Genomic DNA, 83355 nt, shown 5'->3' on the forward strand with positions numbered 1-83355 from the left:
AACGGGTCGCCCACCGGGTCATCGTCATCGCGTTCCCGATCTGGACGTTCGCCGTCATCTCGGGCGCGCTCTGGGCCGACAAGGCGTGGGGCCGCTACTGGGGCTGGGACCCGAAGGAGGTCTGGGCGTTCATCACGTGGGTGGCCTACGCCGCCTACCTGCACGCCCGCGCGACCGCCGGCTGGAAGGGCAAGGCCGCGATGATCGTCTCGCTGATCGCTTTCGCGTGCCTGATGTTCAACCTGGTCGGGGTGAACATCTTCATCGGCGGCCTGCACTCCTACGCCGACGTCAACAACTAGACGCCGGCTAGTCCTCGTCGCGCAGCTTGCGCTCCAGGCTGCGCAGGAAGTCGGGGTCGTCGTCGGGACCCCTCGGCGCCTCAGGGGGCGGCGAGGGGAGAAGGTTCTGTCCGGGGGTGATCGGTTCAAGCACCGGCCGCCCGGCGAGCAGCCACAACACTCCGCCCATCGCCGGAATCATCACGACCAGAACCCACGCGGCCTTGGGGAGGGTCCGCACGATCTCCGGGGGAGTGGTGATGACGTCGAAGAGGCAGTAGAGCCAGAAGGCCAGCAACGCCAGGCCGACAACCACGTTCGCCATTCCAACACGGTATGCCATCCGGTGGCCTGATCGTGTTGCGTCTTGCATAGCGACCGACGAAGCGGGATGACTCGGACCAGACGGGCATCGTACGCTGCACCGGTACAGCACCTTCCCGACCAAAGAGAGGTGCGATGGCGCAGCAGGGCGACAGAGGCCGCCACCGGCGAGGGAATCGGTGGTGGCAGCGGAGCCACGCAGGGGCCAGCTACGTCTCCCGTCGTGGGGCGGAGGCGACGCAGGAACGCATCGAGACGAAGGTCACCGACCGATGGGCCGATGCGCCGAGGGTCGCCGAGACCCCGGTGACCGCCCCGGTCGTCGACCGCCCGCAGTACACCTGGCGCGACTTCGAGCTGGACGACCAGCCCGCCCGCGCCGAGCCGCACCACCCCGACAGCCCCGACTACCGTGACGGCCGCCGCAACTGCGGCGCCCTGGAGACGATCCTCTACCGGCAGTGGGACGCCATGGACGGCCCCCCGCCCCCCGACGTCATCCGCGCCGTCGACAGCCTCGCCAGACTGCCCGACCGGCTCAAGGAGATGCTGGCGGTCGGCCTGGACGGCATCTACGTCGGTCCGGGTGGCGTGCCCGACCTCGACGACATGGGCTACCTGCGAGGCGCCCCGCTGCCGAGCGGCCGCGCGACCTGGGACATCTGCGCCGGCGCCTACGGCGACCGGAAGATCGTCGTCGGCGACCGCCCGAGTCCCACCCCCGATGTGATGATGCACGAAGTCGGTCATGCGCTGGACGACGTGGACTCCCGTCCGGGAGAGTGGGTCTCGGACTCACCCGAGTTCGCCGCCCTCTACGACGAGTGCATCCCCCACCTGGCCTCCGCCTTCCACAAGCAGTCCGGAGAACTCGGCCGTAAGGAGTTCTTCGCCGACGCCTTCGCCGCCATCGCGTCGAGGCAGCGTCCCGCCCTGATAGACATGCTGGGCGGCGACACCCGCACGGCACTCAACGTCATGCTCTTCTTCAACAGGCGCTACGGAATCTAGAGGTCCCCTGATGTTCGTGATCCGGCTCGCTGACGGCACGCTGCGGGTCCCGCAGTCGTTGACCAGCGACGACGGCCGCCTGATCGGCAACGCGTATGTCGAGATAGCGCCCGGCGAGCCGGACTACGACCAGTGGCTCGAAGAGTCCATCACCGAGGAAGAAGAAGCGGAACGCCGCAGAAGATGGCAAGAAGAGAACGACGCCCTGGAACAAGAATTCCTGGCCTTCAAGGCAGAGCAGGAAAAATAATCGAGGCCCAGCGGCGTGCAATTTCACATGCCACCAAGTGGTCAAATATTCAATCACCAGGCCGGCGGCGGGAAATAATTCAGGCCAGATTCATGAATTGCCGCAGCGCGCCGGCGTCTGGACTGAGGAGCGTAGGGGAGCGGAGCGACCGGAGCGACGAGGGAAGGCGCCGGGTATAAGCGCGAGGACCGCCGCGCCGAAGGCGCGGCCATAGACACCCCGGCCCCGCGCATTTTTCTCCCTCGGCGCCGCAGGCGCCTCGGGCAAAAGAAAAAGGCGCGGCTTCGGGTACACCGCGCCTCTCTGCTTCTTCCCGTGAAGCTCTACCCGTTCGGCTTGTCGGCCGTCAGGACGTCTTCTCCACGGAGAAGGGCGTGCACTTCCGACTCGCGGAAACGCCGATGCCCTCCGGGGGTACGGATGCTGCTGATTCGCCCCGCCGCGGCCCAGCGAGTCACGGTCTTCGGGTCGACCCGGAAGAGGGCGGCAACCTCTCCAGGGGTCAGCAGTCGCTCGCTGCTACTCTCCACAATCTCTCCCCCTCGCATCCCGCGTCATGCAGCGGGCGGACAGGTAACCAGTGTGCCGAGCGAAGCCTGATTTATCCGTGGTTTTCAGAGAAGATCACGGGATGTTACCGGCTCAGTGCCCGATTGTTATATGATAGAGCCTCTTTGGGGCGCTCATGGGTGTTTCTTTACGAAAGCGCCGTGATGGGCACACTAGCAGCGCTCGTGCCGGATGCGAAGAGAGTCCGCCATACGGGACAGTGACGTAACCTCTACGGCGTGCATCCGGTAATCGTCTACACCCTGTCCCGCCTGGGCCTGTTCGCCGTCGCCCTGGGCGTCCTCTATCTGCTGGGTCTGCGGACCTACGTGTTGCTCGCAGTGGCCGTGGTGCTGAGCGGGCTCGCCAGTTACGTTCTGCTGTCGAAGCAGCGGGACGCGGTCAGCGAGAAGATCAGCGAGAAGAGGGGCCAGCCCGAGGGCTAGTCAGGGCATCGGGAACATTCCGACTCGGGCATGGTACTCGTGCCCGAGCTTCGTGGTGTCGCTTCCCACCAAAAGCCCCTTCTTTACCGCGAGAAAGGCCTTCACCCCGATTCCTCTCTCGCGGCCGGGATTGAACCCGAGCGCCTTTCCGGTACGCGGATGGAGCGCCGCGATGCCCTCTCGTGGGACCGCTCCCGGCCCGGCGGAGTCCTTTCCCAGCGGGTTGTCCATCCAGCGTTGGTGGCCGCCGACGTAAACGGCCGCGCCGGTGACCGCGACGCTGTAGAGCGAATCGCCGCCCGTGTGATTCACCCAGGTCGGCTTCACGTTCACGCCTTTCGCGTACGTCTCGAAGCGGGCCGCGGTGTCGCAGAGTTTCCCCGTCTTCGGCGCGGCGCCTCCGGTGGTGACGACCACGAAATAGGAACCGTCGGGGGAGACGTCGAGGCCGCGTACATAGGACGGAAAACCGTCGCGGCAATGGGGGGCGTAGGCATTGGTGCGCCACCGGGCGACTCTGCCGGTCTTCAGATCGATCTGGCCGAGTTGGTCGCGCGGCTGCCCGCCGAGGGTGGTGAACGAGCCGTCGAGAATCAACCGGTCTTTCGTCGCGGCCATCGCGTGCACCTTCGGATCGCTTTCCGACCGGCCCCCGCCGACGGCGACGGCGAATGCGGGGTCGACCGCTCCGGTGGAGGCGTCGAGGCGGGCCAGCGCGGTGCGCTGAACTCTGCTGATGTGGGAGAAATCACCGCCGACGTAGAGGTGCGCGTCCCGGCGTACAAGAGAGGTGATCTCACCGCCGTAGGCGGTGGCCCCGAACGACGGGATCGGGGCTCCCGACGGGACGGAGAAGGCGGCGAGGCCCCGGGAGAAGGAGCCGCCGGCGTAGACCGTGCCGTTCGCGCCGGCCGCCAGTGCGTTGACCGGGCCGTCGAGGAAGGGGGCGAAGGGGGTGACCCGGCCGGTCGTCAGGTCGAAGGCGAAGAGGTTGGCGCGGCGGAAGGTGGAGGTGCCCGACTTCACCGAGGAGAACTCGCCGCCGACGACCACGGTGTTCCCGACCAGCGCCAACGCGTTGACGATCCCGTCGAGGACGTGGGGCGTGTGGTTCACCGGATCGGGCGACACGACCGAGGGGTGACGGATGCCCGCTGAGGCCGGCGTGGCCACGAGCGCGAGAGCGCTTACTGTGATCATGAATCTGGCACGCATGGCCAAGTCCTAGCAGACGCAGAGTAATCAACGCACTACGTTGCGCACATTCGACCGGGCATGGCATGACGGTGTGTGAGGTCGTCCTAGGCTGGGCACCATGACGCGCGCTTCGCTGGACAAACAGCCCCATGAGGTCGCGGCCATGTTCGACCGCACGGCCGCGCGCTACGACCTGGTCAACGACGTGTTGTCGCTCGGCCAGGACCGGCTGTGGCGGCGGGCGACCGCGTCCGCGATCGACGCCGGGCCCGGCGAGCTGGTGCTCGACCTGGCGGCCGGCACCGGCACCTCTACCGATGCGTTCACCCAGCTCGGAGCACGCGCCATCGCCTGCGACTTCTCGCTCGGCATGTTGCAGACTGGAGTGCGGCGGCGTGGTTCGTCCGGGCTGACCGGCGGTGTCGCGGGTGTGACGTTCGTCGCAGGCGACGCGTTGCGGCTGCCGTTCGCCGATGGGGTGTTCGACGCGGTCACGATCTCGTTCGGGCTGCGCAACGTCGCCGACACCGGTCAGGCGCTGGAGGAGATGCTGCGGGTGACCCGTCCCGGCGGGCGGCTCGTGGTGTGCGAGTTCTCGCGGCCGAAGCCGAAGGCGTTCGACCTCGTCTACACCCACTACCTGATGCGCCTGCTGCCGGTGGTGGCCCGTACGGTGAGTTCCAACCCCGACTCCTATGAATACCTCGCCGAGTCCATCCGCGACTGGCACGACCAGAAGAGCCTGGCGGCGGTCATCCAGGGCGCCGGGTGGAAGCGGGTGGCGTGGCGTGACCTGAGCATGGGGATCGTGGCGCTGCACCGGGGCATCCGCCCGGAAAAGTCATGAAATTTGCACCGGCACGCCAGGTATGGCGATCTTTTCGTCACGACTGTGCATGTTTACCCACCGGTAGGTGTCTACCCCCTGACGAAGGTGTCGGAAGAGGGACTAGACTGCGGCGCGACAAGTTTGTGAAGTAGTTCACAAAGGCACGAAAGGCTCAGCCTACACGGTCTGCGGCCCCAAGAAACTCAAAAGGACAGGACAGGTCCCCTCGTGAGCGAGCCAGCCCTTGCGGCCCGGCGGAGCGAGACCGATGCCGACGTGATCGTCGTCGGCGCCGGCCCCGCCGGATCGACGACCGCGTTTTATCTGGCGCAGTCCGGGCTCTCGGTCCTGTTGCTGGAGAAGACGACCTTCCCCAGGGAGAAGGTCTGCGGCGACGGCCTGACCCCGCGCGCGGTCAAGGAACTGCTGGCGATGGGCGTCAACGTCGACGCGCCCGGCTGGATCAGGAACAAGGGCCTGCGCGTCGTCGGCGGCGGCCTGTCGTTCGAGCTCGACTGGCCGGAGTTGTCGAGCTTCCCCGACTTCGGGCTGGTCCGCACCCGCAAGGACTTCGACGTCATCCTGGCCGACCACGCCGTGTCCAAGGGCGTCACCCTGCTCCAGGGCGTGAACGTGACCGCCCCGGTGATCGACGAGCGCAGTGGCCACGTCGTCGGGGTGAAGACCGCCTCCGGCGACGTCTACCGCTCCCGCCTGGTGATCGCGGCCGACGGCAACTCCACCCGTATCTCCCTGGCCATGGGCCTGCACAAGCGCGAAGACCGCCCGATAGGGGTCGCGGTCCGCACCTATTACATGAGCCCGCGCCACACCGACGACTACCTCGAGACCTGGCTGGAGCTCTGGGACGGCGAACGCCTGCTGCCCGGCTACGGCTGGGTCTTCGGCGTCGGCGACGGCACCTCCAACGTGGGCCTCGGGCTGCTCAACACCAGTGAGGCGTTCAAGAAGATCGACTACCGCGACCTGCTCCGGCGCTGGACCAAGAACATGCCGGCCGAGTGGGGCTTCGTCGAAGAGAACATGGTCGGCCCGATCCGGGGTGCCGCGCTGCCGATGGCCTTCAACCGGCAGCCCCACTACACCCGGGGCCTGGTTCTCGTCGGCGACGCCGGTGGGATGATCAACCCTTTCAACGGCGAGGGCATCGCGTACGCGATGGAGACCGGCCGCATCGCGGCCGACGCCGTGGTGACCGCGCTCGCCCAGCCGACCCCCGCCGCGCGCGAGCGGGTCCTGCGGGCCTACCCGCGGATACTCAAAGACGCGTACGGCGGCTATTTCACCCTGGGCCGGGCCTTCGTCGAGGCGATCGGCAAACCAGGCGTGATGAACTTCCTGACGCGGCACGCGCTGCCCCACCCCCGGTTGATGAGGTTCGGCCTGAAGTTGCTGGGCAACCTGACCGACCACGGTGGCGACGCGTCAGACCGGATCATCAACGCCCTGTCGAAGGTCGCGCCGTCGGCATGACACCACTGGATCGAAGAACCATGACCACATTCACCGAGAGGACGCCTTAAGCGATGGAGCTCTACGCCCCCATCCTGGTGCTCGCGGTCCTCGGGGCGGGATTCGCCGTCTTCTCCGTGAGCATCGCCCCGTTCACCGGGCCGAAACGGTGGAACCGCGCCAAGCTCGACGCCTACGAGTGCGGCATCGACCCCACTCCGCAGCCGATCGGCGGCGGCCGGTTCCCGCTGAAGTACATGATCACCGCGATGCTCTTCATCGTCTTCGACATCGAGATCATCTTCCTCTACCCGTGGGCCGTGGCCTTCGACAAGCTCGGGGTCTTCGGTCTGGTCGAGATGGTGTTGTTCATCGTCACCGTGCTCGTGGCGTACGCCTACGTGTGGCGGCGTCGCGGATTGGACTGGGACTAATGGGCCTTGAAGAGAAACTGCCCAGCGGCTTCGCGCTGACCACCGTCGAGCAGGTCGCCGGCTGGGCGCGCAAGAACTCCGTCTGGCCGGCCACCTTCGGTCTCGCCTGCTGCGCGATCGAGCTCATGTCCACCGGTGGCCCCAAGCACGACCTGGCCCGCTTCGGCATGGAGCGCGCGTCCGCGTCGCCCCGCCAGGCCGACCTGATGATCGTGGCCGGTCGCCTGTCGCAGAAGATGGCGCCGGTGCTGCGCCAGATCTACGACCAGATGGCCGAGCCCAAGTGGGTCATCTCCATGGGCGTGTGCGCCTCGTCCGGCGGCATGTTCAACAACTACGCGGTCGTCCAGGGCGTCGACCACGTCGTGCCCGTCGACATCTACCTGCCCGGCTGCCCGCCGCGGCCCGAGATGCTCATCGACGCGATCGTCAAGCTGCACGACAAGATCCAGAACATGAAGTTCGGCGCCCACAGGGAGAAGCAGGTCCAGGAGCTCGAACTCCAGGCGCTTCGCACCCTGCCGCTCATCGACCAGGGAGGGCAGAAATGAGCGACAACCTTCCTGAGGTCCCGGAGCAGCCGATCGCCCGGACCGGCATGTTCGGGGCCTCCGGCACCGGCGACACCTCCGGCTACGGCGGCCTCGTGGTCCGCCGCCCGGTGCCGGTCTCCAGCCCGCGCCCCTACGGGAGCTACTTCGACGAGATCGTCGACGGCCTCGACCACGAGGGCGTCGAGCGGGTCGTGGTCGACCGGGGCGAACTCACCCTCCACGTGGCGCGCGAGCACCTCGTCGAGATCATGAAGAAGCTGCGCGACGACCCCGCCCTGCGGTTCGAGCTCTCCCTGGGCGTCTCGGGGGTGCACTACCCCCACGAGACCGGGTCGGAGCTGCGCGCGGTCTACCACCTGTGCTCGATCACCCACAACCGCCGCGTGCGGGTGGAGTGCGCGACGCCCGACACCGACCGGCACATCCCGTCGACGGTGTCGGTCTACCCGACGCACAACTGGCACGAGCGGGAGACCTACGACTTCTTCGGCATCATCTTCGACGGGCACCCGGCGCTCACCCGCATCGAGATGCCCGACGACTGGGAGGGCCACCCCCAGCGCAAGGACTACCCGCTGGGCGGCATCCCGGTCGAATACCGCGGCGCCGAAATCCCCGCGCCGGACCAGAGGAGGTCGTACGCGTGACTCAGGAAGCGACCGAAGGCAAGGTCTACGACGTCGCGGGCCAGGACTGGGACAAGCTCACCGAGGCGGTGGCCGAGTCGTCCGAGGAGCGGCTGGTCATCAACATGGGCCCGCAGCACCCGTCGACCCACGGCGTGCTCCGGCTGGTGCTCACCCTCGACGGTGAGACGGTGACCGAGGCCCGGACCGTCATCGGCTACCTGCACACCGGCATCGAGAAGAACCTCGAATACCGCACCTGGACGCAGGGCGTCACGTTCGTGACGCGCATGGACTACCTGTCGCCGATCTTCAACGAGACGACCTACTGCCTGGGCGTGGAGCGCCTCCTCGGCATCGAGGACCGCATCCCCGACCGGGCGCAGGCGATCCGGGTGCTCACGATGGAGCTCACCCGCATCTCCTCCCACCTGATGGCGATCTGCACCTACGGCATGGAGCTCGGGGCCACCACCCCGTTCCTCTACGGCCTGCGCGAGCGCGAGATGGTGCTCGACATCATGGAGTACATCACCGGTCTCCGGATGAACATGGCCTACATCCGGCCGGGCGGCGTCAGCGTCGACCTGCCGGCGGGCGCCGTCGACAAGATCGGCGAACTGCTCAAGGTCATGCCGGAGCGGATCAAGGACATGCGCAAGATCCTGGACGCCAACCCGGTCTACACCCGGCGTACCAAGGACATCGCCTACCTCGACCTGACCGGCTGCATGGCGCTGGGCATCACCGGCCCGGTGCTGAAGGCTGCCGGCCTGCCGTGGGACCTGCGCAAGTCGCAGCCCTACTGCGGCTACGAGACCTACGACTTCGAGATCGCCACCCAGCAGACCTGTGACGTCTACGGGCGCTACCAGGTCCGGGTCTCGGAGATGGAGGAGTCGCTGAAGCTGATCGAGCAGGCGCTCGATCGGCTCACCGGGCCGCTGAAGAACCAGCCCGTCATGATCGAGGACAAGAAGATCGGCTGGCCCGCGCAGCTCGCGCTCGGCCCCGACGGCCTCGGCAACTCGCCCGCCCACATCGCGCACATCATGAGCAGCTCGATGGAGGCCCTGATCCACCACTTCAAGCTGGTGACCGAGGGCTTCCGGGTGCCGGCCGGCCAGGCGTACGTGCCGGTCGAGTCGCCCCGCGGCGAGCTGGGCGCCCACGTGGTGAGCGACGGCGGCACCCGGCCCTTCCGGGTCCACTTCCGCGACCCGTCCTTCACGAACCTGCAGGCCGTGCCGGCCATGTGCGAAGGCGGATACATCGCCGACGTCATCTCGGCGGTGGCCTCGCTCGACCCCGTCATGGGAGGTGTGGACCGATGACCTACTCCCCAGAGGTCCGCGAGCGTCTGGAACTGGACGCCAAGGAGATCATCGGCAAGTACCCCAAGGCCCGGTCGGCGCTGCTCCCGCTGCTCCACCTGGTCCAGTCGGAGGACGGCTACGTCTCCGACGCCGGTCAGGAGTTCTGCGCCGAGATGCTGGGCCTGTCGAAGGCCGAGGTCGTCGGCGTCTCGACGTTCTACACGATGTACAAGCGCAAGCCCGCCGGTGAATACCACGTCGGCGTCTGCATCAACACCCTCTGCGCGGTGATGGGCGGCGACCAGATCTGGGAGGAGCTCAGCGAGCACACCGGCGTCGGCCACGAGGAGACCACTCCCGACGGCAAGGTGTCGCTGGAGCGCATCGAGTGCAACGCGGCCTGCGACTTCGCGCCGGTGATGATGGTGAACTGGGAGTTCTTCGACAACCAGACGCCCGAGTCGGCCAAGCAGCTCGTCGACGACCTGCGGGCCGGCAAGCCCGTCGTCCCGACCCGCGGCCCGAGCCGGCTCTGCACCTTCAAGGAGACCTCGCGGGTGCTCTCGGGCCTGTCCGACGAGCTCGCCGGTGAGGGTCCCTCGGCCGCCGGTCCCTCGCTCGAGGGCCTGCGCATCGCCAAGGCCAACGGCTGGGAGGCTCCCAAGTGACCACGCTGACTCCGGTCCTCACCAAGAACTGGGACCTGCCCAACTCCTTCACGCTGGAGGGTTACGGCGACTACTCCGCCGCCCGCAGCGCGCTGGCGATGGACCCCGACGCGATCATCCAGGCGGTCAAGGACTCCGGTCTGCGCGGCCGCGGCGGCGCGGGCTTCCCGACCGGCATGAAGTGGGGCTTCATCCCGCAGGGTGACGGCAAGCCCCACTACCTCGTCGTCAACGCCGACGAGTCGGAGCCGGGGACCTGCAAGGACATCCCGCTGATGATGGCCAACCCGCACTCGCTGATCGAGGGCGTCATCATCACGGCGTTCGCCATCCGGGCCAACTACGCCTTCATCTACATCCGCGGCGAGGTCGTCCACGTCATCCGGCGGGTGCAGGCGGCGGTGCGCGAGGCCTACGAGAAGGGCTACATCGGGCGCGGCATCTTCGGCAGCGGCTACGACCTGGAGATCGTCGTGCACAGCGGCGCCGGGGCGTACATCTGCGGTGAGGAGACCGCGCTGCTCGACTCGCTGGAGGGCTTCCGGGGCCAGCCCCGGCTCAAGCCGCCGTTCCCGGCCGTCGCGGGCCTCTACGCCGCGCCGACGGTCGTGAACAACGTCGAGTCGATCGCCTCGGTCCCCTCGATCGTCGCCAACGGCGCCGAGTGGTTCGCCGGCATGGGCACCGAGAAGTCCAAGGGCTTCGGCATCTTCTCGCTCAGCGGCCACGTCACCCGTCCGGGCCAGTACGAAGCCCCGCTGGGCATCACCCTGCGGGAACTGCTCGACATGGCGGGCGGCATCCGCGAGGGCCACCGGCTGAAGTTCTGGACGCCGGGCGGCTCCTCGACGCCGATCTTCACCGACGAGCACCTCGACGTGCCGCTCGACTTCGAGTCGGTCGGCGCCAAGGGCTCCATGCTCGGCACCCGCGCGCTGCAGATCTTCGACGAGACCACCTGCGTGGTCCGGGCGACGCTGCGCTGGACCGAGTTCTACGCCCACGAGTCGTGCGGCAAGTGCACCCCCTGCCGTGAGGGCACCTTCTGGCTCAAGCAGGTGCTCAAGCGGCTGGAGAAGGGTCAGGGCACCGAAGACGACCTGACCACGATCACCGACATCGCCGACAACATCCTGGGCCGGTCGTTCTGCGCCCTGGGCGACGGCGCGACGAGCCCGATCTACTCCTCGGTGCAGCACTTCCGCGACGAATACCTCAAGCACTTCGAGATCGGCGGCTGCCCGTTCGATCCCGCACTCGCCACATATTTTGCCGGAGGCGAATCGGCAAGAAACGCGGGGACCAAGTGACCATCCAAGCAACCACCGGCGCGGAACGCGCCGTTGTCGAGATGGTCACGCTGACCATCGACGGCTTCCAGGTCAGCGTGCCGAAGGGCACGATGATCATCCGGGCGGCAGAGCTGCTGGGGATCCAGATCCCCCGCTTCTGCGACCACCCGCTGCTCGACCCGGCGGCCAACTGCCGCCAGTGTCTCGTCGACATCCCCGACGCGGGCAACGGCCGGGGCTTCCCCAAGCCGCAGCCCTCGTGCGCGATCGAGGTCGCGCAGGGCATGGTCGTGCAGAGCCAGCTCACCTCGCCGGTCGCCGAGAAGGCGCAGCGCGGCGTGATGGAGATGCTGCTGCTCAACCACCCGCTCGACTGCCCGGTCTGCGACAAGGGCGGCGAGTGCCCCCTGCAGAACCAGGCGATGTCCAACGGCCAGGGCGAGTCGCGGTTCGTCGAGCAGAAGCGCACCTTCGAGAAGCCGATCGCGCTGTCGACCGAGGTGCTGCTCGACCGTGAGCGCTGCGTGCAGTGCGCACGCTGCCTGCGCTTCTCCGACCAGATCGCGGGCGACCCGTTCATCGAGTTCTTCGAGCGCGGGGCCAAGGAGCAGGTGGGCGTCGCCGACGGCGAGCCGTTCCAGTCCTACTTCTCCGGCAACACGATCCAGATCTGCCCGGTGGGCGCGCTGACCGGTGCGGCCTACCGCTTCCGGTCGCGTCCGTTCGACCTGGTCTCGCAGCCGAGCGCGTGCGAGCACTGCGCCTCCGGCTGCGCCCTGCGCACCGACCACCGGCGCGGCAAGGTCACCCGCCGCCTGGCCGGCGACGACCCGCAGGTCAACGAGGAGTGGAACTGCGACAAGGGCCGGTGGGCGTTCTCCTACGCCACCCAGCCCGACCGCCTGCGCAGCCCGCTGGTCCGCAACGAGGAGGGCGTGCTGGTCCCGGCCTCCTGGCCGGAGGCCTTCGCGGCCGTCGCCGCCGGGCTCGCGGGCCGCAAGGCCGGTGTGCTCACCGGCGGCCGGCTGACCGTCGAGGACGCCTACGCCTACAGCAAGTTCGCGCGGGTCGCCCTCGGCACCAACGACATCGACATGCGGGCCCGCGCCCACTCCGCCGAGGAGGCCCAGTTCCTGGCCCACTCGGTGGCAGGCAAGGGCATCGAGATCTCCTACACCGACCTCGAGAACGCCCCGGCCGTGCTGCTGGCCGGGTTCGAGCCCGAGGAGGAGTCGCCCATCGTCTTCCTGCGGCTGCGCAAGGCGGCCCAGAAGAAGGGGCTCAAGGTCTACGCGCTGGCGCCGTTCGCCACGCCGGGCCTGGCCAAGATGGGCGGCACCCTGATCCGGACCGTCCCCGGCGCCGAGGCCGAGTCGATCGGCGAGCTCATCTCCGACGGCGTCAAGCTGCCCGCGGGCACGATCATCATGGCCGGTGAGCGCCTGGCCTCGGCCAAGGGCGCGCTGTCGGCCCTGGTCCGGCTGGCCGGCTCGACCGGCGCCCGGCTGGCCTGGGTGCCGCGCCGGGCCGGTGAGCGCGGCGCCGTCGAGGCGGGCGCGCTGCCCAACCTGCTGCCGATCGGCCGCCCGGTCGACGACGAGGCCGCCCGCGCCGAAGTGGCCCGGGTCTGGAACGTCGCCTCGCTGCCGGCCCAGGTCGGCCTCGACACCGGCGAGATCCTGCGGGCCGCCCTCGACGAGCGGCTCGACGCGCTGGTCATCGCGGGCGTCGACCCCTATGACCTGCCCGACCCCGAGCTCGCCCTGCGGGCCCTGGAGAACACGCCGTTCATCGTCAGCCTGGAGATCCGGGCCAGCGCCGTCACCGACCGCGCCGACGTGGTGCTGCCGGTCGCGGCGGTCGCCGAGAAGGCCGGCACGTTCGTCGACTGGGAGGGCCGCGGCCGGTCCTTCGAGGCGTCGATCCCGCAGCCCGGCGTGATGAGCGACCTGCGCGCCATCGCCGCCATCGCCGACGCGATGGACGTCCACCTGGGCCTGCCCGACGTCGCCGCGGTCCGCCGCGAGCTCGGCGCCCTGGGCTCCTACAAGGGCGGGCGCCCGGCCGCGCCGAGCGTCACCGGCGGGACCGTCGCCGAGACCGGCGCCGGCCAGGCAGTCCTGGCGAGCTGGCACCTGCTGCTCGACGACGGAAAGCTGCAGGACGGCGAGCCGTTCCTCGCGGGCACCGCCCGGGACGCGGTCGCGCTGCTGTCCCCGGCCACCGCCGCCGAGATCGGCGCGGTCGACAAGGTCACCGTCAACGGCGTCACCCTGCCGCTGCGGATCGCCGACCTGCCCGACCGGGTCGTCTGGGTGCCGGCCAACTCCGGCGGAGTCTCGGTCACCCGCGACCTGCGGGCCGAGGCGGGCGACGTCGTCACGATCGGAAGTGCCTCATGAGCCTCCTGACAACGGCCAGCGTGCTGGCCAGCCCGGCCGCCCCGGGCAGTCCCGGCCCCGGGCTGGCCGACTTCGGCCACGATCCCGTGTGGATCAGCATCATCAAGGGCCTGGTCATCTTCGTCTTCCTGCTGCTGGGCGTGCTGTTCGGCGTGTGGCTTGAGCGCAAGCTCATCTCGCGCATGCAGCACCGCTACGGCCCCAACCGGGCGGGCAAGTTCGGCCTGCTTCAGACCGTCGCCGACGGTCTGAAGATGGGGCTCAAGGAAGACCTGATGCCGCGCAAGGTCGACAAGGTCATCTTCTTCCTCGCGCCGGTGGTCATCTCGGTGCCGGCGATCCTGGCCTACTCGGTCATCCCGATGGGCCCGGTCGTCTCGATGTTCGGCCACAAGACCCCGCTCCAGCTGACTGACATGCCGGTCGCGGTCCTGTTCATCCTCGCGATGTCCTCGATCGGCGTCTACGGCATCGTGCTGGCCGGGTGGGCGTCCAAGTCGCCCTACGCGATCCTCGGCGGCCTGCGGTCGTCGGCCCAGGTGGTCTCCTACGAGATCGCGATGGGCCTGTCGTTCGTGGCGGTCTTCCTGTACGCCGGCACGCTCTCCACCTCGGAGATCGTCGCCAAGCAGGCCGACGGCGGCACCGCGACGCTCTTCGGCGTCGACGTCCCGCTGCCCAGCTGGTACGCCATCCTGCTGATCCCGTCGTTCCTCATCTACGTGATGACGATGTTCGGCGAGGTCAACCGTGTGCCGTTCGACCTCCCCGAGGGCGAGGGCGAGCTGGTCGCGGGTTACCACACCGAATACAGCTCCTCGCTGAAGTTCGCGATGTTCCAGCTGGCCGAATACGTCAACGTGTTCGTGGTCTCCGGTGTGGCGGTCACCCTGTTCCTCGGCGGCTGGCGGGCCCCCTGGCCCATCTCGCTCTGGGACGGCGCGAACGTCGGCTGGCTGCCGCTGCTCTGGTTCTTCGCCAAGATCGTGCTGATCTTCTGCTTCTTCGTCTGGGTCCGCGCCTCGCTGCCGCGGGTCCGCTACGACCAGCTCATGGCCTTCGGCTGGAAGGTCCTGATCCCGCTGAACCTGGCGTGGATCCTGCTGGTCGCCACCTTCCGCGCGCTGCGTGTCGAGCAGAGCACCCCGGTCTTCATCCTGATGGCCATCGTGGTGATCGGCGCCCTCGCGGTCTTCTTCCGCTTCGACACCGTGCAGCAGCGCCGCCGCGAGGCCCAGGCCGAGCAGGTCGAAGAGGAGTTCGAGCAGCTCCGCGAGGAGCCCACCGCCGGTGGATTCCCGGTCCCGCCGCTGGATCTGCCGCACTACCACGGGGCGAATCGCAAGGAGGTCCCCAGTGCCTAAGTTCGACTGGCTGAACCCCGTCAAGGGGTTCGGCGTCACCTTCCACCACATGTTCAAGAAGCCGGTGACGGTGAACTACCCGGAGGAGAAGCGGCCCACCGCGCCGCGTTTCCACGGGCGGCACCAGCTCAACCGGTGGCCCGACGGCCTGGAGAAGTGCGTCGGCTGCGAACTGTGCGCCTGGGCCTGTCCCGCCGACGCCATCTACGTGGAGGGCGCCGACAACACCGACGAGGAGCGCTTCTCTCCCGGGGAGCGCTACGGCCGGACGTATCAGATCAACTACGCGCGCTGCATCCTGTGCGGGTTGTGCATCGAGGCGTGCCCCACCCGGGCGCTCACGATGACCAACGAGTACGAGCTGGCCGACTCCAGCCGTGAGGCGCTCATCTACACCAAGGAGATGCTGCTCGCCCCGCTGACCGCGGGCATGGAGCAGCCGCCCCACGCGATGCGCCTCGGAGAGACCGAAGAGGACTACTACCGACTGGGACGCGACAATGGGTGAGACCATCACGTTCTGGGTGCTCGCCGTCGTCTCGGTCAGCGCGGCACTCGGGCTCGTCTTCAGCCGCAAGGCCGTCTACTGCGCCCTGATGCTCGGCGTGGTGATGCTCTCGCTGGCGGTCCTCTACGCGGTCCAGGACGCTCCGTTCCTGGCGGCGGTGCAGATCATCGTCTACACCGGCGCCGTGATGATGCTGTTCCTGTTCGTGCTGATGCTGGTCGGCGTCGACTCCTCCGACTCGCTCGTCGAGACGCTCAGGGGCCAGCGCTTCTGGGCGATCGTCGCCGGGCTCGCCTTCGCCGCTCTGGTGGCGCTGGGCATCGGCAACGTGGTGTTCGCCCCGGCCGCCGGCCTCGGCGCGGTGAACGCGGCGGGCAACGTGCCGTCGCTGGCCGAGCTGATCTTCACGCGCTACGTGTTCGCCTTCGAGGTCACCTCGGCGCTGCTGATCACCGCGGCGCTGGGCGCGATGGTGCTGGCCCACCGCGAGCGCCTGGAGCAGAAGGCCACCCAGCGGGACCTGTCCCGCGAGCGCTTCGTCAAGTACGGCGAAGAGGGCGTCGACCCCTCCCCGCTGCCCGGCCCCGGCACCTACGCCCGCGCCAACGCGATCGACATGCCCGCGCTGCTGCCCGACGGCAAGATCTCCAAGCTGTCGGTCAACCGCTACATCGCCAGGTACGAGGCCGAAGAGGGCACCATCGACCCGAAGGTGGCCGAGATCCTGGAAGGTGAGGACAAGTGACCACCCACTACCTCGTGCTCAGCGCGCTGCTGTTCGCGATCGGCGGGATCGGCGTGCTCGTCCGGCGCAACGCCATCGTCGTGTTCATGTGCGTGGAGCTCATGCTCAACGCGTGCAACCTGGCGTTCGTCACCTTCGCCCGCCAGAACGGCAATGTCGACGGTCAGGTCATCGCCTTCTTCGTGATGATCGTGGCCGCCGCCGAGGTCGTCATCGGCCTGGCCATCATCGTGACGATCTTCCGAACCCGCAGGTCCGCGTCGGTCGACGACGCCAGCCTGCTGAAGTACTAAGAGGTGGCCGTGGAACCCGCAGAGATTTTGTCGCACGCCGGCGGGGGTGCGATCAGCCTGGCCTGGCTGATGATCGTGCTGCCCCTCGCCGGTGCCGCGATTCTCCTTATCGGTGGCCGCGCCACGAACAAGTGGGGCCACCTCCTTGGCGTGCTCATGTCGGTCGGCGCCTTCGTGGTGGCGGCCCTCGTGTTCCTTCAGCTCATCGGGCTCGACCCGGCGCAGCGCCGCCAGTCGGTGAACCTCTACGAGTTCATCCCGGGCGTCGCGAACATCGGGCTCCTGATCGACCCCTTGTCGATCTCGTTCTGCCTGCTGATCACGTTCGTCGGCTCGCTGATCCACATCTACTCGATCGGCTACATGTCGCACGACCCGGACAGGCGGCGGTTCTTCGCCTACCTGAACCTGTTCGTCGCGGCGATGCTGCTGCTGGTGCTGGCCGACAACTACGTCGCCCTGTTCATCGGCTGGGAGGGCGTGGGTCTCGCCTCCTACCTCCTGATCGGGTTCTGGCAGTACAAGCCGTCGGCGGCGGTGGCCGCGAAGAAGGCGTTCGTGGTCAACCGGGTCGGTGACTTCGGCCTGCTGGTCGCGATGTTCCTGATCTTCGCCCAGTTCGGCACGCTGTCCTACGCGGAGGTCTTCCCGAACGCCGCCCAGGCCAGCCAGGGGGTGCAGACCGCGATCGGCCTGCTGCTCCTGCTCGGCGCGTGCGGCAAGTCGGCGCAGCTCCCGCTGCAGTCGTGGCTTCTGGACGCGATGGAGGGCCCGACCCCGGTCTCGGCCCTCATCCACGCCGCGACGATGGTCACCGCCGGCGTCTACCTGGTGGTCCGCTCGGGCGCCGCGTTCTTCCCCGAGGGCAGCACGGCCGGTCTGGTCGTGACGATCGTCGGTGTGGCCACGCTGCTGGCCGGTGCGATCATCGGTACGGCCAAGGACGACATCAAGAAGGGCCTGGCCGGTTCGACGATGTCGCAGATCGGCTACATGATGCTCGCCGCGGGCATCGGCCCGGCCGGTTACGCCTTCGCCATCGCCCACCTCATCACCCACGGCTTCTTCAAGGCCGACCTGTTCCTCGGCGCGGGCTCGGTCATGCACGCCATGAACGACGAGGTCGACATGCGGCGCTACGGCGGCCTGCGCAAGCTGCTACCGATCACGTTCGTCACCTTCTTCATCGGCTACCTGGCGATCATCGGCTTCCCGCTGCTGTCCGGTTACTTCACCAAGGACGGCATCATCGAGTCGGTCATGCACCACAACGCCATCCTCGGCTGGCTCGCGGTGCTGGGCGCCGGCATCACCGGCTTCTACATGACCCGCATGGTCGTGATGACCTTCTTCGGCCCGAAGCGCTGGGATGAGAAGGCCCACCCGCACGAGTCGCCGGCCGTGATGACCTGGCCGCTGATCATCCTGTCGGTCTTCTCGGTCGGCTTGGGCGCCTACCTGGTCCTCAGCAACCGCCTGATGGTCTTCCTCAGCCCGGCCGTCGGCCGGCCGGCCGACCTGCCCGGGTTCCACGCGTTCACCGTCCCCGGTCTGGTGACGCTGGCCCTGGTGGCCGTCGGCGCCGGGATCGCGATCGCCAAGTACGGCCGCTCCGAAGTGCCGGTCGTGCAGCCGCGCGGCTCGTTCCTCACCGTCTTCGCCCGTCGTGACCTCTACGGCGACGCCCTGAACGAGGCGCTGTTCATGCGCCCCGGCCAGTGGCTCACCCGCCTGGCGGTCTTCTTCGACAACCGGGGCATCGACGGCGTGGTCAACGGCCTGGCGGCCGGTGTCGGCGGATCGTCCGGCAGGCTGCGGAAGATCCAGACCGGCTACGTCCGGTCGTACGCCCTGTCGATATTCGTCGGTGCCGCCGTGCTGGCCGGTGCCTGGTTCGTGGTTGGGACCCTGTGATGACCGCCATCCCGTGGCTTTCGATCCTGATGGGCGTGTCCGTCCTGGGCGCGCTCGGCGTGTCGTTCCTCAAGAACGACAAGGTCGCCAAGCAGGCGACGCTCGGCGTCTCGCTGCTCGTGCTGGTGCTGGCCGTCGTGATGACGGTCGGCTTCAGCCCCAACGGCGACCGGTTCCAGTACGCCGAGACGTATGACTGGATCCCCTCCTTCGGCGTCCACTACGCGGTGGCCGTCGACGGCGTGGCGCTGGTGCTGATCCTGCTGTCGGCCATCCTGGTGCCGATCGTCGTGCTGGCCTCCTGGCACGACGCCGAGCAGGGCAAGCGCTCTGTCCGGACCTACTTCGCGCTGCTGCTCGTCCTCGAGGCGATGATGATCGGCGTCTTCGCGGCGACCGACGTCTTCCTGTTCTACGTGTTCTTCGAGGCCATGCTGATCCCGATGTACTTCATGATCGGGTCGTACGGCGGCGCGCAGCGGTCCTACGCGGCGGTCAAGTTCCTGCTGTACTCGCTGTTCGGCGGCCTGCTGATGCTGGTGGCCGTGATCGCGCTCTACAACGTGGCCGACAAGAACAGCTTCCTGTTCCCCGAGCTCATCGGCGCGGTCACCGACCCGACGACGCAGAAGTGGCTCTTCCTGGGCTTCTTCATCGCGTTCGCGATCAAGGCCCCGCTCTGGCCGGTGCACACCTGGTTGCCCGACGCCGCCGCGCAGGCCCCGGCCGGCGCCGCGGTGCTGCTCGTGGGCGTGCTCGACAAGGTCGGCACCTTCGGCATGCTGCGGTTCTGCCTGGAACTGTTCCCGGACGCGGCCAAGTGGGCGACCCCGGTCGTCATCGCGCTGTCGGTGATCGGCATCGTCTACGGCGCCATCGTGGCGATCGGTCAGACCGACATCAAGCGGCTCATCGCGTACACCTCGATCTCGCACTTCGGGTTCATCACGATGGGCGTGTTCGCGATGACCACCACGGCGGCCTCGGGCGCGACCCTCTACATGGTCAACCACGGGTTCTCGACCGGTGTGCTGTTCCTGGTGGCGGGCTTCCTGATCTACCGCCGCGGCTCGCAGTTCATCGCCGACTACGGCGGCGTGCAGAAGGTCGCCCCGCTGCTGGCGGGCGCGTTCCTCATCGCGGGTCTGTCGGGTCTGTCGCTGCCCGGCCTGAGCACGTTCGTCAGCGAGTTCATGGTGCTCCTGGGCACCTTCGAGCGCTACGCCGTACCGGCCATCATCGGCACGACCGGCGTCATCCTCGCCGCCATCTACATCCTGTGGATGTATCAGCGCACCATGAACGGCCCCACCGCCGAGTCGGTCGCCGAGATGAAGGACCTCAACGGGCGCGAACGCTGGGTCGTCGCGCCGCTGATCGCCCTGATCGTCGTCTTGGGCTTCTTCCCCAAGCCGCTTCTCGACGTGATCAACCCCGCGGTCAAGGAGTCGCTCGTCAACGTGAAGGTCACCGACCCGGCTCCGGTCGTCGCTGTTAAGGAGGGCCAGTGATCACGGCTCCCACCATCGAGTACTTCGCACTGGCCCCGCTGCTGATCATCTTCGGCGCGGCCATCATCGGGGTGCTCGTCGAGGCGTTCGCGCCTCGCTACCTGCGGCGGGCGGTCCACGTCCCGCTGACGCTGCTGTCGTTGGTCGGCGCGTTCGCGCTGGTCATCCTGCAGACGATCCGCGGCGTCCCGACGACTCCGGCGGCGATGGGCTCGGTCGCGGTCGACGGCCCGACCCTGTTCATCTGGGGCACCATCCTGGTGCTGTCGTTCGTCAGCATTCTGCTGATCAACGATGAAGAGCAGTTCGTGCCCTCCGCCGCCTCCGTCCCCGGCTCCGCCGAGGAGGAGAAGGCGATCACCGAGGGTGCGGCGCACACCGAGGTCTACCCGCTGGCCCTGTTCGCCATCGGCGGCATGCTGCTCTTCCCGGCCTCGAACGACCTGCTCATCATGTTCGTCGCCCTCGAGGTCATGTCGCTGCCGCTCTACCTGCTGTGCGGCCTGGCCCGTCGCCGCCGCCTGCTGTCGCAGGAGGCGTCGGTCAAGTACTTCCTGCTCGGCGCGTTCTCCTCGGCCTTCTTCCTGTACGGCACCGCGCTGCTGTACGGCTTCGCCGGCACCGTCGACCTGGTCGGCATCTCCCGCGCCCTGGCCGCCGCCGGCGGCACGGAGACCCTGCTGCTCGTCGGCACGGCCATGCTGGGCGTGGGCCTGCTCTTCAAGATCGGCGCCGCGCCCTTCCAGGCGTGGAAGCCCGACGTCTACCAGGGCGCCCCGACGCCGATCACCGCGCTGATGGCCTCCGGAACCCTGGTGGCCGCCTTCGGCGCCGTCCTGCGGGTCTTCTGGGTCGCGCTGGGCAACGACAGCTGGAACTGGCAGCCCATCATGTGGGGCGTCGCCGCCCTGACGATGGTGGTCGGCTCGATCCTGGCGATCACCCAGACCGACATCAAGCGCATGCTGGCCTACTCCTCGATCGCCCACGCGGGCTTCCTGCTCGTCGGCGTCATGGCCGTCGGCGAGAAGGGCCAGAACGCGCTGGCGCTGTCGGGCCTGCTGTTCTACCTGGTCACCTACGGCATCACCACGGTCGGCGCGTTCGCCGTCGTGACGCTCGTGCGCGACCCGGGCGGCGAGGCGTGGCACCTGTCGCGCTGGGCGGGCCTGGGCAAGCGTTCGCCGAAGCTGGCGGGCCTGTTCGCCTTCTTCCTGCTGGCCTTCGCCGGAATCCCGCTCACCAGCGGCTTCTTCGGCAAGTACGCCGTCTTCAGGTCGGCCGTGGCCGTCGGCCAGGGCTGGCTGACCGGCCTGGTCGTGCTCGCGGTCGTGGCCTCGGCCGCGGCGGCGTTCTTCTACGTCCGCGTGATCGTGCTGATGTTCTTCAGCGACCCCTCGGCCGACGGCCCGACCGTCGTCACGCCGTCGTGGGCCACGTCGACTGTGGTCGGCTTCTCGGCATTCGCTACGGTAGCCCTGGGGGTTTTCCCGCAGCCTGTCCTCGATCTGGCGGAAAAGGCTGCGAAGTCATTGTTCGTGCAATAAGGGAGCTTTGCTATGGCCGCGCCGCCCGTTGTTGACCTGCCCGTCGCCGACGCGCGGCTGGCCGAGGACCTCTCCAACGGCCTCGCGGCTGTGGAGAAGCAGCTCCGTTCGGCGGTGGAAAGTGAGGACACGTTCGTCACCGACGTGTCCAAACACCTCATAGAGGCGGGCGGCAAGCGCTTCCGCGCGATGCTCGTCCTCCTCGCCGCCCAGTTCGGCGACCACACGGCGCCCGGGGTCATCCCGGGCGCCGTCGTCATGGAGCTGACCCACGTGGCCACGCTCTACCACGACGACGTGATGGACGAGGCGTCCGAGCGGCGCGGCAAGCCGTCGGCCAACGCCCGTTGGAACAACACGCTGGCGATCCTGACGGGCGACTACGTGTTCGCGCGGGCCGCCGACATCATGGCCGACCTGGGACCCGAGCCGGTCCGCATCCAGGCCAAGACCTTCGCCCGGCTGGTCCGCGGCCAGATCCGCGAGACCGTCGGCCCGGCCGAGGGCGTCGACCCCATCGAGCACTACATCGACGTACTGGCCGACAAGACCGGCTCCCTGATCGCCACCTCCGCCCGGCTCGGCGCGATGCTGGCCGGCGCGCCGCAGGACGTCGTGCTCCGGCTGACCGCGGCCTGCGAGGCCATCGGCGTGGCCTTCCAGCTCGGCGACGACATCATCGACGTCGCCTCCGACACCTCGGGCAAGACGCCCGGCACCGACCTGCGCGAGGGCATCCGCACCCTGCCGGTCCTCTACGCCCTCAACTCCGACGAGAACCCCCGGCTGCGCTCCCTCGTCGCCGGCCCGGTGCCCGAGGCCGACATCGACGAGGCGCTGGAACTGCTGCGCGCCTCGGAGTCGCTGAAGATGGCACGGGCGGAGCTGGAGCGCTGGTCGGCACGCGCGAAGGAGCAGCTCTCCGAACTGCCCGACATCCCGGCCCGCGCCGCCCTGCTGTCGCTCTGCGACTTCGTGGTGGAGCGCTCGGGCTAACCGACCGTCGCCAGCTCCTTCTCTTGTACGGGCTGCTTGACGAGGCCGTACCGCAGGCTGTCCCAGGTGAACACCGCCAGGGCCAGCCAGACCACCCCGAACCCGAGCCAGCGCTCGGCCGGCATGGTCTCCTTGACGATCAGCACCCCGCAGAGGAACTGCAGCACGGGCGCGATGTACTGGAGCAGCCCCACGATCGTCAGCGGCACGGTGATGACCGAGGCGGCGAAGAACAGCAGCGGGACCGCCGTCACGATGCCGGAGCTGATGAGCAGCAGGGCGTGCCCCGTGCCGTGGTTGCCGAAGGTGTTGCCCTCGCCCAGGGTGAACAGGTAGATCGCGGCCGGGACCAGCATGACCAGGGTCTCGATCGTGAGGCTCTCGGCCGCTCCGACCTGGGCCTTCTTCTTGACCAGGCCGTACAGACCGAAACTGAACGCCAGCGTGAGGGCGATCCAGGGCAGCTGCCCGTAGCCCAGGGTGAGGATGACGACGGCGGTGGCTCCCAGGCCGACCGCGACCCACTGCCACCGGCGCAGCCGCTCACCGAGGATGACGACGCCGAACAGAATGCTGACCAGCGGGTTGATGAAGTAGCCGAGGGCGCTCTCCACGACGTGCCCGGAGTTGACCGCGTAGATGTAGACGCCCCAGTTGGCCGACACGAGCCCCGCCGCCGCCGTCAGCAGCAGGACCTGCCTTCTGGTCATCCGCCTGATCCACTTCCAATGCCGCCGGACCGCCAGGATGGCGACCACGGCGGCGAGCGACCAGAGCATGCGGTGCGCCAAAATCTCGACGGCTCCGCTGGGCTTGAGGAGAGGCCAGTACAGAGGGAACAGACCCCAGAGGGCGTAGGCGGCGATGCCGTACCAGACTCCTCGGCGCAAATCAGGCATGAACCCAAGTTTGGCTGCTTACCTTGTTTATTACAAATAAGTGATGTTGGTTTGATGGTTAAGTGGTCCTAACGGAACAAAGCTTGGCGCACCTTGGTTGAGGTGGTCAGGAGGTAGACATGGGTTGGATCTTCGGTACGAACAAGGCAACCATGGTGAGCGCCGGCGACGCGCTCCCGGGACGGTCCGCCACCATGCCGGTGGCCGACCGGCACCTTGTCCTGGGAGCCCCACTGACCCCGCCGTGGCCCGAGGGAACCGAGGTCGCCGACTTCGGACTCGGCTGCTTCTGGGGCGCGGAGCGCAAGTTCTGGCAGACCCCCGGGGTCGTCTCGACCGCGGTCGGCTACCAGGGCGGGTACACCCCCAACCCGACCTACGAGGAGGTCTGTTCCGGGCTGACCGGCCACACCGAGGTCGTCCGGGTCGTCTTCGACCCCTCCCGGGTGTCCTACGAGGAGCTGCTCCGCGTGTTCTGGGAGGCGCACGACCCCACGCAGGGGATGCGCCAGGGGAACGACGTCGGGACGCAGTACCGGTCGGCGATCTACACGCACTCCGAGGCGCAGGAGAAGTCGGCGGCGGCTTCGCTGGCGGCTTATCAGGAGGTGCTGACGTCGGCGGGGTACGGGGGGATCACCACTGAGGTGCGGGAGGCGCCGGAGTTCTACTACGCGGAGGATTATCACCAGCAGTACCTTCACCGCAACGTTAACGGGTACTGCGGGATTGGCGGGACGGGCGTCGCTTGTCCGGTCGGTCTTACTTCTGGTGAGGCGTAGAGGTGCGGCTTTAGCCTGAACTGCTGGCCCTTGGTCGGTCTCCCTTGGGAGCTGATCTTGGGCCAGACGTGTTTTGGCGACGAGGTCCTCTACAAGGTCAAGGCGGCCCGCCTGCGGCGTGCCGCGCGCTGGGCGGTCGTGTGCACTGCCGCCTTCACCTGCTGATACAACATGCCAGGCGGTCAACCCATTCTTGATCATTCGCAAACGATCCGGAGTGAGGGAGTCGTTCTATGTGCCCTAAATACTTGCTGCGTTCACTGATCCGCGCCACCTTCCCGGCGGTCCCGCACTGGATCTGATTGGGCTCCTCATAGATCTGGGTGATCTTCGTCCCTTAAATCGCCTACCAGGGATGATGCGGCGGTTAGGGCCACGAGCAGCGAAAACAGCTTGGAGTGCCGTTTATTGCTCTGCAGCACCTTGCACCCTCTCACGGAACGGCGACGGAATAGAAGTCGCTCCCTCGACTCCGCTTATGGGCGGCAGATGATTACGCAGCGTGATGAGGAGTGCCGCCAGATCGCGCTATCCCATCAAGCGACGAGTCGGCACGGTCAGGTGACATTCACGGTCCGTCACCGGCGCAGCTCTAAGCACCTAGGGTGTTCCACAATGTCAGGAGCAGCAGCGACGACGGACAGTCGCCGGGGACCGCCCGGATATCAACGTGAGCGCACCCCATGACGAACACAGACTGTCGATCTACTCTGAACTAGACGTCACAGTAGGCGGCAGGCCTTCTCCGACGGCATGGCCTGCGACTGCCAGTCCCCGACACGGACGGAGGCTTGATCAGGTGGCGGGTGGTCGTAGCGAGTGGGAGCGGCAGCAGGCAGCTCATCGCCGCGAAGCCGAGCGGCGGGCGCGCGAGGCGGCGAGGATCGCCAAAGAGCAGGAGCGCGATCGCCAGCGCAGACGCCTGGAACAACAGCAGGCCAAGGCAGACCGAAAGAGCGCCGAGATGGCTCAACGCATCGAAGAACTCGACCGGGTTCTCCTTGCGGCACTTCCGGTACGCCCCTTGTCCTTCGATCAAATGCAGGTCAGCAGCTCGGTGCGCCTCTTCGAGCCTCCGGGCCACCTGGCCGCCGCCGAGCCGGCTCCCGACTGGGCCGCTTACGAACCGGCACCACCATCCAGCTTCGGGAAGCTTTTCGGCGGCACCGCCCGCTATCAGCGAGAACTGGCCGATGCCCGCAGACGCTTCGACAGCGCCATGGCCGCCAACCAGAAGCACGAAGAGCAGCGGCTCCGCGACCTCGATGCGGCACGTACGGCTCATGATCGTCAGGCTGCCGCCGACTCGAAGAGGGTCATGGAAGCCAACGCCCACCTGAATCGGATGCGTGCCGACTTCGAGGCGGGCCGGCCGGAGGCTCTGGAGTGGTTCACCACGAGGGTTCTGGAACGATCGGCGTATCCCAAGGGCTTCCCCAAGCTCTTCCAGGTTGCATACCGCCCGGAGAATCGTGACCTCGTCGTCGAGTTCGAGCTTCCGCCGCAGAGCGTGATCCCAGACGTCCGCGCCTACAAGTACGTAAAGACCCGGGACACCATCGACCCGGTGCCGCGAGCACAGATTGAGGTCAGGCAGCGGTATGCCAAGCTTCTGGCCTGCGTGGCACTCCGCACGCTCCACGAAATCTTCGCCTCCATACCGGGCGATCTCGTCGAGGCGGTGGTGTTCAACGGCCGCGTCAACACCGTCGACCAGGCGACCGGCAAGAAGGTACGCCCACATCTGCTGAGTGTGGAGGCCGAACGGAGCGAGTTCGAGGAACTCGTGCTGGCCGAGGTGAACCCGGTGGCATGCCTGAAGCGGCTCAACGCCCTCGTCTCGCCGAACCCGTACGATCTTGAAGCCGTCGAACCGTTCATCACCTTCGACCTCAAAAGGTTCCGGTTCTCCGAGGACATGGACGTCGTGTCTGGACTGGACTCACGCCGTAACCTGCTCAAGCTCTCACCCACCGAGTTCGAGCACTTGGTACGGGAATTGTTCGTGGCCATGGGAGCCGAAGCCTGGACAACTATTCCATCGAAGGACGGCGGCGTGGACGCCGTGGCGACGAGCGACAACCTGTTCTTCGGAGGCGTCTGCCTCATCCAGGCGAAACGATGGGCAGGGCTCGTCGGCCTGGAAGCGGTCCACGCGCTCACGGGCGTGATGGCCGATCACAACGCGACCACGGGCGTATTGGTCACGATGTCGTGGTTCGGACGAGCCAGCGAACAGTTCGCCCAACGCAACAGGATCACGTTGATCAACGGTGCCGAGCTGAAACACCTCATCAAGAGGCACCTGAACATCGACGTCATCCCGGGCACCACACCGCCGCGCAACGCCAAGGCGTCCGACAACCGGCAAACCGGTCGGCCTGGCCCAGCTGTTTAGCCTGCTGAACCTGGCCGCACGAGGCTCGCCCCTAAGAGCGGCTCTTAGGAAAGGCATCCACGCAGGTCAGCTCCTACTTACGCTATCGCAAAGGCGGGCGCATGAGACCGTTCTCCCTACTCCATGGCCGATCGGAGTGAGTGAGATCTTCGTCAATCTATAGCTTCTCTGACCGGCGCATGAGTCCTTCTCCTCTCGCAAGAGACCTACCAATGGCCTGTTGCGGGAATGGCGACGGATTTTAAGATTTGGCGCGTGGATCAACGGCCGTCTCGAGCATCTACCACTGCTTATCCTTCGCAAGAACTTCGCCGGGGCCATCCGTTTCCGCTACTACGCGTGTCAATCGGCTAGGAGAGCGGTGGCGGTACGGCGGCCTACCTGTCAACGCTAGGCGTGAGACGCCCCACAACAGCATGCCCCGACCTTCATGAACTTTCCTGCAACCTTGGCAGCGAGAACTTGTAGTATCCTTCGATACCAGGCGCCTTCCGGGCTCTATTTCGCAGGGACTTTCATCCAACCTCAAGGCATGGACGGCGCTGAACTATCGCGGCTCCTATCGCAACTGCTAGCCAATAGCATATCACCCATGGTCGGCGAAAACAGAAATATACAATGAGCTCTGCTTTGGCTATCGCGACGAAGTCTTCGTTATATTGCTAATCAATGCCCGGGAGCTGCTACTTAAGGCTATCGTTTCGAAATCCGGCCAGCGAGGCGCTCACGTCGTTGTCCGGGTAGACGCCGACGATGTGCCAGCCCTTGCGCTCGACCAGAGCTCGGCGATCGGCTTCCTGGCGAGCGACTCCCAGGCACGCACCCGCTCGATCCTGGCTGATCCCGGCAGTAGACCGCTGCGCGTCTCGTCAGGGTTACATAGATACACGTTCGCAGGGACGGGCGTCGCTTGTCCTGTCGGTCTTACTTCTGGTGAGGCGTAGAGCTGCGGCTTCGGCCTGAATCGCTGGCCCTTGGTCGGCCTCCTTCGGAGGCTGATCTCGGGCCAGATGTGTGTTCGGCGACGAGTTTCTCCGAGAGCTCCAGTCGAGCTGTAGTGCTCACCGTGGAGGCGCACCCTCGGCGTTGGCGGGTGGGGGTCGCGGTCTCCGCCGGGCGGAGGCCGTCTGGCTAGACTCGACGGATCACGCGCCGGTCATGCCGGTCGTACCCTGCCATCTCACTGACTTGCGAGACATTCCATGATCTTCATTACGGCGAAGTTCCACGTGCTGCCCGAGTATGCCGACCAGTGGCCGGAGATCGTACGCGAGTTCACCGAGGCCACTCGCGGTGAGCCTGGCTGCTTGTGGTTCGACTGGTCGCGCAGTGTCGAGGACCCGACGGAGTACGTCCTCGTCGAGGCGTTTCGGGATGGCGATGCGGGAGGTGCACACGTCCAGTCCGATCACTTCAGGAAGGCGCAGCAGACGTTGCCCCGCCATCTCGCCGAGACCCCCCGGATCGTCAACGCGACGCTTCCGCAGGACGACTGGTCGCTTCTCGGCGAGATGGCCGTGCCTGAGTCGTGAGGCAAGCTTGGGGCGTGGATGTCCACGTACCCGCGGACGATGTCAGAGCCCCCCGGGCGCAGGCCGGGCCGAATCGGCAGCACGGAGCCACTGTGACCTGCACGGCCAGCTGAATCCGGACCTCGCCCGGTGCTCCAGTGCAATGGAGGTCCGGCCGGGCGGGAATCGGCTTGCGGCGAGCCACGCCCAGATCTGCGCATGCTCCGGTCCTGACTGACCCGGCAGTTCATGGGTCACATAAGTACACGCTCGTGTCCGGTCGGTCTTACTTCTGGTGAGGTGTAGAGCGGCCCTTGGCCGGGACGTGTTTTCGGCGACGAGTTTCTCTACAGGGTCAAGCCGCCCGCCTGGGGCGGCCGGCGGCGCGTCCGGGCGCCAGGACGAGGCACTGATTCTGGGTGCTCATCGAAATCTTAAGATTCGCCAGACGACCCGTCCTAGGAGGCGGGCGAGGAGTGGCATTGCTGAACTTCTCGCCCGCTTTCCTCTCGCCGTCGTCGTGCAGAATCTGGATATCTTCTGTGAATGCCTTTCCTGCCGAAAGTCAACAGAGCCTCCTGCTTGAACATGGACTCCATAGCTTCTTCATGGCTCAATGGGTCAGCATCGAAGACATCGGCGAGGTGGCCCGGCGGTTGCGCATCGCGGCGGAGACGACAGTCGTGTGCGACTTTCAGGCGGCCATGGAATCTTACGGTTCTAAGTCCGGAGGGTCGCAGCGGGCTTGGATCACCCGCCTTGCTCCCGGCTGGTCCCTAGTTCTTTATCTCAATGGATTCAGGTCGTCTCCGGAGGCCCTCAGCCTAGGCGGCCAGCGCGGTTTCGATGTCTCATGCATCTACGGTATAGGAGAAATCGATGAACTCTCTTACATCCATGATGGTGTATGGGATGGAGCCATCTACGATGAGGAAGAATATCGCGTTTACTGGGAGGATCTGACATGTGACATTAGTTCACTAGAAGGGCAGCTGGAAGAGTATCTATGTGTCTTGGGAAGAGTCAGTGGGCGGTTTCTCGACCGCGACTTGTTTTCATCGCAAGGGCTGCTGGGCATCATTCCCGAATAGCTGCGTATGTCTCATTTGCGGGCAAAGGATGTGTAGATCCCGACGTGCGGGATGTGGGCCTTGATGGCCCGTGTCACGCCGAACTGTTCAGGCGACGCAGCCATGGCGTGAATCGATCTCGTGGAGTCTGGTGCACGGTCGGCCTCACGGCGAACCGAGGTTCACAGCCAGCCCGCATCCTCGGCGATTCGGATGGCGTCGATCTTGTTGCGGGCGCCGGTCTTGGTGATCGCGCCGGTGAGGTAGTTGCGTACGGTGCCCACCGACAGGTGCAGCCGGGCGGCGATCTCTTCGGCGGTGGCCCCTCCGGCGGTTTCCCGCAGGACAGTGGCCTCGCGTGAGGTGAGAGGGCTCTCTCCGCGCTCCATCGCCGAGGCCACCAGCTCCGCGTCCAGCACCCGCAGCCCGGCCGCTGTGCGCCTGATCGCGTCGGCCAGGCGTTCGCCGGGGGCGTCCTTGACCAGGAACGCCTCGATGCCCACTGACAATGCGCGCCGTACCTGACCTGGCTGGCCCATCGCGGTCAGCACCAGGATGCGGCAGTCGGGGAGCACCTCCCGTAGCTGCGCGGCGGCGGTGATGCCGTCCAGCACGGGCAGGTCGATGTCGACGATCGCCACGTCAGGCCGCACCCGCAGCGCGGCGGGGACGATCTCGTCCCCGCGTGTCACCTCGGCCACCACATCCAGGTCGGCCTCCAGTCGGAGCAGGGCGGTGAGGGCGGCCCGGATCATATGCATGTCCTCGGCCAGGAGGACGCGGATCATGTGGGCACCTCCATGGTCAACCGGAATCCGCCCTCTGACGTGCGGCCGGCCTCGACCGTGCCCCCCGCCTGCGCGGCCCGCTCCACCAGCCCGACCAGCCCGCCGGTGAGAGTCTGGGCACCACCAGGCCCATCACCGGCCGTAGCGGTTTGCGCGTCATCAGGTGGGAGGCCGTTGTTGACGATCTCCAGATGGGCGCGTCCCGCACGGTTGGAGGTGGTGATCGAACAGGTGGTGGCGCGGCTGTGCCGCAGGATGTTCGTGACACCCTCGCGCACGGCCCACGCGAGGGCCTCGTCCGGCTCCCGGGACACGGTGATCTGGGCGAGGTTGACCTGGCAGCCGATGCCAGACGATTCCAGCAGCGCCGCGGCCCGGTGCACCTCATCGGCGAGCGTCATCCGCCGGTAGCCGCGAGCCACCTGACGCACCTCCTGCGCGGCCTCCCTCGCCACCTGGACCAGCGCGCCGACCTCGGTCTTCGCGGTGGGGAGATCGCGGTCCATGAGCCGGGTGGCCAGGTCGCCCTTCAACACGATCGCGGTGAGGCTATGGCCCAGCCCGTCGTGCAGGTCGCGGGAGATCCGCAACCGCTCCTTCAGTACCGCCGCCTCCGCCAGGCCGGCCCGCGCCTGCTCGAGTTCGGCGGTGACCCGGACCAGCCGCACGACGACGTAGAACATGGCGCCGGTGATGACGATGGTCAGGGAGTAGAAGAACGAGCCGGTCACGTCGTGCCAGATGCCGTAAAGCCACCAGAACTCCACCGCCGCCATCGTCATCACCATGACGCCGCCCCAGCGCAGTGGGAGCAGCAGGAGCACCGGCCCGGCCAGGAGCGGCGCGGTCCCGGCCGACCAGTTGGGGAATCCGATGACCTCCGGCAGGTAGGCGGCGACCACCTGCACCGTCAGTGTCGCGGGGAGCCACCGGGATCTGGTGCCTGTGAACGCCTGCCGTACATGAAGGATATGCGGCAAGTAGAAAGCGGTCAGCACAGCGAGCAGCCGAGCATTGATCGACATGGAGGCGGTCACGAGGGAGGCCACGAGGGGGATGATCGTGTAGCCGATGGAGATCAGGACGATCAGCGCGATCCCGAGCCGCCGTGCGGAGGTCGAGTTCATGATCGGCCCATTATGACTTTCTGGAGTCCCAGCGGAACCACCTCCTAATCGAGAGCAGCGCGATCCCCGCCCACACCGCCAGAGCCAAAGCCGGTACGGCTGCCGCCGCCAGGTCGGAGCCGAGTGTTCCCGGCCCGTAGGAAGTGCGGACCACGTCCACCACCGCGCTGGTGGGCAGGGCGGCGAGCAATGGGTGCAGCCAGGAGGGCAGCAGGTCCATGATCGTGCCCATCGCCCCGGACGCGAGCCCGGCCAGGAAGAAGAACGGCAGAGTCATGGGCGCCGCGAGCTCCCCGCGCGGGATCGCGGCCGTCCACGCCACCCCCAGCGTCGCCAGCACCGCCGAACCCGCGACGGCGAACACCGTGAACAGCACCGGATTCCTCGGCAGCGGCACATCGGCCAGGAAGTGTACGGCCACGGCCGACACGATCATGAGGGCGACCGTCTGCGTGACGTTGTTCGCGACCTCGCCGAGGAGAATCTGCCGGTCGGTGAGCCGGGTGGTGCGCAGCCGTTTGAGCACGAGCTGGTCGCGGCGCATGGTCAGGGCGACGGTGATGTTCAGAAACGCGGTTGCCGCCAGGATGAGCGCGAGCGCCCCCGCGAACATCTGCGCCGCGGCCGCGACGCCGTCGGCCTGGACGTTGCGCATCAGCGTCGGCATTCCGATCGCCAGCCCCAGCGGGGTGATCACAGAGGCAGGCAGCATGCCCTTGTCGCGCCAGAACAGCCGGGCGCTCAGCTTGTAGGTGGCTGTGAAACTCATCGCCGTGGGTCCCATCGGAAGAGGAAGCGGACGGTGACCAGGCCGAGGAGGGCCCAGACGGTCAGGTTCAGAACGGGCCCGGTCAGCGTCGCAAGCTCGCCGCCTCGGTAGGCGAGTCCGGCGATCTCGACCATCGCTCCGGTCGGCAGCAGGTCGAGTGCCCACTGGACCCAGCCGGGGAGGAGGCCGGTGACGAACGGCCCATATCCTCCGGCCCCGACCGCGCTGGCCACGATGAACGGGATCGTGGCGGGGGCGTTCAGGTCAGGGCGGCGGGTCACGATCGAGAAGATGACGCCGATCAGCGCCAGCACCCCGGCCACCGCGACGACGCACGCCGCGAACAACAGCGGCAGTTGAGGTGGCGGGACGTAGGTGAAGGTGTAGAGGATCATCGAGATGAGGGCCGACAGGAGAGTGGCCTGCGTCACGATGTTGACCAGCTCGCCGCCGATGATGGCCCGCCCGCGCAGGCCCGAGGCGCGTAAGCGCTTGAGAACCAGCATCTCCCGCCTGGTCGACAGCGTCACGGCCGTCTGAGTGGTCGCGACCATGGTCAGGACCACGGCGAGCATGCCGAGATGCATGCCGAGCACCACCTCCACATCGCGGCTCCTGAGCGAGGCGGCGATCAGCAACGGCAGGCCCGCGCCCAGGCAGACGCCGAGCACCGCGATGCCGCCGACAGCCCGCCCGTCGCCCAAGAACAGCCGTCCGCCCAGCCGCGCCACGGTCAGCACGTCACGCACGGGCGCCACCACTCCGGCCAGGGCGGTCGCTTCGGGCCGGGGCGCCGTTTGGGGGTGTTTCGTGGTTCTGGGCCAGTTCCAGGAACAGGTCTTCCAGTGAGGCCGCCCGGACCTCCAGTCCGCGCAGGCGCAGGCCGCGTTCGCTCGCCCAGCCCAGCAGCGTCTGGGCGGCCAGGTCTGGATCGGCGGCCTGGACCACGGCGAGTCTGCCCCGCACGGTCGCGGGCAGCGGCAACTCCCCGGGATCGATCACGGACGGCAGCTCGAAAGAGACCCGCCCCACCCGCGCGGCCAGCGTCTCGGCCATGTCGCCGTCGACGACGATCTCACCTCTGTCCATGATGGCCAGGTTCGTCGCCAACTGCTGGGCCTCCTCCAGATAGTGGGTGGTCAGCAGCACGGTCGTGCCCCGGGCGGCGAGGTCGCGGACGACCTCCCAGATGTTGCGGCGGGCCTCAGGGTCCATGCCGGTTGTCGGCTCGTCCAGGAACAGCACGTCGGGCCGGCCCAGCAGGGCCAGCGCCAGGTCCAAGCGGCGCTTCTCACCGCCGGACAGCTGCCGCACCTTCGTCTTCGCCTTCGCGGTCAGGCCCGCCAGCTCCAGCGCCTCGCTCGCGGGCCGCGCGGCGGGGGTGAAGTCACGCCAGATCTCGACCGTCTGCCCGGCCGTCAGATCTGGAAAGAACCCGGCCTCCTGCAACATGATGCCGACATTGCCGCGCACCTGGGCGCGGTCTTTGATCGGGTCGAGGCCCAGCACCCGGACCGAGCCGGTGTCCGGCTTCTGGAACCCGATGAGCAGCTCGATCGTCGTGGTCTTGCCCGCGCCGTTGCGGCCCAGCAAGGCGAAGACCGTTCCCGCCTCGACCTCGAACGAAATGTCGTCGACCGCCTGGAATTTTCCGTAGCTCTTGCTGAGGCGGTTCACCTGAATCGCTGTCACGCCTTGATTCTTCGGTAGGGGCGATGGTGGAAACAGTGAGCAATTCATGACTTCGCGGCGCGTGCGGAGCATACGAAGCGGCGCGACTTGCGTATGAACTGGGCAAGATGCTGCGGGGTATGCGCGAGGAGCGAGGTTGCAAACGTGGAAAGGCCGATATGACTCAGTCTGCGGTGGCATCTGGCGCACGCACTGAATGCAGCGAGATAGAGGTCCGGTTAACGCCGCGGGCTCTGGCCGCACGAGTCATGTGCGCGCTTCGTGGTTTGTTCCGAGAGCAGATAGTTGTGGGCAGCTCTCGACGGCTGCCACCCATCCTCGCCGCGCTGATTCTGGCCGGGTTCGTGCCGCTGGCCTCGGCCGGGTCGACCGTCGTGAAGTGGCCTCGGGCGGCCACCGCCTGCCAGGAGACGTCACCCGGTGGCGTTCCCGCCTCGTTCGCGGCGCCCGTCGCGATGGACATGGGCGGTCACTCCGACGTGACCTCGGTGGCCGTAGGTGCGCTGGACGGCCGGCCCGTCGCGATCAGCGCGGGTGTCGAGCACACCATCCGGATCTGGGACAGGGCCACTCTGAAACCGATCGGCGATCCGATCCCCGGCGACGGCCCGGTGGCGTACGGCACCGTCGACGGCAGACCCGTCATCCTCGGCCGGAGCCACGGGGCGCTCCAGAGGTGGGACGCGACCACTCGGCTGCCCGTCGGCGGACCGCTCCCCGCCGGGCGGTTCCGTGCCGTCGCGTTCGGCGAGTTCGACGGCAGGCCGGTCGCCGCCGCGGCGGGCACCGACGGCGCCCACGTGTTCGATCTGGCGACCGGCCGCCGGATCGGTCCGCCCATCGGCACCGGGATCTTCAGCGCCGTCGCGCTGACCCGCGTCCACGGCGTCCCGCTCGTGCTGACCGGAGAGGGCGACGCCGTTATCGCCTGGGATCCGGTGTCCGGAAAACCCGTCGGGAAACCGCTCACTCTTCAGGACGAGTTCATCCAGAGCATCGACACGATCAGGACGACCACGATCGGCGGCCGTCCGGTGGCACTGATCCCCACGCCCGATCTCGGGGTGATCCGCTGGGATCTGGTCACGCGTGAGGCGACCTACCACTGGCTGAGGGGAAGGTTCGGCCCCTCGTCGCTCGCCGTGCTGAACAGCCGGACCGTGTTCGTCTCGGTCGAAACCGTCGGGGGCATCGCCACCGACCCCTACGGATCGAGGCTCCGAAGCTCGATCGCGGTCATCGATCCGGCCACTGGTGAAAGGGTGTCGTCCTTCGAGATTCCGGGGCACGTCACGTCGCTGGCGGTTGGTGATCTCGGCGACCGTCCCATGATCGTGACCGGCGGGCGCGACAACGCCGTCCGCGCCTACGATCTCGCCACCGGCCGGGAATCCGCTCCTCCTGCCACCGGGGGGCCCAACGGTGACATCTACGGCGTGAACGGCGAGCTGCACGGCAGGCCGATCGTGGTGGCCCAAGGGAACGGTGACGACAGATTCCCCGGCGTGTGGGATCTCGGCAGCGGCAGGCCGCTGGACGCGCCGGTCAGGCTGCCCGGGCGCATCACCTCGTTCGCGACCGGCGACTACGGCGGACGAGCGGTTCTGGCCGCGGGGATCGGTCTCGGAGACTATTCGATCCGGATATCAGATCTTGCCGGTCGCATGCCGATCGGCGAACCCCTCATCGGCTCTGACGGCTTCGTCAACGGGGTCGCGCTGACCGAAGCCGATCGCCGGACGCTTGTGGTCGGAGCGGTCGACGAGGACGACGCCGGTGACTCTTCCTCTCGGGGCGCGGTACGCATCTGGGACTTTCCTTCGGGAGCGCTGCTGCACGATCTCGCCGTCGGAAAGGGCCCAGCCGGACAGCTGGCCCTCATCAGCCTCGCCGACCGGCCGGTCGCGGTGACCTTCAGCGCCACCCGCGCCCGGCTCTGGGACGTCGGCGCGGGAAAACGGATGGCATCGTTCCGCATCGCGAAGACCGAGCACTCGGCCCGGGTGGAGATCGCCTTGTTCGACTGTACGGCGGTCGCGATCGTGGCCACAGGCAGGACCGTGGAACTCTACGACCTCGCCACGGGCAAGCAGGTCGAGCGTCCGTTGCTCGGCCACTCCAAGCAGGTGAACAGCATCGCCTCCGGCCGGGTCGCCGGTGTCCCGATCGCGGTCACCTACTCGCCACAGGACAGGAGCATGCGGGTCTGGGACCTCACGACCAGCCGGCAGATCGGGATGCTTCAGCGTCCTTCCCGCTACCTCGGCTCTCTCTCGATGAGCTACCTCGACGGCCGCGCCGTGCTTGTCGGCGGCGGCCGCGAAGCGCTGTGGACCTGGGATCTGGGGCCTGCCGCGTAATGCAGCGTCCGTAGTCCTGTCGGTGTGACCCGGTAGGACAATCTCAGGCCGGCCTCTGATCGTCCACGTCGATTGCGGGCTTTCGCTGTGTGCGCCTGGCGGGCAGTGTCCGGGTGCCGATCACCGTGAGGATCGTGCCGGTCAGCACCAGTGCGACGGCCTGGGCGACGGTGACGGCGTTCATCGTGTCGGTGGCCTGGTCGGAGCCGGGGTTCAGGTAGGAGAGGCGTGCCAGGGTCACGGGCACGGTCAGGATCGCCAGTGCCAGCGGCACGGAGGGGGAGCGCCACCGGGGGCCGGTCAGGTGGGCCGCGAGACAGACGGCGCATGCCACCAGGAGCGCCAGGCAGAACAGGCCGGAAGGCGGCAGCCACGACCAGACCCAGACCCACGTGCCCGGCCACTCGGGCGACCGGCTCGACGCTGTCATGGCCCAGGTCGACATCATCATGACCAGGAAGACCGCCGCACCGGCGACCAGGGGGAGCGCCGCCAGTCGTCCCGGGTGGCGGTGCGCCGGGGCGTCGCGGTGATATCCGGCCAGCAGGGCGAGCGTGGCGACGACGAGCACGAACGACTCCGCCGCCTCCGTCCCGGACAGCACATAGACGGTCAGGCCCAGTGCCGCCGTCGCCTTGGCCACACGCGGACGGCCGCGGACCAGCGCCACATAGGCGGCGATCCAGAGCAGGGACGAGAGGTCCCTGGTCACGTGCCACAGCCGATCGGCCGAGGCGGGATCGCCGATCGGCGTCTCGTCGAACGGCAGGGGGAGCAGCCCGTAGACGCCCAGGGTCTGGGCCAGGTAGACGCAGCTCATCGTCGCCTGGAAGGCCAGGCCGATCAGGGCGGTCAGTCGTACGGTCCGGCCCCAGGCGGCGCTTCTCGGGGTCGCGCCTCCCAGCCGGATCCGCACCGCCAGTGCGGCCACGCCGGCGATCTCCGGCCAGCGTGGCCGCGCGTTCTCGTCGTCGGGGCCCGCGCCGTCGAGGAAGGCCGAGACCATCTCCTCCTCGCGTTCGGCGCGGTAGGCCGCCGGCAGCAGCCGCAGCACCCGCCGGTAGCGGTCTTCCAGGGTGGTCACGCCGTCCCCCCGGCGTGGCGGGCGCGCAGGCGTTCGGTCGCGTAGCGGGCGGTTTCGGTGAGGCGGGCGGCCTCCGCCTCCAGGGCGCTCGCGCCCTGGTCGGTGAGTCGGTAGTAGCGCCGCAGGCGTCCCTGGTGGGCCTCCTCGCGGTCGAGTGACAGGAGTTCCTCGGCGGCCAGTCGGTCGAGCACTCCGTACAGGGTGCCGATCTTCAGGTGGACGCGGCCCTCTGAGAGTCGCTCGACCTCCTGGACGATCCCGTAGCCGTGGCGGGACTCGTCTGCCAGTGCGGTGAGGACGAGGAACGCCTGCTCCGTCATGCCCCGTGAGTTCATGGGGCTCAGCATATCCTGTCTAGCAGGATATTAGGATCGGCGCATGCTGGTCCGCTGGTCGGGTGGGGTGAGCTCCTGCAGGTACCCGTTCTGCAGCAGCCAGCTCACCGGGACCTCTTCGTTCGACTGCGGGGCTTCGGGAATGTACTTGCTGAGCACGTGATATTGCGTGCCGCCGCCCGGTTGCTGGAACGCGGGGGAGACCGGGCCCACGTCCACGCGGAACGACTTGAGCACCCTGAACACGTGATAGTTGCACGGGTGTGCGGGGTCCTGCGGATTGGTGTTGAGGTTGCGCGGCGGCAGCGCGCGTTTGGCGAAAGCGTCTCCCATCGGGGCGAAGAATGCGCCTCCGTAGCCGCCGAAACGGTCGAGTTTCATGCCGATCTGGAGGAACGTCGTCTTGGACAGCAGTCTGCCGTTGGGGTAATTGCCGGAGAGGGCGAACCCGGAGTTCGGCGGGTAACGGTAGTCGTTCACGCCGTAGTTCCAGTAGCGCGAGAGGAAGTGCTGGGGCTTGAGGCCGCCCATGGGCACGTAGCCGCGCACGAGTGCGCCGAGGTAGCCCGACCGTGGCAGGCGTACCGGGCCGAGGTCCGGGTCGCCAGTGACATAGGGTGCGCCGCAAATTTGTCCGATGTTCTGCGGAATTCGATTGTGGGCCATTTTCTTGGGCGGGGGCGCCGAGGGCCGGAGAGTCGGCGAGCTTTTCGGCTGGACGGCGTTTTCGGCATATGCGGCCGTGCCGCCCATGGTGCAGGCCATGGCGATGGCCAGTACGACACTCCGTCGGTAATGTGGCATGACTTCCCTGTTGGCCTTTTGGGACGGTGAACGACTTCTACCTTCCCGATACGCCATATGGGAAAGGCAAAAGATGGGGCGGGAAAACGTTTTTCCGTAGCGCTATAAATGCTGATATGCGGGAATGCTCCGCACGTCGGCCACGTGGGGCAAGCTTGTGCCGTGCATGTCCATTCACCTGCGGATGACGTCAGAGACCCGCGTACGCAGGCCGGCCCCAACCCGCAGCACCTCCTGGCGACCCTGCTCGGCGAGTACCTCGAGTCCTCGGAAGCCGACCTGCCGTCGGCGGCGGTGGTCGCGATGCTCGCGGAGTTCGGCGTCAGCGAGTCGAGCGCGCGGGCCGCGTTGTCGCGGCTGACCAAGCGCGGCCTCATCGCGGTGCGGGGAGCGGGGCGGCCGCCCGTCTACCACCTCACGCCGCAGGCGATCGCGCGGCATCGTTCCCGGATGGATCACTTCCTGAGCTTCGGCGCGCGTCCGCCGAAGTGGACCGGCGACTGGGTGACCGTCTCCTTCTCACTTCCGCAGTCGGGCCAGGCCGCGCGGCACGCGGTGCGCAAGGCCCTGGGGGCGCTGGGGTTCGCCCGGCTGTACGACAGTGTCTGGATCCGGCCGGGATCGGAGTCCGGCCCGGTGAAACAGGCGATGCACGACATCCTCGACGGGGTCGACGGCGGCCGGTGGTCGGTGATGCACACCCGGTTCGACGAGGAGGCCGGGCCGCACGGTCCGGCCGCCGCCTATGATCTGGCCGGGCTCGCCTCGGGCTACGAGGACTTCATCGCGCAGTACTCCAGCCTGCGGGTGGCCGTGCGCGACGGGGAGGTCGACGCCACTCGGGCGCTGGTGGCGCGGACCTCCGTCATGGATTCCTGGCGGAAGTTCCCGGACGTCGATCCGGACCTGCCCGAGCATCTTCTTCCTGCGACGTGGCCTCGCCAGGCGGCCCGGGAACTGCTGCTGGAGATCCATTCCGCGCTCGGTTCGCTCGCCGAGGCGCGGCTCATCGAGATCGCGACCCCTCATTGGCCGGACGCCGCGTCCTGGATCACGCATTTCCGGGCGTCCGAGGAGTCTCTGTCGGTTCGGGTGCACCGGGACCGCTGAGGAAAGTTTCACCCTCACTCGGCGCGGGGTTGTTTCGTGTGCGCCGTGGGATGCCGGGTTGCGGGGCGAGGTGATCTGCGCCTCTGGATCCGCCTTGTCCGAGGGCGTTCGCGGTCTGCGTGCCGCACCTATTAATAGGGCGAGTTCGAGTGTTTGACACTTTTTGTTACCGCAGTGATAGTAACTGCACATTTCGAACGTCTTCGGAGGGTGAAGTGAGGAAACGCTCGATCATCAGCGCGGGATTGGCGGCCGCGGTCGTCCCGTTATTGGCTGGAATAGTGGCGCTCACCAACACGCCGGCCGCCGCGGCCGTCGGCGGTTCGGGGCCATACCCCGCCGATTGGGACGGCAGCCTCCAGAACCACACCGTCTACCGGCCCGTCACCATCCCGTCCCAGAGACTCCCTATATACGTGTGGGGCAACGGCGCCTGCTCCGCCAACGGGTTGTCGCAGGCGAACTTCCTCCGCGAGATCGCCTCGCACGGGTTCCTGGTCATCGCCAACGGCAGCCCGAACGGGTCCGGCTCGACGACGTCCCAGATGCTCACCCAGTCGATCGACTGGGCGATCTCGGAGAACGGCCGCCAGGGCAGCGTCCTGTACAACCGGCTCGACACGAGCAAGATCGCGGTCGGCGGATTCTCCTGCGGAGGGCTGGAGGCCTACGCCGTCTCCAACGACCCCCGCATCTCCACGACCACCATCTTCAGCAGCGGGTTGCTGAACGACGCCGACGACTACCAGCTCAGGCGGCTGACGAAGCCGATCGCCTACTTCATCGGCGGTACGAGTGACATCGCCTACCCGAACGCGATCGACGACTGGGGCAAGTTGCCGTCCGGGCTGCCCGCGTTCATGGGCAATCTGAACGTCGGTCACGGCGGCACCTACGGGCAGACGAACGGTGGCGAGTTCGGCCGGGTCGCGGTGTTGTGGCTGAAGTGGCGGCTGAAGGGGGACACTGCGGCCGGCGGCGCGTTCGTGGGGAACAACTGCGGTCTGTGCAACACCCAGTGGCAGATCCAGCGGAAGAACCTCACACTCGACGGCACGCCCTCCCCGTCGCCCAGCCCTTCGCCCAGTCCTTCGCCCAGTCCGTCCCCCAGCCCTTCGCCGAGCCCGAGTCCGAGCCCGAGCCCGTCGCCCAGCGGGACGCAGGGCTGCTCGGCGACGTACACGGTGCAGGACCAGTGGGGCGGCGGGTTCGTCTCGTCCATCACCGTCACCGCGGGCAGCGCCGCGATCAACGGCTGGAGGTTGGCCCTGACCCTGCCCTCCGGCGCCGCGATCACGTCGTTGTGGAACGGCGTCAACTCCGGCACCAGCGGATCCGTGACCGTCACCAACCAGAGCTACAACGGGCGACTGGCAGCCGGGCAGAGTGCCACCCTCGGCTTCCAGGGCACCGGAACCGGCGCGGGAGCCACTGTCACCTGCACCGCCACCTGACCTAGGCGGGCGGCGGCCTGTGGCCGCTCCGCTTCAGGGCGCCGGAACCGGCGCGGGAGCCGCCGTCGCCTGTCGTGGGCAGGCAGCCCGTGGCCGATCGAATCGGCCACGGGCCTTTGGGGTGCGCGAGTATGTGACTGTTCGGATACATATTGCTACCCTAAGTCAACATGCGTGCCTTTCTTGCTGCCGCCATCGTGGCCGTCCCGCTGTTCGCCGCCCACCCGGCCCTGGCCGACACGCCCTCGGGGGCCCTGACGCTCAGCAGGAGTGTCGATGGCCGGGGGCACACGGTCGCCACGCTGTTCTGCGATCCGGACGGCGGCACGCACACCAGCCCCAAGCCGGCCTGCGACCTTCTTCGCGAGATCAAGGGCGACCTCGGCAGGCTGGTGTCCAACCCTGATGTGATCTGCACCAAGGAGTACCTCCCGCACCGGGTCACGGCCTTCGGCACCTGGGAGGGCAGGCCGGTTCGCTACACCCGCACCTTCGGGAACCGCTGTGAGATGACCGCGGTGACGGGGGCCGTCTTCAACTTCTGAGGCGTGGTCAGCGGCGGCGGAGGCGGGCGTGCCGCAGGGCCGGCGGGGTGGTGTCGTAGTTGTCCTTGGGGTCGAGGTCGGTTCCCGGCGGGACGATGGCGTCGACGCGGTCCAGGATGTCGTCGGTGAGGTCGACCTCGGCGCCGGGCAGCAGCCCGTCGAGCTGGTCGGCGGTGCGCGGGCCGATGATCACGGACGTGACGGCCGGGTGCGCCCGCGCGAAGGCGATCGCGAGTTGCGGCAGGGTCAGCCCGGCCTCGGCGGCGAGGTCGGTGAGTTCGGCGAGCGCGGCGGCCTTGAGGCTGCCGGTCGGGCTCGACGGGTCGTACCGGCCGGGCAGCAGGGTGGCGCGGTGGCCGGCCGCCAGGTCGGCGCGGCCGGAGAGCCAGCCGCCGTTGAGCGGGCTGAACGTCAGGACGCCCATGCCGTGGCGCTGGGTGGTCGGGAAGACGGCCGCCTCGGGCTTGCGGGTGAAGATCGAGTACATCGACTGCTCGGTCAGGAACCGGTGGGTGCCCGTGCGCTGGGCGGCCCACTGGGCCTCGGTGATCAGCTCGGCCGGGAACATGGAGGAGCCGAAGGCGCGGATCTTGCCGGCCCGGACGAGGTCGGTCAGCGCCGAGAGCGTCTCGCCGACGTCCGTCTCGTGGTCGGGGCGGTGCATCTGGTAGAGGTCGATGTGGTCGACGTCGAGGCGGCGCAGGCTGTCGTCGACCGCCTTGACGATCCACCTGCGGGAGCCGCCGCGCTGGTTCGGGTCCTCGCCCATCGGCAGCCCGAACTTCGTGGCGATCACCAGGTCGTCGCGGCGGCCCTTCACGGCCTTGGCGACGATCTCCTCGCACTCGCCGTGGGAGTAGACGTCGGCGGTGTCGATCACGTTGACGCCCGCGTCGAGCGCGCGGTGGATGATGCGGATCGCGTCGTCGTGGTCGCGGTTCCCCATGCTGCCGAACATCATCGCGCCGAGGGAGAGTTCGCTGACCGACATCCCGGTCGCGCCGAGAGTTCTGCGTTTCATGTGGTCAGTCCACCAAGCCGGGCCGCCCGGCCGTGAGCCCGATCCTGCCGCCGCCGTGCCCGATCCTGTCAATCAGGGTGGTTGACTGGCGCGCATGGAGCTCCTGGACGAGATGCGGCGGCTGATCATGCGCCACACCGCCGACGGCCGTCAGAAGACGATCGCGGGCGGGGTGACCATCGCGTCCGTGGCGTGCGCGACCCCGCCGGTCGCCACGATCTCCGAGCCGTCGGTCGCGATCGTCGCGCAGGGGGTCAAGCGCACGGTGCTCAACGGCGTCCCGTACGACTACCGCGCCGGCCAGTACGTCGTCGTGTCGGTCGACCTCCCGGTGATCGGCCAGGCGCTGGAGGCCAGCCCGGACGAGCCGTTCGTGGTCTTCAGCATGGCCCTGAGCCCGGCCGTCGTCGCGCCCATGCTGCTGGAGGCCGCGGTGACCGGGCCGCCCCCGGCGTTCACCGGGCTGGCGGTGAGCGACGCGACGCCGGAGCTGCTCGATCCGGTCGTCCGGCTGCTGCGTGTCGCCGACCGGCCCGACGACCTGCGGGTGCTCGCGCCCGGATACCAGCGGGAGATCCTCTGGTGGCTGCTCAGCGGCGACCAGGGCGCGCTCGTGCGGCAGATCGGACTCGTCGACGGGAACCTCGCGCTCATCTCGCGGGGCATCCGCTGGATCCGCGAGCACTACCGGGAGCATCTCGTCGTCGCCGACCTGGCGGGATTGTGCGGGATGAGCCCTTCGTCCTTCCACCGGCACTTCCGGGCGGCGACGTCGATGACGCCCGTCCAGTTCCAGAAGCAGATCCGGCTCCAGGCGGCCCGCACCCTGCTCATGACCAGGTCGGGCAACGTGGCGGAGGTCGGCTACTTCGTCGGGTACGAGAGCCCGTCGCAGTTCAGCCGCGAATACCGCAAGGCGTTCGGCGCCTCCCCCGGCCGGGACGCCGCGCAGCTGGCGGCCACAGCGCAGAACTGGTGACTCCCGGGACCTCTCGGCACGAGGTCAGCGGCGGCCCGGCATGAAACTTTCACGCCGGGCGCCGGACGTTGCCCGTGGACCAGGCCCACGCGGCGATGCCCACCCGGTTCCTCGTCGCGAGCTTCCGCTGGATCCCGGCGACGTGGTTCTTGACCGTGCCCGCCGTGATGAACAGGGCCGCCGCGATCTCGGCGTTGGTGTGGCCCTGGGCGACCAGGCGGGTGATCTCCAGTTCGCGGGCGGTGAGACCGGCCGGGCTCGCCTGCGACGGGGTGGTGAGGTCGCGCAGGAGGCGCACGGTGATCTGGGGGCTGATGAGGGTGTCGCCCGACACGGCCGCGCGGACCGCCTCGGCGAGCATCGCCGGGCTCGACCGTTTCAGCAGGAAGCCGCAGGCGCCGTTGCGCAGTGCCGTGTGGACGTATTCGTCGAGGTCGAAGGTGGTGACGACCACGACGCGGATCGGGTCGCGCACGTCCGGTCCGGCGAGCAGGCGGGTGACTTCGAGGCCGTCGAGGCGGGGCATCCGGATGTCGGCGAGCACGACGTCCGGGCGCAGGTGCCGGGCCTGTTCGACGGCCGAGGCGCCGCAGGCGGCCTCGGCGACGACGGTCATGTCGGGCTGGGCGTCGAGGATGATCCGGAACGCGCTGCGGATGTCCTCCTGGTCGTCGGCCACCAGGACGCGGATCACGTTGTCACCGACGGCATGGTCGCCTCGACCCGCCAGCCGCGCGGCGGGTGCGGGCCCGCGGTCAGCGTGCCGCCGAGCGCCTCGACCCGTTCGGTCAGGCCCGGCAGGCCCGAACCGCCGCCGCGGCGGGTTCCCCCGGGGCCGTCGTCGGTCACGGTGACCCGCAGGGCGGGGCCGGGGACATCGGTCACGGTCACCTTCACGTGGCTCGCCGTCGGCGCGTGGCGGCGGACGTTGGTCAGGGCCTCGACGACGACCCGATAGGCCGTCGCCGCAGCCTCCCTGGCCGGGTCGTCGAGCCGGGGGCCGATGTCCAGGTGGACGGTCGTGGCGCCGGAGAAGCGGTCGCACAGGTCCCGGAGGTCCGCCAAGGAGGGGAGCGGCGTCCGGTCGGCGGAGTCGTCGAGCATCCGTACGGTGCGGTCCATCGACGCCAGGGCCTGGAGGGCGGTCTGTTCGATGCGCTCGAAGAGGGCGGCCGCGCGTCGGGGGTCGTGTTGGGCGAGGACCCGGCCGGCCTGGGCCTGGGCGAGCATGCCGCTGATGTCGTGGGCGACGAAGTCGTGCAGGTCGCGGGCGAGCTCGGTGCGCTGGGCCCGGCGCGCGTCGAGCACCGAGCGGGTGCGGCGGTCGTCCAGGGACCGGAGATAGAGGCCGACCGTGGCGGCGAGCGCCGCCGACAGAGCCCAGACGGCGAAGCCGGCCACCGCCTCCGGGGTCGGAGTGCCCAGACCGTACCGGAGCAGCAGAGACGGCGTGGCCAGGCCCGCGAGCGCCGCAGCGGTGAGCGCGGCGCGAGTGGGGGCGGCGCGGACCGCCACGATGATCAGCGAGAGCAGGCACCCGGACTCGGCGACGGTCCACCCGGACGCGTCGTTCTGCCCGCCGGTCGCCACTGTCACGGCGGTGACGGTCAGCGACACGACGCCCGCGCCGCCGGTGATCGCCGCGATCAGGCGGCCGTCGACCGGCCGGGTGATTCGGGTGCGCATGTCCTGAGCCTAGGTATGCGGCCGGCCCGTCGCCTATGTGCCGAACGGCATATGGGCGGGCGGCCCGGCGTCCCCAAGGCTGGTGCCAACCGGATGTGAGGACGTGATGGAGTGATGCTCCGCTGGTGGAGGCACTGGCCGACCTGGGCCGGGTACGCCGCGGCCGTCTGGTCGGCGGTCTATGGGGCGCTCGGGGTGTTCTGGGCGCTGGGCGGCGGCGGGTTCCCGTTCGCGCCCGTCGCCGGCGACCGGGCGTCGGGGTCGATCCTGGAGGGCAGCCGGGCCGGGGTCGTGGCGCCCGTCATGGCCGTCGCCGGGCTGGTGGGCGCGGTCGTCGCGGTGGCGATGGCGCGTGGATGGGGACGGGGCCGGGCCCGGACGGTGATGCTGGTCTTCGGCTGGACCATGGCGGCGACGCTGGCGCTCGCGATCCCCGACTACACCCTGCTCATGCTGGTGGCCTTCGCGCCGCTGCTGCTGGTGTTCGCCTTCACGGGCGTGCCGGGTCCGCAGGACGGCATCGGGGACATCCTGTACTGGCACCGGGTGAACCTGATCATCCTCTTCCTGGGCGGGCTGTTGTGGGCCCTGGCGGCCCTCGCCTACCACCGCCCGCGGTGGACCACCCCGGAGGCGGCCCGTCGCTGGGGCCGGTGGGCCGTCTACGTGGCGTGCGCCGCGCCCGTTCCCTATGAGATCACCAGGATCGCCTGGTATTTCGGGGTCCCGCTCGGCATCCCCGAGGACTTCCTGCTCATGATGCGGCAGACGCCAGGGATGCTGGAAGTGGGTCTCGGCGGGGCGATCGGGTCGATCGGCGGATGCGTGCTCACCCACGGGCTGGTCAGCCGGTGGGGCGAGGTCTATCCCCGCTGGGTCTGGTTCAGGGCGGGAGAACGGGTGCCGCCCGCGCTGGCCGTCGTCCCGGCGTCGGTCGTGGCGGTGGTGCTGGTCCCCGCCGGGCTGATGAACGTCCGGTTGGGCGTCGACCCCGCCTCGTGGGGGGTGAACGTGCCGGGCATGCTCTGGACCGTGTGGGGCCTCGCCCTCGGCGTCGCGGCCTGGGCCTACGCCCTGCGCCGAGGCTGGCGGTCGGTGACGACGGTGCCGCGCATGAGCCAGGTCGGCCCCTCGGCGTAGGCGCCGGCCTCGGCGAAGAACGCGCCGAAGTAGGGGCCTGCGGCGTGCGCGTTCCCAGCACCTATGCCGACCGCAACTGCTCGCTGGCCCGCGCGCTGGAGGTCGTCGGTGAGCGGTGGACGCTCCTGATCGTCCGTGACGCGTTCTTCGAGGTGCGCCGGTTCGGCGACTTCGCCACCCAGTTGAAGATCCCGCGTGCCGTGCTGACCAACCGGCTGACCCCCAAGGGCGTCGAACTGTGGCCGGTCGTGCGGACCCTGATGAGCTGGGGCGACGCCCACTATTCGCCGGGCGGGGCACGGCGCGCGGTCCGCCACGACGGCGACGGGGGGTTGCTCGACCCCGCCGGGCGCTGCGAACGGTGCGGCGAGCTGGTGCCGGTCGCGGAGACCCGGGTCGAGCCGGGCCCGGGGTTCGACCCGGCAGACGAGGGCGACGACCCGGTGTCCGACGCGATCAACGCCGCGGCGGCTGCTCGAACCGATCGGTTGACGCCTGGGTCGTGTCGGTCGACGTCCCTATACTCCCGGCATGTCAAGATCACCGTCGTCGCTCGACATCGCGTTCGGGCTCCTGCACGAGGGCCGGCTGGTCGACGCCGAACAGGTCATGCGGAGGGAACTGCTGGCCGTCGAGAGCCGGCACGGCCGGGAGAGCGCCGAATGGGCCTCCGTCCAGTGCGATTTCGGCAACCTCCTCTTCGCCTCCGGCCAGTCCGACCGGGCGGTCGAATGTTTTCGCAGCGCCTGCTCAGGCCCGCCGTCCGGCGACCCCGAGACCCGCAAGGAGCAGCTGACCTACGGGCTCAACCTCGGCATGGCGCTGGACGTCGCCGGACGGCTCGACGAGGCCGAGACCGAGTTGCGCCGCAACCTCCGCGAACGTGAGGTCTTCTACGGCCGGGAGCACCCCGGTCACGCCTTCGCGCTCGAACCGCTGGCCGACGTGCTCCTGCGGCGCGGCGACGTCGCGCAGGCGCGTCAGGTCGTCGAGGAGGCGGTCGGCACCTACTGGCGCAGCGGTCACGAGCGGGTCGCCGCCGCGCTGGCGGCGCGGGGAGAGATCGTCGTGGCCGGCGGCGCCGGCGAGCCCCCGTTCTCCGCGCTCGACCGGCTGCCCGACGAGGTGGTCGAGGGCGTCGCGTACGCGGCGGTCGACCGGTCGGCCCGCGACCCGATGCTGGGGAAGGTGGTGCTCGCCCGGCTCGCGGACGCCCTGGAGGAGCGCCTGGGCCCCGACCACCAGGCGACGCTCAACGTGCTCTCCCAGCTTGCCAACGCCGGTCGCGACTGCGGCGACCAGGCCGGACGGGTCGAGGCGATCGGGAAGGTGCTCGCCTCCTACGACCGGCAGGGCCGGGAGGAGGACGCGTTGATGGCGGCGCTCGCCCTCGCCATGGCGCAGGACGAAACCGGTGACACGGCCGGGGCGCTCGCCACCTACGCCCGGGCCCAGGCCATCGCCGACCGCCTCGGTCGTCCGGAGTTCCACGCCCAGGTGCTGCGCAATTGGGGTCTCGCGCTGGCGGCGGCGGATCGTCCCGCCGAGGCGGAGGAACGGTTGCGGGCGGCCGTCGGCGTGGCCGACCTCGGCACCGACCACGAGATCCTGGGCCGTTCGCGGATCGCCCTCGGGCTCTTCCTCCAGCACGCCGACCGGCTCGACGAGGCCCGGCACGTCGTGGAGGCGGGGCTGGCGACGCTGGACGTCGCGCACCCCGACGCGATCACCGGGCGGAGCCACCTCACGGCCATCGCGGCCGGGCGGTCGTGCGGCTGCGGCGACGTCCAGGGGGCGATCGCCGACGCGTTCCGGGAGTTCGTTCTCGGCAGGCTGCCGAACGACCTGCTCGCCGACCTCTCCGTGACCGTCGAGGACGGCGACTTCGCGATCAACGCCGAACTCCGGCGCGAACCGACCGAGGCCGAGATCGAGCACCTGAACCAGCTGATCCAGAGCGCGACCGCCGAGTTCCGGGGCCGCCTGGTCGCCGGAGGGTAACGGCCAGAGCCGTCGCGCGGGGTGGGCAGGGTCGTCGGCTCGGCGGCGGACGAGGGTCGAACCGGCTTGTCGGCCATATGGGCATGGTCTCGGGACAGGCGTGCGCCGGACATCGGTGAAACCACCGGTCCGGGCGTCGCTCCGCCTCCGCGAAGGAGGCGGAGCGACGGACACGGGGACCCAGGAGTGTGGTGCCACCCAGGCCCTACGACGTCGCGCTGAACAGGCTCGGCCCTGTTAGCGCTACCAAGTCGTAGTGCGACCTCCCTTCGGCGTCCCGGCGTCGGTGGTGCTGGCGGTGAGTAAATACAGCGGGTGGGACGGCGTCAAGGGCCCTCGGGGGCCGCGACGGGGTGGCGTGCCCTGCTGACAAGCCGTTTCGGCGTCCGTAAATTACGGCGTGAGCATGAAACTTGCAGCTGTGCGGCATCGGTAAATTTTCGCCGCCCTCCCGCGACGCACTGCCTCGTCGATGCCTGTCCACGTGCTCGCGGCGGATATCAGGCCAGGGTGCATGGCCGCCGAAAATTTCGCTCCGGTGTTGACATGTTTCGGTTGGGTTTCCACACTAAGTCTCCGAGGCGGTCGGCCCGGCCTGATGTGGTGATCAGAGGGGCCGCCGGTCATGACGCCATCAGTGGTGTGCGCCAGCGGTCTGGGGTGCGGCGTCGTTCGCCGGGTTCCCGCATTCCCTCTTTCGGTGATTTCAGTTATGGAGTCAGGCATGGGTATGAACGCATTACCCGCATCCTCCCTTCGGAGGGTCTTCGGCGCCGGTGTGGTGAGCGTCGTCGGAATCGTGGGCGCCGCGCTGATGGTGACGGTGCCGGCGGACGCCGCCGGCAGCACGCTGGCCGCCGCCGCGCAGCAGAGCGGGCGGTACTTCGGCACCGCCATCGCCCAGGGCAAGCTGGGTGACTCGCAGTACACGACGATCGCGAACCGCGAGTTCGACATGATCACCGCCGAGAACGAGATGAAGATCAACGCCACCGAACCCAACCGGGGGCAGTTCAACTTCCAGGCCGGCGACCGGATCTACAACTGGGCGGTGCAGAACGGCAAGCGGGTGCGCGGCCACACGCTGGCCTGGCACTCCCAGCAGCCGAGCTGGATGGAGCAGACGTCCGGGAGCTCGCTCCGCCAGGCGATGATCGACCACATCAACGGCGTGATGGGCCACTACAGGGGCAAGATCTACGCCTGGGACGTCGTCAACGAGGCCTTCGCCGACGGCAACGGCGGCGGCCGCCGTGACTCCAACCTCCAGCGGACCGGCAACGACTGGATCGAGGTGGCCTTCCGCACCGCGCGGGCCGCCGACCCGGCCGCCAAGCTCTGCTACAACGACTACAACATCGACAACTGGAGCTGGGCCAAGACCCAGGCCGTCTACAACATGGTCCGCGACTTCAAGCAGCGCGGCGTGCCGATCGACTGCGTCGGCCTCCAGTCCCACTTCAACAGCCAGAGCCCGTACAACAGCAACTACCGCACGACCATCCAGAGCTTCGCGGCTCTCGGCGTCGACGTGCAGATCACCGAGCTGGACATCCAGGGCGGCTCGGCCCAGACCTACGCCGCCGTCGTGAACGACTGCCTCGCGGTGGCGCGCTGCACCGGCATCACCGTGTGGGGCGTGCGTGACAGCGACTCCTGGCTGGGCGCCAGCACCAGCCCGCTGCTCTTCGACACCAGCGGCAACAAGAAGGCCGCCTACAACTCGGTGCTGAACGCCCTCAACGCCGCGACGCCCAACCCGTCGCCCTCGCCGAGCACCTCGCCCTCGCCGGGCACCTCGCCCACGCCGACCCCCACGCCGACGCCGGGCACCGGGCAACAGATCCGCGGTCAGCAGTCGAACCGGTGCGTCGACGTGCCGAGCGCCTCGACGACCGACGGCGTCCAGGTCCAGCTGTACGACTGTCACACCAACAGCAACCAGCAGTGGAGCTACACCTCGGCGCAGGAACTGCGGGTCTACGGCAACAAGTGCCTCGACGCCGCCGGGACCGGCAACGGCGCGAAGGTGCAGATCTACACCTGCTGGGGTGGCGCGAACCAGAAGTGGACCATCAACTCCGACGGCAGCATCAGGAACGTGCAGTCGGGCCTGTGCCTGGACGCCGCCGGCTCCGGCAACGGCGCCCTGATCCAGGTCTACTCCTGCTGGGGCGGCGCGAACCAGCGGTGGAGCCGGACCTGACCCGCGGTCTCCCTCGGTGATCCGGTCCCTGTCCGACCGGTAGAGCCGTAGGGGAGGCGCGGCTCGGTCCTGCCGAACTCCGGCGCCGCCGACGGCGCCCAGACCCCGGTCTGGGACCGCCGCGGCGGCGCCGACCAGTCGGTGGACCTGGGGCGGGAACGCCCGAGTCCACCACCGGGTCTGGGTGATTTCGGGAGATCATCCAGCCCCGGGCGGGTGCAGTGCGCGGGTGCACCACGTCAGGGCCTCCAGCAGCGTGACGCGGGTGCTGTCGTCGAGGCCGGCCAGCATCTCGTCCTCGATGCCGTCGAGCGCGCGGTCGCACCTGCGCAGCGCCGCCCGGCCCTGGCGGGACAGGTGGACCCGCAGGATGCGCCCGCCGTCGGGATGGGCGTCACGGTGGATGAGACCACGTCTCTCCAGGTCGCGGACCACCAGATTCATCGCCTGCGGGGTGACGAAGGCGATGCGGGCCAGTTCGGCCGAGGACAGGCCGTCGCGTACGCGGAGTTCGCCGAGCGCCATGTATTCGGTCGTCGTGATGCCGTGGAGCGCGAGGGCCTCGTCGAGCCGGGCGCGGATGCGGCGCTCCAGCCGGTAGACCAGATAGCTCAGCCTGGGCGGGTTCACCGGATGACCATAACGGGCGATGTAAGTTTCCGGCCCCGCATATCAAGCTACTTGATAAGCAATGGCCCGATGACCAGCGTGAGCAGCGCATTTCCATGATCATTCGATTGTGATCGCGCACGGGCGAACCTTGACCGGGACTCCGCGCCGCTCGTATACCGGCTGACGTCAGGACGTCGACCAGAGGAGGGCCGATGAAGCGATTGACCGCAGTCGTCGCCGCCGGAGTGGTGTACGCCGCCACGATCCTGGCGGCCGGACAACCCGCGGCCGCTGCCACGCTGACCGAGGTGACCAACTTCGGCAGCAACCCCGGCAACCTGCGTATGCACCTGTACGTGCCGGACAACGTGCGGCCCAGCCCGGCGATCGTGCTCGCCATGCACGGATGCGGAGGTTCCGGACCGGGGTTCTACTCCAGCTCGGAGTTCCGGTCCCTCGCCGACCAGTACGGCTTCATCGTCATCTACCCGTCGGCGTCCAAGAAGGGCAACTGCTTCGACTCGTGGTCGGCGGCCTCGCAGGTGCGCAACGGCGGCAGCGACCCCGTCTCGCTGATGTCGATGGTCACCTACACGCGGCAGCGCCACAACGGCGACGCCAACCGTCTCTTCGTCACCGGCAGCTCCGCCGGGGGCATGGAGACCAACATCATGCTCGGCAACTACCCCGACGTGTTCAAGGCCGGAGCGGCGTTCATGGGGGTGCCGTTCGCGTGCTTCCCCAACGAGGCCGACTACGTGCCGTCGCCGGGTGTCAGCGACTGCGCCTCCGGGCGCATCAACAAGACGCCGCAGCAGTGGGGTGACCTGGTCCGGGCCGCCTACCCCGGCTACAACGGCCCCCGGCCGAGGGTCCAGCTCTGGCACGGCACCAACGACACCCTCGTCTACTACGCCACCCATCAGCAGGCGATCGACCAGTGGACGAACGTGTTCGGCCTGAGCCAGACGCCTACCAGCAGCGACACCCCGCAGGCCAACTGGAACCGCCGCCGCTACGCCGACTCGTCCGGCACGGTGCGGGTCGAGGCGTACAGCATCCAGGGCGCCGGGCACAGCCTGCCGAGCACCGGCATGGCCGCGGCCGCGATCCAGTTCTTCGGCCTGACCAGCGAGCCGAGCCCGTCCCCGTCCCCGTCCCCATCTCCTTCGCCTTCTCCTTCGCCTTCTCCTTCGCCTTCGCCTTCGCCGAGTCCCTCTCCCAGTCCGTCCCCGTCGCCCAGCCCGTCGCCGAGCCCCGGTTCCGGGTGCCGGGTCACCTATGTGCCCAACACGTGGAACAACGGGTTCACCGCCGAGGTCAGCGTCACGAACACCGGGACGGCGCCCGTCAACGGCTGGACCGTCACGTGGTCGTGGGCGGGCAACCAGCGGGTCACCAACGCGTGGAACGCCACCGTGACGCAGTCGGGCACGCAGGTCACCGCGCGCAACGTGAACTACAACGGCACCATCGCGCCGCAGGGCCGGGCCGGCTTCGGCGTCCAGGGCACCTACAGCGGCACCAACTCGAACCCGTCCGGGTTCACGCTCAACGGCACGGCCTGCGTCATGGGATGAGTTCGTCCAGGACGCCGTCGGCGACCAGCCGGGCGGGGCGCACGTATTCTTCCGCGCGCGCGTGGAAGACCTGCTCCGCCCGGATGGCCGGCCAGTCGTCGGGGAGGTGCTCGGCCGGCAGGTGGGGGTCCTGCCGGACGAGCTGCAACCAGTCGGTGTGCAGCAGCAGCTGCCTGACCAGGGCATCGGGGGCGTCAGGCAGCGGCCGGGGCACGTCCCACCGGGCCAGGAAGGTGCGGTAGCGGCGGGCGATCTGCTCGATGTCGAAGGCCTTGGCGACCAGGTCGGCGGCCTCGGTCGGGGTGTAGGCGCGGGCGGCCAGCACCGTGACGTGGTCGTCGACGTCGAGGCCGTCGAAGACGCCGGTGACGTCCTTGGTGCCCGGGGTGATCCACAGCCCGCTCTGGAGCGGCCCGAATCCGGCCCAGATCAGGCGTGAGCGCAGGTCGTGGCGGGTGCTCCGGCGGCTGTCGGGCAACGAGAAGCCGACGACGGTCCAGGTGCCGTCCCAGTCGCGGTTCACCGCGCCGGTCTCCCACACGCGGCGGCGGCCGTCGCGCAGCACCGTCTCGGCGTGGGGGGTGAGCCCGAGGTAGACCCTCCGGCCGAGCCGGTGGCGGACCAGCAGGTTGCGTTTGACCATGCGCGCGAGCGTCGACCGGACGGCCTCCTCGGAGACGCCGAGGCGGGCGAACACCTCGATGACGCTGCCCGAGGAGATGGCGGTGCCGCGGTCGAGGGCGTAGACGCCGAGGAAGCTGAAGATCAGGGATTGGGGGCGCGCGGAGGGCGCGGCCGGTTCGTCGTCGCCGCCGATGGTCACAGCGAAAGCGTAGACGGGCCAGATGTCAGGCACATAATTGACGAAAGTCAGATTTGTGCCCAAGGAGGTCCCATGAACGTCGACGAACTGGTCGCCATCGACGTCCACACGCACGCCGAGGTCTCCGCCGACGGGCACGCCTCGCTGAGCGACGACCTGGTCGCCGCCTCGGCGAAGTACTTCAAGGAGGGGGCCCGGCCGACGATCCCGGAGATCGCCGCCCACTACCGCGAGCGCCGCATGGCCGCCGTGGTCTTCACCGTCGACGCCGAGCACGCCACCGGGCATCCGCGCATCTCCAACGAGGAGGTGGCGGAGAGCTGCGCCGCCCATGCCGACGTGCTGATCCCGTTCGCCAGCGTCGACCCGTGGAAGGGCAGGGCGGGCGTCAGGGAGGCCCGCCGGCTGGTGGGCGAGTACGGGGTGCGCGGCTTCAAGTTCCACCCGAGCGTGCAGGGCATGGCGCCCGACGACCGGGCGGCCTACCCCCTCTACGAGGCGATCGAGGAGCTCGGCGTGCCGGCGCTGTTCCACACCGGTCAGACCGGCATCGGCGCGGGCCTGCCCGGCGGCGGCGGGATCCGGCTGAAGTACTCCAACCCGATGCTGGTCGACGACGTCGCCGTGGACTTCCCCGAGCTGCGCATCATCCTGGCCCACCCGTCGTTCCCCTGGCAGGACGAGGCCCTGGCGGTCGCCACCCACAAGCCCCACGTCTACATCGACCTGTCGGGCTGGTCGCCGAAGTACTTCCCGCCGATCCTCGTCCAGTACGCCAACACGCTGCTCAAGGACAAGGTGCTGTTCGGCTCCGACTACCCGATGATCACGCCCGACCGGTGGCTCGCCGACTTCGACAAACTCGACATCAAGCCCGAGGTCCGGCCGAAGATCCTCAAGGAGAACGCGGCCCGGCTGCTCGGTCTGAGTTGATAGTTGGCAAAGGATTGACGTCCGTCATGAATGTGCCTAACCTCCGGGCAGCAGGCGCAGCGGCTCACTCCCTGATCGAGGAGCTTGTTATGTCGGACCCGTCGGTCTTACCCCACAACCAGGTTCAGCTCCGCCGCGCGGTGGCTTCGAGCTTCCTGGGCAGCGTCATCGAGTACTACGACTTCCTGCTGTACGCCACCGCCTCGGCCGTGGTCTTCGGGAAGGTCTTCTTCTCCACCCTCGACCCGCTCACGGCCACGGTCGCCAGCTTCGGCACCTTCGCCACGGGCTATCTCGCCCGGCCCCTGGGCGGGGTGATCTTCGGTCACTTCGGCGACCGGCTCGGCCGCAAGCGCATGCTGGTCCTCACCATGACCCTGATGGGCCTGGCGAGCTTCCTCATCGGCGTGCTGCCCACGTACGAGCAGATCGGCGTGCTCGCCCCCGTCCTGCTCGTCGCGCTGCGGATCGTGCAGGGCCTCGCCATCGGCGGCGAGTGGGGCGGGGCCGTGCTGATGTCGGCGGAGCACGCGACCAGCAGGCGCGGCCTGTGGGCGAGCTTCACCAACGCCGGCGCCCCGTTCGGCATGGTGCTCTCGACCGGCGCGCTGAGCGGCACCGCCGCGCTCCTCGACGAGCAGGCGTTCCTGAGCTGGGGCTGGCGGGTGCCGTTCCTGCTGAGCATCCTGCTGCTGGCGGTCGGGTTGTTCGTCCGGTTGCGGGTCGAGGAGACCCCGGTGTTCGCGGCGGCCGAGCGGCCCGCCCGGATGCCGCTGCTGGAGGTGCTGCGCGACCATCCCCGGACCCTGCTGCTCGGCGTGGGCGTCGGCCTGTCGGCCTTCGTCGCCCAGGGCACGCTCACCACCTATCTGATCGCCTACGGGGTGCGGACCGGCTTCGCCCGCCAGGACGTGCTGAACGGCCTGACCCTCTCGTCGGCGCTGGCGGTGGTGAGCATCATCGGCTGGTCGGCGCTGTCCGACCGGACGGGCCGGCGGCCGGTCGTGCTGGTCGGCGCGCTGCTGATGGCCGCCTTCGCGTTCGTGCTGTTCCCGATGGTGAACACCGGCAGCGTCGTCGTGCTCACCCTGGCGCTGGTGATCGGCCAGGCGATCATCCACCCGCTGATGTACGGCCCCCTCGCCGCGCTCTACGCCGAACTCTTCCCCACCAGGAACCGGTACACGGGCGCCTCGCTCGGCTACCAGTTCGCCGGGCTCGGGGCCGGCCTCGGGCCGCTGCTGTTCGCCCAGATCGACGCCTCGTCGGGCGGCGGCGGCACCATGGCGGTCTCCATCGTCATCGCGGTCTGCTGCCTGCTGACCGTCGTCTGCGTGCTGGCGCTGCGGGAGACCAGCACCCGAGACCTCGCCGCCACCGATGCGTAACGCCGGGCTCGGCGGCTGGCCGGCCCGCCGCGCCCGGATGAGCCCCGGCCGGACCGCCTTCGTGTACGCCGGCCGTGCGGTGACCTACGCCGAGTTCCACGAGAGGACCACCCGCCTGGCCTCCCGGCTGGACATCCGGCCGGGAGACCGGGTCGCCTACCTCGGCCCCAACCACGTGGCGCTGGCCGAGACCATGTTCGCCACCCACCTGCGCGGCGGGGTGTTCGTCCCGCTGAACTTCCGCCTGGCCGGGCCCGAGATCGTGTACATGCTGCGCGACTCGGGCGCGTCCCTCCTCGTGTACGACCCCGCCCACGCCCAGAAGGGGGTGGAGATCCCGGCCGCCGACCTCGACGAGGTCGAGACGTGGATCGCGGCGGGCGACCCCGCCCCGATCGACGTGGCGGTCGCGCCCGAGGACGTGGCGCTGATCCTCTACACCTCGGGCACCACCGGCAGCCCGAAGGGCGCCATGCTGACCCACGCCAACCTGGTGTGGAACTGCGTCAACATGATGATCGGCGTGGACCTGACGAGCACCGAGGTGACGCTGATCAGCGCGCCCCTCTTCCACGTCGCGGCCCTGAACCAGACCCTCCTGCCGACCTTCCTCAAGGGCGGCACCTCGGTGATCATGCCGTCGTGGAACGCCGACCGCTGCTACGACCTCATCGAGGAGCACCGCGTCACGTGGATGTTCGGCGTCACCACCATGTTCGCCGACTTCGCCCGGTCGCCCCGCTGGCGCGACGCCGACCTGTCGTCGCTGCGCACCCTCATGTCGGGCGGGGCGCCGATCCCGGTGGCGCTGATCCGCGCGTACCAGGAACGCGGCTTGGTCTTCTGCCAGGGCTACGGCCTGACCGAGACCGCCCCCGGCGCCACCTTCCTGGAGGCGGCCGACAGCGAACGCCGGGCGGGCTCGGCCGGGGTGCCGGTCTTCTTCGCCGACGTGCGGGTGGACGCGCCCCCCGGAACACCCGGCGAGGTGCTCATCCAGGGGCCGAACGTCACCCCCGGCTACTGGCGCAACCCCGAGGCGACCGCCGCCGCCCTCACCGAGGACGGCTGGTTCCACTCCGGCGACATCGGGGTCATGGACGGCGAAGGGCACCTCACGATCCTCGACCGCGTCAAGGACATGTACATCTCCGGCGGTGAGAACGTCTATCCCGCCGAGGTCGAGGCGGTGCTGTTCACCCATCCGGCGGTGGCGGAGGCCGCCGTGGTCGGCGTGCCCGACCCTCGATGGGGTGAGGTGGGCCGCGCCTTCCTGGTGCCCGTGGCAGGCGCGGAGGTGAGCGCCGGGGAGCTGACCGCCTTCCTACGCGACCGGCTGGCGAAGTACAAGATCCCGGTGTACTTCGACGTCGTCGACGCCCTCCCGAAGACCGGTTCCGGCAAGATCCGCAAACCGGAGCTGCGCGCGCTGGGCGTCCCGAAATGAAGATTTCAGCAGGTCGCGATCTACGCGGAGAGCACGGGGAGGCCCGTAAGCGCAGGACCCCCGGGTCCGCGACACGCCCCCGAGTTTGTCGGAATGTTTCATACTCTTGACGCTGCCCGCTCGCCTGTTGTTTGCTACGCAAGACCTGTCAGGGTGGATTCACAGGAAGAAAGGAGCTGTGGCGACGTGTGCGCGTGTTAACGCTCACATGTTCGTGAACTGCGCATCGTCTGAGGATGGACGCCGCATCCCTCCGCAGAGGTCGTCGATGAGGAGCCGCAGGTGAGAAGGCTCTTCCTTCTCCCGAGCCCCTGATCAGACCGATATGCGCCACACAGATGTCACGGCGGCCCCGGCCGGTATCCGGTGGTGCCACTCCGGTCACCGGCCGGGCCGCCTTCGTCTCCCCTGAACGGCATGCCGGACGCGCCGGCCCTGTTCGCCTGCCCTGAAGCCGGTCGAGAGCGACCTCATCGTCCTACCGAGCGCAGAGGAAGTCGCATGACGTCAAGGTTAAAAACGATCTTCGCGGCCGTCGTGGCCGCGGCCGGGCTGGTGCTGGCCTCGGGGCTGGTCGCCACCCCGGCCGGCGCCGCCGCGACCGCGGGGTGCGGCAAGGCGCCGACGCTCCGCAGCGGTACGCAGACCATCCAGAGCAGTGGCAAGACCCGGCAGTTCATCCTGAGGGTGCCCGACGGTTACGACAACAACCGGCAGTACCGGCTGATCTTCGCCTTCCACTGGCGGGGCGGCACCATGAACGACGTCGCCTCCGGCGGCACCAGCGGGACCGCGTGGTCCTACTACGGGCAGCAGGAGCAGTCGAACAACAGCGCCATCCTGGTCGCGCCGCAGGGCTTCGGCAACGGCTGGGCCAACTCCGGCGGCGAGGACGTGCGCTTCGTCGACGACATGATCGCGCGCATCGAGAGCGACCTGTGCGTCGACACCACCCAGCGGTTCGCCACCGGCTTCAGCTACGGCGGCGGCATGAGCTACTCCCTGGCCTGCTCGCGGGCGACGGTCTTCCGCGCGGTCGCCGTCTTCGCCGGCGCCCAGCTCAGCGGATGCGAGGGCGGCACGCAGCCGATCGCGTACATGGGGCTGCACGGGATCAGCGACAACGTGCTCAACATCTCCCAGGGACGGTCGCTGCGCGACCGGTTCGTCCGCAACAACGGATGCACCGCGCAGAACCCGCCCGAGCCCGCCGCGGGCAGCCGCACCCACACCCTGACGACCTACTCCGGCTGCCGCGCCGGCTACCCGGTCGTGTGGGCCGCCTTCGACAACGGGCACATGCCCGGCCCGGTCGACGGCACCTACGGGGAGAGCGGCGTCACGACCTGGACCAAGGGCGAGGTCTGGAAGTTCTTCTCCCAGTTCGGCAGCGGCCCCAACCCCTCGCCGTCGCCGACGCCCACGCCCACCACCTCTCCGGGCACGACCGCTCCGCTGCGCGGGGTCGGCTCGGGCCGCTGCCTGGACGTCAGCGGCGCCTCCCAGGCCAACGGCGCGGTGACCCAGCTCTGGGACTGCAACGGGCAGGCCAACCAGCAGTGGACCGCCACCGCCGCCGGTGAGCTGCGGGTCTACGGCGGCAAGTGCCTCGACGTGAACGGCGGCGGCACGGCCGACGGCACCGCGGTGATCATCTGGGACTGCAACGGCCAGAACAACCAGAAGTGGCGCCTCAACTCCGACGGCAGTGTCACCGCCCTCGGGGCCAACAAGTGCCTCGACGTGTCCAACTACGGCACCGCCAACGGCTCCCGGGTGCACATCTGGGCCTGCCACGGCGGCACCAACCAGCGCTGGACGCGCGCCTGAGAAAGCGGCCTCCGGCCGAACGCTCCCCCCAAGGAAGGCTCCATGCTCCCGTTCTCCTTACCCGCCCTGAGAAGGCTGCTGTCCGCAGGGACGACCGCGCTCGGGCTCACCGTCGCGGTCACCGTCGCGGCCCCGGTCTCCCCGGCCGCCGCGGCGACCACGACCCTGTACGTCTCGGCCACCGGCTCGGGCACCGCGTGCACCTCGGCGCAGCCGTGCTCGATCCTGGCGGCCCAGACGGCCGTGCGGTCGCTCAACGCCGGCATGTCCGGTGACATCGTGGTCGAACTGGCCGCGGGCACCTACCGGCTGACCGCGCCGCTCCGCCTGACGGCGGCAGACTCGGGCAACAGCGGCTACACCGTGCGCTGGCAGGCCGCCGCGGGGGCCCGGCCCGTGATCACCGGCGCGAGGGCCGTCACCGGCTGGACGCTCGCCGACTCCGCCAGGAACATCTGGCGGGCCAACGTCGGCACCGGCGTCGACTCGCGGCAGCTCTACGTCAACGGCGCGGCCGCGATCCGGGCGCGCACGCAGGTCAACCGGGCCGACTTCACCGCGAGCAGCACCGGCATGCGCTTCACCAGCAGCGCCCTGAACTACCTCAACAACCTGGCGAACCAGAGCCGGGTCGAGATGGAGAGCGTGGGGTCGTTCACCGATCGGTACTCCCCGGTGCAGAGCATCAGCGGCGGCCAGATCACGATGCAGCAGCCGGCCTGGAACAACAACAACTTCGGCTACGACACCTTCACCCAGCCCCACCGGGCCGGGCCGCTCTACCTGACCAACGCCTACGAGTTCCTCGACGCCGCCAACGAGTGGTACCTCAACACCGGCACCGGGGTGCTCTACTACATCCCGGCCGCCGGGCAGAACATGAGCAGCCTCAGCGTCGAACTGCCGGTGCTGCAGTCGCTCGTGTCGGTGGGCGGCACCCTGTCCGCGCCCGCGCACCACATCGCCTTCTCCGGCATCACCTTCACCGGCACGACCTGGCTCGGGCCGAGCAGCAACCAGGGCTTCGTCGACCAGCAGACCGGTTCCTACATCTACGGCAACTGGAACTGGCCCGGCTTCTCGACCTGCCACAACGGCTGCACGCAGTTCGAGGCGGCCCGGCCCAACTGGAACCAGATGCCCGCCGCCGTGCAGATCTCGGCCGCCGACAACATCACGTTCGGCGACTCGCAGTTCGTCAACCTGGGGCAGACCGCCATCGGGATCGGCAACGACGCCAACGCCACCACCAGCGGCGTCGGCCTGGCGGCCAGCAACATCACGATCACCCGGTCGGAGATCGCGCGCAGCTCGGCCGGCGGCGTCGTGGTCGGCGGGGTGAGGGCCGACGCCCACCACCCCAGCGACCAGCGCATGGTCAACCGCAACATCACGATCAGCCACAACCGCATCCACGACCTGGGGCTGGACTACCGGGGCATCGTGTCGGTGCTGACCACCTACGTCAGCGACGCGACGGTGTCGTACAACGAGGTCTACAACATGCCCTACACCGGCATGTCGATCGGCTACGGCTGGGGCGCCAACGACACCGGCGGCAACACCCAGTACGCCAACCGGGGCCTGTACAACTACCAGCCCCGCTACACGACCCCGACGACCGCCTCGAACAACCGGCTCATCGGGAACTACGTCCACGACGTGATGCAGCAGATGAACGACGGCGGCTGCATCTACACCCTGTCGTGGAACCCGGGCGCGGTCATCAGCGACAACTACTGCCTGCGCACCAACGGGCACTTCGGCGTCTACTTCGACGAGGGGTCCAAGTACTACACCGTCAGGAACAACGTCTTCTCCTCCATCGGGGTGTGGGCCACCGCCAACTACTGGGGCGGGGAGAACATGGGCAACTGGACGGTCACCGGGAACTGGACCAGCAGCAGTTCCACCAACGTGACCAACGGTGACCGGGGCAACGTCGTCAACAACAACGTCGTCGTCTCCAACGGCAACTGGCCGTCGGGCGCCCAGGCCGTCATGAACGCCGCCGGGCCGCAGGGCGGCACCACCACTCCGCAGACCGTGGAGATCGTGGGCGTGCAGTCCAACCGGTGCGTCGACGTGCAGAACAACAGCAACGCCAACGGAGCCCCGACGCACATCTGGGACTGCTCCGGGGTGGCCACCCAGCGGTGGTCGCGGACGTCGTCCGGGCAGTTCACGGTGTTCGGGAACAAGTGCCTGGACGCCTCCGGCCAGGGCACCGCCACCGGGACCCCGGTCGTGATCTGGGACTGCAACGGCGGCGCCAACCAGCGGTGGACGGTCAACGCCAACGGCACCATCACCGGCGTCCAGTCGGGACTGTGCCTGGACGTGTCCGGCAACGCCACGGCCAACGGCAGCCGCCTGCAGCTCTGGTCCTGCCACGCCGGCGCGAACCAGCGCTGGACCCTGCGGGGCTGACGAGACGAGGGGGGCCGGACTCGGCGCCCGGCCCCCCTTCCATCGTGGGATGTGCGGCCTCATGAGGAGGCCCATCAGTCGTACTCTTGGGGGTGTGGCAGAGCAGACGAGCGGCGTGGAACGGGCGGCGGCCCCTTATCGGCCCGGTTATGAGGTGGCGGCGGAGCAGGTGCTGGAGCTGATCAGCCGGCTGAGGCTGCGGCCGGGTGACCGCATGCCCACCGAGATCGACCTGGCGCAGCGGCTGGGCACCAGCCGCACGGTGGTCCGCGAGGCGGTGAAGATCCTGTCCGCCCTGGGCCGGGTGCGGGCGCACAAGGGCCGGGGCCTCTATGTGGCCGACGACGAGGGCATGCTCGGAACCGGCCGGTGGGCGCCGTTCTTCCTCCCGGCCGACCTCGACCACGTCTACATGTTGTTCGAGTTCCGGCGTACCCAGGAGATGGAGACCAGCCGCCTGGCCGCGCGCCGGGCCACGCCCGCGGAACTGCACGAGATCGAGAAGGCCGCGGGCGTCTGTCGGCATGGGTTCGACACCGACCGTGAAGCCCTGTTCAACGAGGGCGACGACGCCTTCCACACGGCCATCGCGACCGCTTCGCACAACATGTTCCTTCAGGTGGCCGTCCGGGAGGCGCGACGGCTCCAGGCGCAGTCGAGCCTGATAGGGATGAGCGGCTCGATCGGGGGCCACGCCGCCAAGGCGGTCGAGGAGCACGAGGCCATCTTCCAGGCGATCCGGATCGGCGACGCCGAGGCCGCGGCGGAGGCCGCCGCCGCCCACATCGACAACACTCTTGAGGACTACCGGAGAGAGATTCAGCAACGGATCTTCTCAGCGACCGAATAAGTATTGACGTAAGACGTCATACGAATTACGTTCCGGTTCACATGAGCGGCCGGGCCGACCGGCCGCCGCCGGGAGAGTGAACCAACGATGAAGCGAACCCTGAGCGCGGGCGTTGTGGTGTTAGCGTTAACGGTTGCCGGGTGCGGCAGTGCGACGCGCCCCGCGTCCACGCCGACCGAATCCGCTGGAGCCGCCGGAGCCGCGAGCAAGCTCGTGGTGTGGGACTGGAAGTCCGGTGAGCCCTACGCCGCGTCGTACATCGAGAAGGCGAAGGCCGACTTCGCCAAGAAGCACCCCAACGTCACCGTCGAGTTCGTGCCCCAGCCCTTCGAGCAGTACTACACGCTGCTCGGCGCGGCGATGCAGACCAAAACCGGGCCCGACGTCATGCTCTTCAACGGCGGCGGCCAGATCCGCGACCGGGCCGACTCGCTCCTGCCCCTCGACGAGTACGTCGCCGAGGACAAGTCGCGCCTGGCCGGCTGGGAGGCCTTCGCCAAGGACGGCAAGACCTACGGCGCCCCGGTGACCCTCCAGGGCCACCCGATCTACTACAACAAGGCGCTCTACGAGAAGGCCGGCATCACCGCCCCCGCCACGACGTGGGACGAGTTCCTCGCCAACTGCGACAAGCTCAAGAAGGCGACCGGCGCCGCCTGCTTCGCCCTCGGCAACAAGGAGGGCATCGGCCCGCAGTTCTGGCTTTCCGGTATGGGCTCGGGCGTCCTGACGCCGGCCGAGTACGACGACTGGATCGCCGGCAAGCGCGACTGGAAGTCCCCCCACGTCAAGAAGATCTTCGAGATGTTCAAGGAGACCGGGGACAAGAAGCTCAACAACGAGGGCGCCAACTCCACGGCGATGTTCACCGACATCTTCTCGGTCTTCAACACCGGCAAGGCCGCCCACATCATCGGCCTGATGTCCGACATCGGCCACTGGAAGGACTTCGGCGAGTTCATCGGCCCCGACAAGGTCGGCATCATGCTCGCCCCGGTCGTCACCGAAGGGGCCACGCCCAGCCTGCCCTACGACGGCGGCATCGGCTACGCGGTGGCCAAGTGGACGAAGGACCCCAAGGCCGCGGCCGACCTGGTCCGCTCGCTGACCACCACCGACGCCCTGTCGTCCTTCTCCGCCGAGGCGGGCGCCATCGCGTCCGACACCACCATCTCGGCGCCGCAGGACGCCCCCGTCGTCGGCGAGATCGTGGCGCAGCTGAAGGCTGGCAAGCCGGCGCTGCACGTCGCGATGGACTCCAAGACCATCGACCTGATGGGCCGGCTGTCCCAGAAGCTGCTGAGCGGTTCGGCCACCGTCGACGAGGCGGTGGAGGAACTGGCCGCCTCCGACCAGGAGAACTGAGCCGGTGCCGACGAGGAACACCTCACCGATGGTCCGCCCGGGAGCTTCCGGGCGGGCCGTCGAGGGAGGCGACAAGAGGGAGCGGGCCCGCCACGGCGCGGCCCGCCGCAGAGGGCGTTCCGAACGCTTCGCGCCGTACGTGTTGATCGCTCCGGCGGTGCTGATCATCGTGGCGCTGCGGCTCTACCCGCTCGTGCTGGGCGTCAACTTCTCCTTCACCGGAGACGGCGAGGCCAACGGCACGGCGGTCGGCTTCGCCAACTACCTGGAGCTGCTGGACGACCCGCTGTTCCAGACCGCGCTGGCCAACGTGGGGCTGCTGGTGCTGCTCCTGCCGGTCGCGGTCGCGATCCCGGGCCTGCTGGCGACGTTCATCTACCTGAAGGTGCCGGGCCACCGGTTCTTCCGCAGCGTGTACTTCTTCCCCGCGGTGTTGTCGCCGGTGATCGTCGGGGCCATCTTCAACCTCATGCTCGCCTTCGACGGGCCGCTCAACGAGTTCCTCGGAGCGGTCGGACTGGGTCCGGTCGACTGGCTGGGCGACCCGGGGGTGGCGAAGTTCGCCGTCGTCGGGGTGCAGATCTGGGCCACGTTCGGCATGGCCCTGGTGGTGTTCCTGGCCGGGTTCGCCACCCTGGACTCCTCGCTGCTCGACGCCGCCCGCGTCGACGGCGCGTCGCTGCGCCAGAGCATCTGGCACGTCATCATCCCGAGCCTGAGCCAGACGATCCAGTTCGTCTTCGTCACGACGATGATCGGCATGCTGACCTCGATGTTCGGCCTGCTCTACGTGATGACCAGCGGCGGGCCCGAGGGGTCGACCTACCTGCCGGAGTACTACATCTGGATTCAGCAGGGGCAGATGAACCGGCCCGCGCTCGCCTCGGCGGCCTCCACGGTCCTGTTCCTCATCATGCTCGTGGTGGGCCTGCTGCAGATCAGCGTGCTGCGCCGCGCGGGACGGGAGGACTGATGCGGCGCCTCGCCAAGTGGGTGGTCGCCGTTCCGATGGCGATCCTGGCCCTGGCCACGATCTATCCGATCATCTTCACGGCCAACGTGGCCATGAAGACCCGGCGCGAGTACGTGCTCGACCGGTTCTCGCTGACCGAGTCGCTCCACTGGGACAACGTCGCCGCGGCGTGGAACAGCGTCGGCATGGCGCGCTACTTCGCCAACTCGCTCTTCGTGGTGGCGGCGTCGGTGTTCCTGCTGCTGCTCCTGGGCTCGATGGCCGGCTTCGCGCTGAGCAGGTTGCCGTTCCGCGGGTCGAAGGCCCTGTTCATCGGCTGCCTGGCCGCGTTGTTCATCCCGTTCCAGGTGATCATGGTGCCGCTGTCGCGGGTCATGGCCGACACGGGTCTCATCGACACCTACCCGGGGCTGATCCTCGCCTACGTGGCCCAGTTCCTGCCGTTCACCGTGTTCCTCATGACCAGCTACTACCGGTCGGTCCCCAAGGAGATCGTGGACGCGGCCCGCATCGACGGCAACACCGTCTACGGCGTCTACCGCCGGATCATGGTGCCCATCGGCCGGCCCGCGTTGTTGTCGGTCGGCATCCTGGACGCCCTGTTCTGCTGGAACGACGTGCTCATCGCGCTGCTGATGATGCCGTCGGCCGACCACCGCACCCTCATGGTCGGGGTCACCTCCCTGCGCGGCCAGTACACCGACAACGTCCCGACCTTCGCGGCCGGGGTGCTGATCGCCGCCGTGCCCGTCCTGCTCGTCTATCTGTTCCTCCAGCGTCAAATCGCCGACGGTGTGACCGCCGGTTCCACGAAGGGCTGACATGCGCATCTCGGGGTATCGCGCGTTGACCACCGTCCATGACTGGGGCCGTCCCGTGGGGGACGCCAACGGTCTCTACGCCGACGGGGTCGTCCAGGTCCCGATCGTCGTCGTCGAGACCGACGAGGGCATAACCGGCGTCGGCATGGGCCCGCACGTGGAGATCGACTCGATCTTCTCCGCGCTGGAGGGGGAGGACCCCCGCGGCGTGACGGCGCTCTACGACCGCATGCTGCGGCGGACCTTCAAGGCCGGCCACGCCGGGACCGTGTTCGGCACCATCGGCGCGCTCGACACGGCCCTGTGGGACATCAAGGCCAAGGCGGCCGGCGAACCGCTGTGGCGCCTGCTCGGCGGGCGCGACCGCCGGGTGCCCGCCTACGCCTCCGGCCTGGACATCGGCCTGGACGACGCCGGGCTGGTCAGCCTGTACAAGGAGTACGCCGAACGCGGCCTGCGCGCCGCCAAGCTCAAGGGCGGCCTGGACGTCGACCGCGACCGCGACCGCCTGACCCTCGTCCGCGACGTGCTGACCGAGGCCGGGAACGGCGCCCGGCCGGGGCTGATGCTCGACGCCAACGAGGCCTGGTCGCGCAAGCAGGCGGTCCGCCACGTGGCCGAGCTGGAACGCACCCTCGATCTGACCTGGATCGAGGAGCCGGTCCGGCGCTGGGACGCCGACGGCCTGGCGGCGGTGGGCCGGGGTGTGCGCGCCGCCGTCGCCACGGGTGAGAACCTCACGGGGCTGGAGCAGTTCCGGCCCCTGATCACGGCCGGGGCCGTCGACGTCGTGCAGACGGCGGCGGTCTGGGGGGTCACCCACTTCCTGCGCGTGTCGGCGCTGGCGCACGCCTACGACCTGCCGGTCAGTCCGATCGGCACCACGCCGTTCGGCCTGCTGCACGCCGCCACGTCGGTGCCGAACCACCTGGTCACCGAGTTGCAGGACCTCCGGCCGCCCACCGGGCTCAACCTCGACGTGTCCATCGAGGACGGCGCGTTCATCCTCGGCGACACGCCGGGGGCGGGCGTCACGCTCGACGAGGACGCGATCAGGGCGGTCACCGGCGGCCCGTTCACCCGCGCCTACGACAGCCCCGCCGTCCGTCCCGGGCTGGCCGGACTGCGGTTGCTGGCTCCCCGCGTGCACTGACGTCGCCGCGTCCGTACCGGAAGGAAGGATCTGCCGTGTCTCTCTCACCCGTGGTCGTCACCGTCGCCCCCACCGGCGCCGCGAACGCCGACGACGCCGGGCCCGGCAGGCGGAGCCGGCCGCTCGCGACCCTGGGCGAGGCGCGGCGCAGGGTGCGCGCCGCCCTCGCCCAGGGGCACCTCGACGTGACCGTGGAACTCCTCGACGGCGTGCACCGGCTGACCGCGCCGCTGCGGCTGGACGCGGCCGACTCCGGCCGCGACGGCCACCCGGTGATCTGGACGGCGGCCCGCGGCGCCGAGCCCGTGATCAGCGGCGCCGTCGCCGTCACCGGGTGGGAGCCCGACGGCCCGGCGACCGGCGTGCACCGGGCCCGGGTGGAGGCCGGCGCCGACAGCCGCCAGCTCTACGTCGACGGCGCGCTCGCCCGGCGGGCCCGGATGAGGCTGCCGCGCGAGCACGTCACGCTGACCGCCACCGGCCTCACCCTGGACGACCCGGCGCTGGCGTGGCTGGCCGGCCTGCCCGACCAGGGCCGCGTCGAGTTCCAGGCGACGTCGGCGTTCACCAACCGGTTCGCCCCCGTCGAGCGGATCACCGGGACGACCGTCGTCATGCGGCAACCGGCGTGGGACAACAACACCTACGGCTACGACACCCTCCAGGCGCCGATGCGCGTCCCGGAGTTCTTCCTGGTCAACTCCCGCAGCTTCCTGGACGAACCCGGCGAGTGGTACCTGGACCCCGCCTCGGGCACGCTGTACTACCGGCCGCTCCCGGGGCAGGACATGGCCACGGCGCGGGTCGAGCTGCCGCGCCTGGAGTCGCTGCTGGAGGTCGGCGGCACGTACGACGAACCGGTCCGCAACCTGCGGTTCGAGAACCTGACCTTCACCGGCACCACGTGGTTGCGCCCGTCGTCCTCCGACGGATACGCCAACCAGCAGACCGGCGCCTTCATCGCCGGCCCGCAGCCGCACCGCCCGGCCGACGCGTTCGCCACGTGCGCGGTCGGCTGCGCGGGGTTCGAGGCCTCCCGCGACGGCTGGTTCCAGGTGCCGGGGGCGGTCCAGGTGTCGGCGGCCGAGGACGTCGCCTTCGCCGGATGCACGTTCGTCAACCTCGGTTCGGTCGCCCTCGGCATCGGCAACGACGCGAACGCGCACGCCACCGGCGTCGGCCTGGGCGCGCGCCGGATCACGGTCACCGGCGGCGTCTTCACCGCCAACGCCGGAGGCGGCATCACGGTCGGCGGCGTGCGCCCGGACGCGCACCACCCCTCCGACCCGCGCATGGTCAACAGCGACATCGTGATCAGCGACAACCGCGTCTTCGCGACGGCGGTCGACTACCTCGACCACGCCGGCGTCTTCGCCAGCTACGTCACCCGGCTCACCATCGCCCACAACTACGTCGCCGAGCTGCCCTACTCGGGCATCGCCCTCGGCTACGGCTGGGGCGCCAACGACCCGGGCGGCAGCCTCGACTACCTCGCCCGCGGCCTGTACGACTTCCGCCCCGTCTACGACACCCCCACGACGATGCGGGACGTCCACGTGGTCGGCAACCACGTCCGCGACGTGGTGCGGACGATGGCCGGCGGCGGCGCCCTCTACACGCTCTCGGCGATACCGGGCGGCGTCCTGGAGGAGAACTACTGCGAGAAGAGCGGCCAGTACGGCATCTACTTCGACGAGGCCTCCCGCCACCTGACCGTGCGCCGCAACGTCTTCGCAGACACCGCCGGCCCGTGGGCGCACGCCAACATCGCCAACGGCAACCGCACCGGCGACCTGACCTTGACCGGCAACCACGTCACCAACCCGGCCGTCACCGGCATCGCCGACGGCCGCCGGGGCGACGTCCTGCGCGACAACGTGACCGTCACGCCGGAGACCGTCTCGGTGGAGGCCGCCCGGGTGATGTACGACGCCGGTCCCACCGGCGACCACCGCGGCCCGCCGGACCCGGGGCGGCCCCCTTTCGGCGTGTCCCTGGCGGCCGACCCGCCCGTGCTCGACGCGGGGGAGACGGCGGTCGTCACGGTGGACGTGCGGAACCTGAGTGATCGCCGGGCGTCGGCGGTGACCGTCGCGCTGGTCGTCCCCGACGGCTGGCGGGCCGAACGCGCCGGCCGGCCGGTGCGGTGCGGGCTGGACTCCGGGGCGTCCGGCACGGAGCGCTGGAAGGTCACCGCGCCCGCGTCGGCCCGCGTCCCCGTGGGGTCGGCCGTGGTGAAGGCGGTCGTGTCCGGATGGGCCGACCTGGCCGGGGCGGAGGTGGTCCGGTCGCTCACGCTCACCGCGCTGAACCCGCTCACGTCGCTGAAGTCACAGGGCTCGGTGTCCAGCCGGTTCGCCGAGGCCGGTTCCCGGTACGCCATCATGATCGCCGAGCCCGGGTCGCCCGACGAGTACGGCGTCGTCTACCGCGACGGCGTGGCCGGCCCCTCGGCCGTCATCACGGCCCGGGTCACCCACCTCGACCCCGCCGACCCCCGGGCCGAGGCCGGCGTCGTGCTGCGCGACGACCTCTCCGGCTGCTCGCGCGGCCACGCGGCCATGGTCGCCACGCCCGGCGAGGGCGTGGCCTTCCGGTGGGACGCCGACGGCGACGGCCGGCTCGACTCGGCCGGGTCGGTCCCGGACATCGGGGCGCCGGTCTGGGTGCGGCTGGTGCGCTCGGGCGACCAGGTCAGCGGCTACTACTCTCGCAGCGGCACCACGTGGATCAAGGTCGGCCCGACCGCCGACATCACGGGCGCCCACCGGCAGGACGCGGGCCTGACGGCCACGGCACGCGCGGGTTGGTTCGGATTCAGCGACTTCAGTGTGAGGCAGGCATGAGCAACTCCGTCGTCGACGCCCATCACCACCTCTGGGACCTGTCCCGGCGTCCCCAGGACTGGCTGACCTCCCCCGAGATGAAGGTCCTGCTGCGCGACTTCTCCCCGGCCGACTACGCCGCCACCGCCGCCGAGGCGGGGGTGAGCCGGTCGGTCCTGGTGCAGGTGCTGGCCGACGCTGACGAGACGCGCGAGTTCCTCCTCACGGCGGCCGGGTCGGAGACCATCGCCGCCGTGGTCGGTTGGGCCGACCTGACCCGGCCCGATCTGCCGGAGGAGCTCGCCGCGCTGGCCGCCTCCCCGGGCGGCGGGTTGCTGCGCGGCATCCGCCACCTCGTGCAGGCCGAACCCGACCCGGCCTGGCTCGCCCGCGACGACGTGCGCGCGGGCCTGCGCCATGTGGCCTCGGCCGGGCTCACCTACGACCTGCTGGTGACGCCCCACCAGCTTCCGGCCGCGATCGAGACCGTGCGGGCCCTGCCCCACCTCGGCTTCGTGCTCGACCACCTGGCCAAACCGGCCATCGCCGCCGGGGAGCTGGAGTCGTGGGCGGTCCTGCTGCGGCGGCTGGCCGCCGAGCCGAACGTGACGGCCAAGCTCTCCGGCCTCATCACCGAGGCCGACCGGGAGCACTGGGACGCCGACGGCCTGCGGCCCTACGTGGAGGTCGCGATCGACGCGTTCGGCCCCGACCGGCTGATGTTCGGCTCCGACTGGCCCGTCTGCCTGCTCGCCGGGTCGCTGCCCCGGTGGACCGACACCGTGCGGACCCTGCTGGCCGGGTTGTCGGAGACGGAACGGCAGGCGATCTTCAGCGGAACGGCCGAGCGCGTGTACCGCCTGTAAACCACCTGATTCGTATGACGTCTAGACTCATCGCACACGTGCGTGGGGGTCAGCTGGAGGGGACATGGCGGCATCTCGGAGGGCGTCCGCGGGCACCGGGCCGTCTCCGGACTGGACGAAACGACCGGCCAACCTCGCCCAGGCGCTCACAGGGGAGCTCGTCGACCGCATCGTCCGCGGGGTGCACGCCCCCGGAACCCCGCTGCCGCCCGAACCGGCGTTGTGCGAGTCCTTCTCCGTCAGCCGGACCGTCGTCCGGGAGGCGGTGAAGGTCCTGCAGGAGAAGGGGCTGGTCCAGGTGCGGCAGGGCAGCGGCACCATCGTCACCCCGTCCAGCGAGTGGAACATGCTCGACGAACTCGTGCTGGGCGCGACCATCGCCCAGGACGACGGCATCACCGTGCTCGACGACCTGGTCGTCACGCGGCGCCTGCTGGAGTCCGACATGGCCCACGTGGCCGCCCGCGTCGCCGACCGCGAGATCGTCGAACGCCTCCGCGTCCTCGTCGACCGCATGGACGAACTGGTCGGCGACCCCGTCGCCTACGCCGACTACGACCGCGCCTTCCACGACACGATCATGCGGGCGTCCGGCAACCGCATCGCGCGGGCGGTGGTGCGGCAGCTGGAGAGCCAGGTGATCAACACCTCGCGCTACACGGGCCGCACTGAACGCGCGTTGTGCGTGGCCTCCAACCTCGGCCACCGGCGGGTCTACGAGCGCATCGCCCTCGGCGACCCCGAAGGGGCCTCCGAGGCGATGTTCACCCACATCACCGAGGCCTGGCTGGTCCGCCGGGGCGGTCCGGGCGAGCCCGTGCGCCTGCGGCGCTGAACGGGTCTCACGCCCTCGCGACGACCGACTCCCGGTGCCGCACCGGCATGGGCACCCGGAACACCTGGCCGGGCTCCACCTCCCCGGCCATCTGGGCGAACAGCACCTCCACGGCCTTGCGGCCCAGTTCGTAGTGGGGCAGTGCCACGGTCGTCAGCTTGGGCCACATCCACGAGGCGATCGGATGGTCGTCGAACGACACCACCGAGACGTCGCCGGGCACCGAGAGCCCGGCTTCGGCGAGCGCCTGGTAGGCGCCGATCGCCACCCGGTCGTTGAGGCAGATCAGCGCCCGGGGACGGTGGTCGGCGAGTAGCGCGCGGGTCGCGGCCAGGCCGTGTTCGGGCTGCCAGTCGGGGCACACCCGGGCCCCGGCGATCTTCAGCCCGGTCTCCCGGATGCCGATGAGGCGCTCGACGGCCGCGACGCTGTCGGCGGGCACGTCCTGGAGCGTCGGCCCGGCCCCGATCACATAGACCTCGTCGTGGTGCCCGGCGTCGAGCAGCACCCGGGCGGCCGACCGCCCGGCCTCGATCTCGTCGGGCACGATCGAGGGCAGGCCCGACGCCGGCCGGGGCAGCGCGTTGAGCAGGACGGCCGGGCCGATGTCCTTCGGGACCTTGATCGTGCGGGTGAACATGGCGGCCAGGATGATGCCGTCGACCTGGCGGTCCTGCATGGCGTGCAGCAGGCCGCGCTCCAGTTCGGGATCGCCCTCGCTCTCACCGATGAACAACATCACGCCGCGTTCGCGCGCGGCCTCCAGGGCGCCCTTGATCATGTCTCCGGCGAGGTGTGATGTCGCGACGGTGTCGGAGACGAAGCCGATCGTGCGTGTCGTGCCGGTGCGCAACCCGACGGAGACCGCGTTCGGGCGATAGCCCAACTCGTCGGCGGCACGCAGTACCCTCTGCTCCACGTCGTGAGAAATGCGCAGCTCACGGCCCCTGCCCGTCATCACGAGCGAGGCGGTCGTACGGGACACTCCGGCCGCCTCGGCCAGATCGGCCAAGGTGACCCGACGTCGGCTCACGGGGGGAGACCTCCATATTTCAACCCAATTACGGGGCCTTGACACGGTCGGATACGCACGGTGAGACTATCGCATCGCTAATCCGATTTAGCAAAGGGAGACGCACCATGTCTCGTCGAGTTCACTCCCGCCGGAGCCGCGTGGCGATGGTGGTCATCCTGGGGGGAAGCCTGGCCGCCGCGTGCGCCGCGCCGGGCAGCGGCAACGCGCAGCCGACGGCCGCCGCCTCGTCGGCGCCGGCGTTGTCGGCCGCGCCGACCTGCGGCACCGAACCCATCACGTTGAAGGGCTACTTCGAAACGGGCTTCCCGATCGCGAGGGCCCTCACCGACGAGTTCACCAAGCAGCACCCGAACGTCACCTGGGACATCCGCGAAGACCAGTTCGCGGTGATCACCCAGAACGCCCCGCGGGTGCTGGCCGACGACCCGCCCGACCTGATGCGCCTGCCCCAGGTCTCCGAGCTGGTCAAGAACAACCTGCTCAAGAACCTCGACGACTACGCCAAGGTCTTCGGCTGGGACAAGTGGCCCCCCTCGCAGCTGGAGCAGATGCGGCTGGCCCCCGGCGGCGCCGTGCGCGGCGAGGGCTCCCTCTACGCCATGGGCCTGAACTTCTCCATGACGGGCGTCTTCTACAACAAGAAGCTGGCCGAGCAGATCGGCATGACCACCCCGCCCGAGACGCTCGCCGACCTCGACGCCGCCCTGGCCAAGGCCAAGGAGGCGGGCCTGGCCCCGATCGCCCAGTTCAACGGCGGCGCGACCGGCGGCCTGGCCTTCCCGCTCCAGGACCTGATGGCCTCCTACGGGCCGCCGGCGCCGATCAACGAGTGGATCTACCAGAAGCCCGGCGCGACCATCGACACCCCGTCGAACCTCCAGGCCACCCAGCACCTGGAGAAGTGGATCAAGTCCGGCTACTTCTGGAAGGACGTCAACGCCGTCGACTACGCCACCATGATGAGCCGATTCATCAAGGGCGACGGCCTGTTCATGTTCAACGGCGACTGGGAGTCGGGCAACCTCGACAAGCAGATGGCCGGGAACATCGGCTTCTTCCTGATGCCCCCGGCCCAGGCCGGCGGCAAGCGCGCCGCGATGTCGGCCCCGCTGACCTTCGGCATCGGGGCGAACGCCAAGAACGCCGACTGCGCCGCGGCCTTCCTCAACTGGGTCGCCACCGACACCCAGGCGCGCACCATCGGCGTCGAGGTCGGCGGCTCCCACCCGATGGGCCCGGCCGACGCGCCGATGCCGCCGGTCGCGGCGGGCAGCGTCACCGAGAACACCCTCGCGGCGGGCGCGCGGATCGCCGAGGACAACGGCGCGATGGACTTCATCGCCAACGCCACCGGCGCGATCTACGCCAAGAGCTGGACCCCGAACCTGCAGAAGCTGGTGGCCGGCGAGCAGACGCCCGACGGCCTGCTGAAGAGCGTGCAGGCCGACTACCAGTCCCAGGTCAAGGGAGGCTGACGTGAAGGCGGCCGCGCAGCGGCGCAGAAACTGGGCCGGCTGGCTGTTCGTGCTGCCCGCGGCCGCGTTCTACGTCGTGTTCGTGATCCAGCCGCTGGCCATGACGGTGCAGTACTCCCTCTACTCGTGGGACGGCATCGGCGTGGCCACCTGGAACGGCGTCCAGAACTACCTGCGGGTCTTCACCGATCCCGACCTGTTCGCCGCGATCCTCAACGCGCTGAAGCTGATCGTGTTCTTCAGCGCGGTCCCGGTCATGCTCGGGCTGGCCATCGCGGCGACGATCCGGCGCATCGCCGCCAGCCGCCTCGCCCTGGTGGCCCGCACGGTCATCTTCCTGCCGCAGGTGATCCCGCTGGTCGCGGCCGGCATCACCTGGAGCTGGTTGTTGTCGTCCACCGGCCTGGTGAACCAGCTCCTGACCGCCGTCGGACTGGAGGGCATCACCCGGGCCTGGCTCGGCGACTTCTCCACCGCGCTGCCGGCGGTCGGGGTCATCGGCGCCTGGGTGCTCCTGGGCCTGTGCACGCTCCTGCTGCTGGCCGGCATGAGCAAGATCGACCCGGCCCTGTACGAGGCCGCCCGCCTCGACGGCGCCGGTCCGCTCCGTGAGTTCTTCTCGATCACCCTGCCCAGCCTGCGGCAGGAGATCGGGGTGTGCGTCACCGTGACGGTCGTGGCCGCGCTGGCCAGCTTCGACATCGTCTACATCTCGACCCAGGGCGGGCCCGGCAACGCCAGCATGGTGCCCGGCCTGGAGATCTACTACCTGGCCTTCTCCGAACGGGAGGTCGGCCTCGCCTCGGCCCTCGCGGTGGTCCTCACCGTGCTGGTGATCGCGTGCGCGCTGCCGATCCAGTGGCTCACCAGGGACCGCTCATCATGAAAACCGCTCGTCGTGAGGCCTGGACCGGCCGGGTGCTGCTGCTGGTGCTGATGGCCGCCACCCTGATGCCGTTCGTCAGCCTCTTCGTCACCGCGCTCCACCCGTCGGGCAGCTACCCGCTCGGCCTCGACTGGCCCGACGACCCGCAGTGGGGCAACTTCGCCACCGCGTTCACCGCCGCCCGGATGACCGAGCTGCTGAAGTCGAGCGTGCTGATCGTGCTCGGGGTGGTGCCGATCTCGCTGGTGGTGGCCACCATGGCCGGGTTCGCCATCGGGCACCTGCGCATCCCCGGGCGGCGGTTCGTGTTCGTGGCGTTCGTGCTCGGGCTGACGCTGCCGTTCGAGGGCATCGTCACCCCGCTCTACTACCTGGCCCGCGACATGGGGATCCTGAACACGCGGTGGGCGATCATCCTGCCGTTGATCGGCCTGTTCATGCCGTTCTCGGTGTTCTGGATGCGGGCCCACTTCGTGAACATGCCCGAGGAGCTCTCGGAGAGCGCCCGCATCGACGGCGCGAGCACCTGGCAGCTCTTCTGGAAGGTGCACGTGCCGCTGGCCGCCCCGGCCACGTCGTCGCTGGCGATCCTGCTGTTCCTCTGGACGTGGAACCAGTTCCTGCTGGCGATCGTGCTGGTCGACGACCCGTTGCAGCGCACCATGTCGGGCGCCCTCGGGGCGTTCCAGGGGCAGTGGGGCACCGACATCCCGTTGTTGTGCGCGGGCTCGCTGCTCATCCTCACGCCGACACTCCTGGTGTTCCTGATCTTCCAGCGCCGTTTCGTGACGGCCCTCCTCCAGGGCTCGTTGAAGGGATGACCGTGACGACCACCCGGTGGACCAGGCGCCACCTCGACCTGATCGGCGACGACCCGGCGACGACCGCGCCGCTGATCACCGGCCCCGTCGAACCGGCGCTGCCCGGTTTCGACCTGTGGGACATGTGGCCGATCCAGGAAGAGGATGGTGCCACCGCCCTCTTCGACGGCCGCGAACTCTGGATGGGCCTGGCCGCCCCGGCGGCCGGCCATCCGGAGGACCGCCACGACGTGGCCCGCATCCGCTCGCTCGCCTTCGACGACGGCAAGTGGGTCGACCTCGGCGACCTCTTCCCCGACGGGGCCTCTCCCGGCAGCCGCGAGTGGTCGGGCACTGCGATCCGGCGGGCCGACGGCACGATCTCGGTCTTCTACACGGCGAGCGGTTTCCGCGGCGAGGAGCGCCGCACCTTCACGCAGCGGGTGTTCGAGGCCCGCGACGGCGTCCACCGGGAGCTCGCCAAGCCGGACCCGCGGTACTTCCTGCCCGCCGACCAGATCGAGGGCGGCCCCGGGCGGATCCTGGCCTGGCGCGACCCGGCCTGGTTCCGGGGCCGCCTGCTGATCGCCGCCTCGGTCCCGTGGGGCGACCGCTACATGGGGGCCATCGCCCTGACCGACTCCGGGTCGGGGAACCACCCGCTGCTGGTCGCCGACGGGATCAACCGCGAGCTGGAACGCCCCCACGTGGTGGTCCACGACGGCCTGCACTACCTGTTCTTCTGCACCCACCGCCAGTCGTTCGAACCGGCGGACGCCGCCCCGACCGGCCTCTACGGCTTCGTCGCCGACTCGCTGGAGGGACCCTACGAACCCCTGAACGGCTCCGGGCTCGTCATCGGGAACCCGCAGGCCCAGCCCGACCAGGCCTACGCCTGGATGGTGCTCGACGACCTGCGGGTGGTGAGCTTCCTCGACTACCGGGGCCCGGTCGACCGGGCCAACTTCGGCGGCACGGTGGCCCCCCTGCTCAGACTGCGCCTGGAGGGCCACCGCACTCGGATCGAACCCTGCTGATCAGGTCCGGGGGGTCCCTCCGTAAGCGACGATCAGGGCGTCGGCGTCGCGGAGCAGGGTGGTGCGGACGATCTCGTCGGCCTCGACGCGGTGGTCCTTCACCCCGCTCTTGAACTTCTCGATCGCCTTGATGACGTTCTTGTCGTCCTTCTCCTCGGCGATGGCCGCGATGACACGGTCGAGTGCCTTGTGGAGACGGACCGCGCTGCTGGCGTTGGTCTTGTCCTCGGCCGCGAAGCGGTCGATGAGCGCCGAGACGTCCTCGACCGAGGTGGTGATCGTGAACCCGACGGTCTTCACCGTCTCGTTCCCGGCGTGGTCGACGGCGGTGACGACCAGTTCGTGCTCGCCCAGGGCCAGCGTGTAGAGGGTGATCGCGCCGGGCTGGACCGGCTGGCCGTCGAGGGTCGCGCTGATCGTGGCGACGCCCGACTCGGTGTCCTCGGCGGTCCAGCCGACGGTCAGGTCTCCGCTGTCGCCGTACTCGCCGCCGTCCTCGACGCCCGAGACCTCGACCGCCGGAGCGGTCTCGTCCTCGGCCTTGCTCTCGAAGGCCCACGAGTCGACCTCGAACAGGTCGGCGTCGGCCGGTCCGGCGTAGGTGAAGTACACGTCGTGCACGCCGGTGAGGCCGTCGAGTTCGGCGGTCAGCTCCGCCCACGCGTTGAGCGGGGCGTCGACCGGGATCGTGGCGACCACCGGCGCGGTGCGGTCGTCGAGGCGGACGTCGATCCGGCCGCCGGCGACCAGGGGCTTGACCTTCGCGGTGAGCGCGGTGGCACCCTTCTCACCGAAGTCGACCGACGCGAGCGACGTCCAGTCGCCGTTGTCGACGTCGTGCAGCACCAGGTTGGGCGCCCGGTCGCCGAACTCGGCCGAGGAGCCCTCGACCTTCTTGGTGGCGATGCCCTGCTGCCAGGCGATGGTCTCGGCCTCGATCACCCGGTAGGGGGCCAGGTCGCGGATGTTCTCGACGCCGTCGTAGGTGCCGAGCACCTCCTTGACCGTGCCGTCCTGGTTGAACTCCAGCTTGGCGATGTGCGGGCTGCGGAAGCCCTGGGTCGCGCCACCGGTGATCCGGCGGTTGAGCGTCTGGGCGTGGTAGGTGAAGTAGTAGTCCCCGCCGAGCTGGAACACCGACTGGTGGTTGTTGCCGCCCGCGCCGAAGAAGTTGCCGGGGTTGCGGAAGATCACGCCCTTGTACTTGTCGGCGGTCCAGGGGCCCATCGGGTTGTCGGCCACCATGTAGGCGATCGCGCCGGTCGGCGGACCGGCCGGGTCGATCGGCCCGCCGAAGCCGAAGTTCGAGGAGTACGAGTAGTAGTACTTGCCCTCGCGCTTGAAGACGTGGCCCGCCTCGAACATGAGCGGCCCGTCGATGACCTCCGCCGAACCGACGGTGCTGGTCATGTCGTCGCCGAGTCTGATCACGCGGGTCGACTTGGGGTGGTTGGTGTTCTCGTAGCTGCGCGACCCGTCGTCGCCGCCACCGCCGAAGTAGAGGTAGGCCTGGCCGTCGTCGTCGATGAAGACGCCCGGGTCGAAGAGCCAGTTGACCCCGTTGGACGCGCCCGGCGTCGCGCCGGTGATCAGCAGGCTGCCCCGTTCGTCCCGCCACGGGCCGAGCGGCGAGTCGCCGACGATGACGCCGGTCGCGGCGCCGTTGTTGGCGAAGTAGAGGAAGAACTTCTCCTTGCCGTCGACGATCTTGCTCTCCATCGCCGGGGCCCACGACTGGCTCGCGTACTTGGCGACCCCGTTCGGCCCGGCGACCGGGATCTCGCCGTGGTCGACCCAGTTCACCAGGTCGTCGGAGGAGATGACGGTGATGGTGTTGATCCCGCCGTAGGTGTTGGTCGGGGAAATCCCGTTCGGGCCCGGGTTGTACACCTGCGTGTCGTTGGTCATGTAGAGGTAGACCCGGCCGTCGTGCACGAAGGCGTTGCCGTCGGCCCCGAACTTGTGCGAGATGAGCGGGTTGCCCTCACCGGGGTTCTTGCCGAGCACCTCGATCGTGGTCGACGGGGTGAACTCCCTGAGCGTCACGTCGTCGACCTTGAAGTCCATGAGGTGCGTGTCGGGCGCGGTGGAGGGCGTCTGCGTCCACGGGGTCTCGACGAAGATCCGCGCGGTCGCCACGCTCTGCGCGGCCGGGATGGTGAACGTGCCCTGGATCAGGCCCCACTGTCCTCGCGGGGTGGTCACGGTGCCGAGGTTGGTGTACGTCCCCCCGCCGTAGTGCATGGTGACGAAGAACTGCTTGGTGGCCGGGCTGTTCGGGTTCTCGTACTTGACCCGTGCGGTGACCGAGTAGGTCTTCCCCGCCTGCACCTTGCCCGACAGGTCCTGCATCGGGCCCGATCCGGTCGTCGTCCGCTGGGTGACCGCGACGGCGGCCGAGCCGGAGTAGGCGTCGGTCGTCGGGGTCAGCGTGGCCGTGTCGGTGGCGTTCCCGTTGTTCGGGAACCAGCCGGTGAGGCCCGACTCGAAGCCGCCGTTGACGATGAGGTCGGGACCGGCCGCCTGGACGGGCGAGGCCGTGACGGTCGACAACGTGCCCAGCATCGCGGCGGTGGTCACGATCGCGGCGAAGCGCGAGCGTAATTTCACGACATGTTCTCCTTGTTCGTCGAGATCTGCTGAACCGGCGGTCAGGACCGGGGGGTTCCTCCGTAACCGACGATCAGGGCGTCGGCGTCGCGGAGCAGGGTGGTGCGGACGATCTCGTCGGCCTCGACGCGGTGGTCCTTCACCCCGCTCTTGAACTTCTCGATCACCTTGATGATCTTCTTGTCGTCCTTCTCCTCGGCGATGGCGGCGATGATCCGGTCGAGCTCCTTGTGGAGACGGACCGCGCTGCTCGCGTTGGTCCTGCCCTCGGCCGCGAACCGGTCGATCAGCGCCGAGACGTCCTCGACCGAGGTGGAGACGGTGAACCGGACGGTCTTCACGGTCTGGTTCCCGGCGTGGTCGACGGCCGTGACGGTGAGCACGTGCTCGCCGAGGGCCAGTTCGTAGAGGGTGAGCGTGCCCGGCTGGACCGGCTCACCGTCGAGGGTCGCGGTGGTCGTGCCGACGCCGGACTGGGCGTCGGTGGCCTTCCAGCCGATGTGCAGGTCCCGGCTGTCGCCGCTGTCCTCCACACCCGAGACCTCGACGACCGGGCCGGTCACGTCCTCGATCTCCAGCGTGCCGAGCCGGGCCAGCTCGTAGCTGAGCGCCCGCTCCGGCGCGTCGATCTGGTTCTGGGTGCCGAACGCGCCCGCCCGGGCCGCCTTCGCCGCCGTGAGCGCCTTCTGCGCCCGCGCCCAGGCGTCGGCCGGGTAGGAGTGCTCGTTCAGCGTCCCGGCGTGGGCGATGGCGGCGTCCAGGCGGGAGGTGTCGAGGGGGAGGTTCTGCGCGGTCAGGGTGTCGCTGAGCAGGTAGTGGTCGAAGTCGACCCGCCCGCCCTTCTCCTGTGTCGCGTAGTTGAACAGGGCGACCCGGTGGCCCATGAAGTGGGCGAGGCTGCCGTCGAGCGTCTGCGGGCCGACGCGGTTGCCCAGCCGGGTCCAGGTCAGCCCGTCGAGGCTGTAGTAGAAGGTCGTCCACAACTGGCCCACCGGCGCGGCGAAGTCGAGGTCGGCCTTGACCGACACCACGGTGGCGTCCCCGAGCGGCACCGTCGTGCCCGGGACGAAGGCCTCCAGCGCGGCCTGGTCGAGGTCGACCCCGAACGGCTGGCCTCGGTTGACCACGCCCAGCGTGTTCACGCCGCCGGTCCGCTTGACCGCCACGTAGGAGAAGCCGCGGTTGAAGGCGGCCAGGCCGGCGACGTCGCCGTTCTTCATGCCGGAGACGTCCATCCGGGTCTCCGCCGACTGGCGCGGCCCGAACGTGCGCTGCGTCAGGGTGTTGCGGGCCTCCTCGAGCCACGCCAGCTCGGCCCGGTTGGAGAGCTTGGTGTAGACGTACTGGCCGGTCACGGGCTTGCCCGTGGTCAGCCGCAACCAGCCGTCCCGGTCGGTGAGCGACCAGTTGCGGTTGTCGGGGGCGTGGTTCCACTCCCAGGCGACGTCGAGCCGCGACCCGTTGGGCGCGATCTCGGCCTCGGTCGGGTACTCCGCCGTCGGCGGGAGCCCGACGACCGAGACGTCGTCGAGAAGGTATTCCACGCTGGACGACGCCGGCTGCGGGTTGGCCCACGGCGTCTCCACCGCGAACTTGAAGTTGTTCAGGTTGGCCGTCGTCGGCACGGTGAAGCGGCCGGTGACCGTCGTCCACTGGCCGCTCGGCACGTTCCCGAACGTCATCACCTGGACACCGGAGCCCCAGTCGGCCACCAGGTTGAACCGCACGCTGCTCGGGCCGGAGGTGTACTTGATCTTCGCGGACACGGTGTAGGTCACGCCGTGCTGCATCTTCCCGTTGAGGTACTGGTTGGGGCCGGAGCCGTTGAGGGTCCGGTTGCCGACCTTCAGCGCCGCCGCGCCCGCAGCGGGGTCACCGGTGTCCCGGCTGAGGGTCGCGCCGAACTGGGCCGCCCACGGGGAGGTCGTCTCCGCCTCGAACCCGGGGTTCTGCAGCAGTTCGACGCCGATCAGCGACTCGTCGATGTCGGGCGGCTCCGGGATCGTCCAGTTCTCCTCCATGTACGCCCGCTCCGGGGCGTCGTTGGCGAAGTCGTCGGAGGCGACGATGCTCTTCTGCCGCTCGAAGGTCTCCTGCGCCGGGGTGAGCCGGATCGGCTTGTCGAACACGCCGTCCACCTGGGCGGCGCTGAAGGTCGGCCAGCCGTCCTGCCAGGTCGCGGGGATCAGCGCGGGGATGCGCCCGACGGGGAAGGTGTCGCGGAAGAACATGCCGTACCAGTCGGTCCGGCCGCCGTCGCGGGAGATGGGCACCAGGCTGCCCTGCGCGAAGCCGTTGGAGTTGAGCACCCCGCGCGCCTCGTAGGTGTTGACGCCGCCGGCGGAGGTGTAGCGGCCGAGCAGGTCCCGGGACCGGAACATGACGACCTGGCGGCCCTGCCCGGAGGGCCAGGTGATGATCACCGCGTAGTACCAGCCGTCGATGTGGTAGAACTGCGCGCCCTCGAACAGGCCGCCGATGAAGGGCCGGCCGGCGTAGTCGGCCGCGGTGAAGATGTTCGGGTAGTCCTGCGCGATGGCCGTCAGGTCGGAGTTCAGCCGCACGGCGCTGGTGCCGCCCGAGCCGTAGAAGATGTAGGCCGTGCCGTCGACGTCGAAGAACAACGAGGGGTCGTGCAGGCCCCGGCCGAGGGCCGTGCGCTCCCACTTCCCGTCGTCGATGTCGTCGGTCCGGTAGAGGTAGGCGCCGCCCAGGTTGTTGGTGTTGAAGGCGACGTAGAACATGCCGTCGTGGTAGCGCAGCGACGACGCCCACTGGCCCTGGCCGTAGCTGTTCTGGCCGTTGCGCAGGGAGAAGGAGTCCCCGATGTTCGCCCGGTCGAAGACGTAGTTGACGATCTCCCAGTTCACCAGGTCGTACGACTTCATGATCGGCGCACCCGGGCTCAGGTGCATCGTGGTGCTGATCATGTAGTAGATGTCGCGGCCCTCGTTGTTCTCGGCGGCCGGGACCCGTTCCACGCTGATGTCGGGCACGTCGGAGCGCAGCAGCGGGACGGTGTAGCTGCCGTCGCCCCTGTCGGTGGAGGTGTACGACGAGGCCGGCGACCAGGAATCGGCGCTCGCCCGTGGGGCCACCATTCCGACGCAGGCCAGCACGGCGAGGAGAACCACGGGGAGACGTGAACGGAGGCGGGGGGACACGAACATGGCGGACTCCAGAGGTACAGCGGGCGCCGGAAAGCTACGTATCTGTTATCGCTAACATTTCAAGACGAAGAGGCGTCATTCTGTTCGCGTGCGGACATGCGTCACCGACCTCTGTCGATGATGATGAGGAGGATCCTGGAGGGATCGGCGCGTGTAGATGAGCTGTTATCGCTAACAAATCAGGGGACACATACACGCGTGGATTCGGTCAGGACAAGAAAGCACCCTTCGGATGGACGGGAGGCGAGAACGCCTCAACCGGGCATACGGTCAAGAAGGTGGCAGTTATTTTCTGGTTATTTTCTGAACCTTTCGTCTGAAACTGTAAAGTGACCGGACACTTCAGACAAGAGGCGCAGAGCAAGATCCCGTAACAACCGCGAAACCTGTCCCGTGAACGGCCTCGCCGCCGCGGTGGCACCCGCGGCGGCGAGGAACTCGGAGGGCTCCGTCAGATCGTGACGACGGTCCACTGGTTGTTGGTGTTGGTGTTCGGCGCCCACATGCAGACGGTGGAGCCGGCGGTGGCGTTGCCCATGCCGTCCAGGGCGGTGCCGGTGCCCCGGTTGATGATCTGGTGGCGGCCGTTGCTCGCGGCGGCCAGCCGCCATTGCTGGTTGTTGGAGCCGGTCCAGGCGGCCTGGCGGGCGTTGGCGCCGTTGGCGGTGTTGCCCCAGCTGTCGATGACCATGCCGTTGGTGCGGTTGACGATCCGGTACCAGCCGCCGCCCAGGTCGACCAGCTGCCACTGCAGGTTGGTGGAGGTGCCCGAGGTCCACTGCTTGACGACCGAGCCGGAGGCGACGTTGCCGCCGCTGTCGAGCGCCAGGCCCGTGGTGCCGTTGGTGATCCGCACCCAGGAGGTCGGCTGCTGCGGGGTGCCGGTCCCGGTCAGCCGGTAGGTGCGCCCGGCCTGCCCGGTGAAGGAGACGAGGTCGGATTCGGGTTTGGTGAAGGTGACCGCGGCGCCGTTGTCGGTGACTTCGACCGTGCCGGTGAAGACGGTGTTGCGGACGCGGGCGGTGCCGGCCCGGTCGAATCTGACCAGGATCTCGGTGGCGCGGCCGGAGCTCCAGGTGGTGGCGACGGTGTAGCCGCCCCGCCCGCGCAGCCCTTGGAATTTGCCGCTGGGCCAGGCCGACGGCAGTGCCGGCAGGACGTGGAGTTCGCCGTTGTGGGAGTGGAGGAGCATTTCGGCGATGCCGGAGGTGGCGCCGAAGTTGCCGTCGATCTGGAAGGGCGGGTGCAGGTCGAACATGTTCGGCGCCAGGCGGGCGGTGGTGACCAGCAGGCGCAGCAGGGTGTGGGCGCGGGCGCCT

At 69.0% G+C, this 83355-nt stretch carries 74 protein-coding genes (1 of these 74 cut by a window edge); 53 read left to right on the plus strand and 21 right to left on the minus strand.

The annotated features are described in order from the left end of the window. Positions 1 to 302, plus strand: the 3' portion of a protein-coding gene (gene ccsB / locus GT755_RS12945; protein WP_161479932.1) for a c-type cytochrome biogenesis protein CcsB. Its footprint begins 625 nt before the window's first position; only the last 302 of its 927 coding nucleotides appear in the window; the start codon falls outside the window, past its left edge; the stop codon is at positions 300 to 302. 7 nt (positions 303 to 309) lie between these two features. Here ccsB and GT755_RS12950 read toward each other — a convergent pair whose 3' ends face one another. Then, positions 310 to 606 carry a PLDc N-terminal domain-containing protein gene (locus GT755_RS12950; protein WP_202609923.1) on the minus strand — a complete coding sequence of 99 codons (297 nt, stop codon included), beginning with the start codon at positions 604 to 606 and terminating at the stop codon, positions 310 to 312. 134 nt (positions 607 to 740) lie between these two features. Here GT755_RS12950 and GT755_RS12955 point away from each other — a divergent pair, with 134 nt between their 5' ends. Further along, positions 741 to 1616 carry a hypothetical protein gene (locus GT755_RS12955; protein WP_030456137.1) on the plus strand — a complete coding sequence of 292 codons (876 nt, stop codon included), beginning with the start codon at positions 741 to 743 and terminating at the stop codon, positions 1614 to 1616. Between the two features lie 10 nt (positions 1617 to 1626). Continuing rightward, positions 1627 to 1866 (plus strand): hypothetical protein, encoded by a 240-nt coding sequence (locus tag GT755_RS12960; protein ID WP_030456136.1) that lies wholly within the window; start codon positions 1627 to 1629, stop codon positions 1864 to 1866. Positions 1867 to 2189: 323 nt separating this feature from the next. Here the strand turns inward: GT755_RS12960 and GT755_RS12965 are convergent, their stop codons facing one another. After that, complete coding sequence (locus GT755_RS12965; RefSeq protein WP_030456135.1) at positions 2190 to 2414, minus strand: BldC family transcriptional regulator; 225 nt, start codon at positions 2412 to 2414, stop codon at positions 2190 to 2192. Positions 2415 to 2654: 240 nt separating this feature from the next. Between GT755_RS12965 and GT755_RS12970 the strand changes: the two genes are divergently transcribed. Next, complete coding sequence (locus tag GT755_RS12970; RefSeq protein WP_030456134.1) at positions 2655 to 2861, plus strand: DUF4229 domain-containing protein; 207 nt, start codon at positions 2655 to 2657, stop codon at positions 2859 to 2861. Here GT755_RS12970 and GT755_RS12975 read toward each other — a convergent pair whose 3' ends face one another. After that, positions 2862 to 4076 carry an NHL repeat-containing protein gene (locus GT755_RS12975; protein WP_161479934.1) on the minus strand — a complete coding sequence of 405 codons (1215 nt, stop codon included), beginning with the start codon at positions 4074 to 4076 and terminating at the stop codon, positions 2862 to 2864. Positions 4077 to 4176: 100 nt separating this feature from the next. Between GT755_RS12975 and GT755_RS12980 the strand changes: the two genes are divergently transcribed. The 17 genes from GT755_RS12980 (at position 4177) to GT755_RS13060 (ending at position 22530) form a co-directional block, all read left to right on the plus strand. Further along, a complete protein-coding gene (locus tag GT755_RS12980) occupies positions 4177 to 4905 on the plus strand; it encodes a demethylmenaquinone methyltransferase (RefSeq protein ID WP_161479935.1) in 729 nt (242 codons plus the stop codon). Positions 4906 to 5115: 210 nt separating this feature from the next. Further along, positions 5116 to 6381 carry a geranylgeranyl reductase family protein gene (locus GT755_RS12985; RefSeq protein ID WP_161479936.1) on the plus strand — a complete coding sequence of 422 codons (1266 nt, stop codon included), beginning with the start codon at positions 5116 to 5118 and terminating at the stop codon, positions 6379 to 6381. A 53-nt stretch (positions 6382 to 6434) separates the two neighbouring features. Continuing rightward, the gene (locus GT755_RS12990; RefSeq protein WP_030456130.1) at positions 6435 to 6794 is read left to right on the plus strand and encodes an NADH-quinone oxidoreductase subunit A; all 360 of its coding nucleotides are present in this window, start codon (positions 6435 to 6437) and stop codon (positions 6792 to 6794) included. After that, positions 6794 to 7345 (plus strand): NuoB/complex I 20 kDa subunit family protein, encoded by a 552-nt coding sequence (locus GT755_RS12995; RefSeq protein ID WP_030456129.1) that lies wholly within the window; start codon positions 6794 to 6796, stop codon positions 7343 to 7345. The genes GT755_RS12990 and GT755_RS12995 overlap by 1 nt, the downstream gene beginning before the upstream one ends. Then, positions 7342 to 7995, plus strand: coding sequence for an NADH-quinone oxidoreductase subunit C (locus tag GT755_RS13000; protein WP_161479937.1), 654 nt, complete (start codon positions 7342 to 7344; stop codon positions 7993 to 7995). The genes GT755_RS12995 and GT755_RS13000 overlap by 4 nt, the downstream gene beginning before the upstream one ends. Further along, positions 7992 to 9308, plus strand: a complete 1317-nt coding sequence (locus GT755_RS13005) for an NADH-quinone oxidoreductase subunit D (protein ID WP_030456127.1) — start codon at positions 7992 to 7994, stop codon at positions 9306 to 9308. Before GT755_RS13000 ends, GT755_RS13005 begins: the two co-directional genes overlap by 4 nt. Continuing rightward, a complete protein-coding gene (gene nuoE / locus GT755_RS13010; protein WP_161479938.1) occupies positions 9305 to 9958 on the plus strand; it encodes an NADH-quinone oxidoreductase subunit NuoE in 654 nt (217 codons plus the stop codon). The genes GT755_RS13005 and nuoE overlap by 4 nt, the downstream gene beginning before the upstream one ends. Then, a complete protein-coding gene (gene nuoF, locus GT755_RS13015) occupies positions 9955 to 11268 on the plus strand; it encodes an NADH-quinone oxidoreductase subunit NuoF (RefSeq protein WP_161479939.1) in 1314 nt (437 codons plus the stop codon). The genes nuoE and nuoF overlap by 4 nt, the downstream gene beginning before the upstream one ends. Next, a complete protein-coding gene (locus GT755_RS13020; protein ID WP_161479940.1) occupies positions 11265 to 13652 on the plus strand; it encodes an NADH-quinone oxidoreductase subunit G in 2388 nt (795 codons plus the stop codon). Before nuoF ends, GT755_RS13020 begins: the two co-directional genes overlap by 4 nt. A 5-nt stretch (positions 13653 to 13657) precedes the next feature. Next, entirely contained in the window at positions 13658 to 15016 is a 1359-nt protein-coding gene (nuoH, locus tag GT755_RS13025; RefSeq protein ID WP_407929408.1) for an NADH-quinone oxidoreductase subunit NuoH, read from the plus strand. Continuing rightward, positions 15009 to 15524 carry an NADH-quinone oxidoreductase subunit NuoI gene (gene nuoI, locus GT755_RS13030; RefSeq protein ID WP_030456122.1) on the plus strand — a complete coding sequence of 172 codons (516 nt, stop codon included), beginning with the start codon at positions 15009 to 15011 and terminating at the stop codon, positions 15522 to 15524. Before nuoH ends, nuoI begins: the two co-directional genes overlap by 8 nt. Beyond that, positions 15517 to 16269 carry an NADH-quinone oxidoreductase subunit J gene (locus GT755_RS13035; protein WP_161479941.1) on the plus strand — a complete coding sequence of 251 codons (753 nt, stop codon included), beginning with the start codon at positions 15517 to 15519 and terminating at the stop codon, positions 16267 to 16269. The genes nuoI and GT755_RS13035 overlap by 8 nt, the downstream gene beginning before the upstream one ends. Beyond that, positions 16266 to 16562 carry an NADH-quinone oxidoreductase subunit NuoK gene (nuoK, locus tag GT755_RS13040; RefSeq protein ID WP_030456120.1) on the plus strand — a complete coding sequence of 99 codons (297 nt, stop codon included), beginning with the start codon at positions 16266 to 16268 and terminating at the stop codon, positions 16560 to 16562. The genes GT755_RS13035 and nuoK overlap by 4 nt, the downstream gene beginning before the upstream one ends. A 3-nt stretch (positions 16563 to 16565) precedes the next feature. After that, positions 16566 to 18476 (plus strand): NADH-quinone oxidoreductase subunit L, encoded by a 1911-nt coding sequence (gene nuoL / locus GT755_RS13045; protein ID WP_328794327.1) that lies wholly within the window; start codon positions 16566 to 16568, stop codon positions 18474 to 18476. Continuing rightward, positions 18476 to 19987, plus strand: coding sequence for an NADH-quinone oxidoreductase subunit M (locus GT755_RS13050; RefSeq protein WP_161479942.1), 1512 nt, complete (start codon positions 18476 to 18478; stop codon positions 19985 to 19987). The genes nuoL and GT755_RS13050 overlap by 1 nt, the downstream gene beginning before the upstream one ends. Next, entirely contained in the window at positions 19984 to 21534 is a 1551-nt protein-coding gene (gene nuoN, locus GT755_RS13055) for an NADH-quinone oxidoreductase subunit NuoN (protein WP_161479943.1), read from the plus strand. Before GT755_RS13050 ends, nuoN begins: the two co-directional genes overlap by 4 nt. A 12-nt stretch (positions 21535 to 21546) precedes the next feature. Next, positions 21547 to 22530, plus strand: a complete 984-nt coding sequence (locus GT755_RS13060) for a polyprenyl synthetase family protein (protein WP_030456116.1) — start codon at positions 21547 to 21549, stop codon at positions 22528 to 22530. Here GT755_RS13060 and rarD read toward each other — a convergent pair. Then, positions 22527 to 23429, minus strand: coding sequence for an EamA family transporter RarD (rarD, locus tag GT755_RS13065; RefSeq protein ID WP_161479944.1), 903 nt, complete (start codon positions 23427 to 23429; stop codon positions 22527 to 22529). The genes GT755_RS13060 and rarD overlap by 4 nt on opposite strands. A gap of 119 nt (positions 23430 to 23548) precedes the next feature. Here rarD and msrA point away from each other — a divergent pair, with 119 nt between their 5' ends. From msrA to GT755_RS13085, 6 genes are all read left to right on the plus strand, one after another. After that, on the plus strand, positions 23549 to 24211 hold the full coding sequence (gene msrA, locus GT755_RS13070) for a peptide-methionine (S)-S-oxide reductase MsrA (RefSeq protein WP_161479945.1): 663 nt from the start codon (positions 23549 to 23551) through the stop codon (positions 24209 to 24211). Between the two features lie 30 nt (positions 24212 to 24241). Then, positions 24242 to 24376, plus strand: coding sequence for a hypothetical protein (locus GT755_RS40540; protein ID WP_268903231.1), 135 nt, complete (start codon positions 24242 to 24244; stop codon positions 24374 to 24376). Positions 24377 to 25010: 634 nt separating this feature from the next. Then, the gene (locus GT755_RS41095; RefSeq protein ID WP_202609924.1) at positions 25011 to 26609 is read left to right on the plus strand and encodes a restriction endonuclease; all 1599 of its coding nucleotides are present in this window, start codon (positions 25011 to 25013) and stop codon (positions 26607 to 26609) included. A 611-nt stretch (positions 26610 to 27220) separates the two neighbouring features. Beyond that, positions 27221 to 27553 (plus strand): hypothetical protein, encoded by a 333-nt coding sequence (locus GT755_RS41560; protein WP_407929409.1) that lies wholly within the window; start codon positions 27221 to 27223, stop codon positions 27551 to 27553. A 258-nt stretch (positions 27554 to 27811) separates the two neighbouring features. After that, positions 27812 to 28141: a putative quinol monooxygenase gene (locus GT755_RS13080; protein WP_030456110.1), complete on the plus strand. Its 330-nt coding sequence runs from the start codon at positions 27812 to 27814 to the stop codon at positions 28139 to 28141. 455 nt (positions 28142 to 28596) lie between these two features. Further along, positions 28597 to 29211, plus strand: coding sequence for a hypothetical protein (locus tag GT755_RS13085; protein ID WP_161479946.1), 615 nt, complete (start codon positions 28597 to 28599; stop codon positions 29209 to 29211). Between the two features lie 161 nt (positions 29212 to 29372). Here the strand turns inward: GT755_RS13085 and GT755_RS13090 are convergent, their stop codons facing one another. The 5 genes from GT755_RS13090 to GT755_RS13110 are packed head-to-tail and all read right to left on the minus strand — an operon-like array spanning position 29373 to position 33566. Then, complete coding sequence (locus tag GT755_RS13090) at positions 29373 to 29978, minus strand: response regulator transcription factor (RefSeq protein WP_161479947.1); 606 nt, start codon at positions 29976 to 29978, stop codon at positions 29373 to 29375. After that, a complete protein-coding gene (locus GT755_RS13095; protein WP_161479948.1) occupies positions 29975 to 31105 on the minus strand; it encodes a sensor histidine kinase in 1131 nt (376 codons plus the stop codon). Before GT755_RS13095 ends, GT755_RS13090 begins: the two co-directional genes overlap by 4 nt. A gap of 10 nt (positions 31106 to 31115) precedes the next feature. After that, positions 31116 to 31874 carry an ABC transporter permease gene (locus GT755_RS13100; RefSeq protein WP_161479949.1) on the minus strand — a complete coding sequence of 253 codons (759 nt, stop codon included), beginning with the start codon at positions 31872 to 31874 and terminating at the stop codon, positions 31116 to 31118. Continuing rightward, positions 31871 to 32623: an ABC transporter permease gene (locus GT755_RS13105; RefSeq protein ID WP_161479950.1), complete on the minus strand. Its 753-nt coding sequence runs from the start codon at positions 32621 to 32623 to the stop codon at positions 31871 to 31873. The genes GT755_RS13100 and GT755_RS13105 overlap by 4 nt, the downstream gene beginning before the upstream one ends. After that, positions 32616 to 33566 carry an ABC transporter ATP-binding protein gene (locus tag GT755_RS13110; protein WP_328794328.1) on the minus strand — a complete coding sequence of 317 codons (951 nt, stop codon included), beginning with the start codon at positions 33564 to 33566 and terminating at the stop codon, positions 32616 to 32618. The genes GT755_RS13105 and GT755_RS13110 overlap by 8 nt, the downstream gene beginning before the upstream one ends. 287 nt (positions 33567 to 33853) lie before the next feature. On the opposite strand from GT755_RS13110, the gene GT755_RS13115 reads away from it, so the two are divergent. Beyond that, positions 33854 to 35926 (plus strand): WD40 repeat domain-containing protein, encoded by a 2073-nt coding sequence (locus tag GT755_RS13115; RefSeq protein ID WP_161479951.1) that lies wholly within the window; start codon positions 33854 to 33856, stop codon positions 35924 to 35926. 43 nt (positions 35927 to 35969) lie between these two features. On the opposite strand, the gene GT755_RS13120 is transcribed toward GT755_RS13115, so the two are convergent. From GT755_RS13120 to GT755_RS13130, 3 genes are read right to left on the minus strand one after another with little or no spacing between them, the layout of a single operon-like run. Beyond that, on the minus strand, positions 35970 to 37010 hold the full coding sequence (locus tag GT755_RS13120; RefSeq protein ID WP_161479952.1) for a DUF2339 domain-containing protein: 1041 nt from the start codon (positions 37008 to 37010) through the stop codon (positions 35970 to 35972). Next, positions 37007 to 37345, minus strand: a complete 339-nt coding sequence (locus tag GT755_RS13125) for a PadR family transcriptional regulator (RefSeq protein ID WP_235966487.1) — start codon at positions 37343 to 37345, stop codon at positions 37007 to 37009. The genes GT755_RS13120 and GT755_RS13125 overlap by 4 nt, the downstream gene beginning before the upstream one ends. A 30-nt stretch (positions 37346 to 37375) precedes the next feature. Next, entirely contained in the window at positions 37376 to 38098 is a 723-nt protein-coding gene (locus GT755_RS13130; RefSeq protein WP_161479953.1) for a TNT domain-containing protein, read from the minus strand. Positions 38099 to 38311: 213 nt separating this feature from the next. On the opposite strand from GT755_RS13130, the gene GT755_RS13135 reads away from it, so the two are divergent. The 3 genes from GT755_RS13135 (at position 38312) to GT755_RS13145 (ending at position 41258) form a co-directional block, all read left to right on the plus strand. Continuing rightward, a complete protein-coding gene (locus GT755_RS13135) occupies positions 38312 to 39259 on the plus strand; it encodes a PaaX family transcriptional regulator (protein WP_202609925.1) in 948 nt (315 codons plus the stop codon). A gap of 215 nt (positions 39260 to 39474) precedes the next feature. Continuing rightward, positions 39475 to 40713 carry a cellulose binding domain-containing protein gene (locus tag GT755_RS41100; RefSeq protein ID WP_161479955.1) on the plus strand — a complete coding sequence of 413 codons (1239 nt, stop codon included), beginning with the start codon at positions 39475 to 39477 and terminating at the stop codon, positions 40711 to 40713. Between the two features lie 170 nt (positions 40714 to 40883). Further along, positions 40884 to 41258, plus strand: a complete 375-nt coding sequence (locus tag GT755_RS13145; RefSeq protein WP_161479956.1) for an SSI family serine proteinase inhibitor — start codon at positions 40884 to 40886, stop codon at positions 41256 to 41258. Between the two features lie 7 nt (positions 41259 to 41265). On the opposite strand, the gene GT755_RS13150 is transcribed toward GT755_RS13145, so the two are convergent. After that, a complete protein-coding gene (locus GT755_RS13150; RefSeq protein WP_161479957.1) occupies positions 41266 to 42279 on the minus strand; it encodes an aldo/keto reductase in 1014 nt (337 codons plus the stop codon). Positions 42280 to 42373: 94 nt separating this feature from the next. On the opposite strand from GT755_RS13150, the gene GT755_RS13155 reads away from it, so the two are divergent. Continuing rightward, positions 42374 to 43258: an AraC family transcriptional regulator gene (locus tag GT755_RS13155; protein ID WP_161479958.1), complete on the plus strand. Its 885-nt coding sequence runs from the start codon at positions 42374 to 42376 to the stop codon at positions 43256 to 43258. 49 nt (positions 43259 to 43307) lie between these two features. Here the strand turns inward: GT755_RS13155 and GT755_RS13160 are convergent, their stop codons facing one another. Both GT755_RS13160 and GT755_RS13165 read right to left on the minus strand, forming a co-directional pair. Further along, positions 43308 to 43952, minus strand: coding sequence for a response regulator transcription factor (locus tag GT755_RS13160; protein WP_328794329.1), 645 nt, complete (start codon positions 43950 to 43952; stop codon positions 43308 to 43310). Then, the gene (locus GT755_RS13165; protein ID WP_161479959.1) at positions 43949 to 44944 is read right to left on the minus strand and encodes a sensor histidine kinase; all 996 of its coding nucleotides are present in this window, start codon (positions 44942 to 44944) and stop codon (positions 43949 to 43951) included. Before GT755_RS13165 ends, GT755_RS13160 begins: the two co-directional genes overlap by 4 nt. A gap of 114 nt (positions 44945 to 45058) precedes the next feature. On the opposite strand from GT755_RS13165, the gene GT755_RS13170 reads away from it, so the two are divergent. From GT755_RS13170 to GT755_RS13185, 3 genes are all read left to right on the plus strand, one after another. Then, a complete protein-coding gene (locus GT755_RS13170; protein ID WP_161479960.1) occupies positions 45059 to 46084 on the plus strand; it encodes an NYN domain-containing protein in 1026 nt (341 codons plus the stop codon). A 531-nt stretch (positions 46085 to 46615) separates the two neighbouring features. Further along, the gene (locus GT755_RS13180) at positions 46616 to 48085 is read left to right on the plus strand and encodes a tetratricopeptide repeat protein (protein WP_235966489.1); all 1470 of its coding nucleotides are present in this window, start codon (positions 46616 to 46618) and stop codon (positions 48083 to 48085) included. Between the two features lie 781 nt (positions 48086 to 48866). Next, positions 48867 to 50291, plus strand: coding sequence for an endo-1,4-beta-xylanase (locus tag GT755_RS13185; protein ID WP_328794330.1), 1425 nt, complete (start codon positions 48867 to 48869; stop codon positions 50289 to 50291). A gap of 198 nt (positions 50292 to 50489) precedes the next feature. On the opposite strand, the gene GT755_RS13190 is transcribed toward GT755_RS13185, so the two are convergent. Beyond that, positions 50490 to 50921 (minus strand): MarR family winged helix-turn-helix transcriptional regulator, encoded by a 432-nt coding sequence (locus tag GT755_RS13190; RefSeq protein ID WP_285585888.1) that lies wholly within the window; start codon positions 50919 to 50921, stop codon positions 50490 to 50492. 194 nt (positions 50922 to 51115) lie between these two features. Between GT755_RS13190 and GT755_RS13195 the strand changes: the two genes are divergently transcribed. Beyond that, positions 51116 to 52483, plus strand: coding sequence for an extracellular catalytic domain type 1 short-chain-length polyhydroxyalkanoate depolymerase (locus GT755_RS13195; RefSeq protein WP_161479964.1), 1368 nt, complete (start codon positions 51116 to 51118; stop codon positions 52481 to 52483). Here the strand turns inward: GT755_RS13195 and GT755_RS13200 are convergent. Next, entirely contained in the window at positions 52473 to 53306 is an 834-nt protein-coding gene (locus GT755_RS13200; RefSeq protein ID WP_328794331.1) for a PaaX family transcriptional regulator, read from the minus strand. The genes GT755_RS13195 and GT755_RS13200 overlap by 11 nt on opposite strands. 72 nt (positions 53307 to 53378) lie before the next feature. Between GT755_RS13200 and GT755_RS13205 the strand changes: the two genes are divergently transcribed. From GT755_RS13205 to GT755_RS13265, 13 genes are all read left to right on the plus strand, one after another. Beyond that, the gene (locus tag GT755_RS13205; protein WP_161479965.1) at positions 53379 to 54239 is read left to right on the plus strand and encodes an amidohydrolase family protein; all 861 of its coding nucleotides are present in this window, start codon (positions 53379 to 53381) and stop codon (positions 54237 to 54239) included. Positions 54240 to 54328: 89 nt separating this feature from the next. Then, the gene (locus GT755_RS13210) at positions 54329 to 55627 is read left to right on the plus strand and encodes an MFS transporter (RefSeq protein WP_161479966.1); all 1299 of its coding nucleotides are present in this window, start codon (positions 54329 to 54331) and stop codon (positions 55625 to 55627) included. After that, positions 55620 to 57074 carry an acyl-CoA synthetase gene (locus tag GT755_RS13215; RefSeq protein ID WP_161479967.1) on the plus strand — a complete coding sequence of 485 codons (1455 nt, stop codon included), beginning with the start codon at positions 55620 to 55622 and terminating at the stop codon, positions 57072 to 57074. Before GT755_RS13210 ends, GT755_RS13215 begins: the two co-directional genes overlap by 8 nt. A 501-nt stretch (positions 57075 to 57575) precedes the next feature. Beyond that, entirely contained in the window at positions 57576 to 58904 is a 1329-nt protein-coding gene (locus GT755_RS13220) for a lectin (RefSeq protein WP_161479968.1), read from the plus strand. A 42-nt stretch (positions 58905 to 58946) separates the two neighbouring features. Continuing rightward, positions 58947 to 61334, plus strand: a complete 2388-nt coding sequence (locus GT755_RS39505; RefSeq protein ID WP_161479969.1) for an RICIN domain-containing protein — start codon at positions 58947 to 58949, stop codon at positions 61332 to 61334. A gap of 94 nt (positions 61335 to 61428) precedes the next feature. Continuing rightward, the gene (locus GT755_RS13230) at positions 61429 to 62184 is read left to right on the plus strand and encodes a FadR/GntR family transcriptional regulator (RefSeq protein WP_202609928.1); all 756 of its coding nucleotides are present in this window, start codon (positions 61429 to 61431) and stop codon (positions 62182 to 62184) included. 216 nt (positions 62185 to 62400) lie between these two features. Beyond that, positions 62401 to 63549, plus strand: coding sequence for an ABC transporter substrate-binding protein (locus tag GT755_RS13235; RefSeq protein ID WP_202609929.1), 1149 nt, complete (start codon positions 62401 to 62403; stop codon positions 63547 to 63549). A 28-nt stretch (positions 63550 to 63577) separates the two neighbouring features. Further along, positions 63578 to 64522, plus strand: coding sequence for a carbohydrate ABC transporter permease (locus tag GT755_RS13240; RefSeq protein WP_161479972.1), 945 nt, complete (start codon positions 63578 to 63580; stop codon positions 64520 to 64522). Then, positions 64522 to 65343: a carbohydrate ABC transporter permease gene (locus GT755_RS13245; protein WP_161479973.1), complete on the plus strand. Its 822-nt coding sequence runs from the start codon at positions 64522 to 64524 to the stop codon at positions 65341 to 65343. Before GT755_RS13240 ends, GT755_RS13245 begins: the two co-directional genes overlap by 1 nt. Positions 65344 to 65368: 25 nt before the next feature. Continuing rightward, positions 65369 to 66496 carry a mandelate racemase/muconate lactonizing enzyme family protein gene (locus GT755_RS13250; protein ID WP_202609930.1) on the plus strand — a complete coding sequence of 376 codons (1128 nt, stop codon included), beginning with the start codon at positions 65369 to 65371 and terminating at the stop codon, positions 66494 to 66496. Between the two features lie 35 nt (positions 66497 to 66531). Further along, a complete protein-coding gene (locus tag GT755_RS41105; protein ID WP_161479975.1) occupies positions 66532 to 69342 on the plus strand; it encodes an NEW3 domain-containing protein in 2811 nt (936 codons plus the stop codon). Next, positions 69339 to 70187 carry an amidohydrolase family protein gene (locus GT755_RS13260; protein WP_161479976.1) on the plus strand — a complete coding sequence of 283 codons (849 nt, stop codon included), beginning with the start codon at positions 69339 to 69341 and terminating at the stop codon, positions 70185 to 70187. The genes GT755_RS41105 and GT755_RS13260 overlap by 4 nt, the downstream gene beginning before the upstream one ends. A 64-nt stretch (positions 70188 to 70251) precedes the next feature. Further along, positions 70252 to 71022 (plus strand): FadR/GntR family transcriptional regulator, encoded by a 771-nt coding sequence (locus GT755_RS13265; RefSeq protein WP_161479977.1) that lies wholly within the window; start codon positions 70252 to 70254, stop codon positions 71020 to 71022. A gap of 7 nt (positions 71023 to 71029) precedes the next feature. Here GT755_RS13265 and GT755_RS13270 read toward each other — a convergent pair whose 3' ends face one another. After that, positions 71030 to 72055 carry a LacI family DNA-binding transcriptional regulator gene (locus tag GT755_RS13270; RefSeq protein ID WP_161479978.1) on the minus strand — a complete coding sequence of 342 codons (1026 nt, stop codon included), beginning with the start codon at positions 72053 to 72055 and terminating at the stop codon, positions 71030 to 71032. Positions 72056 to 72162: 107 nt separating this feature from the next. On the opposite strand from GT755_RS13270, the gene GT755_RS13275 reads away from it, so the two are divergent. Genes GT755_RS13275 through GT755_RS13290 form a run of 4 tightly spaced genes read left to right on the plus strand, consistent with a single transcriptional unit; the run spans position 72163 to position 76256 of the window. After that, positions 72163 to 73533: an ABC transporter substrate-binding protein gene (locus GT755_RS13275; RefSeq protein WP_161479979.1), complete on the plus strand. Its 1371-nt coding sequence runs from the start codon at positions 72163 to 72165 to the stop codon at positions 73531 to 73533. A gap of 1 nt (position 73534) precedes the next feature. Then, the gene (locus GT755_RS13280; RefSeq protein WP_202609931.1) at positions 73535 to 74419 is read left to right on the plus strand and encodes a carbohydrate ABC transporter permease; all 885 of its coding nucleotides are present in this window, start codon (positions 73535 to 73537) and stop codon (positions 74417 to 74419) included. Further along, the gene (locus tag GT755_RS13285) at positions 74416 to 75240 is read left to right on the plus strand and encodes a carbohydrate ABC transporter permease (RefSeq protein WP_161479980.1); all 825 of its coding nucleotides are present in this window, start codon (positions 74416 to 74418) and stop codon (positions 75238 to 75240) included. Before GT755_RS13280 ends, GT755_RS13285 begins: the two co-directional genes overlap by 4 nt. Before the next feature lie 2 nt (positions 75241 to 75242). Beyond that, the gene (locus tag GT755_RS13290; RefSeq protein ID WP_161479981.1) at positions 75243 to 76256 is read left to right on the plus strand and encodes a glycoside hydrolase family 68 protein; all 1014 of its coding nucleotides are present in this window, start codon (positions 75243 to 75245) and stop codon (positions 76254 to 76256) included. Here GT755_RS13290 and GT755_RS13295 read toward each other — a convergent pair whose 3' ends face one another. The 3 genes from GT755_RS13295 to GT755_RS13305 all read right to left on the minus strand — a co-directional run. After that, on the minus strand, positions 76257 to 78866 hold the full coding sequence (locus GT755_RS13295; protein ID WP_202609932.1) for a family 43 glycosylhydrolase: 2610 nt from the start codon (positions 78864 to 78866) through the stop codon (positions 76257 to 76259). Positions 78867 to 78907: 41 nt separating this feature from the next. Then, positions 78908 to 82000 carry a family 43 glycosylhydrolase gene (locus tag GT755_RS13300; protein ID WP_202609933.1) on the minus strand — a complete coding sequence of 1031 codons (3093 nt, stop codon included), beginning with the start codon at positions 81998 to 82000 and terminating at the stop codon, positions 78908 to 78910. 487 nt (positions 82001 to 82487) lie between these two features. Further along, positions 82488 to 83355: RICIN domain-containing protein (locus GT755_RS13305; RefSeq protein WP_161479982.1), on the minus strand; the 868-nt coding region annotated here is incomplete at its 5' end.

It is taken from the genome of Herbidospora solisilvae (assembly GCF_009901565.1).
GTDB classification, from domain to species: domain Bacteria; phylum Actinomycetota; class Actinomycetes; order Streptosporangiales; family Streptosporangiaceae; genus Herbidospora; species Herbidospora solisilvae.

Coding starts and splice junctions, on each gene's coding strand:
- GT755_RS12950 (WP_202609923.1), bottom strand. CDS start 606: ATGGCGAACGTGGTTGTCGGCCTGGCGTTGCTGGCCTTCTGGCTCTAC.
- GT755_RS12955 (WP_030456137.1), top strand. CDS start 741: ATGGCGCAGCAGGGCGACAGAGGCCGCCACCGGCGAGGGAATCGGTGG.
- GT755_RS12960 (WP_030456136.1), top strand. CDS start 1,627: ATGTTCGTGATCCGGCTCGCTGACGGCACGCTGCGGGTCCCGCAGTCG.
- GT755_RS12965 (WP_030456135.1), bottom strand. CDS start 2,414: ATGCGAGGGGGAGAGATTGTGGAGAGTAGCAGCGAGCGACTGCTGACC.
- GT755_RS12975 (WP_161479934.1), bottom strand. CDS start 4,076: ATGCGTGCCAGATTCATGATCACAGTAAGCGCTCTCGCGCTCGTGGCC.
- GT755_RS12980 (WP_161479935.1), top strand. CDS start 4,177: ATGACGCGCGCTTCGCTGGACAAACAGCCCCATGAGGTCGCGGCCATG.
- GT755_RS12990 (WP_030456130.1), top strand. CDS start 6,435: ATGGAGCTCTACGCCCCCATCCTGGTGCTCGCGGTCCTCGGGGCGGGA.
- GT755_RS12995 (WP_030456129.1), top strand. CDS start 6,794: ATGGGCCTTGAAGAGAAACTGCCCAGCGGCTTCGCGCTGACCACCGTC.
- GT755_RS13000 (WP_161479937.1), top strand. CDS start 7,342: ATGAGCGACAACCTTCCTGAGGTCCCGGAGCAGCCGATCGCCCGGACC.
- nuoE (WP_161479938.1), top strand. CDS start 9,305: ATGACCTACTCCCCAGAGGTCCGCGAGCGTCTGGAACTGGACGCCAAG.
- GT755_RS13035 (WP_161479941.1), top strand. CDS start 15,517: ATGGGTGAGACCATCACGTTCTGGGTGCTCGCCGTCGTCTCGGTCAGC.
- GT755_RS13050 (WP_161479942.1), top strand. CDS start 18,476: ATGACCGCCATCCCGTGGCTTTCGATCCTGATGGGCGTGTCCGTCCTG.
- GT755_RS13060 (WP_030456116.1), top strand. CDS start 21,547: ATGGCCGCGCCGCCCGTTGTTGACCTGCCCGTCGCCGACGCGCGGCTG.
- rarD (WP_161479944.1), bottom strand. CDS start 23,429: ATGCCTGATTTGCGCCGAGGAGTCTGGTACGGCATCGCCGCCTACGCC.
- msrA (WP_161479945.1), top strand. CDS start 23,549: ATGGGTTGGATCTTCGGTACGAACAAGGCAACCATGGTGAGCGCCGGC.
- GT755_RS13080 (WP_030456110.1), top strand. CDS start 27,812: ATGATCTTCATTACGGCGAAGTTCCACGTGCTGCCCGAGTATGCCGAC.
- GT755_RS13090 (WP_161479947.1), bottom strand. CDS start 29,978: ATGATCCGCGTCCTCCTGGCCGAGGACATGCATATGATCCGGGCCGCC.
- GT755_RS13095 (WP_161479948.1), bottom strand. CDS start 31,105: ATGAACTCGACCTCCGCACGGCGGCTCGGGATCGCGCTGATCGTCCTG.
- GT755_RS13100 (WP_161479949.1), bottom strand. CDS start 31,874: ATGAGTTTCACAGCCACCTACAAGCTGAGCGCCCGGCTGTTCTGGCGC.
- GT755_RS13125 (WP_235966487.1), bottom strand. CDS start 37,345: ATGAACTCACGGGGCATGACGGAGCAGGCGTTCCTCGTCCTCACCGCA.
- GT755_RS13130 (WP_161479953.1), bottom strand. CDS start 38,098: ATGGGCGGCACGGCCGCATATGCCGAAAACGCCGTCCAGCCGAAAAGC.
- GT755_RS13145 (WP_161479956.1), top strand. CDS start 40,884: ATGCGTGCCTTTCTTGCTGCCGCCATCGTGGCCGTCCCGCTGTTCGCC.
- GT755_RS13150 (WP_161479957.1), bottom strand. CDS start 42,279: ATGAAACGCAGAACTCTCGGCGCGACCGGGATGTCGGTCAGCGAACTC.
- GT755_RS13155 (WP_161479958.1), top strand. CDS start 42,374: ATGGAGCTCCTGGACGAGATGCGGCGGCTGATCATGCGCCACACCGCC.
- GT755_RS13165 (WP_161479959.1), bottom strand. CDS start 44,944: ATGCGCACCCGAATCACCCGGCCGGTCGACGGCCGCCTGATCGCGGCG.
- GT755_RS13170 (WP_161479960.1), top strand. CDS start 45,059: ATGCTCCGCTGGTGGAGGCACTGGCCGACCTGGGCCGGGTACGCCGCG.
- GT755_RS13180 (WP_235966489.1), top strand. CDS start 46,616: ATGTCAAGATCACCGTCGTCGCTCGACATCGCGTTCGGGCTCCTGCAC.
- GT755_RS13195 (WP_161479964.1), top strand. CDS start 51,116: ATGAAGCGATTGACCGCAGTCGTCGCCGCCGGAGTGGTGTACGCCGCC.
- GT755_RS13205 (WP_161479965.1), top strand. CDS start 53,379: ATGAACGTCGACGAACTGGTCGCCATCGACGTCCACACGCACGCCGAG.
- GT755_RS13210 (WP_161479966.1), top strand. CDS start 54,329: ATGTCGGACCCGTCGGTCTTACCCCACAACCAGGTTCAGCTCCGCCGC.
- GT755_RS13215 (WP_161479967.1), top strand. CDS start 55,620: ATGCGTAACGCCGGGCTCGGCGGCTGGCCGGCCCGCCGCGCCCGGATG.
- GT755_RS13220 (WP_161479968.1), top strand. CDS start 57,576: ATGACGTCAAGGTTAAAAACGATCTTCGCGGCCGTCGTGGCCGCGGCC.
- GT755_RS39505 (WP_161479969.1), top strand. CDS start 58,947: ATGCTCCCGTTCTCCTTACCCGCCCTGAGAAGGCTGCTGTCCGCAGGG.
- GT755_RS13240 (WP_161479972.1), top strand. CDS start 63,578: ATGGTCCGCCCGGGAGCTTCCGGGCGGGCCGTCGAGGGAGGCGACAAG.
- GT755_RS13245 (WP_161479973.1), top strand. CDS start 64,522: ATGCGGCGCCTCGCCAAGTGGGTGGTCGCCGTTCCGATGGCGATCCTG.
- GT755_RS13260 (WP_161479976.1), top strand. CDS start 69,339: ATGAGCAACTCCGTCGTCGACGCCCATCACCACCTCTGGGACCTGTCC.
- GT755_RS13265 (WP_161479977.1), top strand. CDS start 70,252: ATGGCGGCATCTCGGAGGGCGTCCGCGGGCACCGGGCCGTCTCCGGAC.
- GT755_RS13275 (WP_161479979.1), top strand. CDS start 72,163: ATGTCTCGTCGAGTTCACTCCCGCCGGAGCCGCGTGGCGATGGTGGTC.
- GT755_RS13285 (WP_161479980.1), top strand. CDS start 74,416: ATGAAAACCGCTCGTCGTGAGGCCTGGACCGGCCGGGTGCTGCTGCTG.